The organism is Pedobacter metabolipauper (genome assembly GCF_004362715.1).
GTDB classification, from domain to species: Bacteria; Bacteroidota; Bacteroidia; order Sphingobacteriales; family Sphingobacteriaceae; genus Pedobacter; species Pedobacter metabolipauper.
Genome location: NZ_SNYC01000003.1, coordinates 595,629 through 710,971 on the forward strand (window position 1 = coordinate 595,629; position 115,343 = coordinate 710,971).

A 115,343-nucleotide genomic window follows, 5' to 3' on the forward strand; every position below is an offset into this window, starting at 1 on the left:
CTGATTGATCTTGAAAAAGAGACAGAACTTAAAAAGCGGTATGCTGTTGCAGGCAGCCTCGGACAGAACAAATTAGTTGCTATTCCGTTGGTCATTATTGCTTTATGTGCTTTTGGCGCTTATTATTTTTATAGTATGTCTGGCGTAGATGCATCGAGCAGAACTTACTTGATGGTTTGTATAGCTATAATCGTAATTAGTTTGATCGTGATGATCCGTATGTTTAAATCTTCAATTGGCGAATCTTTAGCGCGCTTGGATGATGTTCCGGTTTGTTTGGCTAAGCAGGTATATGGTAACGATCAGTCGGAAACCTATTACTGTATTTATACTACGGGTGCGCTCAGGCATAATGCTGATTTTATTGAAGCTGTTGCTGATAAGATCAGTAATTTAGAGGAGGAGCCTGATGCAGAAATCCGTAAAATAATTGACCGTTTATTTGAACCTTCTTTTACAGGGGATAAGATCCTTGCTGAATTGCTTCCTTTAGAATTTACATTTAATGAGGAAGTTTATCGCAAAGAGATTCGTTTTATGCATCTGAGTTCAGCCATGAAACAGGCCATTGCAGAGAATAATGGTAAATGTATTGTTTTTGTATTTGGCAGGGGAGGCGCTCCTGTATTGAACGAATTACCGGCTTAATTTACTCTTCAGTACACTTCTTAAGGTTTTTTAATGGTTGATTTAATCTTTATAATGTGATAAATCTGTAAAACTGGATCAACGAAGGTTAATTATTAAGTCAAAGTGCTTTATGCTGTTACCAGGCTTATTAGATTTTAAACAGAACGAGCCCGATAAAAATATCGGGCTCGTTCTGTTATTTGATATTATACTTCTTAGTCTCTGGCTTGTTTAACCTCTTCGGTTAATACAATTTCAAAGCTATGATCTACTGTTCTCAGGTCACTTTGTTCCAGGCGTTCTATGGTATGCGGCACTCCATAGTAATACGTAACTACTGTTCTGTCTACATCAAATCCATCTCCCTTTGTGTTGGTGAGTGTTGTAATCTGTTTTAAATATTTCCCGGTTTTATCCTTTACATAAAAGTTGCTGTTATTGGTGTTTACCAAATTGCCATCGATAATCAGCTTGTTACCGCTCACTTTAATGCCCGCCGGTAATTTATTGACTGCATAGCTAGTTTTCTTAATATCTGCCAGCATGACCTTAATAACCCCTCTGGCCAGTTTTGGCTTTACCGGGAACTTTGCCGGATTGTACTCAACCCGGTTTACCTGAAACTCTACCCATGGATTCTCTATATAACCTTCGCCGTTGTTATAATCAATGGAATCTTTCGGTATGTTAATGAGTTTGCTGCCGCCTTTATCCTCATAGAAGGAGACATTTGTTAAAGATTCATACCGTCTAAAATCATCCATGAACAGGGTGCTGAGCAATTTGGGATATTCAAAGCTGAATTGTGCTTTTTCTTCATATTGTCCGGCTTTATTTGGTTTGGAATACGGTTTTTGTTCAATTTTTATTTCTTTGCTAAGTTCACCCTGGGTTAGTTCTGCTTTCTGTTTTAGAAGATCGTCCAGGGAACGGTCGTAGACCGTAGTAGTTGTAGCGATGTTAGCAATGGGTCTGCCATCTGAACTGTTGCTGAATGAGTATGCCGGCAATTTTAATGCTTTTTTTAGTTTTGTTGCTTTTGAGTAATCAAAGATATAAACCACCACATCTTCTACTGAACCCCTGAAAAATGCACGGTAATGGGTTTGGTTTTTATTCTTTTCTTCGTGCTCTTTCTGCATCTTTTCCATTTCCTTTTCCAGCTTCTTAACATCTTCAGGATGGTCCATTATTTTTTCAAGAATATCCTGGAAGAAGTCCATCAGATCTTCAGGGCCGGTAGAGGATCCGCTATGATCCAAAAATTTGTTTGTCTTGTCCGTTGCCATCACCTTGATCAGATCTATTTTATCTGGATCCACTGATGGGTCGGTAGGGCCGGCAGTAGTTACATCCACTGTAACCATGTGGTCTTTTATACTTACCAGCTTTACCTTAATTCCATTTTGCTCTTTCGTATCGCCGGTCTCATTGTTTGTAAATTTAAACTGAAGCACGGCTTTAGGAATTGTAGCTTCTATTGTTCCACTTAAGAATGTCGGCTCTATTGTTCTTAGCGTTTCCTTTTCCGGATAATATACAGACACATTATTATCGTTATTGTATTCTGACTTAACGACCTGAATTTGCTGGTCTCCTTCCAGGTATTCTGATTTTACAGGCAGGTTACTGTTGTTGTTAAACTGAACTGTATTCCAGGTAATTTTTGGTTCAAATGGAAATGTAAACGGGTAATGTACCTTGAGCTCATTCTTCGTGCTCATGTCGCCATTGTTTTCAATTAATATTCCATTGAGGAAATTGTTTGTTAAACCAGACATCGTTGGATAATCCCCCAAAATAACAAATGGATTTTCTTCATATGAAGTATCTGTTGGTGGCTTTTGATTTTCAATGTCAATCTTCTTGAACCAGAAGAGCATGGATCCAAATTGTTTAGCCTGGTTTCTAATGGCTGTATCCTTAATGCCATCTATCTTCTTCTCAAAGGCAAGTTGTTCCTTTTCAAGATCTTCCAGCTTTTGCTCGACTGATTTTGAACAGGAAAATAGGGCCAGCATACAAACCGATACTGTCAATAACTTAATGACGGATGAGAACATTGAGAACATCGAGAACGTAGAGCGTGTCGAGAACGTAGAGCGTGTCGAGAACGATGAGCGTGTAATAAGGGAGCTTTCTTTCATGGGTAAGAGATTGTTTAAATACCTTACGATGATTACAAAACCCCGGCCACAATCTTATCTGTAAAGAGAAAAGTTCCAGACTACTGTCCGGAACCTTTCCTGTTATCGTTTTAAACGCCTTTATTTTTGATGAATCGTTCTCAGCTCTGATTTAAGTTCCTGAATCTCCAGTTTAGCCTGACGGCTTTCCAGGTAATAATAAATTGCAAAGCAAAGGAATACTTTTCCAAGAACAAATACTGCAGCAAATACCAGTCTCCAGGTCTTATGAATCCTCATGTGACTGGAAGGTCCTTGTACTTCTATAAATTCCTGTGGTTTAGTTTTTTCCTCTTTATCGTTCGTTCCTTTTGAATATACTTCTAAAGGGAGTGGTTCTGATCTATTGACAATCTCATTGATGCGATTTTCAATTTTATCCCATGAATTTGGGGGAGGGGTAATTGCAGAGTGTCGCGCAATACGCTCCATATCCTTTTCTAAACTCGAAAGAGCCTCTTGTATTTCTGGATATTGATCCTTTAAATTCAAAAGTTCTTCAGCTTCTTGCCTGGAGGCTGAACCCAATACATATGACTCCAGTATTCCGCTTTCAATGTAGTCGTTAATTTTCACTTTCTTTTCTAATTAGGGCGAAAGCCTCTTTCAGAGCCTTCCGGATTGATTCTTCTGTTTTATTTAAATCTTTTGAAATTGCAGCTACAGATTTTCCGTGATGGTATGCTGCACAGAATATTTCTTTTTGCTCCTCAGTCAATCGATTGAGATAATTATGCTGAGATCCACCCTTATCATTTAATTCGGGATCACAATCACTACTTGCTTCCTGGTATACTAATAGCCAATTCTTTGCGAAGTGCTGCAGTACAACCCAATGGCTGTTCATATTCCACTCTATATTGTTATATTGAATGGCAATGTCACTAAAAATTTTTACGAGTAACTCCTCTGCTAACTGTTGGTCTTTTACTGCTTCATTGATATAACCCAACAGCATATCGCCGTATTTGCTGTAAAGCGTCTTTAAATTTATTTGATCTAATGCCTGTGTTCCTGTTTTCAGCATACTATTTCATGAATTCGTTTATATTCGGTAATCGAAATTAATAAACTTATTGAAATAATAACACATTTCAGATCAAATTGTATATATATACGTTGTGTAATTGCTATTGGATTTATACTAAATAAGCGTTAGTTATAAATAATAAAAATCAGGTTATAAGTTTAAGATTACGTCTGTTTAATGGCGTATGTGACTCTATCAAACGGGGGGCTAATGCGAATAAGCTGTTGTCTTATAAAATAGTTGTACTATTTTACAGGTATACCTTAAAAATAGTAAAGATTTTTTTAAGGTATACTACACATAGATGTTGTATCCAGATTTGATAAAAAGCAAATACCAGTTACCGGTTTGCTTTTCTTCGTTGCAACACGACATTTCTGAACACTAGAAAGACAACGAATAGTGCCAGCATGATGAGCATGATCTCTGAGATTTGAACGTTAATTCCTGATATCATAAATAGAAAAGTAGCCATAGGTAGTAATGTATGCTTTATTTGATGAAATAAAGCATACATTCCCAATTTGTTTAAAATCCGGTTGCGGTTCCAACTTCTTCCCAGGTTTCTAAAGCATCCTTTACGACAGCCATTTTCTGGTAGGCCATATCATAGGCATCCTGTCCGAGGAATAAATGTAATGGCGGATTTTGTTCTGCTGCCATCTTAATGATTACAGCTACACCTTTTTCCGGATCACCTGGCTGGTTTCCATTGATCTCACTTTCATGGGCTGCCTGTACTTCCCGAACCTCTTTGTATGCATCTATCTGGTTTTTAGGTACATTTAGTGATCCTGAGTCCAGAAAGCTGGTTCTGAAATATCCCGGGTAAACTACTGTTGCGTGAATTCCGAATGATTTAACCTCTGCTGCCAGCGATTCGGTAAAACCATGAACGGCAAATTTGGTGGCGCAATATATTCCAAATCCTGGAAAAGCCCCTGTAAATCCTCCAACAGATGATATATTGAAGATGTGGCCGGATTCCTGTTTTCTTAAATGCGGCATTACCTTACGGATCACGTTCAAAGATCCGAATACATTGATCTCAAAATTCTCACGTGCTTCTTCATCTGTTATTTCTTCCAGGCTTCCTGCCAGTCCGTAACCTGCATTGTTTACTACTACATCTATTTTTCCAAACCAGTCGACCGTTTTCTCAATAGCTGATGCTACATTTTCTTCGGATTTCAGATTCATTGAAAGCGGTAAGAATCTATTTCCATACGTACTGCCAACTGCGTCAATCAAATCTTTTTTATTTCTTGATGTTGCCGCTACCTGATATCCTTGTTCTAATAATTGCTTTACTAAGGTAAGTCCTAATCCTTTTGAGGCACCAGTTACAAACCATACTTTTTGATTTTCCATAATTAGTTGTTTTATTTGACAGGTCAAAAGTAGCGCTAAGGATAGAATTGGCGTTTGCAGAATTCAAGCCAATGCTTACAGAATTCAAACATTGAAGGTTAATCCGATTATACCTATATTTAGCGTAATCTTTAAAGCTATACATGCCAACGATCCACTTAGAGACTTTTATTTTAGCAGATACCCATGAGGTTTTTGATCTCGCCCGGAGCATTGATCTTCATATTGTTTCTACAAAACAAACGAATGAGCGGGCTGTTGCTGGAAAAACATCCGGATTAATCGAATTAAATGAAACGGTTACCTGGCAGGCTAAACATTTCGGTATTGTCCAAAAGCTGACTACTCAAATTACGGAATACCAGAAACCTGATTATTTTGTTGATGAACAATTGAGCGGTGCTTTTAAATCATTTAAACATGAACATCGGTTTGAAGCTAAGGATGGCGGTACATTAATGACAGACGTATTTCAATATGTTTCTCCATTGGGCTTTCTTGGCAAGCTCGCAGACCGGATCATTCTGAAAAAGTATATGGAAAGTTTGTTGAGGCTACGAAATGAAGTGATCAGGGAGCATGCAGAACGGCATTGATGTTTTATATCAATCCATAATGTGACCGTGCTCACTATTTAATCAGCTTGTAACTGCGAAATTTATTGCGTAGAAACCAAGTTATGAAAACGATTGTAGTCACCACAGATTTTTCCGAATCCGCAGAGAATGCTGCCCGGTTCGCATTGAATATGGCCATTTCCTTAAAATCCAATTTGACCCTGTGTCATTCATTTCTTACAGCTTCTGGTGTAGGAGGGATGTCATCACAGGTGGTCTGGCCGCTTTATGAATATGCCACAATTGAAGAAGAAACCAGTCGGGAGTTAAATTTCCTGGCCAGCAAGATAGATTTTGAAGGTCGTTTAATTCCCGGCTCATCGACTCATCATCCATTGATTAGCAGTAAAGCTGCTGCCGGAGAATTAACAGATCTGGTTACAGGGCTGGACGATCATCAAAAAATTGCAATGGTTGTGATGGGAATGTCTGCCAAGGGCATATTTACCCGGTTCTTTGTTGGCAGCAATAGTAAGGATATGATTGATAAGGCTACGTTTCCTGTACTTATTGTTCCACCGCATGCCGTGTTTAAGGGTATAGATAAAATTGCTTTTGCAACTGACCTCAGTATTGAAGATATTGATACGATTCATGCTTTATCGGGACTTGCAAGCTATTTTAATGCGGAGTTATTGGTGGTGCATGTCAGCAGTGACCATGAAGATACGGTTAAGCATAAAACTGAAGTTGATGCATTTCTGACTGAGGTTACCGATAAGGTTAACTATCCTAAGGTGTATTACCGGCATATTTTAAATGATGATGTAGACAGGGGACTGGACTGGCTAGCTGAATTTGGCGCTATTGATATGCTGGCTATGGTACACCGCCGCAATAACCTGTTGAATATCGTTTTTAATATCAGTCATTCTAAGAAACAAGCCAGTCACACCCCGATCCCTTTGCTGGTGCTGCCTGAAGATCTTGATTTTGTATTTTAATCTATTGAATATCCATTATGAAAACCATTATTGCCGCTACTGACTATTCTGAAAATGCGATGAATGCAGTGAAATATGCATCCGGCCTTGCTAAACAATTTAATGCAAAGCTGGTGCTCTTTAATTCTTTTGTTTTGCCCGTACATGCTGCAAATACATTGCTGTCTGCAAACTCCATACAAGCGTTAATTGATAAAAACAAACGTGCATTGATTACCATTGCACTGGAGATTAGTTCCAACTACGCAATTGAGGTGATTTGTGAATCTGAAGCCTATGACGTTGAAGATGAGCTGGACCGTTTGATGTCAAAGTATGATGCTGATATCCTTGTTTTGGGGATGCGCGGTAATTCTATTGAGCAAAAGCTATTTGGCAATACCACCACATCGGTTATTAAGCGCGCTAAATATCCGGTATTGGCTATTCCTGGTGCTGTTGGTTTTAAAAAGATCAATAAGGTGCTATTTGCCTGTGATACTGCTTACCGGTATAAAGATAGTACGCTGACACAGTTAAGGAGTGTATTGGAACGGATCAATGCCAAAGTTGAAGTTTTCTCTGTTCGTCAGGAAGCTTTTGAAAAAAAAATCCTGAGGGATACTTCTACAGACAACCTCAAAGTTTTACTTGACGGTAACCGCTATAAGTTTAAGATTGTGAAAGGTCTTGGTATTATCAGTTCGATCCGGGCTGAGGTTAAGGCTTATCATGCTGATTTGCTGGTGATGGTTCCGCACGAACATAGCTTTTGGGATTCCATCATTCACGTGAGCAAAACTACTGCAATGGCTTCTCAGAGTGATGTTCCGCTGTTGTCTATTCCTAATAACAGGGTTAATTAAGTCTCTAATACTATTTGGTTGATTTACCAGATTATAATCAATCCAGTAATGGCGCGACCCATTCAGGATTGATTTTCATTTCAAGATGTAGCTTACCTTTCAGGAGATACAATCTTACAGTCAAAAAGTTGTTTCTTTTAAATCATCGGTTTAAAGGAAACAACTTTTTTCGTTTGTATTTGCCAGGGATGCCAATGGTATCTATATTTACAAATATGAAGACTTTATCAGAAAAAGTAATTTTAGTTACCGGTGCTTCAAGAGGTATTGGTGCGGTGATTGCGCAGCAGCTTGCTCAAGCAGGTGCTAAAGTAATTGTTAACTATGCAGGCGGAAAGGATGCTGCTGATCAGACCGTTGCTGGAATTATCGAATCCGGCGGAGATGCCATTGCTGTTCAAGGCGATGTTAGCAATTCAGAACAGGTAAAGAACCTTTTTGATGCTGCGATTGATCATTACGGCCGTATTGATGTGCTGATTAATAATGCCGGGATTATGATCTTTGGTATATTGAAAGATACGACGGACGAAGATTTTGACCGGCAGTTTAACGTCAATGTAAAGGGAACGTTCAACACCATGCGTGAAGCAGCCACACGTTTGGCAGATCACGGAACGGTGATTAACTTTTCTACTTCTGCAAACCGGATGATGCTGCCTGGCTACAGTACTTATGTAGCTACGAAAGCTGCTGTTGAACAGTTAACCCGTATATTTTCTAAAGAGGTTGGTGCAAGGGGGATCAATGTGAATTCAGTATCTCCTGGCCCTACAAATACAGAACTGTTTACCAATGGAAAGTCTCAGGAGGTGATTGACCGCCTGGCTGCTTTATCTCCGTTTAACCGGATTGGTGAATCTGATGATATTGCAAAGGTGGTGGTGTTTCTGGCCAGTGATGCGGCAAAATGGATCAATGCACAGAATATTGGCGTTAACGGTGGTACGGCATAAAAAAATGAGGCTGCCCATTGCTGATCACGAATTTGATTCCGGATTACAATGGGCAGTCTCAATTAAATGATCTGCAGCAGGTTTTAGAATCCTACTACTGCTTCGATCACATAGCCATTAAATTTACCGCCAGACCTGAAATCAGCGGTAGGGAAGTCTTTATATTTCTGAACTACATATTCTCCTTTTAGCAATACGTTTTTAGTCATGAACCATCCTGCTGCTGCTGCTACTCTGTTCAATTTCACATCACCGGTGTAAACAATTGCCCCTGCTCCGGTTCCTGCTGCATTATCAGCTAAACGTGCGGTTACTGTATTGTATTTAACACCTATGAACAGGTCTTCTGCTTTACCAAAGCGATACACACCGTCTATGGCAAACTGTTTTGCATCCCTGGTATCTGTTTCTCTTGCATTGCGTCCGGATGCAGTTTCATATGTTCCGAACAATTCAAATCCTTTTACTTTTAAAAAGCCGTTGAGCATATAGGTGTTTATCTTTTTGCTGAATCCAGGATTAAAGCGTCCTGAAAATGCAAGTGGTGTACCTGCTCCGGTGGTGCTGCTTGGATTGGCAGAGTTTTGCTCCATTATAAATTGGTAGTTAGAACCTGAACGATCGCCGCCAAAGATGGTATTGCTTCCGCTGCTTTGGTTGCCGTAATAGGAACCGCTTACACGCACCCTGATGTCCTGGGTAAGTTGTTTGTCAACTCCGCCTTTTAAGATCAATGATGGTGATTTATGATAATCTCCGTCCGGATTGGCACTGGCGTAAAGGGAATCTACATTTCCTTTGATCATACCATTGGTCATTCCGATCATTCCAAACCATCCATTTTTCTTAAGGTACACTTCTCCGCCAATCTCGGTTGCAAACTCGTCCATGATGTTGCCTTCCATAAATGGATTATAGATCGCTTGTCCGCCGTCGCTTCTTCTAAAGTGTTCATCACCATAATTTACTTCAAAGTGACCAATTTTAATGGTGGCTATTTTCATCAGCTCTTCCCATACTGCTCCTTTGAAGGGCAGTTTATCAAACTGGATATATCCGCCTTTTACCCAGGTTTCATTGTGGTGTTTGGTAGAAAGGTAGGTGGTAATGTTCAACCGAACGCCATCTGCAAGCTGCACATCCATAAATAAATTGGCTTGTGCGGTTTGAAAGCCTGGTGTAATGACCTTTAAGCGATTTCCGGGTGTAGATACACCACCACCAAATGAACCGACATCGTTTTTTAAAGCTCCCGGGTTTTTATGTTTCAGGTTTTGAAACTGCTGAGTAAACCCTGCTCCAAATTTAACCTTTAGTCCGTCGAACATATAAGTTGAATCTTTTGGGTCTTCAAATACATTGATACCGCTTTTATCGTAAGGCCTGATGTTATTTATCTTTGGCAATTGGGCGTAAGCTGCTGTTGATGCACCGATGGTAACCAATACCACTGCTGCCAGTTTGAAAAGTGTTGTTTTAGTTTTCATGACTTTATGTATAATTTAAATCGATGCGGTTATTTTTTAAAGTTGAGGTTATAACTAATTGTAAGTTCATCTCCAACTTTCATGGCACCCAGCATGAAGCTTGGTGGTTGTATGCTGTATTCAGTCAGCTTTAATTTCTCAACACCCGTACAGGTGATGGTTTGATCGGCTTTCACTTCGCCTGTTAACTGCATCACAATGGTTTTTGTTACTCCTGCAAGGGTTAATGCGCCAGTTGCTTTAATGGCGAACTTGTTTTTGGTTGTAGGTGTAATGACGGCATTACTTAGTTTAAAGCTAATTTTTGGATAAGTATCTGCTTTTATGGTTTTGTAGGTCCGGTTATCCATAGAAGAACTTTCACTTTTAAGACTTTTTGCATTTACGCTAAAGGTTAATGCGTTCAGACTTTTTGGAATTCCATCGGTAGCACTGATGGCACCGAAATCTGCTTCGCAAACCGGATCCATTGCCGTCATTTTCCAGTCGTGTACGTTGGATGTTCCTGAAACTTTTACGATGTTGTCTTTGGACGCGCTTAGTTTATAAACTTGTGCCTGCAGACCGGTAATAGATAGTACTGAGATCAGCAAGATGCAGATCAGGCTCCTTTTGGTACCCGTACTGCTGTGTAAAAAGCTATTGGTTTTCATAATCTGATTGTTTATTATCAATACTCAAAACTACCAGATATTAATAGGGTGAAGCATGATTTAAAACAGCCGGATATGTGATCTTCATCACTTTTATTTAGATTAAAAATATCTGATTATTAGGTATTTAGTGGTTTTTATAGCTTAGCGCTATTATAACAGACGATATGACTGCAGACTACGATATCGGGTTATCATCCGCATTTTTTGAGCAGGTAATTGTTGTAAATTAAAGCCGGTAATGCAAATCATTATTATTGTGTTTTTCTGAAGCCTGATTTGCTTGTGTCTATTTTTCCGGCAAAAGTCTGAATGCAAAAATTGCGGGTTGAAGCCCGCAATTTTTGTAAGGATCGATGTTATTTTGAAATGCCAGGGCCTTGTTTATTAAATATTGGAATCCTGTTTATTAAAATGCTGAATCTTGTCTGTTAAATGGATACGTGCCTAACATCCCCGCTATCGGTTCATAAGATTTTAAGGGTTGATCTTTGCAAACACGATTCCTGCAATGATGGCCTGCACCAATCCATAAAAGAACCAGCTGCAAACGATGAGCAGCGTAATATCCAGTGAGCTAAAAGTAATCCACATCACAGGCAGTAAAGCTACTGCTGCATATACCAGTCCGAATTCTATTCCTCTAAGTATAAAATGACCATGGAACAAGCTTTTAAAACGATCCCAAAACCACGATAATGCAAAGCTGATGATGAATGCATGAAGATAGAACAGGAGATCCCGGCTTCCATCAGAATTAAAGAGCGGGTTGTTGTATTCGAAAAATAGTTCCGGAAAGAACCTAACGGTTAAGAAAAGGCTTCCATAGCATATAATGAATAGGATGGCTCCTGCAATCAACCCTGAAATGATAATTTTCTTCATAATATTTTAATTTAGGATCCTTGCTTTAAGAATAAATTCTACAAGGAGCTGGTTATTGGTTTTGATCATACCACCGAGTTTGCGGGGTGGTGTGATGTTAAAGTCTGAAAAGTTTACTTGTTTGGTTCCGATGAGGGTTATGTTTTTAGCTCCGTCTGGTATACACTTGTAATCCACATCAAATCGTTTGCTAACGCCTGCGAGTTCTATGGTTACGGCTCCTTTTACTTCAGTTTCTCCCGCGGTATTCAGCGGATACCTCGTTAAACTGATAAACTTAATGCTCAGTTTTGGGTATTGTTCTGATTTTAATGTTTTACGGAGGTCTTTGGTCATGATCGCATTGTGGCAGTCAAAACTTTGGATGTCCAGGATCATTGTTCCAGAGATCCTTACTGCATCTGAAGCATTGTCACGGCTTAATATTAGTGTATCTGGTTTAACGTAGTTGGGTATTACACAGCTAAACTTATTGATGTTGGTACTCCCATTAACCTTTAAACTGCATTCTTTACTCAATATCCATTTTACCGGAGTTAGTCCGTTTGTACGGTATTTAAAACCTGATGTGAGTACAAATAGGAATAGGAGTAAGGTGAAGAACTGCTTTCCCTTCATGGCTGTTGTAATTAATTTCTAATGCAAATATTGAATTTATGCCGGCCTTGATTGTTGATGAGGCTCAAGGTTAAATGTGATATTGATCACTATTTTTTGGATTGATATACAGGAACTTAGTTGAAAAATTACTCAACCTTAATACTGTAGTTATGTTACCTAAAACAATGAAAGCTGCCGTGATCCATGATTTCGGCGCTCCCTTATCAATTGAAGAGATGCCGGTTAAAGAGCCCCGTGAACATGAAATACTGGTCAAAGTGATTTCTTGCGGCGTTTGCCATACGGACTTACATGCCTGTGCTGGCGACTGGCCTGTTAAATCTAAGATGCCCTTAATTCCTGGTCATGAAGCAATTGGTTATGTAGTTGCGTTAGGTAAGGGTGTAAAAAATGTAAAGGATGGAGATGTTGTTGGCGTTCCATGGCTGTACAGTGCTTGTGGGGGCTGTGAATATTGTATTACCGGTTGGGAAACTTTATGCGAAACACAGCATAATGGTGGATACAGTGTAGATGGAGGTTTTGCAGAATATTTGATTGCTGATTCCAGATATGTAGCTCATTTTCCATCAAATATCAATTTTACAGAGATGGCACCCATTATTTGTGCGGGTGTTACAGTATATAAAGGGCTGAAAGAAACGGAAGCTAAGCCCGGAGAATGGGTTGCCATTTCTGGTATTGGTGGTTTAGGGCACCTTGCTGTTCAGTATGCTAAGGCCATGGGACTTCATGTGGCGGCTATTGATGTTGCTGATGATAAACTGGAACTGGCTAAGCGCCTTGGTGCCGACTTAACCGTAAATGCAAGGCTGAATGATCCTGGTGAGTTTTTGAAAAAAGAAACTGGCGGAATGCATGGTGTTTTGGTTACTGCAGTGTCGCCAATTGCATTTAAGCAAGGCATTTCTGCACTAAGGCGTAAGGGAACCATTGCATTGAATGGATTGCCTCCTGGTAGTTTTGACCTTCCTATTTTTGAAACGGTGTTAAACCGGTACACGGTTAGGGGTTCTATTGTGGGTACGCGTAAAGATATGCAGGAAGCTATTGGCTTTGCACTTGAAGGAAAAGTAAAAGCCAATGTTCATGGTGCCAAACTGGAAGAGATCAATACCGTTTTTGAAAACATGAAAAAAGGCGAGATTGACGGCAGGATCGTTTTAGAGATTGCCGACCCAAACTAATCAGCCATGTATTCCCAGGCACTTTTATAGGCCTGTAATCCATCTGCATAACTGATAAAATCTGCATAAAAGGGCAAACGGGAAAGGGTAGTACTGTCACCAATCACTACCAGTTTCTGTTTTGCCCTTGTCATGGCTACATTCATCCGCCTGATATCTGCCAGAAAACCAATGCTGCGCTCTGCATTGCTCCGGGTTAAGCTCAGGTAAACAATGTCGCGTTCCTGCCCCTGGAAACTATCGATCGTATTCACGGTCAGGTAAGCTGTATATTCCTGCAGTTCAGGATCGTTCAATACCAATTCTTTTAATACCCTGATCTGCTGCTGGTATGGGGATATGATTCCAATAGTTGGGAAATTGGCTAATGTATAATGCGCTGCCAGTTCTGCAAGATATTGCCGGAGGTGTTTGAGCAGGAATACGGCTTCTTCCGGATTGGTTACACTAGTTCCTTCTGCTTTTTCATCAAATGCACAGCCTGCTGTATCTATAAAGGATAGTGGATTATCGCTGGCAAATAATGTTCTCTGTGCGACTGTTTCATGTGCTTTTAGCTGGTCATTATAAAATATCCTGGATGAATATCCCATAATTTGTTCATTCATGCGGTATTGTTCTTCCAATACCGTTACGGCTTCAGGAAATTGGAGGGCGCATTTTTCAAGCAGCGTGGTGCTTAATCCTTTTCTGGCAGCATCGGCTGATTTAATGGTTGGCGGAAGCTGACAGTGGTCGCCTGCAAGGATTACTTTGCTTGCTTTTAAGATTGGGATCCAGCAAGCGGGTTCTAATGCTTGTCCGGCTTCATCGATTACTACGGTGTTAAATGTTAGGTTTCTGATGGTGTAATAGTTTGCGCCAACCAGTGTAGCGGTTATTACCTGGGCTTTTGCCACCACCTGGTCTATGATGTACTGCTCGGTATTACCGGCTTCTTTCATAATTTTATGGGCTTCATTAAACAATGCTTTCCGCTGTTCCTGTTCTGCACGGCCAAAGTTCCTTTTGTATTTATGTGCCATGTTCTTATATTCTGCAGCCTGTTTTTTTAAGCTTTTAATGTCTTTCATGTTTTCATGGCCGGCCATCTTACGATCAAGTGTTAAGGAAAGCATTTTTTCGGATACCCTGGATGGATTGCCAATACGCAATACGTTTAAGCCTTCTTCTGCGAGTTTTTCGCTAAGTAGGTCTACCGCCGTATTGCTTGGTGCCACAACCAGGATTTGCTGGTTGTTCTGCTTAAGGAGGGCTTTAACTGCCTGAACGAGTGTTGTGGTTTTACCTGTTCCAGGCGGACCGTGAACGATAGCCAGTTCATTGGCATTCAGGATCTGATGAACGGACTCCTGTTGCTTTGCATTTAATTTTGGGATCTGGTAATGGGGTAAGCCGGATTTAAAAGTCGGTTTGTACTGTCCGGTTAGGATCTTTGGTAAGTTTGTGGTGGATGAAATTTTATTCTCCAGAATTTCTTCGCCCTGTTTCAGTGCTTGCTGCATTTCATCATAGCTGTTGCTGTCAAACAGGAGGTCGATACCTAATTTGCCGTCCCGCGTCCAGTCTGGAAGTTCATCCGTACGAAGTGTGATTTTAATCTTACTGCCATGAATGTGTGTTACTGTTCCTTCTATCCGGTCTTGTTTAGGGTCATGATTGGAAAAAAGAACGGTTGCAGATCCAAAACGAAACTGGTGTGAGAGATCCTGATGGGTAGTCCGTTCCATCTCTACCGTTAAATAATCACCACGGCTCATTTCTGTGCCGCGTATGGCTATGGGATACCAGGAAAGCCCATTTGCCCTGCGCTCTGCAACGGATGATGATTCGGTAAGGCTTCGGTAAGATCTAAGGTCTTCTTCACGCTCAATCTTCAACAGATCCAGCAACTTTTTAAAATACTCCATTGCCGCAAAGATATTGCAAATTGTGACGTAATACCTGAACTATTGAATTTCTAACTAAAGCTGCTGTTTTCAATTCATAGCTGTATTATATTTCTATTAAATTGATATTCAACAGCTCATGCAGTTCCTATAAATATATTGATATTTAACTCCCGTAATTGCTTTTTTCTTTATAAATATTTGTTATTTTTGATCAGCTAAACTAATTATTATGGAAAGATCATGCTTCTTATTAAACAATAAAGCTGTCCAGATTGCTTTGATATTTTTATCTGTTATGATGATCTATCAGTTTGGAAAGCGGGTAGGAGAATTCTTTTATTACCTAAGCAATTAATTAAGATCAAGCCGTATTATTCTGGCTGCTTTTTTATTTTCTCATTGATCAGGCAAAGCTTCTCGTACTTGTACTCATTTACCTTAGCCATATCATTCTTGTTTTGGTAGCAATCAATAATGATGTCATATGCTTTCACGCAATTTAGGCTTAGGTCGTTTCTTTTAAAGATTTCAATTCCGCGTTCTGCATAGTCAATAGCAGTTTCATATGCCTTTGTCTGGCTGCAAAGATCTGCATTAAGCATGATCAGTAAAGATTCACAATATTTAGTGAGTGTATATCTTTCATTTTCATGATGGATCCGGTTTAAAAAACTGCAGATCTTTTTTGCGGTAGCGAGATCTTTTAACCTGATTCGGTTTATACCAAGAAGCAGGAGCATGTAAGTAGAAAATGGAGACCGGCTGTAAAAAAGTCTTGGGTGTTTTTTATAGATTGCCTGAATTAATTTGAACCGGCCTTCTTCGTCTTTGTTTACCATATTTATTCCAAGCAGGAATACATAAAAAATGCAGGTTTGCGTATCTGGTATCTTTTTTTCAGGAGTTTCTGTGTGGGCTGATTGGATAAAATCTGCCAGCATTTGGTCAAGATTGTCATTTTCAAAAGCTGCACCGGTTAGCTTTTTAAGGAAATAGCTTAAGAACGATAATGGGTTATACGGATAACTACTGCAAAGTTCCTGGTGTTCATTCAATAGCTGAACCCTATTTTTAATGGCCGGCAAGTCGCCGCTCAGGGTATCCAGGATAGCCAGGATGGTTTGGTATTTTAGCCAATTGTGATCTTTTTCGCAAATCTCTGCCAGCACAATAATTCCCTGTTTGTAGCTTGAGTCTATAAAATCGAAGTTCTTAAGTTCTGCAGCAATGGTATCATGCAGTTTTTTGGTTTCTGAAGGTACGCCTCTTGACGGACTTAGATTGTATTTATACTGCAGATTTTCTGCAATAAACAATACCAGGTAGTTCCGCTCATAGTTGATCAGTTTTAATTTGAATATGCAGCTTAGGGAAGCATAATCTGAGATCTTAATTAAATATCTTACCGTCCATTGTAAAAGAATAAACCGCTTATTGTTGCCGCTGTATTCATTTTCAATATACTCCATAAATTTAAGATCTATCGCAAGTTTAAATTCTTCGAGGATCTCAATGAATAAGAAGTATTCAAAGACATGGGCATGTAAGAAACGTACATACTCTTTGGGGTGAACATCATTATTGTGCCGCTCTTCCATGAGGATCCCATCGGACAACAATTCCATATAGGCATTTTTAAATGCAGAGAGTTCTCCAATTAACTGGTCTTTGGCTACGAAGTTATCCAGTTTACCATAATCCGTCATCTGCACAAATCTTTTTATGAAGAGGATCTTTTCTGTGTAGTAATTAGATCTGTAGATCTTCTCCTGAATAAAGCGGGAAACCAGTTCGTAGAACGTAATGTTTGTACTGAAATTTATAAATGGATCTTCCTCTTTGAGCTGGAAATAAAGATGGATATGGAATGGGAACTTTAGTTGTGCCTTCAGTTTTGGATTGATTGCATTAAAATCCATCACACCGGTTTTGCAAATGATCTGCTGCAGTTCCTGCTCGGTAAGGGGCGGTACATTAGACACATCGTTTGGATTGTAATAATTTCCTTTAAACCAGGATTCTTTAAGATATGAAGAATGACGCATGCGTTCGTAATACCTGATCCAGGTGGTGGAGCGCATACTTAGGATCACTTTAATACTGCCGGTTTGATCTAATGCACAAATGAAGTTCAGAATAGAATCAAACAATTGATTCTTCATTTCCTTTTTTAGCACGAGTTCACAAAAGCCATCTATTATGAGGATGAACTTTTTACCACTCTGGTGTTGCTGGCAATATTGAAAAAGGTCTTTATCCTGCGGTATGTGCAGCACTGATTTAATATGTTCTTCAACGTTTGCGATCTTATCTGCTTTAAGTAAGTTGGCGGCAGTTAAGAACAGGACGGTTGAATCCTGATATATTGCATTCTCTTTTCGGAAATAGTCATTAACGAGGTGACTTAGTAAAATCGTTCTGCCATACCCGGGTTGAGACATAAAGCTCATGAAGGTATATTTGCTGTGGATGAACTCTTCAAAATCATGAGCGGCAAATTTCCTGCTGATTGTCATTTCGTAGGGGAGGCCGGACCGGTTCTGAATTTCCTTTAGGGTGTTGTCTGTAATTTTTGCAGCCCTGCTGCTTACCTGTTCCCAATTGGACTGAAGCGCACTTAACGGCTTTGTTTCGATGCGTGCACAATCACAGCTTTCCAGACTTTCTGCATAGGCAGATATTGCCGATAGGGTAAACTGTGAAAAATTGTGGTTTAATACGGCAAAGCCAAAGAATCTTTTAATGGTAGTTTCGCTGACCTGTTTATTAACAGATTTACTAATTTCTATCGAAATTCGTTTACAGTCGCCTGGCGTAATAAATCCAATTCCTGCTTTTAAAAGAACTTGAGACTTTAAGTCATTGATTTGTGTTGATGATTCAACCATATTCGAGATGTTAATTGAGGGAGGTTAATACCTGGTTATTTTAGCGTATATACTAAAAAAATGTATGTACAGATTTTGACGGTATGCTTTTTGTTTATACGCTGAATATGAACACGATAATCAGTTTGTCAGGTGGATACTGTTACAAATAAATAGAATAATATTTGGTTAAAGTCTATATTTCCTACTATTTTAATGCTAATTATCTTAGTATGTAAATTAGTACAGGTGTAACTTTGTCAGTCTTTCATTTTGTTCTATTTTACGTTTCTTTTAAGTTAATATTTATTTTTAATATACTTATTTTCAATGTATTGTGTTTAATATATCATGTTATTGTTTACTTTGTTTTACACGATGATCAAATGGTGCTGATTGTATTGTATTTTATAAAATCTTATTGTTACTTTTATTTTAATGAGGAGAATTTTCCAAAAAATCTTTACCAGGCCAGTTCTGTGGCTAGCTAACCGGTACACTTCCAGGCCAGATATGAAGCGGATACATGAGGCGTTATCTGCTTTGTTTAGTAAAATTAAAAAGGATCCGGGCAAGCGTGGTTTAGTTCTTAATTTCGATAATTCTTCTAAAATCATCGTCTTTTCAGATCAGCATAAGGGCATCCGGAATTTTGTGGATGACTTTGCCTTGTCTGAGAAAAACTACCTGGCTGCACTTGGATATTATAACCGTGAAAGCTATCTGTATTGTAATCTTGGTGATAGTGAAGAGCTTTGGAAAAACACACTTTATGGTGTCATCGAATCAAATCAGGCTACCTTTGAAATGGAGAAGTTATTTTTGAACAGAAATGCGTTTGTTAAGATATTTGGAAACCATGATCTGTATTGGGACAATGATCCGCTTGCCGGCTTTACACTGGAAAAGGTGTATGGTCAGAAGGTGAAAATTTATGAAGGACTTGTTTTACAGATGCATATTTTGGGAACGGAACTAAATATTCTTCTAACACATGGCCATCAGGGCGACCTGCAGAGTGATGGTAACTGGTTCAGCAAGTGGTTCGTGTCAAACGTATGGGCTCCTTTCCAGGCTTTTTTGAGAATTAACCCCAATACCCCGGCTTATGATACGCAGCTTAAGTCTGAGCACAATGCCATTATGTACGACTGGACCGCTAAGCAGTCTAACCTCGCTTTGATTACCGGCCATACGCATCAGCCGGTATTTAATTCCCTAACGCACCTGGAACGCATGTATATCCGGCTGGATGCGGCTAGAAAGGACGGTGACACTCAAAAGGTACAGGAAATTGAAGCGGAGTTTATAGCTGGAAAGATTAGCGGGGAAACTTCTCCAAGACTGGAATATTCAAAAAACACTTATTTTAATACCGGTTGCTGCTGTTTTAGCGATGGTGATATTACCGGTATAGAACTGGAGGGTGGTAAAATAAGGCTGGTAAAATGGAAAACAGATCAGGATATAGGTTCCAGGCGCATCATTCTGGAAGAAACAGAACTGGAAAATCTTTTAGACTTGTGATACGGATTTACGTTATTAAGTTTTTTAGCGATTTGGCCAGCGTATTTGTAAACACACAGCTGTGTTAATTTACTTTTAGCCAGCCTGTGATACTTAACCTGACCTTATTGGTCACTAAAACTTCGTGTTCTAATTCATTGCTTTTAAAAAACACACTTTTACCATTTGACGGAGATATATTCTGAATGCTTTCCTGCTGATAGATACACAGCTCTCCGCCATCCTGTTCCTGCCAGTCTGCATTGAGGTACATGATCATAGAATATTTTCGGCTTTCATTATTGCGAAACTGATCCAGGTGCTTCTTGTAATAGCTTCCGCTTTCATACATGGTATAATGAAATTCGTATCCTGTAATCCCCGTGTAGCAGGTTTCGTTTAAATAACTCACAAAGCTATCCATCAGGTCGAAGAAGCTGTTCTCGTGTGTATCGTTGTGTATGCGGTCCAGCCAATAGATCTTATCACCACGTACCAGCTTATTCTGCACTGCAGCAGTATCATTACCTGTGCCTGCATTAAGCAAAAGATTATCTGCATAAAGTGCAATCAGGTTTTGTTTGAGGTTTAGAGCGAGGGATTTACTTAAGAAATCTTCTGCTATTCCTACGTTGTCATTTATAAAACTGTCGATTAGTGTATTAAAGATTTTCTTCAACCCGATTGGTGTAATACTGTATTGGCCTGAGCCGGTATTCTGGTGAAGGTAGTTCTAATAAACCTTTCTTTATTATTTTTGTTTAACTATAAATAACTATGGATTTAGAAAATTTACTTGGACACCGCATTTCTGCATTTGGAGAGAACCTGATCATTGCCGCTGGTGCAATTATTCTGGGGATGCTGCTTAATTATATAGTTAGAAAGATCTTTATGGTTGTTTCTAAGATGTGGCTTACTTTTTTAATCAATTCGATCCTGAAGAACCTGCAGGGACCGATGAATGTCTTTTTACCATTGCTGTTTTTAAGTGTCTCGTTTAATTTTATGACGCTGAACGCTAAATATTATGTTTGGCTGGAGAAAATACTTTCTATTGCGCTTACGGTTCTTGTCGCGTTAATTCTGATCCGGATAATCAAAATTCTGGAAGAATATTTTTATCATAAGTACGATCTTAAGAAGGCTGATAACTTAAGAGAACGTAAAATTACGACACAGCTCCAGTTTATACGAAAGTTTACTGTTGCCCTGATCGTTCTGGTTACTGCTGCCGTTGTGCTGCTCAGTTTTGAAAGTATGCAAAAGATCGGTGCCGGTTTACTAACCGGGGTAGGTATTGGTGGTATTATCATTGGTTTTGCCGCTCAGAAGTCGCTGGGTAATTTATTGGCGGGATTTCAAATTGCGTTTACACAACCCATCCGGATTGATGATGTACTTGTTGTTGAGGGTGAATGGGGAAGGGTTGAAGAGATTACACTCACTTATGTAGTGATCAATATCTGGGACCAGCGCAGGCTTATTCTGCCAATTACCTATTTTATTGAAAAGCCTTTTCAAAACTGGACCAGGGTATCTTCACAATTACTGGGTACGGTATTTTTATACCTGGACTACACCATTCCGATTCCACCATTAAGGGAAGAGCTGACACGATTGCTGGTTACTCACCGGTTGTGGGACAAGCGGGTAAATGTGGTACAGGTTACGGATAATAAGCCGGATAGTATTGAAGTGCGTTTGCTGATGAGTGCCAATACCTCTGGCGAAGCCTTTGATCTGCGTTGCGATGTCCGCGAAATGATGATCGCTTTTATTCTTAAAAATTATCCGGAATGCCTGCCGAGAACAAGACTGGAATATCGTTCAACGCTGGAAGATAATTTAAGCAGATCCGGAAATGGCCTTGAAAAATAGTTAAATTTGCGTGATGGATGTTAGGGATGTGTTTATTATTGGTGCCGGGCCAATTGGTTTGGCCTGTGGAATTGAAGCAGTTAAGGCGGATTTATCTTACCTGATTGTTGAAAAGGGCTGCCTGGTAAATTCTTTATATAACTATCCGCAGAATATGACCTTCTTTTCTACTTCTGAAAAGCTGGAGATAGGCGGGGTACCTTTTGTTTCTAACAGTCCTAAGCCTACCCGTTCAGAGGCACTGGAATATTATCGCCGTGTTGCGCTGAAATTTGAGCTGAACACCCGCCTGTTTGAAGAAGTGCTGTCGGTAGAGAAAGAAGCTGGTATCTTTGTCATCAAAACCTCTAAAGCAGCCTACAAGGCCCGTAATATTGTAATTTCAACCGGTTTCTATGACATTCCAAACCTGATGAACATTCCGGGAGAGGAGTTGGCGAAGGTTTCTCATTACTATAAGGATCCGCATTATTACGCCATGCAGCGGGTATTGGTTGTTGGATCCAGCAATTCTTCTGTTGATGCTGCATTAGAAACCTACCGCAAAGGTGCTGAAGTTACCATGGTAGTGCGGGACCAGGCGATTAATAAGCGGGTAAAGTATTGGGTTAAGCCGGATATTGATAACCGCATTCAGGAACGCAGCATTGCCGCTTACTTTAATTCTGAACTCGTTGCCATCCGTCAAAATGAGGTAGACCTCAGAACTCCTGATGGATTGGTCACTATTCCAAATGATTTCGTACTGGCACTTACGGGTTATCAGCCTGATTTTGAACTTTTAAGGAAGTTTGGTATTGAATTCTCTGATGATCTTAAATCTTTACCGGCACACCATCCGGAAACGATGGAAACCAACCAAAAGGGGATTTACCTTGCCGGGGTGGTTTGCGGGGGTATGGATACCCATTTATGGTTTATCGAAAACTCCAGAGATCATGCTGTGAATGTGATAAGATCCATAAGTTCAGCCCTTAATCATTAGATTATTTTAAAATATTCCTGATAATACTTGTTTCGTACGAAAGTTATCCTACCTTTGTTTTATGAAGAAAGATAATGCTACAAATGCGATCCCGGAACCAACGCGTGCAGAATTAGAAATTTTGCAGGTGCTATGGGAATTTGGGCCTTCTACTGTCCGCTTTGTAAATGATAAGCTGAATGAGCAGAGGGATGTAAACTACACTTCAACTTTAAAGCAGATGCAGATCATGGCTGATAAGGGAATCCTTAAACGCGATGAAAGTCAGATGAAGCACATCTATATTCCGGTTGAAGCTGAAATCAAGACCAAGGACCAATTGCTGGACCGTTTTGTAAATACGCTTTACAAAGGATCGGCATCTAGCCTGGTGATGCAGCTTTTGGGCAATAAAAAGGCTTCGAAAGCTGATTTAGATGCCATCAGGAATATGCTGGATAAACTCGATAAATAATAAATTCAATATAATTAAGAACCACAGTTATGGAATTTCAATTGACCAACCTATTACCTCCAAACTTGCTGCATGCGGTTTGTGTAACCCTTTTCCATTCATTATGGATGGGTGTAGTGCTTGCTGTATTAACCAGTATGGTTATTATAACCACTAAAAACAGTAAAGCTTCTACACGTTATAATTTACTTAATGCCTGCTTATTTCTTTTTGTTGCTGGCACCAGCTTTGTGTTTTACAATTCATTTACAAGCGCTTCATTTAACGGTTCAGCTGCCTACGGTGCTGCTGGACAAGCTATTGATTCTGCTACCGGCAGCGGTTTAAATATTTCTATCCTATTATCTGACAATTCCGGTTTTATGGAGATGGTAGACTCTTTAATGTCTCTGTGGGCTTCTTATTCCGTTCAGATCTTTATGATTTGGTTTCTGATCATTTGTATTAAGGGAATTCAATTGATGGTAGGTCTTCAGCACGTCTATTATCTTAAGAACACAAACATCTTTGATTCTGGTACCTATTGGGAAAGTAAAGTAGCTGAACTTTCTGCTGCTGTTGGGGTTAATAAAAGCGTTAGGCTGCTGCAGTCTGGTGTAGCTATGGTTCCGATGACCATTGGGCATCTGAAACCTGTTATCTTATTGCCTTTAGGTTTGTTAAATGGTTTATCTGCAGCTGAAGTTGAGGCTATATTGTGCCACGAATTGGCGCATATTAAGCGGAATGACTTCCTTGTAAATTTTGTACAGAGTTTGATAGAGGTTGTGTTTTTCTTTAATCCTGCAGTACTTTGGGTTTCCAGGCTGATTAAAGAAGAACGTGAAAATTGCTGTGATGACCTGGCGTTAAAACATACGGGCAGTAAAAAGGAGTATATCAATGCGCTGATCTCCTGCCAGGAATTTCAGTCGGCACCAGATTTTGCCATGGCGTTTAGCGGTAGAAAAAATCAACTCTTAGCCCGCGTTAAACGGATGGCATTTAATAAAAGTACCTCATTAAATAATATGGAGAAAACGATATTGACTGCAGCCCTGATCTGCACACTTTTGTTTTCTGCTGCATTTAGAGCCAATGAAAAGGCGGTTACTGTAACGGTTACGGATATGTTAGACCATTTTAACGTGGCCAGACAGGATAGCATTAAAAAAGTAATGAATAAAAAGGTTAAGAAAGGCAGCCCGGTAAAAATTACAGTTACCGATAGATCAGTCGACAGAAAATCTGACGCACAAGTTGATGGATTAACCCCATCAGAAGCTGAAACTGTTCGTCGTGCTGCAGCAATTCTTGCCCGCGTAAATCAAGCGAAGGCTTCAAATGCCCAAACAGATGCGGAAGATAAAGCCTGGAAAGCAGAATTAAAGGCTTCGAAAGAAGAAGATAATGCGTATAGGATGGAGACAGCCATGGCTAAGACTGAAAAGGACATCATTGCATATGGAAGGCTCCCAAAAACTGCGACTATAAGCCGTTTTAATACGCGGAGCTTTGCTGATGCTAATACAGCATACGTTTCTGATTACAAAGCTTATGAAAAGCATGCTGCAACTTATAATGCTGCAATATCGAATTATACTAATGCGTTGGAAAAATATACCAGCGATCTTAAGGAATACCAAAAAAGGCTTGATGATGGCGACTTTGATGTGTTGCCAACCCTACCAACTCTGCCTACGGCTCCAACGGCTCCAACGGCTCCAACGGCCCCGACCGCACCAAGGGCTCCAGCACCTGTAATTTTACCCTTTGCTTCGATTGCTTCTGGTTTAACAAAATCCAGGTCGTTCTATTCGGCAGATATTAGTGCTTTGAAATCCTCAAAAAAATCAACTGTTAATCAGCTAAATAAGGCGGATGAAGTAGATACGGAGGCTATTAATGCTGAACTGATCAAAGACGGGATTATTAAAAATACCGGAAACCTATCGTATAAGATCGATAAGGACGAATTGGTTGTTAATGATGTTAAACAACCGGCGGCAGTTCATCAAAAATACAAAAGCAAATACCTTAAAAAGGAAAGCACCAGACTTATGTATAACTACCGGATCAACTAAGTTCTTTAAATCTGTTTGCTCTTTAACAATTTACACCTGCATTGTAATAGTACGTCTGGCAATACCAAATATTATCTGAGCTTTTATACCTGCAGGGTAATAACCCATCTGGGAATACCCAATATTATCTGAACTTGTTGATGGTGCAGTTGAACTAATTATGCTGCGCTGATTGTTGTTAATGCCCTGTGGCGGCCGTTCTTTTAAAATGATAGTTACGTTCAATAGGTTTAAAGCTTTAGTAAGCGGCAATTAAAAGGATGAAGGTTAATATGATAAGATAAACTTCTAAGGAATAGTATTTGATTTTTGGTACACAATTTGTCACTATTTAGATTCATTAAAATGACTGTGAAATGAACTAAATACCCTATAACCTACCAAAAACCCTAACTATGAACAACGCAGAATTTAATCAACGTCTAAGTATCAATCAAGTTGCGCTCGAGTCTTTTGCCTTTAAATTTACAAAGGATTATGAAGATGCGCACGACCTCGTTCAGGATACTATGCTTAAGGCGATCCGGTATTCGGACCGGTTTCGTGAAGGCACCAACTTTCGTGGATGGTTATATACCATCATGAAGAACACATTTATCAATAGCTACAGAAGAACTGTAAAAACACGCAGTATCTTATCTATCCATGAAGAAATCCCTGTTACTCAATTAAAAAGAAGTGCTGTTGGCAATGCCGGTGAGAATAAGTTTGTGATGGAAGACATTAGCAGTGCTATGAATAAGCTACAGCCTGAGTATCTAACTCCTTTCCTTAAATATTTTGAGGGATTTAAATACCATGAAATTGCAGATATGCTTCAAATTCCTATTGGTACCGTTAAGACAAGAATTCATGTGGCCCGCGGCATCCTTAAAAAGAACCTGAAAATGTATAATAAAGAATTTAGCGTTTACAATTAAACGCTAAATTCTTTAAATATTCTCTTCTGATGATTTTGAATTTTGAAGCTTCTTTATTTTATAACTCCTTTTTTAGTCATATCGGCTAAGAGCGTATTGGTAAATTCTGTTGCCAGTGATTCCGGACTTGAGGGATCCAGTGACCTGGTTTGTGCTGAATATAAAAGCTTGTCATTATCCAGGTTGTAGTAATTGGCTTCAAGTATAAACCTTTTTGTTGTTGAATAATATCCGGGCTCATACATACCCCCATAAAAGTTGTTGTAATATCCCCAGAATCTATATCCATAATAAGGATTAAAGTATGGTGCACCATAATTATAGGTCTTTTGTTTGGTCTTATCCAATACTGCAATGGTAAATGTACCATCGTATCCTTTGTCTTTAATTGCTTTTAATGCTGCTGCTTCATTTAAACCCTCAAAAACTTTAGGGCCATATTCTGCGAATGCAGAACCGGCATTTATTCCTTTTTCTGACAGGTTCTTAACCATAATACGTTCTACATTCTCTCTGAGCATTCTATCATTCTGACCCATTAAAGCGATAACCAATACTTTATTACTTTTGATCACATCATTTGGCGCAGTCCATGATGATACTAATTTGGTGCTGCTGCACGCACTTAATAAAACAGCGAATAGAAAAAACATTCCTATCGCACTTACTCTCCCTGGCTTTTTCATAAAATTCTTTTTTTAGTATAACAATTTATAACCTCTAGTGTTTTCTCAAGATAACGTAATAGTATGCCATCTACAGTAATAGCAAAAATAGCATATGATCCTGAATATAAGCTATTAAGTGTTGAGTTTATTTCGGGAAAGATCTATTATTACAAAGAGGTTCCCCCTGGTGTTTACCTAACCTTAAAGATGGCCAGATCTAAGGGCGGATTTTTGAATAAGTACATTAAGGGAAAGTATGAGTATGAAAGTACTGAAATATAAAAAGCGACCTTAAATTTTAAGCTGATCTACCGAATGGGATATGATCGGATTAATAAAATTTAAGGTCGCTTTCTGCTTTTAAAAGATCTAGCTGTTTACAGCATCTCTTAAGGCTTTGATTTGATCGTGTGATACTCTCAATTCAGCTTTTTGTTCTGTAATGGTTGCACGAAGATCTGCTGATAGTCCTTCAGTGTCTAAAGCCATTTTGTATGCACGCTGTGCGGCATCTTCTCCAAATTCACAGTTGTTAAGTACGGTTTCCCTGTCGTGACCGGTAAAAACGGCTTTAACATCCATCCATGCTCTGTAGATCTTTCCAGAAGTAGTTGTTCCGGTTTCTGCATCAGATCCAAGAACCTGTACTTCTGTAGCTAAAGCAGATTTATGTTTGTGACTTTGTCCGATCATTTCTACGAAAAGAGACTTAAGGTCAGCATCTTCTGGTTTTAACTCGTCAATTGCTTTTTCATAACCGACAACCCTGTCATTATTAATTTGAATAAGGTCGTTTAAGATTTCGGCGTTTACTGTACTATTTTCCATTTTTTTAAAGGTTTTGATGTAATTAAAGAACAGCCTTAGCAAAGAAAAGTTTCTATTTTTTTTCAATTACACCGCAACCGATCCTAGGTCCCGAGTTTCCAGTAGGTTGCGTGGTATAATCATCAACTCCACCGTGTACAATGATTCCTCTTCCTATGATATTTTTGATATCTCCATCTTTAATACTCCATCTATCTGACATTAAAACAAAAACGGCATGTCCTTTACTGTCTAGCTGGATATTTCCAATATCTCCTGAATGGTAAGCATCTGATCCCCATTTACCATGGGCTTCTTTAGTTGGATTCCAGTGGCCGTGTGTATTTTCGCCCATATTTCCGCAATCTCCGTGTTCATGAAAGTGTACTGCTACAGAACTGTCGGCCCTGGCGGTGTAGGTAATTTCTAATTCCATAGCAATATTTCCATTTTCCTGCTGGTAGAACTTAGCTGTTCCCATCTCTTTATTGTCGGCAGTTGAGGTAAGCTTCGCTTCAGCAATGACCACTTCTTCAGACTTAGTACCACATGAGGTAAGGGATGCTGTGATACACAGCAACGCAATTGCAAAGTAATTTTTCATTTTTTAGTTAAGTTTAGGTATGCGATAAATAATAGTATTTAATATGATAAACAACAAAATATGGATCAATTAGTTTTTAGGGCAGGGTATAGGTTTATTTCTATAATCTCTGCATCGGTCTGCCCTGCGTAAATTTGCATAAATTGTTTGGCTTTACAGGATGTGAATGGTATACTTGTTTAGAATTCGCCTATACTGTACGTTCTATATTTAATTAAAATGAAGTCAGGGAAGTTATTAAACAGGTTATTGATCTTAGCATTGGTTCTGCTCAACGTGGGGTGTGATCAGGTTACCAAAAGCATAGTCAGAAAACATGTAGATTATAACGACAATATTAAGGTGATTAGCGATCACATTACTTTGACCAAAGTAGAGAACTCTGGTGCATTTTTAAGTTCCGGTGATTCTTTACCAGGACCCGTGAAATTCGCGTTCTTGTCCTTATTACCACTGCTTGTACTCGGATACGGTCTTTATTTTTTAATGATTAAGTCGAACTTAAATACCCTTCTTATTGTAGGCATCAGCTTTGTAATTGGGGGAGGCATTGGGAATTTATACGACCGCATCTCTTTTGGCTCTGTAACAGATTTCCTGCATATTGATTTTGTATGGTTTCAAACGGGTGTATTCAATGCCGCAGATCTTTCCATTATGTCGGGTATGCTGATGATCCTGATCTCACAGTATATGACCAGCAGGAGATCGCAGATTGCTTAAGTTTAATTGGTTGTTTAAAGTTGCTGTATCGTTCGTCCATGACGAGATAAGGGTTAACTGAGATACGGCTTAATTGATGCGACGTCGGCTAATATCATAGCTTATTTGGCATTATCGCTATTTAATGAATACCGTTTTGATATTTACAAACTCGCGGATCCCGAACATTCCCAATTCTCTGCCATATCCGGATTGGTTGATTCCTCCAAAAGGTAATCTTGGATCTGATTTGACCAGTGTATTTACAAAGCATGACCCTGCATTTAGTTGGTTGCGTGCTATTTCTTCGCCGCCTGAACCATCCCTGGTAAATACGGCAGCACCCAGTCCGAAATTGGTATCATTTGCAATTTTTATCGCTTCATTGGTATTCTTTGCCGTAATCAATAATGCTACTGGCCCAAAGAGCTCTTCGGTGTAAGCGGGCATTCCTTTTTTAATTCCTGTTAAGATGGTAGGGGTATAGAACGCGTGACTGCCGTTAAATTTCGGGATCAGGCCGCCAAGAATGCATTGTGCACCTGCTTTAATATTTTGCTGTACTTGTTCATGGAGCTCGTCCCTCAGATCGATGCGTGACATAGGGCCAAGGTCTGTAGCAGGATCAAACGGATCTCCGGTAATCTTTTCTGCCATTTTTGCCTTAAATAGCCTGGTGAACTCTTTCTCTACCTTTTTAACTACAATAAATCTTTTCGCGGCAATACAGCTTTGTCCGTTATTGATCAGCCTGCTTTGTGCACATATTTCAGCAGCACTTTCCAGATCTGCATCTTCCAGTATGATATAGGGATCACTGCCGCCAAGTTCCAATACCGTTTTTTTAAGCAGTTGTCCGGCTTGCTGCGCCACCTGGATGCCGGCTTCCGTACTTCCTGTAAGGGTTACGGCTTTAACAAGCGGATGTGCTATAACCTGCTTAACAGATTTGCTGCCAATTAACAGTACCTGGAATACGTGTTTTGGAAATCCGGCTTCTATTAAGATCTTTTCAACAGCAAGGGCGCAGCCGCTTACACTGGATGCATGCTTAAGCAGCGCACAGTTACCAGCCATCAGGGCAGGGGCAAGGAACCTGAACAGTTGCCAGAAGGGAAAGTTCCAGGGCATAATTGCCAGAACAACACCCAGCGGCTGAAAGCTTACATAGCTCTTGCTGGCATCTGTTTCAATCTGTTCATCTTTCAGAAAGGTCTTTGCATTTTCGGCGTAATATTCACAAACAGCTGCACATTTTTCTACTTCAGTCCGTCCGTCTTTAAGTGGTTTACCCATTTCTGAGGCCATCAATACGGCTAGTTCATCTTTTCGTTTTCTGAGGATGCCTGCTGCATTGATTAACAGTATAGCTCTTTCGGTTTCTACAGAAGTTTCTTTATGCCACTTTAGCCATGCTGCATGTGTATTTTCTATTTTATTAAGGATTTGGGAGGAAGAATCTTCTGAATACTTTTTTAATAGCTTGCCGTTGGCCGGATTTATAGACTGGATGCTCATTTTAGAAATTATATGTTGTTACAACAAATAAACTATACCAATCGTTTTAAAGCCATGATATATCCCATATGCATTCCATCATGAAAAGGTAAAAAGTTTACTGCATCATGAATAGACTTCATTTCTACACCATACCGGGTTGCCCATGGCATATAATTTTCGAAATGATTGGTTTGAAGATCTTTTTCCAGCTGATCAAATGAACCTAATAACAAAGATTTAATGGTATCGATGTCGCCAGCTGTAACTTCAGCTTCTGGTTTACTTCCGGGTTTGTAGGAATTGTAAAATGCTTCAGAAATGTTGGTTGATTTGCCGGCCCTTAAATAGCAAACACCTTCCTGGGCGGCTATCATATGTGCAATGTTCCAAATGATATTATTGTTATATCCGGCAGGAACCTTATTTAACTGATCAACGGTTAAATCTTTGATAATATTGAGGCAAAAAGTCCTGGTTATTTTTAATGTATTGATCTGTGTGAACGGTGTAATACTCATTATTTTAAGGTAATTATTAAAAACTAATTAGAAAAAAGAGCGGTTATGTTAATTAAGCGCAATATAATTAAATCATATCTGCTCTTTAGGTATAAAAATTAATCTTTAATCGTACTTTTGCAAAAAATTTCACGAATGACCGCTAAAAATATTAATTCAGATAAGGCTACAGATGTTGTATTGATTGGTGCTGGTATTATGAGCGCAACTTTAGGTGTTTTACTTAAAGAACTGGAGCCTGATATTAGTGTTCAAATTTTTGAGCGGTTGGATGTGGTTGCTGCAGAAAGCTCTGATGCCTGGAATAATGCAGGAACCGGTCACTCTGCCTTTTGTGAATTGAATTATACTCCACAGCTTCCGGACGGTTCTGTAGAAACTAAAAAGGCTGTGGCAATTGCGGAGTCTTTTGAGGTTTCTAAACAGTTTTGGTCTTTTTTAGTTCAGAATAAGATCATCGATAGTCCGGAGAACTTTATTAAAAGCATTCCGCACATGAGCTTTGTTTGGGGTGCAGATAATGTGGCATTTTTAAAGAAAAGATACGATAAGCTTCAGGAATGTGATCTTTTTAAAGGGATGGACTATTCTGAAGATCCTGCCCAGCTGGAAAAATGGATGCCGCTTGTAATGGCAGACCGTGATCCTTCTGAAAAGGTTGCTGCAACGCGGATGGATTTGGGTACAGACGTTAACTTTGGATCATTAACCCGGAAGATGTTTAACCACCTTCAGGAAATGGACCATGTGAACCTCCATTTTGCACATGAAGTGCGTAAGCTTAAACAGAAAGACGGCCTCTGGGAAATTAAAGTTAAGGATGAGACCACTGGTAAAAAGCGGATCATCAAAGCCAGGTTTGTATTTATTGGTGCTGGTGGCGGCTCTTTGCCGCTTCTTGAGAAATCTGATATACCTGAAGGCAAGGGTTTTGGTGGTTTTCCGGTTAGCGGACAATGGCTTAAATGTACAAATCCGGCAGTTATTGAAAAACACAATGCCAAGGTATATGGTAAAGCCTCAGTAGGCGCACCGCCAATGTCGGTTCCTCACCTGGATACCCGGATGATTGACGGTAAAAAAGCGTTGCTGTTTGGGCCATATGCTGGTTTCTCTACCCGTTTTCTGAAACATGGTTCCCTGCTGGACCTGCCGCTTTCTATTAAAGTGAATAACATCAGACCGATGATTGCTGCCGGTTTAGACAATTTACCGCTTACCAAATATTTGATTGATCAGGTTAGACAATCTCCGGAGGACCGGATGGCTGCCTTAAGGGAATATCTGCCTACAGCACGTATGGAAGACTGGGAACTCGAAACCGCCGGTCAGCGCGTTCAGGTTATTAAAAAACATGAAGAACATGGCGGTATCCTTGAGTTTGGTACTGAGGTGGTTACTGCCGCTGATGGTTCTATTGCAGCCTTGCTTGGTGCATCACCAGGGGCATCAACCGCTGTATCTATCATGCTTACGTTGATGGAGCGTTGTTTTAGTGATTATGTTAAAACCCCAAAATGGCAGGAAAAACTAAAAGAGATGATTCCTACCTATGGTAAATCATTGAGCAATGATCCTGAATTGACTGAAAAGGTAAGAACGGAGACTACTGCTGCATTAAAGCTAAAAATGGCATAATACAAGTAAACATTTTCGATCTTTTCCATATTATTGAGGTATTAACTCAATAATAAAAAGATGAATTCAGTAAAAGCGTATGCTGCGCAAAAATCGAATAAGCCCTTCGCGCCTTGCCTGTTGCCTTTCGGGGATTGTCGTTATCGTTATATCGGCAAAACTACGATTTATAGCGGTGGTCTTATATTGAACTTATAAAGGGTGATGCGTTTTGCATCACCCTTTATAAGTTATAGTTAGCGATTCAACTATTTATATGTACATTTCGTTTATATTGATTAAATTGTCTTTAATTGGCATACGGATTGATTCATTCGATTTAACGCCATACACCTAACCCAGAAACACATGCCACGTTGGTCCAGGATCATTCTTAAAATACTCGGTGTTTTCATTGCCCTAATTTTAGTCGTTTTTATTGCTGCTGCGATCTATGTTAATGTCAATAAGAAAAGCTTACTGGCAACCATCACTGAAAAGTTAAATCAGAATTTAAATGGAACCTTAACCATTGGAAGTATGGATCCTACGTTCTTAAGCGGGTTTCCAGGTGTTTCTTTGCGGCTCAATAATGTAGTGATGCACGATAGCTTGTGGACAGTACACCGCCATCCTTTGCTGGAGGCTAAAGATCTTGAGGTTTCTGTAAATACACTGGCACTATTAACCGGTACCATTGAAATTAAAAAGATTGGCATCAATAAAGCACAGATTTACCTGTTTACCGATAGTAATGGCTACACCAATACGTCCATCTTCCGGAAAAAGAAGAAAACTGCTTCTCCCCAGGAAGAGGATGGTGATTCTGGTTTGGAAGTTGGCCGGTTTGCATTGGATGATGTTAACTTTGTGGTGGACAATAAAAAGGGCCATAAGTTATTCCAGTTTGCTATTGATCATCTTAAAGGAACAGCAGATTATTCCTGGTCGGACTGGGAGGCTGACATCCAGCTTAAAATGCTGGTAAAAAGCCTAGCATTTAATACCAGAAGGGGTAGTTTTATTAAAGACAAAGTACTGGAAGGTCCATTTAAGATTACCTATACCGATAAAACCGGAGTTATTGATGTGGCTCCAAATAAGCTGAAAATTGGTCCTGATCCTTTTACTATCGGTGCAAAGTTTGACACCTCTAAAGAGCATACCGATTTTGCTATAAATATTGAAGTGAACGAAATTGCCTGGAAGAATGCAGCGAACTTGCTTGCACCTAACATCAGCTCTAAGCTGAATATGTTCAACTTCGAAAAACCCATTAAGGTAAATTGTACCATTGCCGGCAATATGGGTCCGGGTGGTGATCCGGCCATCAATGTAAAAGCAATTGTTAAGGACAATGTATTGACTACACCTGGCGGTAAAGTTGATCAGTGTAATTTTGCAGGGGTATTTACCAATAACTTCATTGCTGGAAAGGGGCATACTGATCAGAATTCTGCAGTAAAATTGTATGGCTTTAAAGGACAATATGAGCAAATGCCATTTTCTATTGATACGGCTTCTATCCATAACCTTGAAAAGCCAATTGCTACCGGTGTTTTTAAATCTAAGTTTGACATTGCAAGTCTTAATAAAGTGATTGGTGAGGATGTATTACAGTTTGTAAAAGGTACTGCAGATGTGAAACTTGCTTATAAGGCAGACATTGTAGATTTTAAACTGACCAAGCCTTATGTTACCGGAATTGTAGACATTAAGAATGCGGATGTAAACTATGTTCCAAGGAAACTAAAGTTTACGAATACAAACATCTCCCTGAATTTTACAGATCATGATCTGTTCATTAAAAATATCCGGCTCCAAAGTGGTAAAAGCATTGTTTATATGGATGGAACCATCCGTAATTTCTTAAACTCTTATTATACTGCACCAGAGAAAGTTTTGCTGAGCTGGAAGATTAGAAGTCCGCAGTTGCACCTGGGTGAATTCTTCGGGTTTTTAGGCTCCAGGCAAACGACTAAAAAAAGGAAGTCTGCCAAGACAAACTTTTCTGATGACCTGGATGCGGTCTTTGAAAAAAGTCAGGTAGACATGCACCTGAAAGTGGATAAAGTATATTACAATAAATTTTTGGCTACTGATGCCATGGCTGATCTGTACTTAACTGAAAAGGGGATAGCGATTAAAAACGTTAGTGTTAAACATGCTGGTGGTTTGCTTAAACTAAATGGTACGATTTCTCAAAAGGGCAATGTAAACCGGTTCGATCTGAACACCACCATCAGCAATGTAGATATTAAGCATTTCTTTTACTCATTTGATAACTTCGGATTAAAGACTTTGACTTCAAAAAATATTACCGGCTTCCTGTTTTCAAAAACAAACATCTCTGGAGGCATTAATAACCAGGGTAAACTGCTTCCAAACTCTTTAAACGGCAGTATTATATTTGACCTGAAGAAAGGGGCCTTACTCAATTTTGAACCCATTCAGAGTGTCGGCAAGTTTGCCTTTCCATTCAGAGATCTAAATAACATCATGTTTACAAACTTAAATGGTAAGTTTGATGTACGCGGACAAAAGATTACCATTAATCCGATGCAAATTAATTCGAGCTTATTAAACATGGATATTGCTGGTGTTTATTCCATGTCCACCGGAACAAATATCGCATTGGATGTTCCGCTCCGCAATCCGAAGAAGGATGAAGATATTACCGATAAGAAAGAAATTAGTGACCGCAGAATGAAGGGCATTGTGCTTCATTTACTGGCAACCGATGGGGAGGATGGGAAGATTAAAATTAAATTGAACCGTAACCGGGAGAAAACTAAATAAAATAAAAAATATGAAACGTAACGCAACAGCCATTTGGAATGGCACCATTAAAGAAGGATCTGGGAATTTAACTACCGACAGCAAAGTTCTGGACCACACCCAATATTCTTTTAACAGCAGGTTTGCTGATGGAATTGGTACAAACCCTGAAGAACTAATGGCTGCCGCCCATGCCGGATGTTTTACCATGAAATTGAGCCTTGACCTTACTGAAGCCGGCTTTACACCAACCTCATTAGAAACCAAAGGAACTGTTTCTTTGGATAATGGTGTAATTACCAGTTCTCATCTCGAATTAAAAGCAGATATTCCAGGAATTGAAGAAGATCAGTTTCAGGAAATTGCTGCCGGTGCTAAAGCAAATTGTCCGGTTAGTAAAGCTTATAGTGTTGACATTAGTCTTACCGCTACATTGGTATAGTTGATTGATTTGTAAAAATCGTCTAATCAAGATTTATCATTGAATAATCTCCGAAGACCTCTGTGTTGCTACAGGATTTTTCGGAGATTTCTTTTTGATGTAATTCCTGCCCGATCCAGTTTTAATATCCACTATTTTCTTGCTTTGATCAACTTCCTCAGCAATCAGTTTCATTGACATTATACCATCATATTCCTAAAAGTTTTAACTATTCTGTTATTGCAGCAGGTGATTTGTCGCCATGCATTAAAAAAAACATAAATATTCTTTATTAAATTATTTTTTGTAAAAACATGTTCTTAATAACGGGTTAATTTATTTATTTTAGGATTTTAATACCAGCTATCATACGTTCCAAATATAAATGTCTAAATCTATACTTGTTTTAAAATTGGGCTCAGCCTCCATCACGACGCCGCAGGGCGAAATTGATGAGGCCATTATAGCTGATATTACCAGGCAGGTTTCTGCGCTGGCTGCTGATCATCACCTCATACTTGTTTCTTCCGGTGCCGTTGCTGCAGGAAAAAAATTCATTACCAATTATAAAGGCAAGATGGCCGAACGTAAGGCCGCTGCAGCTATTGGAAATCCATTGCTTTTAAATACCTATTCCAAACATTTTAAACCTTACCATATTTCTATTGCCCAAAGTTTGTGCGAACGTCAGCATTTCTCTAACCGGATGCAGTTTCTACAGCTCAAAGAGACCTATGAAGAACTATGGAAAAATGGCATTATACCTATTGCCAATGAAAATGATGTGGTTAGTAATGTAGAGCTGAAGTTTTCTGACAATGATGAGCTGGCTACCTTACTGGGTGTGGGCTTTGGGGCTTCACTGATTTTGTTAGGCACTTCGGTTCCAGGAGTTTTGGATAAAGAAGGGAATGTGATCCCGAACATCGCATCGATCAACAATGATATCTTTTCATTAGCCAATAAGAACACGTCGGAAGTGGGGTTGGGAGGGATGACCTCAAAGTTGACTTTCGCGCACCTGGCATCCTCCATGGGTATTAAAGTTGTTATATTTGGTATTCGTACTCCTGATGGAATACTAAAAGCAGTTTTGGAAGAAACCGGAACGGTGTGCGAACCCAGAAAGTGTTCTATATCTTCAAGAAACAAATGGCTGGCCAGCGGGAGTTTGGTTACCGGGCGGCTGATGGTTGATGAGGGTGCATGCGAAGCCATCAGAAATAGAAAAAGTCTGCTTGCTGTGGGTGTTCTTTCCATTGAAGCAGATTTTTCAAGCGGAGAGATCTTTGAGATCATCAACGGACAAAATAACATAGTGGCCGTAGCAAGGGCTAAAGCATCGTCTGCTTTAATTCATTCTAAAGCCCATAACCTCGAAATAGCGAATGCCAATGATATTGTTGTTTTATAACCCATCATGAGTAGTATAGAGAATCAATTTATAGCTGCACAGCATGCCCGTAGTTCAATTGCCATGCTTAGTCCTGAGGCTAAGCAAAAGGTGATTTTAGATCTTGCGGCCATTTTAGTTCAGCATACGGATGATATTATTGCAGAGAATTTAAAGGACCTGCAAAAGATGGGTGATGCCGATCCTAAAAAAGACAGACTTTTACTGAACAGCAAACGGATTGAGGATATAGCCGGCAGCCTGGAAGAGATTGCAGCACTTCCCGATCCTACAAACCGTATTCTTTCAGAAAATACTTTAAGTAACGGATTGTATATCCAAAAGAAAACAGTTCCATTGGGTGTGGTAGCCGTGATCTATGAATCGAGGCCCAATGTAACGCTGGACGTAACGGCACTTTGCCTGAGGTCTGGAAATGTATGCTTACTGAGAGGTGGACAGGATGCCGGGCACACCAATTTATTCCTGGTTTCTCTGATTCAAAAAGTACTGCTTGCTAACGGACTGGATATTCATGCCGTGCAGCAGCTCCCTGCAGATAGAAAGTATATGACAGAGATTCTGACCGCAGAAAAATATATCGATGTTATTATACCAAGGGGTTCTAATGAACTGATTCGCTTTGTGCGTGAGCATGCTTTAGTTCCGGTAATAGAAACGGGCGCAGGGGTATGCCATACGTATGTGGAGCAATCTGCCGATCTGGATCTGGCCGCTGCAGTTGTGCAGAATGCCAAGGTATCACGCCCATCGGTATGCAACGCCTTAGACACCATTTTGGTTGATCGTAGCGTAAGTGCTGCTTTTTTAGTAAAACTCGCTCCATTGTTATTGGAATACAACGTAGAGATCTTTGCCGATGCTGAAGCGCATCAGACACTTAAGGATGTTGATTATCCGCTTCTAAATCTTGCTGCTGCTGAAGATTATGGACGTGAGTTTTTAGATCTTAAATGCTCTGTAAAGGTTGTTGACGGAATTGATATGGCTTTGGCACACATTGCTTTGTTCTCTTCCAGACATTCTGAAGCGATCATCAGCACCGATCCTGAAAAGCAGGAAGCCTTTTTAAACCAGGTGGATGCTGCAGTAGTTTATTTAAATGCATCAACGCGCTTTACAGACGGACAAGTGTTCGGTCTTGGGGCCGAAATAGGAATATCAACTCAGAAACTTCATGCAAGGGGCCCCTTTGCATTGGAAAAACTAGTTACAGAAAAATGGATAGTAAAAGGTAACGGACAAACCAGATGAAACCACCATCAATAAAAGACATTGCAAATAAGGCCAATGTATCTATCACTACGGTCTCTTTCATATTAAACGGCAAGGCAGAAAATATGCGGATCAGCAAAGCCGTCATAGAAAAAGTAAATGCCATTATTAAAGAAATAGGATTTAAGCCCAACCAGGTTGCACGCAGTTTAAGGACAGGAAACACCAAAACCATCGGTCTGCTGGTAGAGGATATCTCCAATCCTTTTTTTGCGAGTATTGCGAGGAAGATCGAAGATAAAGCGTATAAAAAAGGATATAAAATTAGCTATTCCAGTACGGAAAATGATGTTTCTAAAGCCAAAGACCTGATCGAGATGTTTAAATCGAGGAAAGTTGATGCGTACATTATTGCACCCGTTCCGGGCATCGAAGATGATATCAGACAATTACAGGCTGATGGGATCCCAGTAGTTATCTTTGACCGCCATATTCCTGATCTTGAAGTAAATTGTGTTGTGGTAGACAATTACAAGGGTACTTTTGAAGCTACTGATTACCTGATTGAACGCGGTAAGAAAAATATTGGCTTTGTTACGGTTAATGTTCAGGTTGCTGAGATGAAAGACCGTTTACTGGGCTACCAAAAGGCTCTGGAACAACACAATATTGAATTTGATGCAAGCTTATATACTGAAGTCCCTTTTGACAGCAGTGATCTGAATACGAATGCTCAGCTGGCTTTGTTATTTAAGGAAAACCCACAGATGGATGCCGTTCTGTTTTCTACCAACTACCTGGCCATTAAAGGACTGGGAACTTTAAAGGAAATAGGGAAGTTGATGAATGATGATTTCTGTGTAGTTGCCTATGATGATCATGATGTTTTTAAACTGCACACTCCGCCAATTAGTGTGGTAGACCAGCCCATTGAAGAGATTGCAGAACGGGTTATTGATATTCTTTTACAGGAACTCTCTAAAGTAAACTATGGACCAGCATTGAATGTTAAAACCAATGAAGTACAAAAGGTGATTTTACTGCCCAAGTTTATTGTCAGATAATTCTAACGTTTAAGCCGAGATCGATCTATCGTCAAAGCCCGGTCCATTTTACTGTAATTATAATTCGTTAGGATTTGTACAAGAAAGTCCGGATATAGATCAGGACATTTGGATAATGATTGGGCTCAATAAAAAAATTCCGGTCAACTTAGATGAATATCTGGAAGCAGACCGGAACTTTTAATATATTGTTAAGGTTGTTTAGCGGTATTAAACTTCTAAATCGCCAATTATTCCTTTAATTTTTGCGCCTAATGCCGCATCTGTTTCTTTAAAAGAGGCTCTGTCTTTTAATGGCGCATTTACACTGCAGTAAAATTTGATCTTCGGCTCAGTTCCAGATGGTCTGGCTGAAATGATGCTGCCATCTTCCGTAATAAACTGCAATACGTCAGACTTCGGCAATTCTAGTGCTGACTTTTCGCCTGAAGCCATATCGGTTTCAAAGCCCAGTTCATAGTCTTTTAGGGTTGCTATCTTAGATCCGCCAAGTGTAGCCGGAGGGTTTACCCTGAATTTTTCCATCATGGCTTTGATCTCTTCCGCACCTGTCTTTCCTTTTTTAGTGATCGAAACCAGTTCTTCTTTATATAGGCCATACTCTACATACATGTCTAATAAGGCATCGTACAAGCTGCTTCCTTTATCTTTATAGAATGCAGTCATTTCTGCAATGAATGCACAAGAAACAATCGCATCTTTATCTCTAACCAATTCGCCAATCAGGTAACCGTAGCTTTCTTCACCACCGCCGATGAAGGTTTTCTTGCCTTGTAGTTCGGTCATCAATTTTCCGATCCATTTAAAGCCGGTAAGGGTATTATAAAAAGTAACGTTTTTGGCTGTCGCAATGGCTTCAATCAAGTTTGACGTTACAATGGTTTTCACGATATACTGATCGCCGGTTAACTTGCCTTTTTCTTCCCAGGCACTTAGCAGGTAATTGATTAGTAAGCTGCCGGTTTGGTTTCCGTTTAGCAATACAAATTCGCCATCGTTATTTTTAACAGCGATACCTACACGATCGGCATCCGGATCTGTAGCCAGTACCAGGTCGGCATCAATTTCCTGAGCTTTTTTTAATGCAAGCGTCAATGCTTCTTTTTCTTCCGGATTTGGATAGACTACCGTTGGGAAATTACCATCTGGTGTACTTTGTTCTTCAACCAGGGTAAGGTTGGTAAAGCCAAATTGCGCCAGTGCTTTTGGAACCAGTGTAATTCCGGTACCATGAATGGGAGAGTATACGATCTTAAGATCTTTCTGACGGGCAATCGCTTCAGGAGAAACAGACAGCTCAGTGATCTTGTCCAAATATAATTGATCAATTTTCTCGGCAATCAGTTCAATATTATCCTTAACGCCATTAAAGTTTACCGCGTCTATGCTTTTAATTGCGGCCACTTCATCCATTACCATCACGTCATCAGGCGCTGTAAATTGACCGCCATCAGCACCATATGCTTTATAACCATTATATTCTTTCGGATTGTGAGATGCGGTAAGCATAACCCCACTGCGGCATCCCAGTTCACGAATGGCGAAAGACAATTCTGGTGTTGGTCTGAGTGCGCTAAAGAAATACACATATATTCCATTGGCAGAGAACACATCGGCTGTAATGCCAGCAAAATAATCTGAATTGTTCCTGCTGTCATGTGCAATGGCTACTTTGATCTCTTCGCCCGGATATTTCTTGATCAGGTAATTTGCAAGTCCCTGTGTGGCGGTACCAATGGTATATTTATTGATCCTGTTAGATCCTGCGCCCATAATGCCTCGTAAACCACCTGTACCAAACTCCAGGTTTCTGTAAAAAGAGTCTGTAAGTTCTGTAAAAGCTTCTTTATCTAATAAAGACTGGATCTCTTCTTTGGTTTGCTGGTCATAATTTCCGTTAAGCCATTCATTGATAGTGGCTAACGTGGACGTTTCTAATTGCATATGATGTATGTGTATTTTTTAAATCAGTTAATGGAACAAATAAATTGCCGTGAAGTTTTGAATACGGTTGCTATTTCTTTAATTTCACGGCCTAATATAAGTATATTAACAATTTGAATAAAATTATTAATCCTTAATAATTGGATCATTTTATAACCACAAGACCTTTAATGGTTTTACAACAATTAAATAATTAAACGAATGAAGATATTAAAGTTTGGAGGAACTTCTGTAGGAAGCCCTGAGCGGATGAAAAAATTGCTGGATATCATTAATCCGGCAGAAGAACAAATTGTAGTGTTATCGGCTGTTTCCGGTACCACCAATAGTTTAGTAGAAATTTCAGCCAAACTTTTAAAGGAAGATAAGCAGGCCGCACAGGAACTTATTGAAGCACTTCATTTAAAATACAATGACTTTGTTGCTGAGCTTTTGCCAGAGGCCGAATTTAGGGAACAAGGACAGGAAGTGGTAGATTATCATTTTAAATTTCTTGCCGGATTAACCAACGACCTGTTTACACCGATTGAAGAGAAGGTTGTATTGGCACAGGGTGAATTGTTATCTACCACTTTATATCACATCTACCTTAAATCTATAGGTGTTCCGTCGGTTTTACTTCCTGCGCTTGATTTTATGAAGATCGATGAAGACAATGAGCCTGATGTTCCTTATGCAACAACACATCTGCAGCCTTTACTGGATCAGCATAAAGACAATAAACTGTTCATTACACAGGGTTTCATTTGTCGCAACAGCTTTGGTGAGGTTGATAACTTAAGACGTGGTGGAAGCGATTATACCGCTTCATTGGTTGGTGCTGCAATATTAGCTGAAGAAGTTCAGATCTGGACGGACATTGACGGCATGCACAACAACGACCCGCGCATTGTAAAAGGTACAAAGCCCATTGCGCAATTGTCTTTTGATGAGGCTGCTGAGCTTGCTTATTTTGGGGCCAAGATCCTGCATCCGCAATCCGTTTTTCCGGCACAGAAATACAAGATCCCGGTACGTTTATTAAATACGATGGAGCCCCAGGCTGCCGGCACGGTAATCTCCACTGAAAGTGAAAAAGGTAAGATTAAGTCTATCGCTGCTAAAGACGGTATCACTGCAATTAAGATCCAGTCCAGCAGAATGCTGCTTGCCTACGGGTTTTTAAGAAAGGTGTTCGAGATCTTTGAACGTTATAAAACGCCAATTGATATGATCACTACCTCTGAGGTAGCGGTTTCTGTAACGATTGATTACCTGGATAACCTGGATAAGATTGTGGAAGAACTGCATGCTTTTGGTTCTGTAGATATTGACACCAACCAATCTATTGTTTGTGTGGTTGGTGACTTCAGTGCAGAGAAACATGGTTATGCGGCACGGGTACTGGATTCGATCAAACATATTCCAATCCGGATGATCTCTTACGGTGGCAGCAGTTACAACATTTCTCTTTTGATCAATACGGAAGATAAAACGGAAGCTTTAAAGAGTTTGCACAACCGCCTGTTTGAATAGCATACTTTGTTTGAACAGATGCTGGATCACTTTTTTCTGATCCACACAAAAATACCAATGCAGATAAAGATGAGTAGGATGAAGAACCTGATTCTCCGGTCGTACTCTTTCTTACTGATCCTGTTCCTTTTGTAATCGTAATAGTTGCCAAAGTAGATCAGGCTTAAAAAAATTAAAAAGAATATAACAAGATATTTAGACATTATGTTTTCTGATAAAGATACCGCGCACTTTGCAAATTTAGAGACTCCTTTTTATTACTATGATCTAAACTTGCTGCAAAAAACTTTAAGCACTTGTGCCGATGCTGCTAAGGTATATAATTTTCATGTGCACTATGCCATGAAAGCAAATTTCAATAACCGGGTGCTGGAGAAAATCCGTGCTACTGGCTTTGGGGCAGATTGTGTAAGCGGGGGCGAAGTGAACAAAGCCGTAGAGATTGGCTTTGAAAAGGGGCAGATTGTTTTTGCTGGCGTTGGTAAATCAGACAAAGAAATTAATGATGCCCTGGATCAGGATATCTTCTGCTTTAATGTAGAGTCTATCCAGGAGCTGGAAATTATTGATGAGCTGGCTGCTAAAAAAGGTAAGAAAACACGTGTTGCTATCCGGATCAATCCAAATGTAGATGCCCATACCCACCATAACATTACTACCGGACTGGATGAGAATAAATTTGGGATTAACTCCTGGGATTTACCTTTATGTGCAGAGACCTTAAAGAAATGTGCAAACCTGGAGTTTATAGGGATCCATTTCCATATCGGATCTCAAATTACCAATCTGGATGTTTACAAGAATCTGTGTGTTCGCGTTAATGAGTTCGCCATTTGGTTTGAAGAGCGTGGGTTTGTAGTTAAGGTGCTAAATGTTGGTGGTGGCTTAGGCATTGATTATCACAACCCTGATGGACAGATCCCTGATTTTCCGGCGTACTTTAAGATCTTCAATGATTTTCTGGAGGTTCGTCCTAACCAGGAGGTTCATTTCGAACTTGGCCGGGCACTGGTTGGACAATGTTCTTCATTGATCAGCAAAGTATTGTATGTTAAGAATGGCAAGAAAAAGAACTTCATCATTCTTGATGCAGGAATGACGGAGCTGATGCGCCCGGCTTTATACCAGGCTTACCATAAAATTGAGAACATTTCTAAGTCTGCAGAAGTTGTTGTAAAGTATGATGTGGTTGGTCCCATCTGCGAAAGTACGGATTGCTTTGGTAAGGAAGTAGAGTTACCTGAAACCCTTCGCGGTGATCTGATTGCCTTGCGCAGTACCGGAGCTTATGGTGAAGTGATGGCTTCACACTATAATTTAAGAGAAAATGTAAATGTGGCTTTCAGTGACTAATTTGAAGAGCGAGAGCGTTAGAGAACGTTAGAGAACGTTACTCTTCAAAAAAGTCCAGCAGGCCTCCTAAATAATGTTCATTTAAACCGGAAGTGAAGTCGTCATAGTCTGCTTCCGGTATATTGGTCTGAACGAATTCCAGCGAAGTTCCTTTTTTATCTTCATGCAGTTTAATGGTTACAATTGACGGTTCATTTTCTTCGCCGAAGTACCATTGCTGAACAATCTTTTTACCATATTCAAATTCCAGGTTTTTTCCGCTGATGTCGCCATCCCAAAATGAGAATTCAGAGCCTGCTTCTTCGGTAAATTCAACATCGGCACCAGTCCACAATTGAATGCTTTGTGCTTTTGTAAGGGCAAGGTATACTTCTTCAGGAGGAGCGGGGATGTAATAATATTTTTTAAACGTTTTCATTGTTGTTTTCTTCTTTTTTGTAATAAGGAACGCGGTTTGCAGGTGGTACATTCGCATTTGCTGCAAAGTTAGCATTATAATGTTTCATTAATGCAATGTGGTATTCGCGTTCCGGGTAGGTAAATACAAAGGTCCCTTTAACACGCACAGATTTTTTCAGGTACTGAATCCATATCATTGTAAATGCAATAGAAAACAGTATAGTCAGTATTAACGTCCAGTAATTTACGGGTTTATCATTAATCTTATTTAAAAACACTTCATCTATGCCGACTGTTAAAATAGAGAAGAACAGATAGAAAATTAAAAAAACACTGTAATGTTTAGGGAAACTTTCCCGACGGTTATAAAACTGTATTAAACATACAATAGCGTAGTTAAACAAAAAAGCGAAGGTTATCAAATATATAACGTAAAGTGTTTTTGCCATGTAGCCCAATGCATTTCCTTTAGCTGATAACTTATTCCACACATTTATGCTGTAAAGACCAATAGATCCAGGTTCAATAAAAATGATTAAAGGAAAGATCGTTACAAAAATCCCCAAAACGATAAGCCATCCGCCAATAGGTCTTGCAGCAGCAATTTTCTCTATATCCATCGATTCTGATTTTTGATAAACCTTTAGAAAGAAAAAGACGAAAATTATAATAAGAAAGAGGGCAGCTGTCAACGTATATGGGTTACTGTTTGTACTTACCTGGTCAAAATCATCAGATATGCCTGCACTTCTGCTTAGCGTGTAGCTCAGATATTCCTTAATTTTCTTATTGTTTTTTACATAAGCTTTAGTTTGAGATCCCTCGATAAAAGGTTTAAGATTTCTGAAGGTATAATTGAAGGTAACGGTTCTGCCCCGGTGAAACTGGTATAGCTCAAAATAATAGTCATCGGTTTCCACTTTTACAGATTCCTTTCCAAAATTGGCATCGTAAGGCATATTTACCGTAATGATCTGTTCTACACTCACAGGATATTTTAAAGACATGGGTGCCAGTCTGTTCTTGGCTGTGATGTTACGCAATTCTGAACTCACCATGTCCCCATAGATGTAAAACTGCTTATCGTCGCCGGCATCATTGTCTACCCAGATGTTGGTAATCTCATAGCTTTCCGTAATTTCTACGGTATTCTTTTCTTCGTCATCAACTATCTTAATTGGATTCTTAACTTCAATGTCCGGGTAATATTTGCCGTAGTATTCCAGGTAATCTTTCTCTATACCGTCAGATCCGGATTCCGCAATTTCACTTCTAATATTATCTGCATAGTTACGTGTATATACAGTGTGTATGGTTAAAGCAGATTTTTTATCGGCAAGCGTATCTGCAATGTTAAAGGTTAAGTTGGATACGACTTTACCTTCGGGCACAACTGCCACTTCTTCAAGTGCATTTACCCCATCTTTCAACACCAGCGCATATCCATAATTTGGAATATAGAGATCGTCAACTGAACCTCTCTGGTAGGACGTAGTCGGGTCTATCCAGGTTTTATAGTTTCCACGGTCTATCGCGACAATAACGTGGTTAAAGATAAATGGACTGGGTAAATAATCTTTGGTTTTAATGGTGGTATAGGTATCGGCATAAGCCATGTAAGCCGGTATGTTCTGTGCTTTAAGCAGCATAACCAATAAGAGCGACTTGTCTTTACAATCACCATAGCGTTGTTTCAATATCTGTTCGGGCGAGTTTGGACGGTGAGAATACGCACCCATTTCAATGCCCATGTAGCGGATCTCGTCTTGTACAAAACGGATGGCCAGCTCCATGTATTTCTTCTCATTGTTGGCCGCCTGTGCTTTCAGTTCGGTTACCTTTTTATCCAATAATGGTGTTTTAAGGTTTGGGTAATCGTTTACTGCAAGACCCCACTTTACGACTTCGTTCCAGCTTTGATATTCTGTAATCTGTGTTTTGCGGATCGGATTATACCAGGAAGGTTCAAAATCTACGATGCGGTGTGTCTTCGTTAACTTTTCTTCCCATTCATAGATCTTTTGATCACCATGTTCTGTTTCTTTGGGCTTCCTGTCAAAATTGAAATTCAAAAAGCGAAGGGATCTTTTCTTCGAAGTGATGAGGTTCATGTACAAATGACCGATGCTGCTGCTGCCTTCAAAATGAAACAGCGAAGCATACTTTTTACCATAGATCGGATTTGTACCTATTACAGTATAGGAATACTCAATTTTATCACCCTTACGTACATCCTCCAGTAACAGAAATGCATCATAGGTGCCACTGTAAATGAACTTTGAAAGGTCCTTTTCATTTTGAAGGATCTTAAATTTACCTTGCTGTAGCTGATCGGAGGGAATATTGTTTCTCCAAAGTGTTATCTTATGAAAAACCAGTTTCTGAAAGCTGGGATCATAGGTTACAGAGATCTGTGATCCATTTTGAACACCGGCATCTGAAACTATTTCACGGATGATATGGGTATAATCCTGGGCAAGCTCTACGTGGTTTTGGTTTTCAAATACAGACAAAAAATAACCATCAGAAATATTTTTGTCTGCCGGCCGGGCACCTTTAATCGATTTATTTACAATCCAGGAGGGCGCGTTTCTGTTGATGGAGAAGTTTTTTCCCTGTCCATAACCTGAAATTATGGACAGGGAAATGAATATAATTGTTAAACGTAATTCTTTAGAACGGTCGATTAATTTAAAGAGCGATTGTAGCAGCATATAGCGGGTTAAGATAATGCCACTAATTTATAAAATTATTTGAAAGCATTTAGTCCGGTAACGTCCATTCCTGTAATTAATAAGTGAATATCATGTGTTCCTTCATAGGTAACTACAGATTCGAGGTTCATCATGTGTCTCATGATCGAATATTCGCCAGTTATTCCCATACCGCCAAGCATTTGGCGGGCGTTCCGCGCAATATCTAAGGCAATTTCTACGCTGTTTCGTTTGGCCATAGAAATTTGTTCTGCGGTAGCGCGGCTTTCACTTTTCAATGCCCCTAATCGCCATACCAATAGTTGTCCTTTGGTAATTTCGGTGATCATTTCTGCCAGTTTTTTCTGCTGCAGCTGAAAGCCACCAATTGGCTTTCCAAATTGGATGCGTTCTTTGGCATAACGGAGTGCCGTATCATAGCAGTCCATGGCTGCGCCTAATGCACCCCAGGCAATTCCGTAACGGGCCTGGTTTAAGCAACCCAGGGGACCTTTTAATCCACTCACTCCAGGAAATATATTTTCTTTAGGAATCTTAACATTATCAAACACAAGTTCGCCGGTTGCAGAAGCCCTGAGGCTCCATTTGTTATGTGTTTCTGGAGTAGTGAATCCTTCCATGCCACGTTCAACCACCATTCCGCGGATCTTTCCTGATTCGTCTTTTGCCCAAACGACAGCGATGTCAGCAAAAGGAGCATTAGAGATCCACATTTTAGCCCCATTGAGTATATAATGACTGCCGTTATCTTTAATATTGGTAACCATGCCGCCTGGATTTGATCCATGATCTGGCTCTGTTAAACCGAAGCAGCCCATCATTTCACCTGTTGCCAGCTTAGGAAGATATTTTTTACGTTGTTCTTCAGAACCGTACGCATAGATGGGGTACATCACCAATGAACCCTGAACAGATGCGGTAGAACGGATCCCGGAATCACCGCGTTCTAATTCCTGCATGATGATGCCATATGCAGTGTAGTCTAATCCGGCACCGCCGTATTCTACCGGAATGGTAGGGCCAAAGGCTCCAATTTCACCAAGACCTTTAATGAGTTGCTTTGGAAATTCTGCACGTTGTGCAAAATCTTCTATGATCGGACTTACTTCTTTTTTTACCCAGTCTCTGGCTGATGACCGGATCAGCTTATGCTCTTCAGATAGTAATTCATCTAATAAATAATAATCAGGAGCTTCGTATACGTCTTTCTTCGCAGATTTGTTCATTGTTTACGCTATATTTGGTGTAGCAATCAGCTGTTCCTTCCAAAGGTAATAATTTAGTGGAATGACTGGTAAAAACCAATCAAAAATATAAATTTGCTTCATGAAAAGCAGTCAGCGCTACGTTCAAACCGTTGCATTAAGAGATGTTAAGTGTTATGCCCTGCATGGCTATTATCCCGAAGAGCAATTAACAGGGATCTATTTTATGGTTGATGTTGTGGTTACCTTTAATCCCGACTGGGATACCGAGAACCTGCAGCGTACCGTAAACTATGAGGTGATCAATACAATTATCCTCGAAGAAATGAAACTTACCCGCAAGATGCTCGAGACGGTTGTTAAAAGCATTCTGGACCGGGTTATTGAAAACTATCCGTTTATTTTAACCGGAGCGGTGGGGATTCGGAAACTCAATCCGCCAATGCCCGGAGAGATTGGCCATTCCTTTGTTCAATTGAGCTATTCGGCAGAGGAGCATAATTAACCATTCATTGATAACAGGAAACTGTTTTGATTACATTGTAAATTCAATTATTTTTCCTTTACAAATCAATTTTACGCTTATAATACCCTTAAATAAACTTTACCTATCACCCTCAAAGTATCCAGACTAACCATGATGCAGTTCACTAAAATTATCACGGCACATATTGATGAAATAAAGACGGCCATAGGCGCAGAAAACGTATTTATAGATGAGGAATCATTAAATTCCTATAGTCATGATGAAACCGAGGATCTGAAATATTATCCAGAGATAGTGGTTAAACCTGCTGATGCGGCATCTGTATCTGCGTTACTAAAGATCTGCAATACACATCATATTCCGGTTACTCCCCGTGGTGGCGGTACCGGGTTAAGCGGCGCGGCATTGCCAATATATGGCGGCGTTCTGTTATCGATGGAGAGATTTAAAGCGATACTGGATATTGATGTAGAAAATCTGCAGGCTACGGTAGAGCCCGGAGTGATTACGGAAGAATTTATGAATGCAGTTGCTGAAAAAGGATTACTGTATCCGGTTGACCCATCCAGCAAAGGTTCATGTTTTATTGGTGGTAATGTTGCCCATTGTTCTGGCGGTCCGCGGGTGGTAAAATATGGCACAATCCGGGAGTATATTTTAAACCTGGAAGTGGTATTGCCAACAGGCGAGATTATCTGGACAGGTGCCAACACGCTTAAATATGCATCTGGTTATAACCTTACGCAGCTTATGATCGGTTCTGAAGGTACATTGGGTGTAGTAACTAAGATTGTAACCAAGCTGATTCCTAAATCCAGTCACAGTGTATTGATGCTGGCATCGTTCAAAGAAAATGAGCAGGCTTGTGCTGCTGTTTCTGCTATATTCAGAGCTGGGATCACACCTTCAGCTTTGGAATTTATGGAGCGGAAAGGAGTGGAGTGGGTCATTCAATTTGATGACATTAAGTTTGATCTGAAAGATGATGTAAATGCATTTTTAATGATTGAATTTGATGGTGATGATCTGGATGACATCTTTAAGAATTGTGAAAAGGCGAATATTGTACTGGAGCAATTTGAATGTACCGAGGTTCTTTTTGCAGATAGTGCTCAGCAAAAAGAAGATTTATGGAGAATGCGCCGCACGATGGCCGAATCTGTTAAATCTAATTCTGTATATAAGGAAGAAGATACTGTTGTACCCAGGGCTGCGTTGCCGCAACTTATTAATGGGATCAAAGAAATTGGTTCCCGCTATGGCTTTGAAAGTGTATGTTATGGCCATGCCGGCGATGGAAACCTGCATGTAAATATCATCAAGGCAGGGATGAGTGATGAAGACTGGAAGAACAAACTGAAGGATGGTATTGTAGAGATCTTTACCCTTACTGCTGCGCTTGGCGGAACGATTTCTGGTGAACACGGGATTGGCCTGGTTCAAAAAGAATTTATGCCGATCAAATATAGCGAGTTGAATCTAAACCTGATGCGCGGCATAAAATCAGTTTTTGACCCCAGCGGGATCTTAAATCCTGGAAAGATCTTTTAAGCCAATCTTGTTACTAACGCCTATTTGCATATTCATTATTGATTCGGGTATTAGCTTAATCAGATAATACTATCATTTTACATATGATTTACTTAGCGACATTCGATAATAACTTACTATGACAGCTTTTAGAATCTTTTAGTTCTTGCTTTCAGTAGCATAACTAAGATACGATTACTCGGATAGCTGTTCGAATACCATCATCTTATTCCGCTCGTCTGGGGGTATTGGTGATGAATTTTTGCTTTGATAATCAAAAGCAACGCAAACGGTTTTGCCTTTGCTGCAGATCACTTCTTCATTATTTTTCATCTTTACCAGCAAGTATTCCAGATCGAAGCTTGATTTGCCAATTCTTGAGGTACGAACATACATACTGATCTTATCTTCCATAAAAATAGGAGTAATGTAGTCTAACGTAGCGGAAGCGATAATAACCCCTGTCTTTTTCCAATCCCAATGGATGGCGTGCCCCCAGTATTTTGTTCTTGCAATTTCCATGTATGTAAAATAGATGGCATTGTTCACATGACCTAAGGAATCAAAGTCTGCAAATCGGGTCTCAATGTTTGTTTTATACTTAAAACTGTCTAATTGGTTAACTATGTCTGACTTTCTGTCTGTCTCTTTCGGTTTACTGCGCCATAATGTCTTAAATATCATAGAAAATCGGGTTGGTACAAGAGTTGAATAAGTGGTTAGTATACAATTTAAAATTAAAAATAGGAGAACATAACAATGACACTAGTAAAATTTAACAACAGAACCAGGAACACTGCACCTTACTTTAACAACGTATTTGATTCTTTGTTTAGTGAAGCCATAAATAAAAACTTGACGATAAACAAAGTACCGGGTGTTAACATTTTAGAAAGCGAAGCAGATTACAAGATTGAGTTAGCTGCTCCGGGTTTAACCAAAGAAGATTTCCAAATCAACTTAAAAAAAGACACGCTATCTGTATGGGCTGAGAAAAAAACTACAGAGACTGAAGAGAAAAAAGATTATACACGCAAAGAGTTTGATTATTTCTCTTTTGCAAGATCATTCGTATTACCTGAAAGTGTTGATGCTGATAAAATTTCAGCCGAGTATGTTAATGGTATTTTGAACATTAGCATTGGCAAAAAAGAGGCTCCAGCATCACAAAACAAAGAAATTAAAGTTTCATAAGTTTGAGTTTGGTTTATTTTAAGGTGATAAGGGCAATGCCGAAAGGCTTGCCCTTATTTTGTTTTAAGAATATTGGATGGTGATGGTTTAAGAACCATTTTATTTCTGAAAATGAAGGAAGTTGATTTTTAAAAATCTACTTACCTTGATACAAATCAAGGAGATATAATTATCCCTTTATAGTCCTGGATAAATCAGAATCATTGCAGTGATTACAGCAGCTAAATAACTATAACAAGTAATGTTTCTGATGATTACTTAAATGGCTTTGAATTACTTAGGTAGCTTTAGCTATAACAGCTACATTCACAATTACAACCCGGTATTTTTGATTATTACTGGTATAACTGTAGCAATAATTTGACCTAGGTATAACCCAGGATCTTCAATACCTGCTTACTATTTTGCTCTTCTCCAAATACCTCAAAGTTGAATGTCTCATCGCGGTTTCTGCGAATGATCACGTGCTTAGGGCTAGGCAGCAAGCAATGGTGAATACCACCATAACCGCTTAACACTTCCTGATAAGCACCTGTATTAAAGAAACCTAAATACTGTACTTTACGTGTTTTCGGCATAAACACACTGTTCATGTGTGCTTCCTGGTTGTAATAATCCTGGCCATCACAGGTAATACCGCCTAAGTTTACACGTTCATATTCTGCATCCCAGTTGTTGATTGGAAGCAGGATGTATTTTTGGTTCAATGCCCAAACATCAGGCAGGTTGGTAATGAAAGAACCATCCAGCATTAACCATTTCTCCCTGTCGTTCTGTTGTTTACGGCCCAATACTTTATATAGGATACCGGATGCTTCGGCAACGGTATATTTACCAAATTCGGTAATGATATCCGGCTCAACCACGTCGTGCTCTGCACAGATCTCTTTAATCCGTTTTACGATCTCATTAACCATGTATTCGTAATCGAAATCAAATACCAATGAATCCTTAAATGGCATACCACCACCAATATCAAGGGTGTCCAGCTCAGGGTTTATCTTTTTAAACTTGCAATATAAGGTTACATATTTTTCAAGCTCATTCCAGTAATACGGAGAATCGGTAATACCAGAGTTGATGAAGAAGTGCAATAATTTAACCCTGAAATTAGGGTTAGCAGAGATCTTGTTGTTGTAAAAATCAATTACGTCTTCCATACGCACACCCAATCTGGAGGTATAGAATTGTGAATCCGGTTGCTCCTCTGCTGCGATGCGGATACCCAGGTTACAGGGTGTATCCAGTTCTACCTCATCGTCAAACAGGTTAAATTCCTCTTTGTTGTCCAATACAGGGATAATGTTCTTATACCCATCATGAAGCATATCGATGATATATTGTTTGTATTGGTACGTTTTAAAGCCGTTGCAGATTACGGTAATGTCTTTGGTTAAAGATCCTTTTTTCTCCAGGGCTTCAATCATCGGCATATCAAAGGCTGATGACGTTTCTAAGTGGATACCGTTTTTAAGGGCTTCTTCAACAATGTGCTTAAAGTGTGAACTTTTAGTACAATAGCAGTACTTATAATCTCCACGATAATTGTTTTTAATGATTGCCGTTTGAAACAATAGTTTGGCCTGCTGAATCTTTTTGCTGATCATGGGAAGGTAGGTGAAACGCAATGGGGTGCCATAGGTTTCAATCATTTCCATCAGATTTAAGTCTTGAAAATACAACTCATCGTCTATAACGCTGTAACCTTCCTGAGGAAAACCAACACTTAGATCAAGAAATTCGGAGTAACTCTGCATTTATAGTTAAAATAATTTTTGCAAAAATGTAATTTTAAATTGAGAATAGGCGGTATTAAAAGATTTTTTTACTGTCATAAACAGGGATCCTTTAGGCTTTGGGCAAATGTATTTCTGCAAGCATACACCTGGCACTGCCACCGCCATTGGTTTCAATGGTATTTAAGCTTGAATAAACCAGCTTGCAATATTTTCCAAGTGTTTCAATCTGATCTGCTGTTAATACATTAAATGCCTGCTCAGACATCACCAACAGGGCTTCTCCTTTATCATTTTTTACCTGCAGCATATTACCTGCAAAATGGTTCATCTGATCATAACTGATATCAATAATCTCTTTACCGGTATTGCGCAGGCTTTGCAGCGCCTGTTCCCGTTCTATTGGGTTATTGATGCAGTCCGGACAAATTACTGCGAATTTTTCACCAACACACATCATCACGTTGGTGTGGTATATAGGAAAACCTTTTTCATCAACAGCGTGAAACATTACTGCTGTGTAACCGGTACGGATACAAAATTCAGTCAGCAGCTTTTCATCTGTACGAAGTGATAAACAGGCATAAGCTATTTTATGATCACGGTCTAACACCAAACTTCCGGTACCTTCCAGGTAAATATTATCCTGCTCATAGGTACTCATATCGGTAATTTCTGTGATACTAAAATCCCTGCGCAGGGTTTCCAGGATATCTGTTCTGCGCTCTGCACGACGGTTCTCTGAAAACATAGGGTAGAGGATCACCTCTCCATTGTCATGAAAAGAAACCCAGTTGTTTGGAAAGATAGAATCCGGGGTTTCTGGCTGCAGGGTATCATCAACAACGGTAACATCAACGCCGTTACTTTTTAACAGGCTCACAAAATCATCAAATTCTTTTAATGCTAGATTTTGGACACCCGTTTGTGCCGATGCCTGTTGAAATTTATTGTTGCCAGCCGTTTGCTCGTTGAACTTAAAATCAACCGGGCGGATCATTAATATATGATTGGTGGTTTGCATTTCTTTAATGGATTAATCTATAGATCGTCTCTAAGCAACGGTAAGCTCATGCAATGGAAACCGCCTCTGGCCCTGGATAGTTCTGCTGAGGGCATTAAAACTAAGGTGTCTGTAATCGTAACTGTATTTATTGATCCGTCTTCCAGTCCGTTAATTAGATCCTTTACTTTGATGACGTTAAAGCCGTTGGTTTTGAATGCTTCAACAGTTTTGTCATTTCTGTCGTAGCCTAAAACCACACCTTCCTTTATGGCGAGCAGGTTGCAGGAGTCTGTCCACTGTTCGCGTGAATCGTAGGGGAAGTTTCCATTGCCGCTGTAAATGAATTGGGTAGGTTCTGTGCTTTTCAGATCATTCTGACTGATATCGTCCAGCAGGGCTTCAATGCTTTCAAAGATCTTCGGTTCCTGTACCTTATGTTTGGTAAACTGGTGGATTTCTGTAACCTCTTTATGGTCTTGTTTAACCAGGAAGTTGATCGGTTCATCCGGGTTTGCGGTCTGTGTTTTTGAGATAGAACTCAGCAGCACCCACATGTTGCGTTTTACCTGGGTAAACACGGTATCAATGTGCATAAAATCCCGTTTATTGGGAATGCGCACTACGGTAACTTTGTTTACTACATTGTTTTCAAACAGCAGCTTTATGGCTTCGCTGGCACCGTAGGCGGAAGTACGTTCGCTACAGCCAATCAGCACATGGTCCGGACTTACCATCATCACATCACCACCTTCCAGGGTAGTTCTTTGTTCTTCTTCTTCACCGGGGCGGAGGAAATGCTGGGCAGGATCAGGGATCTCTAATATGTTTTCTGCATATTCCTTAAATATGGGATGGTTAAAAAAGATATAGCGCATCAACAACGTTTCGCGGCTTCTGGCTTTTTTAGCCGGTTTATTTAATAAGATATGGTTGTTGATGGTAATGCCGACATCCCGTGTAAAGATCAGGTTGGGGATGGGAGCGAAGATCATCACGTCATCTTCAAGTGTGCCTGAAATGAATATTTTAGCCAATTCTTTAGGTTCTGTTTCTACCATCTGAAGCTGACGTTTGTAGGTGCATCCTTCAATGGCGCAAACGGCAGCAGACAACTTTTTACGGATCGAAGCATCTTCGAGTATATCTGCAAGCAGGTTTTGTATTTCTATAACTGCCAGTGAATTATGGAAATCTTTGTGGTCTGGTTTAAAGAAATTACGGTCTGCAGTTTCTGAATCTATTTCTGCCAGTTTACCCTTGATCTTATCCGGATCCAGGAAGTACATCAGTAATTTTATGTAGTAGTCGTATTCATCTTTACGGATGGTATCGAGGTGTACGATATCTTCAAAAAGCCAGTCTTGCGCCTTTGAAGGGACTACCTTACCCAATCCGCTATCCGGACTGTGGATCAATAGTTTACGCAACCTTCCAATCTCCGTATTTACATTTACTTTAAAACTTTGGTTCTTTATGCTCATAAATGGTTTGTAGCTACACAAATGTATCCAATTTTTTAGAATATAAAATTCGCTCCTTATATCATATTTGGTTATTTTTGGCCATGAATTTTATTATTACCGCAACACACAAGGCCATCAAAGAACTTTATAATGAAGAGGTGGCTGAAGGTGTAATCAATATACAGGATACGCGTAAAGAGTTTGAGGGGCAGGCAACTATCGTGGTTTTTCCAATCGTACGCTTATCAAAAAAATCACCAGAACAAACGGCCAATGACCTTGGTAACTATCTTTTAGAAAATTTAAAAGAGGTTACTGCTTTTAATGTGGTTAAAGGCTTTTTAAACTTAAGCATCGCCAATGAATACTGGTTAAGCCTGTTTAATAATGAACTGCTGGTTCCTGAATTTGGTGCCATAAAGCCGAACGGAAAAAAGGTAATGGTTGAGTATTCATCTCCAAATACCAATAAGCCTTTACACCTTGGCCACGTTAGAAACAACCTGTTGGGTTATGCTGTAGCTGAGCTGCTTAAAGCTGATGGTTACGAGGTATTTAAAGTAAACCTGGTAAACGACAGGGGAATTCATATCTGTAAGTCGATGCTAGCCTGGCAAAAATGGGGTAACGAAGAAACTCCTCAAAGTTCTGGCTTAAAAGGCGATCATTTGGTGGGTAAATACTACGTAATCTTCGATAAGGAATACAAGAAAGAAATTGAGGCCTTAATGCGTGATGGCCTGACAGAAGATGAAGCTAAAAAGAATGCGCCTTTAATTCTGGAAGCACAGCAAATGCTTTTGGCATGGGAAGCTGGCGATGATGCTGTAATCTCTTTATGGCAAAAAATGAATGGATGGGTTTACGAAGGGTTTGAAGTTACGTACAAAAACCTCGGTGTAGACTTTGATAAATATTATTACGAAAGCAATACTTACCTGCTTGGTAAAGGTACGGTTGATGAAGGATTGGCCAGTGGCGTGTTCTTTAAAAAGCCGGATGGTTCGGTTTGGATCGACCTAACTGCCGACGGACTGGATCAGAAACTCGTATTGCGTGCGGATGGCACTTCAGTTTATATTACCCAGGATTTGGGCACTGCTCAAATGAAATATGACGACTTCAAAATGGATGAGTCTATTTATGTGGTAGGGAATGAGCAGGATTACCATTTTAAGGTGTTGTTCCTGATCCTTGAGAAATTAGGTAAGACCTGGGCTAAAGGCTTATACCATTTATCTTATGGGATGGTCGATCTGCCTAGCGGAAAGATGAAATCACGTGAAGGTACTGTTGTTGATGCGGATGATCTGATTGCTGAAATGGTTTCTACTGCGAAGCAGAAGACAGAGGCATTGGGCAAGGTGGACCATTTTAGTGATGAAGAAAAGAATACGCTGTATTACAACATCGGCTTAGGTGCGTTGAAGTACTTCCTGTTAAAGGTAGAGCCTAAAAAACGGTTGCTGTTTGATCCGTCAGAATCGATAGATTTTCAGGGTAACACTGGTCCGTTTATTCAATATACACATGCCAGGGTTAAGTCGTTGCTGAACAAGGCGGGTTATGTTTCTGAGCCGGTAACTGCTCCTGTTGAATTGAGTGAGACTGAACTGGAAATGATCTTGTTGCTGTCTAAATATCCGTCGGAGATCTCGCTGGCAGCCAAAGCGTATAGTCCGGCAAGTTTGGCTAATTACTTGTATGAGGTGGCGAAGATGTTTAACAAGTTTTACCATGAGGTTCCGCCGATTGTGAAAGAGGAGGATGCAGCAGTTAAGCAGCACCGTTTAAACTTAAGCGCGGTTACGGCTACGATATTGAAAGCTGGAATGAGTATTTTAGGAATTACGGTTCCGGAAAGAATGTAAGAAACAGTATTCGGATTGAAGTTCTGAAGGGTTTATAACCCTGAACGGTATATTTGGTTGGGTTTGATACCAGCAAATTGAAGTGAAGAATGATTAGTTAGTCTTAATAGCAGATCATCTAGAAGTTTGTTATTTATACTAACCTATAGATCAGCACTGACTAACGCAAAAATTATTGAGTTATCTTTAGAAGTTTCCCGAGCCTAAATCCGTTCAGGATTATGTTAGATAACCATAAATGGAATGGTAATTCTTTAAGAATATTATAGTAAAAAGAGAAGGATTAATCCTTCTCTTTTGTATGTTCAACGCCTGATTTCGTCGATACAGGAACTTTTTTTCTAAATACGGGGAAACTCATCGGACTTCTTGCCGGTCTTTCATCACCCAATAAAACACCCCATTGTTTAAAGATATCGGTTCTGTCGAAGATTACCTTCAATACCGCAATGATTGGCATAGATAAGAACATCCCGGATACCCCGGCTATACTACCTCCGATGACTACTCCCAGGATGGCAAAGAATGCATTAATTTTCACTTTAGAACCTACTATTCTAGGCATCAATATGTTATTATCCAGAAACTGAACACCTGCTATAACCAATAAAACGGTAACTACCGGCCAGATTTCTGTTGATGAGGTAAGCGTAAGTAATACACCTATTACGTTTCCTACTAAGGCACCTACATACGGGATCAGGTTTAATATTGCAAAGATCACACCGATCAATAAGGCATGTTTAATACCGATAAAGAATAAAATACCACCCAGTAGAATGGTCATATAGGTTACCTGGATTAATAAGCCGATCAGGTAATTTTTGATAATGGCTTCAGTTTCATAGATCGCTTCTTTCACTTTAGGGTGGTGATCTTGTTTAAACCACATAAATATGAAGCGTAAAAGGATATCCTTATAGAAAAGCATCAGGTAGATATAGATCGGTAAAAGGCCAACAAATACGAATACAGAGCTTAACGTTACAGCAGCACCACTTGCGGCTTTACCAGCCATACCCAATAGGTCGTTGCTTTTATCGCTGATGAATTTTGCCTGTTCATTGGTAGAAAACTTACTGATCCTGCCAATCCAATCCTGCAGCGATTTAATGTGGATGCCTACATTCCTTTTGATTTGCGGAAAATCGTCTACCAGCAATCCAATCTGTGCGGAGAAGAACCAGACAATTAATCCGATAAAAATGGCGAGCAGAAGGATGGGAATGATGATTGCTGCAACTTCAGGGAATTTGATCCTGATGAAGAACCGGAACACCGGCAAGAGCAAGATACTGATAAAGAATGCCATGATCACCGGCATAATGATACTATTTCCTATTACCATTATGTAACCAATAAGGACGAGTCCTAATAGTTCAATGGATCGTCTTACTGTAAGTGGCATGTCTTTCATTCGTAATTTGTTAGTTTTTCAACAGGTAAACAGTACAAGGTATGAAATGTTTGGGTAGTTTTGCGTTTAATTCAATTTAGGAGATTTCACATGATTACTACAGATACTATAGTTGCATTATCTACGCCACCGGGAGCGGGGGCTATTGGTGTAATCCGGCTCTCGGGCGACGATGCAATCCGTATTGCCAATTCTGTTTTTAGTGGAAAAAACCTGCTGGAACAAGATTCTCATACCCTGCATTTTGGCTTGATCAAGGATGGTCCTGTAGTTATCGATGAGGTAGTAGTGAGTTTATTTGTAGCTCCAAAATCGTATACCAAGGAGAACGTGGTAGAGATTTCCTGCCATGGTTCTAATTATATCATTCAGCAGATCATTTCTTTATTGATTAGAAAAGGCGCCACGGCGGCCAAGCCTGGCGAATTCACGTTACGTGCATTTCTAAATGGATCGCTGGATCTTTCTCAGGCCGAAGCTGTTGCCGACCTGATCTCGTCCGATTCTGCTGCTGCACACAGCGTGGCAATGAACCAGTTAAGAGGCGGCTTTAGTACAGAACTTAACGTGCTGCGCGATCAATTGATCCATTTTGCTTCGATGATTGAGCTGGAGTTAGACTTTGCCGAAGAGGATGTTGAATTTGCGAACCGGGAACAATTGCATGAGCTGATCAACAAAATTTCCTTGGTATTGAACAAGCTGATCCGCTCTTTTGAACTGGGTAATGTGATCAAGTCGGGCATTAACACGGTTATCGCCGGCAGACCAAATGCTGGTAAGTCTACTTTATTGAACGCATTATTGAATGAAGACCGTGCGATTGTGAGTGAAATTGCCGGTACGACCAGAGATACGATTGAAGAAGTATTGAATATTAATGGAATCAATTTCAGGTTGATCGATACTGCCGGGATTCGCGAAGCTACCGATACGATTGAAGCGATAGGCGTGGAGAAGACGATGCAGAAGATTAGCCAGTCGGCCGTGTTGGTTTATTTGTTCGATATCGCTAACCTTTCTGCTACTGAGATTCGGGAAGATATTTTAAGCCTGCATAAGCCTGGCATTGCGTTTGTTGCTGTGGCGAACAAGATTGACTTAGCTGGCGATGTATTGCCAGAACTTAACTTACCAGATGGTGTTCAGGTTATTTCGATCTCTGCGAAAGAGAATCAGCAGATTGAAGAATTGAAGCAATTGTTGTACGATACTGCGGTGGGAGACCAGTTATCTGATAGCCATACCATGGTGACTAACATTAGACACGTGGAGGCTTTGCAAAGGACACAGGATGCGTTAAGCAGTGTGCAGAATGGATTGGATAACCCGGTAACTTCTGATTTCCTGGCGATGGATATAAAGTTGGCACTTTACCAACTGGGTACAGTCACAGGTCAGGTTACAACGGATGATTTGCTGGAGAATATATTTAGCAAGTTTTGTATCGGGAAGTAAACCCACAAAAACAGAAACTAATTCAAACCTCCCATAATCAATTGTTTTTATAGGGACACCTCGCTTGCTGAACCAATGGAGTAACTGGCCCTGATCCGACCGGCAATCGTTATAGAATGATCTTGAAACAAATTAACAACTTAAAGGCTGAGCCTCATGGCTTATTGTCAAATTCGTAGGTCACCAATATTTTCCTTTTGGGGGATCTGTAAGGTAACATTAGCTATCTCGAGATCGATTATCCTTTTATCACAAATAATAATATTTAAATTAAGCCTTGCAAAGCATTGTATATTAATTTGAAAATTTTGATCGGTAAAAATTTTTATATCAAATTCACACTCTCTAGGTAGGCAGACCTTGTATATATTTTTAGAAAGCTCATATATTAGCCTATCTCCATGTGAGTCATGAAGATGGTGACATGAAATCACTTGATAATCCACAATGGTTTGTTCTGTAATTTCTTTGAACCAATTGAGAGTTTTCATTCTGCTTACACGGTTTAAGTAACGCCAAGCAATATGCTCGAAATAATCATCATCGAGATTGTCCGGAATCCATTCTTCGTTTATAAACTTAATTTTTGGCCAGCTATCTTCGAGAAATTCTTCTATCGTTTGGTATATATTAACTTTCAGATCAGATGACAGAAAAGTCTTGGTAAGACTATTATTTCGATATCTGTAGATCTCGGGATTAAATAAATTCTCAGCAATTAGTGTTATGTATGGAGTCCTTTTATGCTTTTTTTTATTAGGAAAATGAACTAATCTATTTATGTCAAACGCCTGAATTGAAGGCAACAAATGTATAGATGATCCTGTATATTCAGCGAAAATATCAATATCTTCCCTTATTTTAATATTATTAGCTAAAGATTTGTTGTATGTGAAAATATCTGCAATAATATCCATAGTAAATATTAGTTAGTTGTTTGCGTTCTACAAAATAATTCTAAATTAGTTATTTGACATGAGAGTTTATCTATAAATTACCCTTATATCTGCCGAAATAATCTTAAATACGTTAGCAGACGAGAAAAGTTCGATATTGCCCCAATATGGATATTTTCAGGTAAGTCTATGCCCTGGTTGTGATAGCCGAATTCGATTACTGGGATTAATTCTATTTTCAAGTTTTGTCTTTTACTTTTAGTTACAACCTCAGATTATGTGCTTGCTTTATTTGCAAGCTTTACTGAATACATTAAGTAAAGCACTCCTGTATTCTGGATCTTTTTCGAAGAGTTCGATGATTCCTTCTGCTGTGTTTACGTTAGAATATAACTCAGGAATATCGGTTTCGCTTTCAAAAAATAATTTGAACTTGTAATGGCTAGGGACATTGAGATCAGCGACTTTTTGGTTTAGGGAAAATCCGGAGCTGGCCGTTACCTGCTTTGCAAATAGATTTGTTGTTGGGGCCTTGTATAATTCGCTTAATGCTTTTAGCAGCTGATTGCTCTCTTCCCCGATAGATAGAAATTTGACTGGATTTTGTATGAAACCATTTTTGCCCATGCCTCAGTCTTGTGTTAGGCCAGCAGGCATATTGGATTTTACTTCAAATTGTATGCCTACTGTTTTCCCATTGAATAATCCTTTGGCAAGGTAGATATGAACACTGTCTTTGGATTGGTCGCTTAGTATTTTTAAGCAAATGTCACTGAACCCTTCAGTGATATGGGTTCTGGATGTGATTTCTTCCAGTTGATCGGTTTTTGGTGCTTTAATAGGGTCGCATGCGAATAAGGATACAATGAATCCTATGGCGATTGTCCTTTTGATGTAAGCTATTGTGAACTTAGTATGGTTTTGGGAATGTTTTTAATCATGTTATGACTTTTAATGTGAAAGTAAGCAAAAATGAGTTTTGTAAGTTATGCGGTCGTAAATTATTATGGATTTCGGAGATAAGGGCTTTTGAACATGCGGTTCTCCATGGTATGATCTACAATAAAAAATACACGAGATCGGTAATGGCGCTCCAGAAGATTATTTTGGAGACTAAAGCAAAGATTCTTTTAACGACTTCCTATAAATCCAGATTTCCAGTTGATCAATGTCGTGATATTTTAAAACTAAGGGATGTTTGTTTACAGAATTGATTGCTTACCGGACAAGATTGCTAGGTCAAATTGAAGGAAAGGATTTTAGCGTGGTATAAAACTGCAATGGGTTTTGATAAAGATTTTGTAATCATTGATGATGAGAAGTCTTTAAATACTTTACCTAAGGATAATAAGGATCGCTTTGTTTTAACAAGCGGTTCTGTTGGTTTAACTGTTGAACTTGCTGATGTGGCTATTTCGATACTCAAAACTGGTCCGCTGAGGTCTGAATAGCATTTTGCAGGATGGCATGGCTTTTGAATTGCCGTTGAAAGGATTAATCGGTGGCAGCAAAAAAATAAATTTCTTTTGTAATTTAGTGAAACAGGAATCATCAACTATAATCGGTTCTTGTTTTAACTTCAGTCCTAAGACTTGATTTATGATAGAAAATAACGCTCAACACAAGAAAAATATCAAGGTTACCTATTTGCTACTTTTTTTAGTGGCCATAGGTGTAATTCTAGGCATAGTCAAATGGGTAGTGTTTAGACATAATGGCTGGAATGCATATAATACTAAGGAGCTTTATGATGGTTTTTATCAGGGGGCTGGAAATATCTCTGGTGATGTTCAGCAGCGGAAGGACATGGCCAAATGTTTTGTCGATAAAATCATAATTTTATATCCAGAGGGTGTGGAAACGATATCGGCTGACACCCTTAAAAAGGTCATTGAACAGGTTGGTATGGAATGTGCCGAAACCATTACGAAGTTATCCTGGACACCTATTACCGAAAAGGCTTGCCTAAAAAAATTTAGGGATTTTAAGGAATTAAAAGGATATTCAGAAGAAAAGAAAACCAGTTATGCCGGTTGCTTACTGGCAAAGCTGAAGGAAAAATATCCTAAGGGATTGATGACAGAAATTTCACAAGGGGAAATGGATAGCTTGTATGCAGATTGTTTGTATGTTTTAAAATGATTGTAAAATGGCTTATTATATTAGGGTTTTAGGGACAGCTGACTTAGATATATGTAAAGAATTGGTCAGCGGGTTGACTAATGAAGGGTTGATTGAAAAATTTGAACCTGCCCAAAATGAAACCTAAGACAAGTGGAGGATAATTGGTGTGTTCAATGTTGACCGGATCTATCTGATGCAAATTGAACATAATCCGGTCATAGAGGGGGCTTGGAAAAGCGGAAACTGAAGAAATAACGAACGATGTTTTTTTAGAATGTTTTTCGTTATTTATTTTTTACAACTTGTTGATTTTATAGTTCCTGTATTGGCAAATAGTTTATAAAATTCAGGAACTGGACCGGGAAAGGCAACCAAGCGCTTCAATAGTTCTTTGATTAAATGGAAGTGAGTATTTATTGCTGATTCCTCTGCATCTAATATCCACCGACACGAATTCGAAAACCCGTGCCAGTGAATAAGAAATTACTTAGCTAAGTAGGTCATGCCACCGTCAACAAGAAGTTCAGCACCAAGCAAGAAAGAAGAATCTTCAGAAGCAAGGAAAACCGCTGTTTTACCAATATCTAACGGCTGTCCGATCCTGCCTGTCGGCATTACATTTGCAAACTGTGCTTTCACAGCTTCGATGTGTTCTGCAGGAACGAACTTATCAAATGCAGGTGTGTCTGTAGTGCCCGGTGTTATTACATTTACCCTGATCTTTCTTTCCAGCAAGTCGTTTGAAAAGCTTTTCGCAAAAAAGATCACAGCAGCTTTTGCAGCACCGTAAAGTCCAAATGATGGGTATGCCCGATGTGCGGCATTTGATCCGATAAGAATGATAGACCCACCATCATTCATATAAGGTAGTGCTTTTTGTACAGTGAAATAAACGCTTTTCAGGTTAAGATCCATAGTCTTGTCGTAATCAGCTTCGCTCACATCTGCTACAGTTCCGGTTGTTCCTGCACCGGCATTGGCTACCAGTATATCTATTTTACCAAATTTTTCGGCTGTATCTTTAAATACTCTTTCTAAATCGGTAAGGTTAGTTACATCTGCATTGATGGCTATAAAATCATTGCCTAGCTGAGCGGCTGAATTTTCTAAAGTTTGATGATTTCTGCCAACAATAGTACCGGCAGCACCTTCATTTTTAAATGCTTCGGCAATACCAAATCCAATACCGCTATTGCCGCCTGTAATTACGGCTACTTTGTTTTTTAATTTACTCATGATCTTTACTATTTAATGTCATACAAAGATGCAGCTGCGCGAGGAACTGCATCTTAATATATGTCATTAAATACGCTTGATAAAAGTCAATCTATTTTAAGGCGTTTTTCCTGATCCGGCTCAAGGTTTCCGGTGTTAAACCCAGGTAGGAAGCAATTAAATTTTGCGGGAACCGCTGTATAAAGTGTGGATAATCATTAACGAGTTCTTGAAACCGTTCTTCACCAGTTTGACTGATGGAAGATTGCATTCTTTTCTGGGCAGCTATGGTATTATTTTGACTAAGCACATTTTGCATCGCTGAAAAGGCAGGAATGGGCCTTATGAATTCCTCTACCAGGCTATGGGTTATTTGTAAGATCTCCAGATCCTCCAGCGCTTCTATGTTAAAGCGACTTGGTGTCAGTTTGTAAAAACTTTCAAAATCGGCTAACCACCAGTTTTCAATACTTAATTTTAATATATGCTCATGTCCTTTTTCATCTACTGTAAACGTCTTGGCAGCCCCTTTCACAATGAATCCGGTATATTTACATACATCCCCTTCCTGCAAAAAGTATTGTCGCTTCCGGATTTTCTTTGGTTTGAAATGGGTGATAAATACTTGCCTATCATCCGCTGAAAGCGTTTCGCCGGAAAGTTTTTGAACGTAATCGAACAGCGCTTGAAAATTATGCATTTTTAGGGTTATTAAGGAGAATCCTCAAAAATAAAACTTTCAACTTATTTTTTGCTGGTTTTTTAGTTATTCAAACTTGTTCTTATCCAGGTACAGGTAAACGACTCAACCCTATCTTCGAATAATCCCACCTACAATAAAATCGCGAGATCTGTAAACCTGGTTTGTTTTTTTAGTTTTTATCAGGCAGCTTGAGTAAATTGCAAATTATTATATCCTTGAACAATGTCCAACTTTGAAGTGTTTTTCGATTACATCCAGGAAATATCAGGCAAACTGCTTTCAGAAGATGATAAGCAGTTGTTGATGGCACACTTCAAATCCAAAAAACTTAGAAAACGGCAATACTTTTTACAGGAAGGAGACGTGTGCAAGTATATTGGGTTTATTGTAAAAGGATCCGCCAGAACCTTTACAGTAGATGAGAAGGGGCACGAAAATGTATTGAAATTGTCTGTAGAAAATTGGTGGTTGGCTGATTTTGAAAGCTTCTACCTGTTAACGCCAAGCCGCTTTAATATTGAGGCGCTGGAAGATCTTGAGGTTCTTCAATCAACAAATGCTCAAATTGAGGAGTTTCTTAAGCATATCCCTGCTTTTTCAGCGATGCAGAACATAATCAGCCAAAATTATACCATTGCAAACCAGAAAAGAGTGCAGGCTGCTTTTAGCTACACGGCTGAAGAGCGTTATGAAGACCTGGTTAGCAATTATCCGCATTTTCTAAAACGGTTCCCGCAAAACATGATCGCTTCCTATCTGGGTTTATCCCCGGAGACTTTGAGCAGAATAAGGAAAAACTCTTTTAAATAAATCTTTATAAAAGGGCTAAAAGGTAGCTTGTTCTACAACGCGGCCATTTCAATTCCTATTTTAAAAACCCCATTGATATTAATTCTGAATCCAAAAAAAATGCCCAACAACGCAAAATATGCCGTTGTGATATTTCTGATTTTTTCTTTCTGCGTTTTCCCTCACTATCTTAAGTTATTTTTTCACAGTTAGTTATTCGATTAACTTGATCCAGGTCAGGACAATGAGTTGACCTACATCAAACATACTTCATGATTCATGTCAATAAACGGTCCGTTATAGGTCTGCATCTTTGGATAGACTTCAGAACGGAAATACATCTGAAGAATATGACAAATTAATAGATAAAAATCATGAGTAACTTAGAAAACAAAGTAGCGGTAGTTACCGGTGCAGCAAAAGGAATAGGCGCATCTATCGCAAAGCACTTCGCGGCAGCAGGCGCAAAAGTAGTTGTGAATTATGCCTCAAGTAAAGAAGACGCAGATAGAGTAGTCAAGGAAATAACCGACAACGGAGGCCTGGCTATTGCCGTCCAAGCCGATGTGTCGAACGAGGCCGATGTGATCAGGCTGTTTGAAGAAGCCAATACAGCTTTCGGTGCGTTGGATATTTTGGTAAACAACGCGGTTTATCAAGGATACTTACCGGTTGAACAGATATCAGTAGAAGCTTTTCATCAGCATTTCAACGTCAACGTTTTGGGGCCTATATTGACTATTCAGGCATCTTTAAAAGCATTTAGTGATAAGGGCGGCAATATCATCAACATCAGCTCGGGCGCGAGTAAATACCCGCTTCCGGGAGCCTCGTTGTACTCTGCCACTAAAGCGGCATTAGACGCCATGACGATTGCTTTATCGAAAGAACTGGGTGTAAAGAATGTTCGTATCAATTCTATTTTACCGGGTGCTACGGATACAGAAGGTGCAGCAAGTGCAGGTGTAACCCCTGGCAGTGAATATGAAAAAATGTTTGTTGCCAAAACACCGCTTGGACGTAGGGGCCAGCCCGAAGATATTGCGAAGGCTGTTTTATTTCTTGCTTCTGATGATGCAGCTTGGATAACGGGAGAACAAATTGGCGTTTCGGGTGGAATGTATGGTTTTTAGAAGGAATTGTGGTCATTAAAGGATTAAGTTAAGTGTTTTCCTTTGTTAGCATAGGAAAACACTCAATAATCATCAATTATTATTCGGAATCTGCATCGTCTGAATGTGCGGCAGTGTTACTATATACCGCTTTCGGATAATCGGTGTATCCATGCGCTCCCCCGGCATAATACGTATCCATGTCACCCTCTGACAATGGCAGATGATATTGGAAGTGTTCAACCAAATCAGGGTTGGCAATGAAAGCTGCACCAAAAGATACCAGGTCGGCTGTGCCTTCTTTCAGGATGGCATTGCCGCTTTCCTGTGTAAAGCCTAAGTTTGCCATTAATCTTCCGCTGTAGTTATTACGGAAATGGCTGAAGTAATTGTCCTGCATGACCTCAACATCTGTACCGTTTAAATTTTCCGCTGGTCCAACAATATGCAGATAAGCCAAATTATAATCACTTAGCCTCTTTAAAATGTATTTGAATATTGGAATAGTTTCTTCATCGGGTTTCATGATACCTACGTTGCTTAGCGCTACCGGCGTAAACTTGATCGCCACGCGCGTGCTGCTCCAAACGGCTATGATGGCATCGAGGATCTCAAACACAATACGTGCGCGGTTTTCAATGCTGCCGCCATACTCATCTGTACGCTGGTTAGTGGCCAAACTTAGAAATTGCGGGATCAGCATTCCAACCATTGCATGGATCTCTACACCGTCAAATCCTGCTTCTTTAGCATTTTTAGCTGCCTGCTTGTAATCCTGTATAGTTTGTTTGATCTCGGCTATGGTCAGCTCGCGGGGCGTTAATGAGTCTTTAAAGCCTTCAGGAGTAAAAGAACGGGTTTGGGGATTGATGGCTGATGGCCCGGCTGGTAGTTCGCCATTAAAGAAATCCGGATGGGATGCGGAACCAATATGTCCCAATTGGGAGAAGATTAAACCGCCATTATCGTGCACGGCTTTGGTCACCAGTTTCCATCCTTCAACCTGTTCCCGGCTGTACATGCCCGGAACATTAATAAAACCGATAGACTTTGAATTCACCCAGGTGCCTTCAGTTAGAATTAAACCTGCTGAGGCACGTTGTGCATAATATTTAGCCATTAATGGGGTAGGTACCAGACCCGGGTTGTCGGCACGTCCGCGGGTTAGTGATGCCATCACGACCCTGTTTTTCAATTTTAATTCACCCAATTGATATTCCTCTAAGAGAGGTTGCGCTGTGTTTTTCATTGTTTTTTTTAAGCAAAGCTCGGGCATAGACAACAGCGGCACAATAGGAGGGAAACTAATGGCATAGGGATAAATTTATCTCCTATGCTGATTGAGATACAATGCCTATTTTTGTAATAAGAAAACAGCGTATGTACGAAAGAAAGATTCCTCTAACCATAGATTGCGGGCTTCACCTAACCAGGGAAGTACTGAATGGCAAATGGAAACCAGCGTTACTGAATGCTTTGTCTATGGAAGTAAGGCGCCCAAGCGAAATCTTAAGGCTATTGCCAGAAGCCACCCGCCGGGTGCTGAATGTCCAGCTCAAAGAACTGGAGAACCATGGCATCATAGAAAAGAAAATCTATGCACAGTTGCCGCCTAAAGTAGAATATTTTTTAACGGAGATTGGCTGGTCATTAATGCCTATGATTGATGCTATGAATCAATGGGGCGATGCTCACCGAACATTTTTAGAAACTGTGATTAAACAGGATCCAAAGGTTGTCAAAACTGCAAAGTCGGCCTGCCTGGCTTACCGGCAAATGGCAGTGGCAAAATAGGGTGAATTTTTGGTGTAGTTTATAAAACTGGTTACCTGCATAAGCGCATGATAATATCCCTGTGCTGAGGATACTGCTGATTCAGTTTTTCCTTGTCCGCCATCTCGAAGTCCCTGAAGTCAAAACCTGGTGCAACAGCGCAGCTCACCAAACTGAAGCCGCGTTTGCCGGTCAGCTCTGCAGCAAACCAGTAACCTGCTGGAATAGCAAGGGAAAGCATACCATTTACCCCAGAAGATAATTCTATCATTTGATAGGTGCCATCCTCACTTAACAAATGTAAGCCTACCGCTGCCCCGAGATGAAAATACCAGATTTCATCGGCCCATAGCCGGTGAAATCCTGAAAAATCATCGTTTTCCAGTAAATAATGGATGGAAGTGCAGGCGCTTCGGTCTTCTTTGACCGCAGGGCTTACTATTTGTTGAGCTGAGCGGTAAGTTTCCCGGTAGTAGCCTCCCTCAGGGTGCGGTTCCATTTTGTATCGTTCTATCCAGTAGAGTGAGGTATAAGTTTCCATTTATAAGTAATATTTAAGCAACTCTTCATCGCATTTTTTAAAAAATGGTCTGATGGGAGAAGATAGGATTTATCCGCAACTATCACAAGTTTTGATCTCCTGTTTTCGGGGAATCAAAAATCTGACTAAATGTGTTACAGCTATGAGTGCAGTATCACCTTGCTGTTTTTCTGAAACGAACGTAAGGGGAACTATTATCGAAAAAATCGTATATTCGTATAATAAATCCTTAATGAAGCATATTAAAGATGAACTACAAAATATCATTATCGGAAATGGACAGGATGGCCAAAGTAGCAAACTCAAAAAAATCCAAGATTTCCTTAGAGGAAATGCGAACGCAGGCTCAAAACCTGAAGAACAAAAGCATCTCAAAAGTGAAGAAGAATCACTCCTGATTGATTATGCGCTAAAGGAGAATCTTATTTTTTCCGGTGATATATCTGAAGATTTATTCATCAGTGAAGGCGCTGAGCAAAAGGTTTATCGCTTTGACGATCATAGTGTAATTAAGCTTAACGGTAGCGTCTTTTACGAATATTGGCTAGATTATTTTAATAGCCTGCTAGTTCATAATTATTTTTTCAAATCAACCACATATGAATTTCTAGGGTTCAAGGTAATTGATAATTCCCTTTTTGCCGTAGTTAAACAGGACTTTATTCTTGCTACAGAAACAACTGATCTGACTGCTCTCAGATCATTATTGGAATATAATAAGTTCAATCATATAAGAAACAATGATTATCAAAGCAGTGATTTGGGAATCATTTTTGAAGATTTACATGATGAAAATGTTCTTAGTTGCGATGGCCTTCTTTATTTTATAGATACAGTGTTTTATATTACCCCAAACTTCTACGACAAATAGATAGCTATTGACGCTGTCAAATTATCTAACTGCCCCACTTACGGTTTCCTGGATTTAAACATCATCGGTTGTATTTAATTTAGCCAAACTAAAATAACAACCTACTTTCCCCTCAGATTTAACAACGGCTTAATACTATGGAAATCTCCTTCAGCTAGTTTTGTAGCGCGATTATTATTCCTACTTTTATGTACCAAATATAATCGCACCAACCACCAGGTCAGTGCCACTAAATTTATGTCGTCAGAATTAGCTATAGATGCAGTCTTGTTAAACCAGCTTCGAAATGGAGATAAGGTTGCCTTTAGAAGGCTTTACGACCAGCATTACCGCAAGATCTACCAGTTTGCCAAATCATTTTTGAAGAACAAGGAGCAAAGCGAAGACATATTACAAGAAACTTTCCTAACCCTTTGGGCTAAAAGGGAAAGTTTAAATATCGATCTGCCTATAGAGCCTTTGTTATTTACCATTTGCCGGAGATTGGTCATAGACGCATTTAGGAAGGCTACCAGTTCTGAAAAATATCGTTCAAACCTTTTAATGACGATGAACGATGCAGACACCAACTCAGAAGACCGTATCATTTATGCTGATTTATTACGGGTTACAGAAGGTGCAATATCACATCTGCCGGTACAACAGCAAAAAGTATTCAGACTGAATAGGTTCGAGGGACTATCATACGACGAAATCGGAGAACACCTCAACATCTCCAAAAACACCGTAAAAAATCATTTAGTAGTCGCTTTAAAAACATTAAAGTCGGAACTAAACCGCGAAGGCATATTATACATGCTCTTCATCACCCTTTTTATTTAATCAGAAATTAATCATTGATTTTCAATTGATTATAATTATTCTGAAATAAATAAAAAACCAACTAGTCCATTATAATTTCACACCCGTATTCTATTGTAGTAACGGACACCAACAAGATCAAATGTCATCATCAAACGAGAGAATTGAATATCTGCTAAGTGCTTATACAACCAACTGCATCACTGAAGTTGAACTGACTGAGCTTGCTGCGATTATTCAGAAGCCAATATCAGAAGCAAGCATAAATGATTTTATGATGCAGTATTGGGATTCACTTCCAGTGGATGAAAACGAAGGGATTGCGCAGGACAGGATCTTTAATCAGATTACAACTCATAAAAGCTTCAGGACAAATCAGAAACAGGCGAAAATTAGTCCTCTGAATATCAAACGAATTATTGGCTATGCAGCATCCCTTTTAATTATAGTGGCAGGAGCATTAACCTGGTATATCTCTAATTTAAAACCAGACGCATCACAAACTGCAAAAATCAATAATAATAGCATCTCTGTTGGCAGCAAAAAAGCAATACTTACCCTGGCAGATGGCTCAACCATTCAATTACATGATACGGACACCGGAAAAATAGCATTGCAGGGTAATTTAAGCGTCATGCAGAATAAAGGCCAGCTTGCCTACAATGTAATCAACAATGCAGCAAATGAATATTCAGAAAATACCATGACAACACCTAAGGGGGGTGAGTATCAATTGGTGCTGCAGGATGGTAGTAAAGTTTGGCTAAATGCGGCATCGAGCATAACCTACCCGGTCGAGTTTAACGGAAAAGAACGCCGTGTTAAAATACAGGGTGAAGCCTATTTCGAAATCGCTAAAAATGCAGCTAAGCCTTTTATTGTAGAAGCCAATGGTACTGAAGTTAAAGTTTTGGGTACACATTTCAATGTAAGTGCTTATGCAGATGATTCATTTATTAAAACCACACTTGTTGAAGGTTCAGTAAATGTTAGCAAAGGGGAGAAACATGCACTGCTAAAACCCAATCAGCAAGCTTTGATCACAAAAACTTCAGATCATATAGCAGTTACCAATGTGGATGTAGAAGAGGCCCTGGCCTGGAAAAATGGCTACTTCATCTTTAATGGTGAGGACATCAGAAGCGTAATGAAATCGGTTTCCCGCTGGTATGATGTAGAGGTAGAATTTAAGGGAGCACTAAACGGAAAAACTTTTGGAGGCACAATTTCAAGGTTCGGAAATATTAAAGACCTATTAAAAACAATTGAATTAACAGAAGCCATTCACTTCGAGATCAAAGAAAGGAGAGTCATTGTAATGCCGTAAAAAATTATGGCCTCTGTGAGTAAAATCAGAAGCGCGGGAACGCTCCTGATTTGAAATAGCAAATGCCATTTGATTAAAATTAATCGAGTCAACAATTAAATAAAACCATATCAAATGTATAAAAATTTTACTACAAAAGTTATTTGTGGCAAAGAAAACGATCTGTATCATAAAATCTCCCGGGCAATGAAGTTAACCATAATGCTTATCGTTACTTTTTTACAAGTAAATGCAGCAACATATGCCCAGAAGATCAATCTTAAAAAAGACAATACCGCGCTTCTGGAAATCTTAAAAGATCTAAGAAAGCAAAGCGGATATAATATCTTCTACAGCGAAGAAAATGTCAAAGCTGCCGGCCCGGTTTCTGTAAACCTGTCAAACCTGTCTATCGAAGCCGCTTTGCGCAAATGCTTAAAGGGTACAGGACTCGATTTTAAGGTGGTAGATAAAAATATAATCATATCTCCAGAAAAAGTTCCGGTATCAAAACAGGCAGTCAAAGAACTGATCATAACGGGCAGGGTAATCACCGAGCAAAATGACCCATTGCCAGGTGTAACGGTAACCCTAAAAAAAACGAAGCAATATGTAGTGACCGATAATACGGGAAGTTACAAAATAATTGCTCCCGATGAAGACGCAGTCATTGTCTTTACCTATATGGGCTACGCAACGGAAGAAAGAAAGGCTGGTAAAAATCAGACGCTTAATATCGTTCTGAAAGAAGAAAACCGCGACCTGAATGAAGTGGTTGTAACTGCACTGGGTATTAAAAGAGAAGAGAAAGCATTAGGATACTCATTAACAACGCTAAAAGGAGAAGAAATAACCAATGCAACTTCAAACAACTGGACAGATGCGTTATCCGGGAAGGTTGCGGGCTTAAACCTGTTACGTTCCAATGGCGGCCCGGCAGGCTCAAACCGGATCATCCTTAGAGGTGAGACCTCACTTTCAGGAACATCAGAAGCCCTTATTGTAATAGATGGTATTGTGGTGAGCAGCTCAAGCGGCCGAACCACAGGTAATGGGATCTCCTATAATGACGAAAGCAATGCGCCAACAGATTATGGAACCAGTATCAATGACATCAACCCAAACGATATTGAAAGTATTTCAGTGTTGAAAGGGCCTGGGGCAACAGCACTTTATGGTGCAAGGGGAGCAGGCGGTGCAATTGTGATTACAACCAAACTGGCCAACCCGAAAAATAAAGGAGTAGGCGTAACCTTTAGCAGTAATGTAGCAATTGAGACGGCCTCAAGATTTCCGGAATATCAGTATGAATATGGACAGGGAGATACAGGAAACGAGTTTTATTCGTATGGCAATTCGGTTGATGGCAATAGCCTATCAGGTACACCCAATGCATGGGGACCGAAATTCGATGGACAGTCTTTTTTTCAATATGATCCGAATACGCAATCTGCAGCGCTCTTCAGAACGCCATGGATCGCACATCCTACAAACAGGAAAGACTTTTTCATGTCCGGGCAAACCTTTACCAACAATCTTTCTGTTGAAGGCGGTACAAAAGAAACATCGGTACGATTGAGTTATAACAATTTGCTCAATACATGGATCATTCCAAATACGGGCTATGAACGAAATGTAATCAGCTTATCGCTGAACCAAAAGGTGACCAGCAAAATGCAGTTCTCCGGAAAAGTGAATTATACCAACCGATTTAGCGACAACCTGCCTTCTGTAGGTTACAGCAACCAGACCATCATGTACAGCCTGATCAGAATGGCACCGAATGCGCGTATAGATGAATACAAGGATTACTGGATTAGAGGGCAGGATGATGTTCTGCAAAACAGGCCATATAACGCAGCTGGAGATAATCCTTATCTCATTGCAAATGAAATGCTCAATAAGTCCAACAGAAATACGGTAACCGGTTACTTACAAACCAATTATCAATTCAATACGGCACTCAGCCTGATGCTAAAAGCTTCAGTAGACCTTTCTTACGATTCAAGATCACAGCAACGTCCGAAAAGTTCAAGACGCTATCTGGATGGCATGTACCGCACACAGAATATTTTTAACCAGGAAATAAACGCAGATTTTTTACTGAAGTATAAAAAAGATCTGACCAGGTTGATTACTGCCGACATCTCATTTGGTGGTAGTATATTAAAAAACAGGTATCAGCGCGATGAGACCCGCGCAGAACGATTGTTTACACCAGGTATCTATAGCTTCGCCAATAGCATGGATGTGCCGCTTTCTTACCCATACATGAGCAGGTTTGGAGTAACCAGTTTATATTCACTAGCTACGTTTGGGTACAGCAACTTCCTATATCTTGATGTTACAGGTCGCCAGGATTGGTCAAGCACACTTTTTTCCGAATCAGGAAAAGCACAGGGATTCTTTTATCCATCAGCCAATTTAAGCTTTATCGTTTCAGATAAGTTCAAGCTGCCTGCCTACGTATCACTGCTTAAACTGCGTGGATCTGTTGCCAAAGTAGGAAGTGGTGGTACAACACCCTATTTAACCTCTTACATTTATGAGTCAGAAACAAACTTCCCATCCGGATTAACCAATCCAAGAAGCATAGCCAATCCGAATCTAAAACCGGAAAGCAGTGTAAGCATAGAGTTTGGTACAGACATCCGCTTTTTTAATGGAAGATTAGGCGCCGATATCTCTGTTTATCAAAATAACACCAAAGATCAGATCTTACGAGTTCCGGTAGACCGCGCTTCTGGATTTAGTACCGCTGTATTAAACTCTGGAGAAGTTAGAAATAGGGGACTAGAAGTTGCCATGAATGGCGCTCCTGTTAAAGGCCGCAAATTTAGCTGGAACATTAACGGAACATTTACAGCAAACCGCAATATTGTATTGTCTCTTGCGGATAGCGTACAAGCGCTGCAATTACAAAAAGGGCCGGGGTCCCGCGGATTCGTAGAAGCACATGTTGGCGGAAGCATGGGCGACCTATATGGATTGGGTTATGAACGATCTCCTGATGGACAGATTGTATATCAAAACGGATATCCTGTAAAATCCCTGCTTTCAAGGCTGTTAACCAATGTATATCCTAAATGGAAAGCAAGTATTGGCAATGAGTTCAGATCCGGACAATTCAGGTTAAACATTCTGGTTGATGCACAGTTTGGTGCAGAAGCTTACTCACATACCTATGCCAATAATGCAGCAGGTGGTTTTCTGAAAAGCACACTACCAGGCAGATATAATGGACTGATCGGTAATGGGGTAATTAAAAATACCGATGGAACTTATCGCCCCAACGATGTGGCCGCAGCAGATATCTGGACCTATTACAGTGAGCATTTTACACCAGACAATGTAGAAGCGAATATTTTCAGTACAGACTTCATCAAGCTTCGCGAGGCAAGATTAGATTATACCTTCAAACCAGCATTGATGAAAAAATTAAGCCTGCAAAAGGCATCGATTGGTGTTTACGGAAGAGACTTATTCATTATCAGCAAATGGCCATCATTCGATCCTGAATTTGGAACCATTAATAATGGATTGATCCAGTCGGGTTTTGAAACAGGTCAGTTTCCAGCCACAAGAACCATTGGCATTAACCTTAACGTACAATTTTAAGATGAGCAAATTATATAAAAGCATTTTATTTTTTGGACTGGTAATCTTTACCACACTTATTTCCTGTTCAAAAAACTATCAGGAACTAAATGAAAATCCAAACGGAGTGGCCATTGCTGCTCCAGAAAGGTTATTAAACCCTTCTTTATATGCGATGGTAAGTGCAAATATATTGCGCAACTATTCCATAAATAATGATCTGATGCAGGTTACCGTTCCACTATCTGACAATGTTGAGATCCACAGGTATATTTTAAGACCGAGTATCTCTGATTTTGTCTGGAACGACTGGTATCTGGAAAAAACCAATTTCCTGGATATGTATACCATTGCCGCACAAAATTCTACCTCAAAGACTACCGCTGCCAGACCATATATGGCCATTGCAAATATCATGGATGTTTGGGTAAGTTCATTGATCACAGATACCTTTGGCGACGTGCCTTATTCTCAGGCCAATAAAGGGAAAACAGAATCCATCTTTACACCTGCATTTGATAAGCAGGAAGATATCTATAAGGATATGTTCCGGAAATTGGAAGAGGCAAATACATTGCTCACAGGTTTGGCAACCGCCCAGTTATTTACCGAAACACAAAGAAGCTTAGACGCCCTATACGGGACGGCTACAACATCTGATGTTGAACTTCAGCGCTGGCGAAAGTTTGGTAATTCATTATATCTAAGATTGTTACTGAGAGCTTCTGCAAAAGCTGATCTGATGATAGACGGAAAAACCGCTGCTCAGAAAATGGCAGAAATTGTGGCCAATCCAACGGCTTATCCAATCTTTTTAAACAATAGTGAATCTGCTATTTTGCGGCTTACCGGAGCAACATACCCGCTAAGATCGCCATTTGTAGGTTACCGCGATAATGACTTTACCGGGATAGGTGGCCTGGGTGAATTTTTCATAAATACGCTAAGTGAAAATGCAGATCCCCGCCTGCCAATCTGGGCTGGTAAGGTTGACAATGCTTATGTAGGCATGCAAAGCGGATATTCTGATGGTAATGTGCCACCAAGAGGATCGCAATTATTGGCGACTTTAAGATTAGAACCTTTGCTGGGCAATATTATGAATTATGCTGAACTGCAATTCGTATTGGCAGAAGCGGCTTTGAAGGGCTATATCCCCGGACTACCAAAAACATACTATAACCTGGGCGTACAGGCTGCAATAGAGCATTGGAGCTTAACAATGCCCGCCAATTACTTAACCTCTCCAAACATTGTATGGGAGGGTGCAGCTACGCAGCCACAGCAAATGGAGCTGATCATGACCCAGAAATACTTTGCAACCTTCTTCACCGATTTTGAGCAATGGTATGATTACCGGCGAACCGGATATCCTACACTTACCATTGGGCCAGGGGTTTCGAATGACAGGATCTTACCAACGCGGCTTTACTATCCAACAGCCGTTCAATCCTTAAATCGGGCCAATTATTTAGAAGCAGTAAGCAGAATGGGCGCAGATGACCTTAAAACCAAAGTTTGGTGGGCAAAACCTTAATCATAAATATTCATCACAAAAATAAGTAATGAAACCATCATGATCTTATAACTACAAAAGTAAAGATCATGATGGCCTCATCACACATGAAAACGAATTATAAACAGATGAAAAATAAAATATACAGCACAATGTCAAAACTTCAGTACCCGATGGTATTATTCATTGGATTTTTGCTGCTATTATCATCCTGCCTGAAAGAAAACATATCACCGGCCGCAGGACAAGCAAATCCTTATATTTCTTTAATAGATGTAAGAAAGGTTTACAAGGGTACAGAAGTCATTTTAAACGCTGAGAATCTGACCGGATCAGGTAAAGTGACCGGTGTGGTCGTATCTGATGCAGCAGCAGGTAACATGCCGGCCGGAACATTTGCCATTCAGCAAACCCGAAGAGGCTATAAAAGAGGAATCGAGATTGTTGTTGCAGGAGCATCAGCCAGTTCTTTTAAATATGGTGATTCCGTTAGTGTTGACGTAATTGGCGGAAAAATTAATCGAAAAAATGGAGCCTTGCAAATTGAAGTTCCATCGCTTACCAGCATCACAAAAGAAGCATCAGGTATCCTGGTAGAACCCAGGGTAGTAAATCTGGCAGCTTTTAATGCAAAATTTGAGGAGTATGAGAGTACTTTATTAAAAGTAGCCAACGTTGACGCGGTCGCGGATGGAAATGTACTGAGCGGTGATGTAACCGTTTCACAATCCGTTAACACCGGAGTGATACATACTGAAGCTACAGCCGGTTTCGCTTCAAAAAAAGTAGCATTAAATGCCTCTTATACTGGAGTAGCCAGATATTACAACGCAAACGGAAATGATACTGAAGGTGCTGTTAAGCAACTTTGGCTGCTAAACGGGGAGACTGTAGAGGATGAAAGCGGAAGTCTGTATGAAAAATTCCCTGAAGACTTTGAAACCGCAGATGCGGTGATTGGCGAAGCAGGGTATTCGACAAAAACAGGCAATTTACTAACGGGCAATTACACGTTGACCAACACCGGTTTAAATAAAGATGGGAACGACCGGGCAACAAGCGGGGTATATGCGCTGCGAATGAACGGCAATGGAACATCCAGCTCATGGATCACCATGAATTATGATCTGCCAAACGGAGCCAGTAAATTAACAATCTGGGCAGGTTCATATGGTGCATCTGCAGATTTGGGTTCAACATGGCGTATAGAATATTCACAGAACCGGGGAACAAGCTGGAGCCAGGTAGGAGCTGATATTTTAACGGTAAGTAAGGACAAGCAATTATTTACATTTCTGATGGACCTGCGCGGCCCCGTTCGTTTCAGAATAGGGAAGCTGGGTATCGGCGCATCTACAAGCAACAATCAAAATGGAAGGTTCAGTTTTGATGATCTGGCAATCTACAAAAATACAGAAGCGGGTGGACCAATAACCAATCCCATTCCGGCATATGAAAATGTACTGGCCTGGCAATTTGCAGCACCGTTAACCACTGGAAGTGAGTTAACAATAAATTCGACCGCAACCAATAGTGGATTAACCACAGCTGCATTAACACGTGGAACGGGATTAAATACATCCGGTGCAGCACGTGCCTTTGGAAGTAACGCAGCAGGTCCGCTCATTCCAGTTACAAAAGCGATAGCTATCAGTCAAAATACGTATTTCCAGGTAAAGTTTACTGTAAAACCCGGTTCAACCTTATCTATATCAGCAATTGATGTCAAAATAAGAAGGAGCGGTGCAGGTGCAAAATACCATAAATGGTTCTATAGTCTTAATAATGTTGACTTCACGGAAACCAACGGAACAGGAGACATCAATTATGAAGGAACCACTACTGACGGTGAAGGTGAACAGATGCCAACCTATTACCTTTATCAGACACCACAGCTGCAAAGTATTCCAGCAGGTACAACGGTAACTTTACGGATGTACAATTGGGGATATGGCAACATTGGCTCAGGTTCTTTTGCAATAGGAAGAACACCGGTTTCAACCACAACACCAGCCTTAACCATTGGCGGAAAAGTTAATCCTTAAATTGAAATTTATTAAACTTTTTATCTAAAATCCTGATGAAGATCAAAATAATTCCTGTATACAACGGAAATGCACAGCAATTGATCCTTCTGCCAGCGCAGCTTCAAATGATTTGGTACTTGCAATTGGCAGTACAATAGATAAAAATAAGCAAACCAACATGAAAAAGATTTTTCAAATCATATTAATCATTTGTTTGTCTGCAGGCTATTCCAAAGGACAGCAGCTCACGGTAGCGACATATAACCTGCGGGGGGATGACCTCCGCGATGTTGGCAATGAGTGGACCAGTAGAAAATTTATGGTGACCGATCAAATCCAGAAACATCAATTTGATATTATCGGGATGCAGGAAACAAATGCAAACATGGCTGGTTATCTAACCAGCGTATTGCCAAAATTTGATAGCATTGGTGTTTTTATGAACATCGGAACTGGAATCTTATACAATAAAGAAAGACTACAGTTAAAAGATCACGGCTTCTTTTGGCTATCGCCAACCCCGGATGTTGAAAGCAAAGGATGGGATGCAAAATATAAAAGAATCTGCGTTTGGGGCAAATTCAAAGATTTGATAACCGGTGGCGAGTATTATTTTTTTAACTCGCATTTTGACCATATCGGCATTGCTGCGCGTACCAACAGTACAAAACTCATCCTCCAGAGAATAAAGGAAATGGCCGGCAATACGCCAGTCGTACTGCTGGGAGATTTAAACACCACCCAATATGATCCAAATTACATGCTATTCAATAATTCCGGACTCAAAGACAGCTATAACCTGGCTGTTAACATTCGTGAAAAAGAACGCGGAACCGGAAATGGTTTCAACATCAACCGGAGGCAAAGGATTAGGGTAGACTATATTTTTCTTAGTCAGACGTTAAAGGCTTATGAATATAATGTGCTTACCGATCTGTATAATAACCACACGGCTTCTGATCATTATTGTGTAATGGCAACAATAGGCATAAAGGCAAATGAAGCAGGAGATTTGTATCGCCAATTTCCTGAAGATTTTGAAAATATAACCAAAACAGGTTATGCAAGGGAAAAAGTAGCTGCACGTACAGGTTCATGGATCTTTGAGGGTGCTACATTGGGTGGAAGTTCCGGCAATGATAAACCTACAAGCGGAACTTATGCGGTACGGATGGTTAACGGAAATACAACACCCGCTTATCTGCAAATGGATTTCGATATTACTGAAGGCGCATCAAAGGTAATTTTACAACATGGCCTTTACGCAACAGATAGTGTTTCGAGATGGCAGCTGGAATACTCTACCAATCAGGGTTCCAGCTGGACACCCACAGGACCTGTGGTAGTTACCCACCAGGGAAACAAACAACAAGCCGTGTTTATTATGGATCTCCGTGGAAAAATCCGGTTCCGCATTCATAAATTGGAATTGGGTGTTGATAATAACGGACGTTTAAGTATAGATGACATTGCAATCTATAAACGCCAAAATACCGGGGCAGAACAGAAGAACGTCAATTTACTGGCCTGGCAGTTTGATCTTTCTACAGCAAATAAAGAACAGGGTGCAAATTCAAGTTTCAACAACAAGGCAATAAACAAATCCACCTTAACCAGGGGAGACGGTTTGATTGCAAAAAATGCCGGAAGCTACCCCATACGTTTGTCAAATGGCTTTATTGCAGCAGCCAATACCCCGAGTTCAGTAAGTGCTTCAGATACCAGTACTGCAATATCCAATAAGCTGTATTTAGAGTTTAAGGTAAATCCGGTAAAAATGAATCAGGTTTCATTGAGCACATTGGATGTGCGTTTAATGACGACAGGAAAGAACAAGAAGCTTTTCTACTGGAAATATAGTCTGGATGGCAGCAACTACAAGTCCCTGGCAAAACCATACGAATTTACAGGTGTGTTTCCGGCTTCGCAGCATACCATCAACCTCTCCGTATATCCCGAACTCCAGAAATTAACAGCCGAACAAACAGTATATTTCAGGTTATATGTAAACGGTTTGAATGGGGTAGAAGATATGGTCGGAATAGGTTGTTTTGAAAGGATTAACAAAAACACTTTTTGGGCAAACCCAGATATCACAAAAGATTATGTTTTACAACTTCAGGGATTTACTGAAGCGATCAAAAAGTCAAAATAAATAATCCTTAACATGGATAAATCAATAAGAGCGACCGGCTTAACAATCGGTTGTTAAACATTAGAATATGCAAAATATCACCAAGATAAACGGATAAAACCGTTTATCTTGTTTAAAATCAAAACCTATATCAATTCAGTATAGCGCAATTGATGTTTGCAAATATATCTTAAGATTGAAAACCTCTATAAATTTACAGATCGAAACATCAACCTCATTAGTATGTTATGCATAGTACAAGGTTTAATTAGTATCCATGTGTAACATGTTACTAGAACATGTCGTCTAACCACAAAACATTACAGACATGGAACGGAAACTTCTACTCACTTTCATAACATTTCTAAGCTGCACATATGCTGCTATTGCACAAACTGCTGCTTCAACCTATAGCATAAAAGGCTCGCTAATCGACTCTGTGTCTAAAAATCCGGCAGCCTTTGTAACCATAGCAGTGAAAACCCCGGACAAGCAAGTTATTAAAACCCAGCTTAGCCAGAAAGATGGAACCTTTAAGGTCGACCAGCTTCCTGCAGGAAAATTTATCCTATCGCTGCTATCAGTAGAATACAATACAAAGACTTTAGAAATAACACTGGGAGAGAAGGAAACACTTGACTTGGGAATGATCACAATTAGTCCTGCCAATACCCAGCTTAAAGGGGTATCCGTAACTGCAGCAAGACCTTTAATCAAACAGGAAGCAGACCGCATTGCCTATGATCTGCAGGCCGATCCGGATAGCAAATCCAGCAGCGTATTAGAAATGATGCGTAAAGTTCCCCTGATATCCGTAGATGCGGATGATAACATCCAACTTAGCGGAAATACTGCCTACAAGATATTTATCAATGGAAAACCTTCGAGCCTGATGGAGCGGAGTCCGAAAGACGTGCTGAAAAGCATGCCGGCTTCCAGCATTCAAAAAATTGAGGTAATCACTACACCATCATCTAAATACGATGCAGAGGGTTTGGCTGGGATTATCAATATTATAACCAATAAGGCAATTGAGAATGGTTATAGTGGAAATGTAACACTTAGCGAACGTTACCCACTTGGCGGACCATCACTAGGCGGTTCTTTTACAATCAAGTCTGGCAAATTTGGAGTATCTGCATTTGGCGGTGCCAGTTTCGCCAATACGCCCACTACAGGAATTACCATATCCAGGATCAGTACCGACGCAGTACCCTCTAATCTTTTTCAGAGTGCAGACCGGGAAAGCGATACCAGGAACGCCTATCTGGGTACTGAACTGAGCTATGAAATAGATTCACTGAACCTGCTCTCCGCCCAGATAAACCTGAATGGAAGTAACGGAGCAGGAGAATTTTTCCAGCATTCCCTGTTGCAAAGCAACGCCGTGATCCTGCAGCAGTATGACCTGTTGACTAATAATGACAACTCCGGTAAAGGTGCAGATGCAGCCCTGAACTATCAGCGGGGATTTCGCCGAAACAAGAGCCAGCTTTTCACAGCTTCTTATCGCTATTATGGTTTTAATAACGAGGATATTACCGGACAGCTTTTCACGAACCGCAACAATTATAGTCTGCCCGATTTTCGTCAGGTTAATGAAAGTGTGATGAGCGAGCATACCGTTCAACTGGATTATGTGTACCCGGTTAAAAAGCTGAGCATAGAAGCAGGTATAAAAGGGATCTTCCGTACCAATGAAAGCGATTTTAAGTACTTCTCCAGAGATACAGAAGACAATTATGCCATTGATCCGGCAAAAACAAATACCTTTAACAATACCCAAACCATTCTTGCAGCCTACAACACCTATCAGTATAATTGGAAGAGCTGGTCGGTTAAGGGAGGGATTCGTCTGGAGAATACGGCGGTTGATGCTGATTTTATTACCACCGCTTCATCAGTTAATCAGCATTATTTGAGTGTAGTGCCTGCTGTTACTTTGTCCAGACAGTTTAAAACCAGTTCCATCAACATTGGCTGGAATCAGCGCATCCAGCGTCCAGGTATCAACCAACTGAATCCTTTTGTAGATCGTACCAACCCAATCTTTGAAAACACAGGTAATCCTGACTTGCGCCCTACCAAAGGCAATCAGATTCGGATGGGCTACAACCTCACCAATAAAGGTAATTTGAATGTAAGCCTGATGTACAACTGGATCCGGGGACTGATATTTCAGGTTTCTGATTTTGATCCTGCAACAAATATTACCCGTACCCGATATGAAAACACTGGTGGCGCAAAAGCACTAGGTGGAAATGTAAACTTCAACTATCCGCTAACCCAAAAATGGAACCTGAGTATAAACGGGAACCTGATGCATGGTTGGGCAGATGGGATTAGTGGTGGCCAGCCGATTAGTAATAAAGGCTTCATGTTTAACTGTAACCTGAGCACTGGCTTGCGCCTGCCTAAAGACTGGAGGATAAGTGGTAGTGCTTACCTTAACGGAGGAGACCTTACGGTACAGCAAAAAACAAATGCGTTTGTTAGTACTGCCTTCAACGTAAATAAAGATATCATTAAGGACAAACTCAGTTTTTCGGCTTTCACCAATAACCCGTTCAGCCGTTATCGTGTAAATGTAACCGACAGATTTGGACCCAATTTTAACCAGGTTAACCACAGTCAGCAGAACTTTAGAACAATGGGAGGAAGTTTAAGCTACAAATTTGGTAAACTGAAAGACGCGATTAAAAAGAACAAGCGTGGAATCAATAATGATGACGTGAGTAATTAGCAATCGCTGTTAAGGATTGCATAAAGCACTGGCAAAGTCTTTAGTGGTATATGCTTTTAATATTTCATTGGCAATTCTTATAATCACTGTAGCCCCTGGTTCAGGCTTCATTATTTTCTTATCCTCTATATATTGAATGATGCGATCATTTTTAACATAATAACGGCGCTCAGTCCTCGTAACGTTACCTATAGCCGGTCCGCCAACAATCACTTCGTAACAGAAAATAACCTTTCCGGATTGGTAATAGTATTCATTAATCCAGCTGCCATCGCCAATGCTGCCGGATTCAATGATCTTTACAATTGATTTCCCATTGGTGAAGTAGGTTACTATACCATCTTCCACACAACCTTCCGCTTCATAATTGAACTTTTCCATTTTCAAAGGAACGGAGTTGGTTTTCTGAAATTGCGCCCGGATCGCAGATATATCAGCAGCTATTGCCGATGTAGGCTTTCCGGTCTTTTCCTGCGCAGAAATATCTGAAAGATGAAAGGTTAATAGAAGCACTAAAAACGACAAACGCAAAATATTATTCATATCAAATCCCCATAATTTGGTAAACCTCCTGGATAAACCGCTCAATATCCGTGCTTTTTTTGAACGATGACACCGTAAGTATTTCCTGCTTTCCATTTTTTTCTGGAATATTAAAGTACATGTTAATATCAGTACCTGCATACACAAAATTGATTGATCTGCGTACCGTCTGAAGGCCGGCATAATTACTCAATTGATATTCCCGGTGCCAAAATTTTACCAAACCCGTTCTTTGGATGGTATGAGCTGCAGTATCAAAAGTTATTTTAGTATATGCCGCATTAATGAATATAAGGCCAATGAACACGACAAAAGCAACCAGGAAGATCTTTACAAAGATGCCATCGGTTTCTGTAGTCGTCAGCCACAACCCCAGCGCAATAAACATTAAACCAAATAGAATTGCTCCGGTCTTTTTGTTCTTAACGGTATAAACGCTGCCCTCCTGATTAAAAAAGCGGTAGAAGTTAATAGGTTCCGAAACAAAGTCAGCAGGTGTATCGTGCTGCTCCAGATATCCGTGTATAAGCGGTACAGCTTCTCCAACAAAAGCAATGGCATTAGGGTCATCATTTTTAGCATAGCCGGAAGAAACAACAATGCCTTTGCCATAGCGTGCATCCTTGCGGAACATACGGTAATTATAACCGCCCGCAACATTAACTACCGGGCTGATACCATGAAGACTCGAAAATGGAATGGAGTTAACAGGCAAAAAGCCCATAAACAATTTACGCATCCTTCCTTTTTCGGAATCAAACTCTATCCGGGTAGTCGCAAAACCCCAAAATAAAACTACGGGGAGCAATGCAAAAAGTATGACAAATAAAGAGTCTGCAATAGGTACGTTTAGAAAGCTGATATAAATAACGATAAGGCTTGAGAATAGTACCGTAATTATGGCAGCAAAGATATATAACAGTCCATAAGGATAGATAGTAACACGGCCGGGTTCGATTTTCCAGCTTGTTTTAGAGAGTTTTTTAATAGACATAATGATAAAGCTAAGTGCATTTTATAAACAGCTCACAGCCTGGATAGTTTGGGCTAATTAAATATCAGTTAATTGATCAATTTGATTTGTTTTAAAATATCCAGAGTCATTGTTTTGATTGTACTGTCAAAAGAATCCTTTGTTTTATTCACCGGCCTAACCAGACGTGTGGCAAAATAGAACGCATTGTCTTTTGTTTTCACAGCCCCGATATACCAGACATAGTTTTTTCCTTCAGCAGTAACTGCCGCTAATTGCTGAAGCAGCATATAGGCGGAGGCTTTGGGATCAACCATTAATTCTTTTACAATGCGGAATGTCCTTGGTGAAAATGGGAGTTGTTCCCTTAAAAAGAATCTTAAGAAATTGATCTGTCCTACAGGAGATATTTTCAAAGGCCCCTTACTCCAAAAATCATTTCCCGTTCCTGGTACCTGATGATTGCCATAATTTACTGCCTTTAGAAATTCAGTATAATCTTTCCGGTCCGTCTTTTTGGCAAGTGATTCAAAATAGGGAGGTAGATCAGATTGAAAAGCCATTTGTAAATCAGACTTACCGCCAGTCCAGGTAATCATTTCTTTTTCAGTTTTGATTACACCTGTTTCCAAACCAATACTGGAATTTAGAATATTAAACGTCGAACCAGGAACCATTTCGCGAACGGCGTCAAGACTGTCGCTATATAACCACGTTCGTTTATTTTGATTATAGATCGTAATACTGCCTTGTAAAGCATGTTTTTTAAATGCCTGTTTAATATTTGTTTGTCCGTAAGAAAAGGCAGAAATGAAGAGGAATAGATATAAAATGGAGCTTTTTATCATAGTACTTATTGCTATCTATAATTGTGCCCATTTTTAATCTATAAAAATGAAACAAATAAGGAAGGTTTTAACTTGTCATAAACATAGACTAACATTTGGAAGAAATACGGCATGAATATATTAAAACAGATTAAGAACTTGTTTACTGGTGCTTCGCCCGCTAAAGCAGTATCCTGCAATTTTATCTTTCCTTACGCTACTGATCCCGAAGTAAAAAGAAAGCAGATTTGGGAAAATTTGCAGAAGGGCCTTTTATTTGAAGATACGGGTGTGCTCATTCCATGGACTGCCACCTATATGGAAATACACCGTATTGCGGTTAAAAGGAGAGATAGTGGTGATCGTACAAATTACTTTCTTGGCGAACATAACATCCTCGATGGTTTTCACAGTTTTGTAGGGGTAATGAAGTGGGCCGATAAAAAGAGCAATGAGCCATTCATGTATACGGATGAGTATTTGGGGACTGATGATGTAGGCAACGAGAAGTTCCTGATGCTGAAAGATAAATTAACCGCGCTATTGGGAACACCGAACCGAATCGATCTGGAAAAATTTGGGCACAACGATATTGGAAGCATAGAATGGCAGCAAGGGGAAATCATAATTTCATTAACTGGCATAGAACAGTTCGCTTGCAAATACAGAATGTATATTGGACTGGATGCCGACTAAAATTTGCACTTCACACCAAAAACTAATGTTTTTAAAATATAAAATATAAGCCAAATCCCCCCTGATGAAGTATTCAATAATCGTGGCGCTAAGCGATAGCATTGCCCCCACAGACTATAAAGCCTGGACTGATATAGGAAAGAAAATACAGCAGCCACCAACTGTACTGAATGCCGTTCTAAAAGATGCGGCTCAGGAAATTGCCAGGAGTTTTCCTGATCTGCCATCCAGCATTGTTTGGGGTAATTATTTAGTCTTTGATGAACACGGAGATTTTTTCGTGATTGATATCGATTTCGAAAATGTAGAGCTTATCCGGGATACGGTATTTCATGTTGCTGAAAAAAGAGGATTAACAGTATTGATAGGCAAGGAGAATAAAATCTACCGCCCCGGCATTCCTTTATAAACTTATAATCATCAACTTGCTGGGTCTAATATTTTATTTTCACAGGCTTACCTGTCTCTGCAGATTTATAAATAGCTTCCATAATAATATGATCCTGCAAACCTTCCTCTCCAGGAGTATCAGATTCTTTGTCATTCAAAATGCATTGAGAAAAATGATCCATCTCTACAGCAAATTGCTTGGTCTCTGCCAAACCAATATTCTCCTGTATAGACATTTCGCCCTCTGCTCTGGCCGTAGTCAACTGCTGACCGGCATACGCGAATGCTTTATCCATAAACATCCAGCCATGTTCTGCATGAACCCTTAACGTCTTAACCTCATGAACTTTGTAATGAGCCATGCAGGATGCAATAATTCCGTCTTTAAACTTCATCTGCCAGGAGATCAGCTCTTCTGTATCCTTAAACAGCGGGTCGCCGGGAGTGGAGTATTTATATGCAAACACTTCCGTAGGTTCGGCGTCAAGTAAAAAACGCGTTGTGTTCAGGCAATAGATCCCGATATCCGGCAATGCTCCACCTCCAGCCTGGGCACCAACATGCCGCCAGTGTTCCGGATTGGCACTGCTCTGTCCATTAGCAGCTTCAACATATTTAACCTTTCCAAACTGCTCGTTCTTAATTAATTCCTTTAGTTTAAGATTGTGCGGCTGGTATTGGATCCGATAAGCAATCATCAGTTTAACGCCAGCCTTTTTACAGGCTTTGATCATTTGCCGGCACTCGGCAGCAGAATTTGCCATCGGCTTCTCACACAAAATATGCTTACCCGCTTTTGCACCGCGAATGGTAAATTCCTTATGCATATCGTTCGGTAAAATGATATAAATTACCTTAACATCATCATTATCCTTTAAATCGTCGTAATTATCATAGGTGTAGCAGGCTTCTGGTTTAACACCATACTGAAGCGCGACTTTCTCCATCTTCTCTTCATCGCTGCTTACCAAAGCTGCCAGACGACTAAATTTACAGGCCATCAGTTCCGGAATTACTTCTTCCAGAGCAAGGTGGCCCAAACCTACAATTGCATATCCGATACGTTCATCAGGAGGTAGTGGTGCAGGAGGGGGAGCAACCTGTTTGTCTGATGTTGATTTCCATTTTTCTAGTTTAACGGGCTTCGTAGATTTTTTCTTTTTAGTCATATTATTAACAGGTAGTGCTATATAATAAACTGACTACCTGTAATAATGTTTGAAAACATTTTAAAAAGTATAGTAACTCCGAAATGCTTATAGACATTAAGAATCAGACAAATTAGTATAGCCTATTTAAAGTTCCTGCCTGAATAATAAATTTGGCTTGGGCCAGATTTATTATCCGATTTAGATAAGGTAAGCAATGGAAGCTGGTCATCATCATGGTTTGTCATCCCTTTCAGTAAGCCCGTGTAATCAAAACATTTCTGTACAATAATATGCACCACTGCGCCCTCTCGCTGCAGCTTACCCTCAACCATTAAAAGGCGCGACTGCAATATCTCCTTACGGTATTTCTCGAACAGGTTCTGAAATACAACCAGGTTGCTAAACCCAGTTTCATCCTCAATGGTAATAAAGCAAACCCCTGCCGCTGTTCCCGGACGCTGCCTAACCAATACCAGTCCGGCCACTTTGATCGTTCTGCCATCTTCTACATCAACAATCTCTTTCGTTGATTTAACATGCAGCAGTTTTAGTTTTTCCCTCACAAAACTTACCGGATGTGCTTTCAGCGAAAGTGAGGTAGATGCATAATCCTGCACCACGTGTTCGCCTTTGCTCATCAAAGGAAGTTCAATCTGAGCCTCCTGGTCACTTTCTGATGGCTGCCCGTTAAAGAGCGCAATAGGGCGATCTTTCAAAGCCGAAACTTCCCATAGTGCCTGCCTGCGGTCTAGCCCGATAGACCGGAAAGCATCAGCATCAGCCAATCGTTCCAGTGCCATCAATGGAACCCCGGCATCCAGAAGGCTGTGGATATTCGGATAACCAGTTCCACGCCCGTCAGCCAATGCTTTCATATCCGTTTCATTAACTCCGTTTACCTGACGGAAGCCCAATCTCAAAGCACAATATTTCCCTGCTTTTTCTTCCAGGATATTGTCCCAGAAAGAAATGTTCACATCAACTTCCCGTACTTCTACACCATGATTTCGTGCATCAATAACCAACTGTGCAGGCTGATAAAAACCCATGGGCATAGAATTAAGGATGGCAGCGGCAAAAACATCAGGATAATAACATTTAAGCCAGCAGGAAACATATACAAGCAATGCAAAACTGACGGCATGGCTCTCCGGAAATCCGTAACTGCCAAAACCTTCCAGCTGTTTAAATACCCGTCTCGCAAAATCCTCTTCATAGCCATTGGCCATCATGCCACCAACAAGTTTCTGTTCAAAATTGGCAACCATGCCTTTCGCCTTAAAAGTGGCCATGCTTCTGCGTAGTTCATCGGCCTCAGCAGGAGTAAAACCTGCGGCAACAATGGCAATCTTCATCGCCTGTTCCTGAAAAAGCGGAACACCATATGTTTTGCGAAGAATAGTTCTGAGTTCTTCTTTAGGGTAATCTACTTTTTCCTCACCATTTCTTCTCCTTAAATAAGGATGTACCATATCGCCTTGTATCGGTCCTGGCCGCACAATAGCCACTTCAATAACCAGGTCGTAGAACTCTTTCGGTTTAAGCCTGGGCAACATAGACATCTGGGCACGACTTTCAATCTGAAACACACCAACGGTATCTGCAAGGCTGATCATTTCATAAACCTTTGGATCTTCGTTTTTATTGATACCAGCCAAAGTAAGATCCAGATCATAATGTTTTTTGGCCAGGTCAAATCCCTTACGGATACAGGTAAGCATCCCCAAAGCCAGTACGTCGATTTTCAGGAAGCCAAGCGCATCAATATCATCTTTGTTCCATTCAATGTTCGTGCGGTCTTCCATGCGGGCATTAAAAATGGGGCATAGGTCGGTTAGCTTCCCCCTGGTAATTACAAAACCACCGGTATGCTGCCCAAGCTGGCGCGGAAACCCGATCATCTGCCCGGTAAGTTCGAGTACCTTTAATAGCAGCGGATCTTTAGGATTTAATCCTTGCTCAATAATTCGTTCAGGTTCAAACCACTCATCAGTAAACTCCCAGATGGATGCAGAAAGCCGGCTAATGGTATCAGCAGAAATCCCCATCGCCTTGCCTACGTCACGGATGGCACCTTTCTGATGCTGCTGGGTAACTGTGGCCACGATGGCAGCCCGGTCACGGCCATATTTGTTGTAAACATACTGGATCACCTCTTCCCGGCGTTCATGCTCAAAATCAACATCAATATCCGGTGGTTCGTTACGTGCAGAAGAAATAAACCGTTCAAACAACAGGTCGAACTTAGTCGGATCTACAGAAGTAATGCCCAGACAATAGCAGATAGTAGAGTTGGCGGCAGAACCACGTCCCTGACAAAGAATCTTCTGCTCCCGTGCAAACCGTACAATATCATAAACAGTCAGAAAATATGAGGCATAGTTCATCTCTTTAACGAATGCCATTTCGTAATTGATATTATCGATGATCTTTTGCGGTAAATCGTTATCAAATAGTTCTTTGGCACCTTTCCAGGTCAGGAATTCCAGCTCCTCCTGGGGCGTTCTTCCATCAGAAGTAATCTCCTCCGGATAGATATACTCCAGACTGTCCAGCGTAAATTGGCAAAGCTCAGCAATCTCCATAGTCCTTTTAATGGCATCCGGATAATTGCGAAAGAGCCGCTGCATTTCCTCAATAGGCTTCAGGTGTCTTTCAGCATTCTGGTGCAGACGAAAACCCGCAGTTTGAATGGTACATTTTTCACGAACACAGGTCAGCACATCCTGCAATTCCCTTCGTTTAGGATGGTGATAGTAAACGTCATTTGTGGCCACCAGAGGCACATCCAATTGCCGGGACAGTTCATCCAGCCGGAACAGCCTTTTCTGGTCCTGTCCCTGGTAACTTTTGCTGGCTGCCAGATAAAGCGAAGAACCAAAAGCGTCTTTATAGATTTTAAGATCCTGGAGAAAATTTAGTTCAAAATCAAATCCCTTGCTCAATGAATCTGGCGGAATGGCAATAAACAGCAAGCCTTCTTTATGCGAAAAAACATCAGCCCGGTACAGGTGGCATTTCCCCTTTTCTGTACGCAGGTTGCCAAGACTCAGTAAGGCAGACAATCTTCCATAAGCTTCTCTGTTAGTTGGATAGGCAAGCATGCTCGGTCCGTCTAAAAGATCTAACCTGGCAGCAGGGATAATCTGGATACCATGTTTCTTTGCAGCTGAGTGGGCACGTACAATTCCAGCAAGTGTATTTACATCGGTAATGGCTATTTTAGGATAGCCGAATGCAGCGGCCTGTTCAGCCATTTCTTCCGGATGTGAAGCACCGCGCAGAAAGCTGAAGTTGCTGGTAACCTGTAGTTCACAATAACTCATATGTTCTTTTAGTTAAGCAAAAAATCCATGGATAAACCACTGCGACTTTTCATCGTTATAATGACCAGAGCGAAACACCCAGTAGCGCCGTCCTTTTTCATCCTCTAGTATATAATAATCCCGATGTTCACCCTTGTCCATCCACCATTCTCTTTCAATACGCTCCGGTCCGTCGGCCTTTTTTACCGTATGGAGTTCATCCTTATACCTAAAGTTCATGGGCGGATAATCTGGAATGGGAGCAGTAACTTTAATGGGCTCCGGACGTGCCAGCAGTTCCATCGGACGCGGATTGGCAATCTGCCAGGTGGTTTCTGTCTGTTCTTCGAGCGACGCTGCACGGCGCAGGGAACGTTCAGGCCAGTAATGTGCCGCTGGAATATAGCGCTTTATGGCCTCTAGCCCAATCTTTCCGCCAAGCCTGTCAAGCAGTTGGGCAAGTCCTTTATCCGCAAGACCAGGTTTTCCGTTCCACAGCTTTTCCTGATAAATGCTTACCGGCTCAACCTTAGTGGCAGTAAGGATGAAAAGCTCAATTCCAAGGGCAGGTTCAATTGCAGCAATCTTCAGTTCAAAAAGCTTGCATAAATGCGAAACGTGATGGGTAGACTGGTTGGTGCCGATATGCACCTGTGTCAGTTTGCCGTCCAGCCGGTATCCTTTAAGTTCCGCATAGCGGATACCCAATCCTTCACTGCTTAAACGCGAGCAAAGGGATTCCAGGAGCTTTTGAATCGCGATCTCTATGGCTGGTTTAGTGCGGATGGGTTCCAGGCAGGGCAGGCGCTCTTCATATGGTGGCACAACGATTAGCGGTTTAATGGTCTCTTCTTCAGTTCCCAGTGCCTGTCCGAGTTTCAGTAAAAATTCTTCTCCAAATCTCCTGCGCAGTACAGAACGTGGCATCTGGATAAATTTACCGATCTTATCCAGCCCCAGTTTATGCAGGCGTTGTGTCGTTGCTTCATCAATACGCAGGGCGATCGGTGGCAGGTTTAATATCGCATTATATTGCTGGTTTTCATTGATGATGGGAGAAACACTCCCGAAACGCGCAATTGCCCAGGAGGTGCCAATGGTATCAGATATGGCAGCGTGGCAGCTGTATCCGGATTCACGGAGTCTTTCCAGAATCATCTTCAAGTATCCTTTTTCGCCGCCCCATAGGTGACTGCAGCCGCTGGAATCCAGGATAATTCCATTTGGAAGATCAATGGCTACAATTGGAGTAAAACGGATGGCCCATTTGCCGATACGGGTAAGCACTTTTCTGGCCAGTTCGGGCTGGTCATCAAACACCTGGATGCCTGGCACAATGGCCTTGGCATCTGCAAGCGGAGTACCCGCAAAGATTCCGTTAGTTTCTGCATCTCTGGACGCAGCGGTAATCATCACCTTTCCATGAATGGGTTCAGTAAAGACAAATACACGCCCTTTTAGTTCTGGTTTGCGGATGACAAGCCAGTCCGTCAATAAATGCGGAAACCATATAGAAACAAAGCGCTTCATATTATACCGCCTGTTTGGTGTGTTCAACAATAGGCTCGGTAGCAGCAAACGGAGCAAAATGATCTTCAGCCCATTCCAGCAAAAAACTACCCGTATGCCCATTACGAACCTTTAAGAGGTTTACTTCCCAGCGGGGATGGCCAACGCCAGGCATACCTTCCATCATCTCGCTTGGCTGGGGCTTAACATGCCACCTCACAGTGCAAGCAGTTGCCGATAGACGTTTAGGTTCTTTTCTAAGCAGCATTCCGGTAACATGGCTCTTCTCAACGGCAAGCTGTAGCCTGCGTGACTGCGCAAAGTCAATGTCCGGCAGTTCTGCAATAACAGCTGCAAGCCCCTCACATTTAAGTGCTTCTTCCATCACCCAAAGAATCTCCTTTTCACGGTAGAGGTCAATGAAGATGATCTGTTCCGGCATCACACCAAAACTTTGCATAGCAGGGGGGAAGAGCTTCCGGTTTCGGCTGATCCATAAACAAGCATTGCCGGTTTCCATCAGCTTAGCCAGCAATCCAGCAATAAAACCATCGCTGGCAGCAGCCTCTTCCGGGTTATCAGTCAGGAATTCGTGAATAGTGCCAACGGGGAAGACCGCATTTGGAAAACAATGTTCCAGCGGGCCAAGGCCAAAGCCTTCGGCATTACCCGGCAGTGCAGGTTTAAAGCCCTGCATCTCCAGAATCTGCTTTTGCAGCTGCTGTAGTGTCTCTTTTTGATCTGATGTCATTACTCCCAATCTTGCAGCCTTGGTTGCTCAAGATAATTATGATGTAAAGATAGAAGTTAAAACACTATAATTACTAATATTTTTAGTAATTAAACAAAATGAACAGATGGAATCTATCAAATTTAGACACATCAACACGTCATTAAAGAATATTGGTTTCCGGTACCAACGATATGATTTTGAATCGCGGGCTTAGTTAAATCACCATATTCAATAATAATCAAAAAACACCTCGCCAAATGAATACAACCTCTTTCAACCAAATCTTATAAAATAGTTTAGCATTAACAGTAAGTTAACATAGCAGGTCTAACTTAGCGATCTCAAAGAGATCAATAGTGGGGATTAGAAATCAATGATAAATTATGGCAACAACCTTGTAGAACAAGACTCCTTAGATGCATCGATGGGTTCTCAAAAACGTTCTCACAAACGTTCTCATGAAGGTTCTCATACACGTTCTCATAAAAGCCTGTTTGAACAATATTACGTGCGTTTATGTGACTTTGCAAGAAGGATCCTGAATGATGAAGATCTGGCTGAAGATGTAGTTCAGGATGTTTTCGTTGCATTTATAGAAAGGAGTGAAACTGTATATATTGAAAATGAAGTCATCCGCAGTTACCTCTATCAATCCGTTAAAAATGCTTGCCTCAACAAATTAAGAAAAGGCAAAGTAGTTGAACAGTTTGAATCCAACCATAACCTTCCTGTAATAGACGAAGAGCATGCACTCTCTGCAATGATCCATTCTGAAATAGTAGGAGAGATCCATTATGCCTTAAAAAAATTACCGGAGGGCTGCAGGTTAATTATTCGATTGGGCTATTTCGAGGGACTAAACAATCCGCAAATCGCGAACGAGTTAAAGATCAGTGTAAATACCGTGAAAAGCCAAAAGCAAAGAGCCCTCTTTCTGCTGAGAAAAGAACTTGTTCCGGGAACCTGATCTCCTGGAAATAAAAAAAAGTATTTTTCATTCCACCCACTTTTAAACTTTCCGTGTCTTAGTATTTGAACACCCTCAAATAAATATGGAATGAAAGACAACGAAGCATACGATTTTTCCGAATTGGTATTGCGGTATCTGAAAAAGGAGCTTACCCAGGAAGAAGAACGTGCTTTCTTAGCAGCCGTATCAAACGATATGGAAAAAAAGAAAATATTCGAACGCTACGAAGATCGCAGGCCCTTAGATCGTGACCTGCAGTATTACAAACGCATAGATACCGACGAAGCCTGGAATAAAATAATGTCCAGGAAAAAAGCCAAAGATCAACAGGCAGATGTGATCATAGCTTCCCCATATATCTCCTTAAAGAAGTGGCTGCCCTATGCCGCCATACTTCTATGTATTCTTGGCTTTGGCTTTTGGAGCATCTTTTTAAATAAGGACAATAAACTGATTAAGGACAATCAGTTTGGATTTAAAAATGATGTATTGGCCGGACCAAATACAGCGGTACTTAAACTATCCAATGGAGAGGAAATTAAATTGGGACAAACCGGGGAAGAAATTAAGGACGGGGCAGCCAGTTTATCATTTTCTCAAAATGGAGAACTGATGTATCACCATTCTATAAAAACAGAAAATGGACAGTTTAATGAGATTGCAGTATCCAGTGCAGGAAAGTTTAAAGTTAGTCTTTCCGATGGCAGTATAGTCTGGGTAAGCTCTTCCTCAAAACTCAGGTATCCTGTAGCATTTAACGGCAATGAACGTCGGGTTTCATTAGAAGGTGAAGCGTACTTCCAGGTAGCTAAAAATGCTAAGAAACCCTTTTATGTTGAAGTTGGCGGAAAAACCATCCGTGTGCTGGGTACCCAGTTCAATGTTTCTGCTTATACCAGGCGTGTACGTACCACCCTGGTTGAAGGTTCTGTCCGCATTGAGGATGGAAAGCGTGTAAGTATGCTCAAGCCAGGTCAGCAGGCAGTTTTCAAGCCCCGGGGAGTCGTTATACAAGCAGCCAATGTAGAAAAAGATATCGCATGGAAAGAAGGCTATTTCACGTTTGACCATGACCGTATAAAAGACATCATGGAAGAGATTGCCCGATGGTACGAGGTGACGGTATCTTACGAAGGGAATATTAAAGATGAGGTATATACCGGCAGTGTGCCCAGGTCTTCAAGCTTGGGAGGCGTTTTGCAAGCTTTAACAGACGTTAGCGGACTGCATTTTGAAATCGATGGCAGAAATGTAATGGTAAAAATCAATAAATAAAGGAAAGGAACTATGGGCTAAAAACAGACAAAGACAAAAAAATAAGCCCAAATAAAAACCGAAAGTGGTGCAACACTTCCGGTCATAAAATGGGATCTAAAAATTTAATCGAACCAAAAGCATAAATGGTTTAATTGTTAACCCTTTTTTTACGAAAGTATGAAATATTTGATACAAGTCCAAGCCCTGGAAAGGGGATTTTATGGACTTGCCTCAACCAACACCACAAAATGGCCTTTAATAGTAAGGATAATGAAATTGGTTGTTTTTTTAACATTAATATTGGTCATGGGCGCCAATGCAGGTACCAAAGCCCAACTTGTAACCATCTCGGTTAAGGGAGCGAACATTAAAGAAGTTTTCAAAGAACTTGAAGAGCAGACAGACTATCGGTTTCTCTATAATGAACGCATCTTCGACCGGATGGCACCCATTTCTTTACAGGTAAAAAATGAAAGCCTGGACAATGTATTGGGTTCTCTTTTTAAAGGACAGGGAATTATATTCCGCAAACGTCCCGGAACCATTACACTCAGGGCAGATGAGAACTTGAGGTCTGTAGAAAGACTTACAAAGCAGGATCTGACCATCATTGGTACCGTAACAGATTCTATAGGGCCCATTCCAGGGGTTTCCGTAGTGGTAAAAGGTAAATCTTCCATAGGTACCACCACAGATTTAAACGGAAAGTATGTTTTAGAAGTACCCGTTAAAGATGCCATATTGGTATTTAGTATGGTAGGCTTTAAAACGGTTGAAGTGCCGCTTACCGGAAAGAAAGTAGTAGATGTAACCTTAAAGATCGATCAGAGCGGTCTTGAAGAGGTCGTTGTTGTTGGTTATGGAACGCAGAAAAAGGAATCTGTAATTGGTTCCATAACAACCATAAATCCAAAAGAACTTAAAGTTCCATCCAGCAATTTAACCACTGCCCTGGCAGGAAGAATTGCCGGGGTAATTGCCTATCAGCGAAGTGGTGAACCCGGCGCTGATGATGCCCAGTTCTTTATTCGCGGAGCCACAACCTTTGGCTACCGCCAGTCGCCGCTAATCCTTATTGATGGTATGGAATATACCACCACCGATCTGGCGCGTTTACAGCCAGACGATATTAAGGAGTTTTCCATCTTAAAAGATGCCACGGCAAGTGCAGTTTATGGGGCCAGGGGTGCCAACGGGGTAATCCTCGTAACAACAAAAGGCGGTGTAGAAGGTAAACCACGAATTAGTTTCCGTGCTGAAAATTCATTATCTGCACCTACCAAACAAATAGAACTAGCAGATCCCATCACCTATATGCGCTTAAGTAATGAGGCCGTATTAACCAGGGATCCGCTTGGAGAAACCATCTACTCACAAAGTCAGATTGACAATACCATTGCAGGAACCAATGCCGTTGCTTTTCCAACCGTGGATTGGCAAGAGTCATTGTTTAAAGATTATACGTTAAATCAGCGCTATAACTTCAACTTAAGTGGCGGCGGACAAGCGATGACCTATTATATTTCAGGAACATATAACAAAGACAATGGTGTATTGAAGGTAGACAATAGAAACAACTTCAATTCCAATGTTGATCTTGGTTCCTATAATTTGCGTTCCAATGTAAACATCAATGTTTCTAAAACCACAAAGGTAGGTATACGCCTGAATGGCAACTTTGATGATTATACAGGGCCGTTATCCAGTGGAGAAGACATTTATAAAATGGTGATGCGCGCGCCGCAAACGCGTTTCCTTCCATACTATCCTGATCTGCCTGGAGATAAAGCGTTAAATCACATTAAATTTGGTAATACCTTACAAGGCAATGCGGTAAACCCTTACGCAGAAATGGTAAAGGGATACAGGGAATACAGCAGATCACTGATGGTTGCCCAGGTAGAGCTTAATCAGGATTTGAATGTTTTAACAGAAGGACTTTCCTTTAACGCCATGATGAACACCAACAGAAGGGCATATTCATCAGTTGGACGTCAGTATACGCCATTTTGGTACGGGCTAAATTATTACGATAAACTGGCAGATACCTATCAGCTTACCGCATTGAACGATGGTTCGGCCTCTTCAGGAGGCGGTACCGACTGGTTAGATTTTGTGCGCGGCAGCGAAACTGTAAACGCTGTTTTTCATTTGCAGAGTGCGCTAAACTATAGCCGTTCATTTGCAAAGCACAATGTGTCTGGTATGGGGATACTCGTAATGCGCTCAGAAACACAAAGCAATGCGGCAACACTTCAGCAATCACTTCCAATAAGAAACCTGGGCGTTTCCGGAAGGGCCACCTACAATTATGACAGCAGGTATTTCTTTGAGTTCAACTTTGGTTACAATGGCTCAGAGCGGTTCTCAGCCCAAAACAGATTTGGGTTCTTTCCGTCAGCGGGCGTAGCCTGGGCAGTTTCTAACGAAGCATTTTTTGAAAAGTTAAGGCCAATAGTAAGCAAATTAAGACTGCGGGCAAATCTCGGCCTGGTTGGAAACGACCAGATCGGAAGCGCGACAGACCGCTTTTTCTATTTATCAGAAGTTAATATGAACGAAGCCGGTTATGGTTATCTGTTTGGAACAACTGGAGGATATGGAGGATCAGGGTATAGCATCAGTCGCTACGCCAACCCGGCAATTACCTGGGAAACTTCAAAAAACACCACCCTTGGTGTAGAACTGGGATTATGGAATAAATTCAATCTAACCGCTGAATACTTCATGGATCACCGCTATAATATTTTGATGAACCGGGCTTCAATTCCGGCAACAATGGGATTACAGGCTACACAAAGGGCTAACGTGGGCGAGGTCAGGTCACGCTCAACAGATCTGCAGCTGGATTACTCAGATAACATCGGAAAAGATTTCTATTTATCCCTGAGGGGCAATTTTACCTTTTCACAAAACAGGTATGAAGCTTTCGAAGAACCAGCCTATGCTGAACCCTGGTTATATCGTAAAGGACATTCCACCTCACAGCGCTGGGGATATGTTGCAGAACGCCTTTTTGTAGATGACAATGAGGTACAGAGTTCACCAGTTCAGAATTTTGGTGGTTTTGTAACCAGGGGAGGTGATATTAAATATCGCGACATCAATCAGGACGGGGTAATCAATAGTCTGGATCAGGTAGCTATCGGATTTCCAACTGTTCCGGAAATTGTATATGGATTTGGCTTTTCGAGCCGATATAAGGCCATAGATTTTTCAGCCTTTTTCCAGGGATCAGCACGGTCGTCATTCTGGATCGATGTAAACGCAACTTCTCCGTTTATCAATTACAGGTCTCAAGACGAAATAAGTGCAGGCTTCCTGAATGGAAAACAGCTGCAAAACCAATTACTGGACGTATATGCCAATAGTCACTGGTCAGAAGAAAACCGGGATCTGTACGCCATCTGGCCCAGACTCTCATCCACTTACAATGGCAATAGCAATCAAAGCAGTACCTGGTTTATGCGCAGCGGTGCATTTCTAAGGCTAAAAAGTGTAGAGCTTGGTTATACGTTTCCCAAAAGATTATCGAAACGCATCAATATAGACAACCTGCGTCTGTATGGCTCTGCAACAAACCTGTTCACCATCAGCGGCTTTAAGTACTGGGATGTGGAAATGGCAGGTAATGGCTTAGGCTACCCGCTGCAGCGCGTAATGAACATCGGTTTACAACTAGACTTTTAATCAAACAATTATATGAAAGCGATTAAATTAGGTGTAATTGTCCTCTTTACAATTATGCTTCAATCCTGTCAGAAATATTTAGACATCATTCCTGACAATGTGCCAACAATAGACTATGCATTCCATTTGCGGTCATCAGCAGAACGTTACCTCTTTACCTGTTATTCTTATTTACCAAATAATGGCAACCTGGGCGTAAATCCCGGGTTCAATGCAGCCGACGAAGTTTGGTATTTCTATCCAATGGATGCCTCAGGCATCAGTGAGTCGGTATCAAATATTGCCAAAGGACTCCAGAACGTACAAAGTCCGCTGGCAAATTATTGGAACGGAGGCAACCAGGGAAAACCCTATTTTCAAGCCATCCGGGATTGTAATACCTTCCTGGAAAATATCGATAAGGTGGTAGACCTGGAAGAATATGAAAGAGAGCGCTGGAAAGCAGAAGTCCTTTTTCTAAAGGCCTATTATCACTTTTTCCTGGTAAGAATGTACGGACCGATTCCACTGATCAAAGAAAATCTGCCATTAGAATCTACGCCAGAGCAGGTAAAGATCTACAGACAACCCGTAAATGAGTGTTTTGACTACATCGTGGAGTTGTTAGACCAGGCCATTGCCAATGAAAGCTTGCCAGATAACATCAGCGGGGTTGAAAACACCGAACTCGGCCGGATCACAAGGGCAACTGCACTGGCAGTAAAAGCTAAGGTAATGGTAACGGCAGCCAGTCCGCTTTTTAACGGAGGAAGTGCCAGCTTTTTTAAATTAACAGATAACCGCGGCAAAGAATTATTTAATACCACCGTCGATCCTCAAAAATGGGTAAATGCAGCAGAAGCATGTAAACGTGCCGTAGAATTTGCCGAAGGCCAGGGCTTCGGGCTGCATACCTTTGGTGGCAGTTTCTCGTACACCATTAATGATACCATAAAAACACAATTGGATATCCGTACCGCCGTTACAGAGCGGGAAAATAACAACGAAACCCTCTGGGCATTTACCAATAGCCGCGTGTCTGATCTGCAGCGGTATCTCATGCCGCAAATATTGGCCGGAGACCGGGGAGTAGATGCCGTAACACCAAGGGGAACAATTGCACCTACATTGAAAATGGTCAGACAATATTATACCGATAAGGGCCTGCCCATATCGTATGATAAAGACTGGGTAGGATCATCAGATGAAGAACTGATCACTGCAGCAACAGAAGACCGTTACTATGTTAAAAAAGGACAGGTAACCGTGAAGCTGCACTATGACAGGGAACCCCGCTTTTATGCATCAATCGGATTTGACAGGGGGATCTGGTTTGGAAATGCAACGAACAACTATAATGTAACCCAGGAAAATGCCACTACCAGCGGAATGCTCTACATTCAGGGACGTTCCGGAGAACTTTCAGCAAGATTTGGTGTATCCGGCTATTCAATAACCAGTTACCAGATCAAAAAACTGGTTGATATTCGCAGCCTTCAAAATCCACAAATGCCTGCAGCCAATATCTATGGGTATAGCTGGCCGGAATTCCGTATGGCAGATCTGTACCTGCTCTATGCAGAAGCATTAAATGAGGTGGGAGGCTACAGCCCGGAAGTTTCTAAATGGGTGAATAAAATTCGTGTAAGAGCCGGCATCCCTACCGTTGAAAGATCATGGGATACCTATTCCACCCAGCCTGGATACTACACCAATAAAGAGAACATGAGACAGATCATCCACCAGGAACGTACCAACGAACTGGCCTTTGAAGGACATCGTTACTGGGACTTAAAAAGATGGTTAACCGCCCACACCCGTGATAACCTCAATGGCCCGGTACACGGATGGGATATCGAGCAGAAAGATCCGCAATCTTTCTATCGTCCGGTATTACTCTTCAATCAACGATTTGCGATGCGTGATTATTTTACACCCATTCAGCTATCTGAATTACAAATCAACACCAACCTCGTTCAAAATCCAGGATGGTAAATATTAACTTATTAAATCAGCAAAAAGTATGCAATTCAAACATTTAGGCAAACTATGCTTAGTATTCATGGTTTGTGTAACCGGATTTTTTTCATGTAATGATGAAAGGTTTATACCGATCGAAGATGATGGTGCAGCACCTGGTCCGGTTTACGACGTTCGGGTAGAGAACCTGGCCGGCGGGGCGAAGATCAGCTATGCATTACCAGACGACAAAAATTTGTTATATATCAAGGCGGTATATACCCTAAAATCGGGGCAGGTAGAGTCAAAGGCATCTTACTTAACCAATAATATCGTATTGGAAGGTTTTGGTGATGAAGCAGAACGGGAAGTTACCCTGTATGCCGTAAGCCGTTCTGAAAAGTTATCAGCTCCCATAAAAGTCAATATCAAGCCCTTGCAGGCACCGGTATTTACTGTTTTTGAATCTTTAGGAATCAACGAAACATTTGGCGGCATCGTGGTAGACTTCGAAAATCCAACGGCAGTAAGCGGAAGCGTGAACAGCAATATGGTGATCGGAACGTTACGCTGGGACGAACAGCTTAAGGAATGGGTACAGATAGATACGTATTACAGCGGCTTAACGAAAGACCAGTTTGCAGTTAGGGGTTTAGATTCTAAACCCTATAAGTTTGGGATCTTTATTAAAGATCGCTGGGACAACCATTCTGATACTTTAGAAACCGAATTAACGCCTATTTACGAAGAAGAGATCGATAAAAAGAAGTTTAAGGATATACGGACCAAATATGCAGTACCCCAGGTTGGAGCATTGCCAATTTCCGGAAACCGGATGGTAGAAGGTGTTGATTATTCAACGGCTTATCCAATACCCAATTTATGGGATGGAAACGTAGCAAACTTTTTCCATACCAAGTCGGGCTTTGAACTGCCCATCTGGATCCCGTTTGATTTGGGGGTTTCAGTAAAACTAAGCCGGTATAAAATCTGGCAGCGGGCAGTTGCCGGCGGATATTTTTCTCACGGTAACCCGCATGAGTGGGAGATCTGGGGAACAAACACACCAGAAAATCCAAACAGCTGGGTAATCATAGCGCATCAGGAAATGATTAAGCCTTCAGGCTTACCCGTTGGACAAAACTCGGCAGATGACCGCACGATAGGTGCAGCCGGCCAGGAATATAATTTCAACATCGATGCACCGGCCGTTCGTTATCTGGCCTGGAAGCATATCGACAACTGGGCATCAATCCGCGGAGAATTTGGCTTCCTTCACGTCAACGAATTATCGCTATGGGGGCAGCCAGCTAAATAAATATAAGATATGGTTATGAATATAAAAACATTAAAACTGTCCCTGCTGTTCCTTGCCTCTGCGTTTTTGATGCTGACAGCATCTTGTGAAAAGATGGGAGACACCTATTCCGATTATTTGAAAGGTGGAGAAATTACTTATCCCGGTAAAGCAGATTCACTGGCAGCTTTTCCCGGTAATCAGCGCATCGCACTGCAATGGCTCATCATGTCAGATCCTAAAGTTGTCAAAGGAGTAGTATACTGGAACAACCACGCGGATTCTGTAGTTGTTCCCATTCAAAAAACTTCAAAAGTGGATACAATAAAGGTAATCTTACCCAATATGGAAGAAAGCTTATATACTTTTGAAGTGTATACTTACGACAAATCCGGAAACCGTTCTATCGGCAGCCAGGTTATCGGAGAAGTTTTTGGTGAATCCTATCAAAAAACCATCAGTAACCGGTTAATCAAATCGGTATCCTGGCTTAATTTACCACTGCAAGGCACTACACCAGCATTTAAAGGCGCAGAGATCACCTGGTACGGTGTAAATGCCCAGGCTATATTTTTAGAAATCGAGTATATCAAAGAAGATGGAACAATAGTAAAACTGCGTGAAGAGCCGGTAAGGGCAGTTGGGCGGCCGCCACTTTTTAGAGAAACTACGCGTCTTCCAAATTGCAAGGTAAATTCTACCATTAAATACAGGACTGCATTTGTACCAGATCCCTTAGCAATAGACACCTTCTACACCGAAATAAAACAGTATAACTAATAGAATGAACAAGTTATTTAAATACCATACGCTATGCGTAATGTGTCTGTTGCTCAGTGTTGCAAGCAACGTTTTTGCCCAGTCCAGGCCACCAGCGCCAATTCAGGTATTGGTGTCCCCGGACAAAGCAGACTGGAATTATAAAATAGGAGAGGAAGCAACATTTCGGGTAACCGTACTTCAACACCAGGTTCCGGTAAGCAACATAAAGGTCAGTTATTCAATAGGTCCTGAAAAGATGGCAGCATACACTAAAGGCGAGTCGGTTATTAAAGACGGAAATGGCATCCTTGTTAAAAGCAAGATGACAAAGCCAGGCTTTTTGAGGTGTGATGCGCGTGTTACAGTCAATGGCACCATGTACCGCGGGATAGCCACAGCAGCCTATCAGCCCCTGGATATCAAGCCTACCCAAACCCTGCCCGCAGATTTTTGGGAGTTCTGGCAAAAATCAATGGCTGAAGCAAGAAAGCTGCCTTTAGATCCTTTGCTCACCCTGATACCAGATCGCTGCACAGAAAAAACGAATGTGTATGAACTGAGTTTTCAAAACCAGGTCAGCGGCTCCCGGATCTATGGGATACTCTGTGTGCCAAAAGCACCCGGTAAATATCCTGCATTGCTCCAAGTACCAGGTGCGGGCATCAGGCCATATCCAGGCCTGATAGCACTGGCAGATAGTGGTATGATCACACTCCAGATCGGCATTCATGGTATCTCTGTTACTTCGCCTGCTGCTTTATATTCCAATTTAACATTAGGGGCATTGAGAGATTACTATTATATGAATCTCGATGACCGCGACCGGTACTACTACAAAAGAGTGTACCTGGGTTGTGTACGTGCGGTAGATTACCTTGCTACTTTATCCCAGTATGACGGGAGCAATTTAGGCGTGTGGGGTGGCAGCCAGGGCGGTGCATTGTCTATCGTTACTGCCGCGCTAGACAAGCGTATTAAATATCTCGCTGTACAGTATCCCGCTTTGTGCGACTTAACAGGTTACCTCAACGGACGTGCAGGCGGATGGCCGCATCCCTTTGCAGCACAGAACAGTTCCTTCCTGGCAAAAGAAGAAAAGATAAAAGTATCCGCTTACTATGATGTGGTCAACTTTGCCCGTGGTGTTGATGCTCCAGGCTTATATGCCTGGGGATACAATGACGATACGGTTCCTCCAACATCCTTTTATGCCGCCTACAATGTGATCAAAGCAACCAAAGAACTTCGTTTGGTACAGGAAACGGGACACTGGACCTACCCGGAACAGATGCTGGAGATCAATGACTGGCTGCTCAATAAATTACTAAAAAACAAAAAATAGATTAAACTCATCGATAAGATCATGATAAAAAAACTGCTATGGGTTGTACTGCTTTTGCTGGTGCAATCTAAACTATATGCACAAGAAAAAGCAATTGGTATTGTGTATGAAGATAAAAATGTAAACAATATAAAAGATAAGGCAGAAGGTGGAATCAAGGGAGTTGCAGTCAGCAATGGATCAGAGGTTGTCTTAACCGACGAGCGCGGACGTTATGAACTGCCGATCGGCAAAGATGACATCATCTTTGTCATTAAACCATCAGGATACCAGGTTGGCTTAAATGCAGACAACTTACCGCAGTCGTACTATATCCACAAACCCTTAGGCTCACCAAAATCCAAATTTAAGGGAGTAGCACCGACAGGAAAGCTTCCCAAATCAATAAATTTTGCATTGCATAAACAAGTGGAGAATGATGATTTTAAGATCCTGGTTATGGGAGATCCGCAGGTTTTAGATAAACGGGAGCTGGAATATTATAATAAATCAATCCTATCCGAAGCAGCACAGGTCAAAGATATTGCGTTTGGCATTAGCTTAGGGGATATGGTGCAGGAAGACCTCGGACTAAACGGCGACTATAAAAAATTGACATCAAACCTGCATGTGCCATGGTATAATGTACTCGGAAATCACGACATGAATACCGACTCAGGAATTGACTCTCTTCATGATGAAACATTTGAAGCTGATTTCGGACCAGCCAGCTATTCATTTAATTATGGCAAGGCCCATTTTATTATTTTAGACAATAACGTTTTTCCGGATCCCCGTGGAGGAAAAGGGTTATGGGCAGGATATACCAAGAAACAGTTTCGTTTTATAGAAAATGATTTAAAGCAGGTAAAAAAAGATCAGCTGGTCATCATTGCCAACCACATCCAAATGAATATTGTAAATGAAAACTCATTCAGGAAAGAAGACAGACAGCAGTTGTTCAATCTTTTTAAAGGATACACCAATGTATTGGTATTATCGGCACATACTCATAACAATCAGCAGTTTTTTTACACCAAAGAAGATGGATGGCCAAACGAAACACGGTTACATGAATACAACGTTGGTGCTGCCTGCGGAAACTGGTACTCCGGAAAGATCAATGAGCGTGGTGTTGCAGAGTCTACCATGAGTGATGGAACCCCTGTCGGCTTTGTAACCATGCAAATATCTGGCAACAAATATAAGGCAGATTATAAAGTATCCGGAAAGCCGGAAGATTATCAAATTGGCTTATTCCACAGAAAAGTGATGGCAACCATCTGGTGGGAAGGCCGTGGACGCCTCTATGCAAATTTCTTTATGGGACACAAGGGAAGTAAGGTAGAATACCGGATAGACAATGAAAATTGGAAACCAATGCGGTATATCGTCGAACCCGATCCTGCATATATCGCAGAACTTTATCGCTGGGATACCGCAGATATTTTGTTCCCGGGTCGCCGGCCAACCGAACCTGCAAATTGCACACACCTGTGGTGGGCTCAATTAACGAATGACCGTCCGTTGGGTACACATAGCATTGAAGTACGTGCCAAGGATGATTATGGACAGACCTTTGTCCAAAAAAGCAGCTTCCGTATAGAAGAGTCGAAATATAAATAATAGTACAACCAATTAAACGAAAGCCCGGTTGTAAATTTAGAGCCGGGCTTCTGTTTAATAATAGAATCACTTTGTACAATTGATCCCCGTCAATAATGGTTTGTTTATAGTCAGACACCAGGTATGCTCACAAGCTTTTAATCCCGCATAAATTTTAATTGATATCTTTACGCAGATCCAGAATTGAAATATGAGAAATACCATTATAATAGAGGCTAACAATGTCTTATTAACTGATTTTGACAGCAAACTTTTAGCTCCTGCATTTATTGAAAGCACAGAAGGAGGGGTTAGAATTTTATTTGATGATATAGATGACCTGAAAAATTACCAGCAAAGCCTTTTGGCAGGGTCAGATCAAACAGATGAAACTGATCAGAAAAATGAGATAAGATCCAAATTAAATGCACTTCTCAATAAAGCTTTACTTGATCATCAAATGGTGTTAGACGCCATTAAATCTTTTGCACATGCATTATTCTCTTTTATATTTAAGGCCGACGCACACAGGCAGGATAAGATCGTAATCTTTAATACGATGATTGAAGGTATTAGAGAAACTACAAATAGTTGGGAGCTGGAAAAATCCTTACAAGAATCCACTTATGAACTTGGTGTTCCGGTATTCAATCATAAGTTAACGTTTTATAACTATGCTCATAATCAAATAGATTTCAATTATGAGAAAATTAAAAACCGCTTAATCAAAGACCTGCTGGTTTTGTCCATGGAGATTCAACATCCTTAGGCAAATTAACAGCTATATAATCTTTAACTTAATCAATTTGTCCTGATTACCTTTTCAGTTTTAATAAAACCGGGTAATGGTCCGACATCTGTTCTGTATGTTGATCATAGATCACAGCAGCTTCAGAAACTTTCTTCTTTAAAATAGAATTCAACCAGATATAATCAATTCTGATTTTTGTCTTAAAGGCGGCATCATATTTTTTCGTGGGCATGGTATAATTGAACTGGTCACTAACCAGGTCAACTGCATCCTTAAAACCAGATCTCTCTATTTCATCCAGCACCGAATAATCAAAATGACCATTATTCAAATTACGGATCTCTGCATTGCCCTGCTCGCGCTTGCGCTGGGCAGCCAGATCCTTTGCGGTATAATTCAGGCTGTCTTTAGAATGATAGGAGTTAAAATCACCAGCAATGATCACTGGAGATCCTTTTGGAAGAGTGGCCGCATGGGCAAGTACTTCTTTAACTTCATACAGCCGTTTCTGATAAACAAAAGGGGATAAATGTACAGCGAACACATGAATACCATGAATGTTGGCATAAATATATCCGTGCCACATATTATCAAGCACCTTTTGAACATTTACAATCGGAAAACGGGAAGTAATAGCAACAGAATAACCTGATTCTTTTGCCAGTACCGCATATGGATGTCCATAATGCAGGGCGAAAGTTTCCAGGCTTTTTTGTGTAAAACCATTCATTTCCTGGTAAAATATGATGTCGGGAGCCTTACCCTTAACCCAGGTAACATACCTGCTCATGTTAGCTGTATCTCCCTGCAAACCTTTTAACACATTATAACTTAAGATCTTTAGGGGCACATCCTGTGCTTTTACGCCTAATGGAATTTGGAAAACCAGAACCGATAAGATAATAAGTCTGAACATAGAAAATTTAAACATCATAATTTTGGAAATGAATGGGTTTTAAAAATTACCAGCCGGTATTCTGTATGGCTGCCCGGTTTACCGAAATTTCACCGCTGGGAATAGGAAATATCAAATGCCGCTCATCCGTATTATTTCCGGCAATAGCCGCATAGGCATAGGTACCGTTATAAGCAGTAAATTGCGCAGCAACCTCCTTCATCCGGGTCACATAGATTCCCCAGCGAATCAGATCAGAACGTCTCAGCGCTTCAAAACACAGTTCACGTGAACGTTCATCCTGGATCATCGCACGAAACCGTTCATAACCCAGATCAGCCGGAACATCTGCTACCGCACTCGCTGCGCCCAATGGTAATTTATAAGCACGGCGTCTAACCATATTTACAGCCGCGTAGGCTTCAGCTGACGGACTTCCATTGGCCTCATTATCGGCTTCGGCAAGCATCAGCAATACATCAGAATATCTCAAGATCGGGAAATTAATGGGTGTATAATTTTTATCCTTTGGATATAGCGTTTCATAAGAACGTCTCCATTTTGCAGCATTGCGATCATAGATCTTGTTCGCAGCAAAATAAGTTCTCTTGGCATTGGCATCATAAGTAAACTTACCACAGTTCCAGTCCCTTCTGGTATCACCGTTCGCATACAATTTGTAAAGGCGTTCGGTTACACGAAGATTCCCATAACAGTATCCGGTATCGGCAAAAACGGTTCCTGTAAACCGTACACCGATGTTATTACCAACACGTCCGTTAGAGATATAGCCGTCAGTACGGTTACCCTTCTGCTCAGATTCCCACATCGCTTCGCGAATATCATACTTGTCCTGCGCTTCATTTACAAACAACTGGCTATAACCACTGGTATTGTCTCCGTCAGCTTTACCAGCAATATCAGTGATCAGCGTATGTTCTCCGGAATCACGCACTTTTTTAGCCCATTTTAAAGCTTCCGCATTCATGCTTTTATCAAGCAGGGGATAGCCAGCCATGGTCAGGCAAACCCTTGCCAAAATTCCTTCAACCGTTGTTTTGGTTACCCTGCTGGCATAGGAAATCTGTTTGGTGGTATAAACTTTCTGTTCTGCGGCAGTCATATCTGTAAGGATCTGTGCATAAACTTCCCGGTCAGTTGCCCTTGGAATAGAAATGACATTTACATTCGTTGTAGGGGTAGTTTTAAGCGGTACACCCCCATAATAGCTCACCAGGATAAAATAATAATAACCCCTCAGAAACAGTGCTTCTCCAAGTATGGCCTGCCTTTTTACTTCATCAATATTGGCAATATTAATGTTGGCGATAAGACCGTTGGCACGCTCAATTCCAATATAGCATTGCTGCCAAAGGTTGTTTACATCCACACTGGTGTAATCAAAATTATTAACCCAAACCCCGGTTGTGCTGGAAGCTACCGAACGGAAGTGTTCGTCTGTACCCGCACCGATCTGGTTCCATAACGCATCGCCATACATAGAAGCGGTAGAAAGCGGACTGTATGCACCAGCCAGTACTTTAAGTAAATTTTCTTCCGAATCGTAGTAATCTTCGGTGGTCTGAAAATCTGTAGGCTTGGTATCTAAGAATTTGCTGCAGCTGTTGAGTCCCAACAACATCACGATCAGCACAAAATAAATGGATAATTTCATGATCTGTTATATTAGTAGTTAGAAAGTTAAGTTTATACCCAGTACCATAGTTCTTGCTCTTGGGTAAGATGAAAAATCGAAACCTGGTGTCAGAACAGAATTGTAGGTGTTTACTTCAGGGTCTGAGCCTGAGTAATTTGTCCACGTAACTACATTCTGTGCGGATGCGTAAACCCTAAGGTTAGAGATCTTCAGGCTTTTTAAAACAGATTTAGGAAGACTATATCCAAGAGCGAGCGTTTTCAGGCGCAGAAAAGAGCCGTCTTCAACAGTCCTGGAAGAATATCCGCCACCGTAAAAACCATTTGCACGGTACATGGTACTTTCCGTATTTTCAGGTGCCCAGCGGTTTTCATAAGAGGCCAGCTGGTTAAGATAAGGCTTGTTAAACGCATTACCCTCAAATACTAGACGGTTGATGTTTTGGATGTCATTACCGTAAGACCATTGGAAAAATACATTAAGATCAAAGTTCTTATAAGTAAAAGTATTGTTAAAACCACCTGTATGAACAGGCAAACCTTTTCCAATAATGGTATAATCTGATGCATCAACCACTTTATCACCATTCTGATCCTGGTATTTAATGTCTCCGGGCTGAATGCGGCTCCTGGTATTTCCATTGGTCGTTATTTCATCCTTTAAAACATAATTACCACTGGCATCCTGGTTAAAGTCAGCATATTGATACACACCGTCCCATACCAGGCCATACATATTGCCAACCGGCTTGCCAATCTGAGAAATATAGGCAGGTAAGCTTTGCCAGTTGTTGTCCCACATGATCGCAGTCGTCAGAGATTGCTGTCCCTCCGTAAGCTCAAGCACCTTATTGCGGTTAAAGGAAATATTGAAACTGGCATTCCAGTTAAAATCCCTTGTACGTACCGGGTTAGCCCCCAGGGTAAATTCAAGGCCTTCATTATTCATACTTCCAATGTTTTTGAAGGCACTGGTATAGCCTGTAGAAAATGGTAAACTTGCATTTAACAGCAGGTCGTAGGTTCTTTTACTATACACATCAGCAGTCAGCGTAATCCGGTCCTTGAAAAATCCAAGATCAATACCAAAGTCCAGCTGACGGGTAGTTTCCCATTTCAAATCGTTATTACCCGGGGTAAGCGGAATGATGCTGCTTTGGTAGTTGTTATTAAAAACATACGTGTTTGCAATAGGAAGACCGTAAGACGGCAGGTAACTGTAATCACTTACCCGGTTATTACCCGTAAGACCAAAACTTGCCCTCAGCTTGGCATCAGAGAGTGCAGGAAGGTTCCTGGCAAAGTCTTCATTGATGATCCGCCAGGATAGCGCTGCAGATGGAAAATATGCCCAGCGGTTGCCAACAGGAAACTTAGATGAACCATCTGCCCGGTAAGAAGCAGTAAAATAATATTTAGAGTCATAGTTATAGTTAAAACGACCCAGAAATGACATCATGCGCCAGTTTGATGTGGTAGCTATCGTACGTACAGGTAACAGGTTACCCTCATCCAATCCGCTTAGCCCCAAAGATTCATTCGGTAAGTTTGACGCACCGAATTGATACACGGAAGTTTTTCCGCCCTGTTCGGTAACACCGCCTACCACATTGAAATTGTGTTTTTGGTTGAACGATTTAGCCCAGGTTAGCGTGTTCTCATTAACCCATGAATTGTTTTCACGATTCTGGATATAACCATTTACACCGTAAGATGACCCCCAGGTGGTGCGTACACTGCCGTATAAGGTTTTCGAATTGTTAAAGGCATCAAACCTGCCCTGTGTACTGTAAATCCCACCGGTTACGCGCAAGGTCAGTTCGGGTAAAACACTATATTCAGCATAAGCATTGGCCATCAGGTTCCGCGTAGTCGTGTTCCTGACCAGGTTCTCCTGGTTGATGATCGGGTTGATCCGGTAATCTGAAGAAAGGTCTATTGACGGATCAAACAATTCGTCTTCAATACCCGTCTCATCCCGTTGAGCATTAACAGGTCTGGAACCATAAACACTGTACAATAGGGTAGTGGCCAGGTTACCACCGGATTCTGATGGACTTACCCCACTTTTCTGCAGGTAGGAGTAGTTGGCATTCAAGCCGGCCTTTAGTTTAGCATTAACCGTTTGGTCAACTACAGCACGTCCCTGGTAGCGTTTGTAAAAAGAATTGATAATTACCCCGTCCTGATCATTTATAGATCCGGATAATGCATAACGGGTCTGCTGGTTACCACCGCTAAGAGATAAGGAATAGTTCTGAAAAGGGGCATCCCGTAACATCATATCCTGCCAGTCAATACCTTCCACATTCCGGTAATAATCCAGTGTACGGCCATTGGCCAGGTAAAGTGCAGAAGGCGCTGTGGTATCGGTAACGCTTGGTGTTCTTTCGATCTGGTATTTCACAAATTCATAGGGATCCATCAGATCAAGGCGGTTAATCGTACTTTGGTTCCCGTAATACGCATTGAAATTTAAAACCGGGGCACCGCTTTTACCCTTTTTTGTAGTCACCATTAAAACACCGTTTGCACCCCTGGCACCATAAATGGCTGTAGCAGATGCATCCTTAAGTATTTCAATAGATTCAATATCGTCCGGATTGATCATGTTCAGGTCCGGGTTCTCCGTAGGAAAACCGTCAATTACGATCAGCGGGGAATTATCCTGGGTGATAGAGTTGTTTCCCCTGATCACAATGTTAACAGCCGAACCAGGCTGTCCATCTACCGAACTTACCTGCAAACCGGCCACACGGCCAGCCAGGAATTCATCGAACGACCTTACCGGGGCTTTTTGGGCATCACTAAGGTTAACTTTACCTACAGATCCGGTAACATCACCTTTCTTTATAGTACCGTAACCAACAACCACCACGTCCTGCAGAGACAAAACACTGCTTTGCATGCGGATGTTAATGCTGTTTCGCCCCTGTACAGGTACATCCTGCCTGATAAAACCGATATAATTAAATATAAGGGTTGAATTGGCATCTGCCCGTAAACGGTAATTTCCATTCAGGTCTGTAACAGCACCTGTACTTCTGTCCTTTACGCTAACGGATACACCCGGAAGTACCGCACCGGTGGTATCACGAACGGTTCCGCTAATCTCTATTTCAGCGGCCACCTCACGAAGTTCAGAAGCTACAGGGATTTGGTTACTTTGCCTGGCAATTACAACCACATTGTCTACCAGGTAATACGTTAGTTTATAAGGTTTCAAAATTTTAGCAAGGACATCTTTTAATGCCTCGCCATTAGCCTGCTGGGTAACCAGCAAGGATTTGTCAACCAGGCTTTGCCGGTATGCAATCTTTACGCCCATCTTTAATGACAGTTCGTCAAGTGCATTTTCCAGCGTAACCTGGTTAAGTCGAATATTTACTGGTTTATTGATCAGCGCCTGGCTATAAGAAGTCTTGGCTATGGCCATCGTACTGAGGCAGAAGATCAAACTGTTTACTACTATACCGTATTTCATAAAAAGCAGGCAATAATATACTACTCTATTGGAGCATAGAGATTTTTTCATAATTTTATCAAAGTTTAAAGTGTTAACAGCATTGTATACCCATAGATTCTCAGGTCAGCAGGGCAATACATTCAGGCATTTTAAAATTCCGTTCTGTGTAAGCAGAGCGGATTTGTTTTTTTTCGTTAGTGTCCTTCCATTTCTTTTATTTTAGGTGAATATTATATTATTGACAAATTACATCTGTTAGGTGATAACGACCGTCTTTGTAAAGGATACGACCATTTACAAGTTGCGCCAGCACCCGCAAAACACGCGATAAAGGTTCATGATCAAAATTTACAGTGACAGGGCAGTCCAATGCAGGATCCATTTGGATCTGGATCGCATAATGGCGTTCCAGCCGCTGCACAACTTCATCGATTTCGGTATCTTTAAAGATTAGATTCCCTTCTTTCCAGGCGGCTGCATCTGCAGGTTTAACGGCGTCTTTATGGGGATAGAATTGTTTTTTACTTTTTGAATAGACGATCTCCTGATTGGCGGTAACAAAAAGAACACCATTGGGTTTTGGTTTGCCCGTCTCACTATTTTCATAAACCGCAACCTTGCCGCTTAAAACGGTAACCTTAATGCTGTTGTTCTGACGATAGGAGCTTACATTAAAGCTGGTGCCTAGAACCTGGGTAACCATATTCTGGGTATGGATCAGAAAAGGCTTTTTTGCATCATGCCTTACATCAAAATAAGCTTCACCTTCCAGGGTAACTTCCCTTTTATCAGCATCAAATTGCGCTGGAAATAAAAGCCGGCTGCCAGCATTCAGCCAAACCTGCGTACCATCTGGTAGCTGCATCTTTATGATATTTCC

The 115,343-nt window shown here is 40.6% G+C and carries 93 protein-coding genes (2 of these 93 cut by a window edge); 51 read left to right on the forward strand and 42 right to left on the reverse strand.

Annotated features, from left to right (window positions below):
* Positions 1–648: the 3' portion of a hypothetical protein gene (locus ATK78_RS02645; protein ID WP_133574500.1), read on the forward strand. 21 nt of this gene lie to the left of the window's left edge; the window shows 648 of its 669 coding nt (coding positions 22–669); the start codon falls outside the window, past its left edge; it ends in the stop codon at positions 646–648.
* 197 nt (positions 649–845) lie between these two features.
* Here ATK78_RS02645 and ATK78_RS02650 read toward each other — a convergent pair whose 3' ends face one another.
* The 4 genes from ATK78_RS02650 to ATK78_RS02665 form a co-directional block, all read right to left on the reverse strand.
* Positions 846–2,777, reverse strand: coding sequence for a hypothetical protein (locus ATK78_RS02650; RefSeq protein WP_133574501.1), 1,932 nt, complete (start codon positions 2,775–2,777; stop codon positions 846–848).
* Between the two features lie 120 nt (positions 2,778–2,897).
* Positions 2,898–3,392, reverse strand: coding sequence for a hypothetical protein (locus ATK78_RS02655; protein WP_133574502.1), 495 nt, complete (start codon positions 3,390–3,392; stop codon positions 2,898–2,900).
* A complete protein-coding gene (locus tag ATK78_RS02660) occupies positions 3,382–3,843 on the reverse strand; it encodes a sigma factor-like helix-turn-helix DNA-binding protein (protein WP_133574503.1) in 462 nt (153 codons plus the stop codon). Before ATK78_RS02660 ends, ATK78_RS02655 begins: the two co-directional genes overlap by 11 nt.
* Before the next feature lie 531 nt (positions 3,844–4,374).
* Positions 4,375–5,217: an SDR family oxidoreductase gene (locus ATK78_RS02665; protein ID WP_133574504.1), complete on the reverse strand. Its 843-nt coding sequence runs from the start codon at positions 5,215–5,217 to the stop codon at positions 4,375–4,377.
* Between the two features lie 143 nt (positions 5,218–5,360).
* Here ATK78_RS02665 and ATK78_RS02670 point away from each other — a divergent pair, with 143 nt between their 5' ends.
* The 4 genes from ATK78_RS02670 (at position 5,361) to ATK78_RS02685 (ending at position 8,579) form a co-directional block, all read left to right on the forward strand.
* Positions 5,361–5,813, forward strand: coding sequence for an SRPBCC family protein (locus ATK78_RS02670; protein ID WP_133574505.1), 453 nt, complete (start codon positions 5,361–5,363; stop codon positions 5,811–5,813).
* Between the two features lie 83 nt (positions 5,814–5,896).
* Entirely contained in the window at positions 5,897–6,778 is an 882-nt protein-coding gene (locus ATK78_RS02675) for a universal stress protein (RefSeq protein ID WP_133574506.1), read from the forward strand.
* Between the two features lie 17 nt (positions 6,779–6,795).
* A complete protein-coding gene (locus tag ATK78_RS02680) occupies positions 6,796–7,623 on the forward strand; it encodes a universal stress protein (RefSeq protein ID WP_133574507.1) in 828 nt (275 codons plus the stop codon).
* Between the two features lie 215 nt (positions 7,624–7,838).
* Entirely contained in the window at positions 7,839–8,579 is a 741-nt protein-coding gene (locus tag ATK78_RS02685; RefSeq protein ID WP_133574508.1) for an SDR family oxidoreductase, read from the forward strand.
* 83 nt (positions 8,580–8,662) lie between these two features.
* Here the strand turns inward: ATK78_RS02685 and ATK78_RS02690 are convergent, their stop codons facing one another.
* From ATK78_RS02690 to ATK78_RS02705, 4 genes are all read right to left on the reverse strand, one after another.
* Positions 8,663–10,066: a hypothetical protein gene (locus ATK78_RS02690; RefSeq protein ID WP_133574509.1), complete on the reverse strand. Its 1,404-nt coding sequence runs from the start codon at positions 10,064–10,066 to the stop codon at positions 8,663–8,665.
* Between the two features lie 29 nt (positions 10,067–10,095).
* On the reverse strand, positions 10,096–10,719 hold the full coding sequence (locus tag ATK78_RS02695) for a YceI family protein (RefSeq protein ID WP_133574510.1): 624 nt from the start codon (positions 10,717–10,719) through the stop codon (positions 10,096–10,098).
* 477 nt (positions 10,720–11,196) lie between these two features.
* Positions 11,197–11,604 carry a hypothetical protein gene (locus tag ATK78_RS02700; protein WP_133574511.1) on the reverse strand — a complete coding sequence of 136 codons (408 nt, stop codon included), beginning with the start codon at positions 11,602–11,604 and terminating at the stop codon, positions 11,197–11,199.
* A 6-nt stretch (positions 11,605–11,610) separates the two neighbouring features.
* On the reverse strand, positions 11,611–12,222 hold the full coding sequence (locus tag ATK78_RS02705) for a YceI family protein (protein ID WP_133574512.1): 612 nt from the start codon (positions 12,220–12,222) through the stop codon (positions 11,611–11,613).
* Between the two features lie 152 nt (positions 12,223–12,374).
* Here ATK78_RS02705 and adhP point away from each other — a divergent pair, with 152 nt between their 5' ends.
* A complete protein-coding gene (gene adhP, locus ATK78_RS02710; protein WP_133574513.1) occupies positions 12,375–13,412 on the forward strand; it encodes an alcohol dehydrogenase AdhP in 1,038 nt (345 codons plus the stop codon).
* Here adhP and ATK78_RS02715 read toward each other — a convergent pair.
* The gene (locus ATK78_RS02715) at positions 13,409–15,322 is read right to left on the reverse strand and encodes an AAA domain-containing protein (protein ID WP_133574514.1); all 1,914 of its coding nucleotides are present in this window, start codon (positions 15,320–15,322) and stop codon (positions 13,409–13,411) included. The two genes, adhP and ATK78_RS02715, sit on opposite strands and share 4 nt — an antisense overlap.
* A gap of 353 nt (positions 15,323–15,675) precedes the next feature.
* On the reverse strand, positions 15,676–18,192 hold the full coding sequence (locus ATK78_RS02720) for an NACHT domain-containing protein (protein WP_133574515.1): 2,517 nt from the start codon (positions 18,190–18,192) through the stop codon (positions 15,676–15,678).
* A gap of 492 nt (positions 18,193–18,684) precedes the next feature.
* Between ATK78_RS02720 and ATK78_RS02725 the strand changes: the two genes are divergently transcribed.
* Positions 18,685–19,698 (forward strand): metallophosphoesterase, encoded by a 1,014-nt coding sequence (locus tag ATK78_RS02725; protein WP_243732418.1) that lies wholly within the window; start codon positions 18,685–18,687, stop codon positions 19,696–19,698.
* Positions 19,699–19,762: 64 nt separating this feature from the next.
* Here the strand turns inward: ATK78_RS02725 and ATK78_RS02730 are convergent, their stop codons facing one another.
* Entirely contained in the window at positions 19,763–20,356 is a 594-nt protein-coding gene (locus ATK78_RS02730; RefSeq protein ID WP_133574517.1) for a 2OG-Fe(II) oxygenase, read from the reverse strand.
* Positions 20,357–20,454: 98 nt separating this feature from the next.
* Here ATK78_RS02730 and ATK78_RS02735 point away from each other — a divergent pair, with 98 nt between their 5' ends.
* The 5 genes from ATK78_RS02735 (at position 20,455) to ATK78_RS02755 (ending at position 25,980) form a co-directional block, all read left to right on the forward strand.
* The gene (locus ATK78_RS02735; protein WP_133574518.1) at positions 20,455–21,558 is read left to right on the forward strand and encodes a mechanosensitive ion channel family protein; all 1,104 of its coding nucleotides are present in this window, start codon (positions 20,455–20,457) and stop codon (positions 21,556–21,558) included.
* 13 nt (positions 21,559–21,571) lie between these two features.
* A complete protein-coding gene (locus ATK78_RS02740; RefSeq protein ID WP_133574519.1) occupies positions 21,572–22,543 on the forward strand; it encodes a YpdA family putative bacillithiol disulfide reductase in 972 nt (323 codons plus the stop codon).
* Between the two features lie 61 nt (positions 22,544–22,604).
* Complete coding sequence (locus ATK78_RS02745; RefSeq protein WP_133574520.1) at positions 22,605–22,997, forward strand: BlaI/MecI/CopY family transcriptional regulator; 393 nt, start codon at positions 22,605–22,607, stop codon at positions 22,995–22,997.
* Between the two features lie 29 nt (positions 22,998–23,026).
* Positions 23,027–25,060, forward strand: coding sequence for a M56 family metallopeptidase (locus ATK78_RS02750; protein ID WP_133574521.1), 2,034 nt, complete (start codon positions 23,027–23,029; stop codon positions 25,058–25,060).
* Between the two features lie 395 nt (positions 25,061–25,455).
* Positions 25,456–25,980 (forward strand): RNA polymerase sigma factor, encoded by a 525-nt coding sequence (locus ATK78_RS02755; protein ID WP_133574522.1) that lies wholly within the window; start codon positions 25,456–25,458, stop codon positions 25,978–25,980.
* 53 nt (positions 25,981–26,033) lie between these two features.
* Here ATK78_RS02755 and ATK78_RS02760 read toward each other — a convergent pair whose 3' ends face one another.
* The gene (locus ATK78_RS02760; RefSeq protein WP_133574523.1) at positions 26,034–26,666 is read right to left on the reverse strand and encodes a hypothetical protein; all 633 of its coding nucleotides are present in this window, start codon (positions 26,664–26,666) and stop codon (positions 26,034–26,036) included.
* 63 nt (positions 26,667–26,729) lie between these two features.
* Here ATK78_RS02760 and ATK78_RS02765 point away from each other — a divergent pair, with 63 nt between their 5' ends.
* A complete protein-coding gene (locus ATK78_RS02765; protein WP_133574524.1) occupies positions 26,730–26,930 on the forward strand; it encodes a KTSC domain-containing protein in 201 nt (66 codons plus the stop codon).
* A gap of 87 nt (positions 26,931–27,017) precedes the next feature.
* Here ATK78_RS02765 and ATK78_RS02770 read toward each other — a convergent pair whose 3' ends face one another.
* Positions 27,018–27,476 (reverse strand): ferritin-like domain-containing protein, encoded by a 459-nt coding sequence (locus tag ATK78_RS02770; RefSeq protein ID WP_133574525.1) that lies wholly within the window; start codon positions 27,474–27,476, stop codon positions 27,018–27,020.
* 52 nt (positions 27,477–27,528) lie between these two features.
* Positions 27,529–28,059, reverse strand: coding sequence for a superoxide dismutase family protein (locus ATK78_RS02775; RefSeq protein WP_133574526.1), 531 nt, complete (start codon positions 28,057–28,059; stop codon positions 27,529–27,531).
* 219 nt (positions 28,060–28,278) lie between these two features.
* Here ATK78_RS02775 and lspA point away from each other — a divergent pair, with 219 nt between their 5' ends.
* On the forward strand, positions 28,279–28,782 hold the full coding sequence (gene lspA / locus ATK78_RS02780) for a signal peptidase II (RefSeq protein WP_133574527.1): 504 nt from the start codon (positions 28,279–28,281) through the stop codon (positions 28,780–28,782).
* 117 nt (positions 28,783–28,899) lie between these two features.
* Here the strand turns inward: lspA and ATK78_RS02785 are convergent, their stop codons facing one another.
* Together ATK78_RS02785 and ATK78_RS02790 are read right to left on the reverse strand one after the other, a co-directional pair.
* On the reverse strand, positions 28,900–30,279 hold the full coding sequence (locus ATK78_RS02785) for an NAD-dependent succinate-semialdehyde dehydrogenase (RefSeq protein WP_133574528.1): 1,380 nt from the start codon (positions 30,277–30,279) through the stop codon (positions 28,900–28,902).
* Between the two features lie 32 nt (positions 30,280–30,311).
* On the reverse strand, positions 30,312–30,779 hold the full coding sequence (locus tag ATK78_RS02790) for a DinB family protein (RefSeq protein WP_133574529.1): 468 nt from the start codon (positions 30,777–30,779) through the stop codon (positions 30,312–30,314).
* A gap of 117 nt (positions 30,780–30,896) precedes the next feature.
* Between ATK78_RS02790 and ATK78_RS02795 the strand changes: the two genes are divergently transcribed.
* From ATK78_RS02795 to ATK78_RS02820, 6 genes are all read left to right on the forward strand, one after another.
* Positions 30,897–32,417 carry a malate:quinone oxidoreductase gene (locus ATK78_RS02795; RefSeq protein ID WP_262712157.1) on the forward strand — a complete coding sequence of 507 codons (1,521 nt, stop codon included), beginning with the start codon at positions 30,897–30,899 and terminating at the stop codon, positions 32,415–32,417.
* A 348-nt stretch (positions 32,418–32,765) separates the two neighbouring features.
* Entirely contained in the window at positions 32,766–35,195 is a 2,430-nt protein-coding gene (locus tag ATK78_RS02800) for an AsmA family protein (protein WP_133574531.1), read from the forward strand.
* A gap of 10 nt (positions 35,196–35,205) precedes the next feature.
* Entirely contained in the window at positions 35,206–35,616 is a 411-nt protein-coding gene (locus ATK78_RS02805) for an OsmC family protein (protein WP_133574532.1), read from the forward strand.
* 364 nt (positions 35,617–35,980) lie between these two features.
* A complete protein-coding gene (proB, locus tag ATK78_RS02810; protein ID WP_133574533.1) occupies positions 35,981–37,009 on the forward strand; it encodes a glutamate 5-kinase in 1,029 nt (342 codons plus the stop codon).
* A gap of 6 nt (positions 37,010–37,015) precedes the next feature.
* Positions 37,016–38,263 (forward strand): glutamate-5-semialdehyde dehydrogenase, encoded by a 1,248-nt coding sequence (locus ATK78_RS02815; RefSeq protein ID WP_133574534.1) that lies wholly within the window; start codon positions 37,016–37,018, stop codon positions 38,261–38,263.
* A complete protein-coding gene (locus tag ATK78_RS02820; protein ID WP_133574535.1) occupies positions 38,260–39,288 on the forward strand; it encodes a LacI family DNA-binding transcriptional regulator in 1,029 nt (342 codons plus the stop codon). Before ATK78_RS02815 ends, ATK78_RS02820 begins: the two co-directional genes overlap by 4 nt.
* 210 nt (positions 39,289–39,498) lie before the next feature.
* Here the strand turns inward: ATK78_RS02820 and ATK78_RS02825 are convergent, their stop codons facing one another.
* Entirely contained in the window at positions 39,499–41,232 is a 1,734-nt protein-coding gene (locus ATK78_RS02825) for a phospho-sugar mutase (RefSeq protein ID WP_133574536.1), read from the reverse strand.
* Between the two features lie 201 nt (positions 41,233–41,433).
* Between ATK78_RS02825 and ATK78_RS02830 the strand changes: the two genes are divergently transcribed.
* Both ATK78_RS02830 and lysA read left to right on the forward strand, forming a co-directional pair.
* Entirely contained in the window at positions 41,434–42,747 is a 1,314-nt protein-coding gene (locus tag ATK78_RS02830) for an aspartate kinase (RefSeq protein ID WP_133574537.1), read from the forward strand.
* 204 nt (positions 42,748–42,951) lie between these two features.
* On the forward strand, positions 42,952–44,100 hold the full coding sequence (gene lysA / locus ATK78_RS02835) for a diaminopimelate decarboxylase (RefSeq protein WP_133574538.1): 1,149 nt from the start codon (positions 42,952–42,954) through the stop codon (positions 44,098–44,100).
* A 37-nt stretch (positions 44,101–44,137) separates the two neighbouring features.
* Here the strand turns inward: lysA and ATK78_RS02840 are convergent, their stop codons facing one another.
* Genes ATK78_RS02840 through ATK78_RS02850 form a run of 3 tightly spaced genes read right to left on the reverse strand, consistent with a single transcriptional unit; the run spans position 44,138 to position 48,439 of the window.
* Positions 44,138–44,518: an SRPBCC domain-containing protein gene (locus ATK78_RS02840; protein WP_133574539.1), complete on the reverse strand. Its 381-nt coding sequence runs from the start codon at positions 44,516–44,518 to the stop codon at positions 44,138–44,140.
* Positions 44,505–47,213, reverse strand: coding sequence for a DUF3857 domain-containing protein (locus ATK78_RS02845; protein ID WP_133574540.1), 2,709 nt, complete (start codon positions 47,211–47,213; stop codon positions 44,505–44,507). The genes ATK78_RS02840 and ATK78_RS02845 overlap by 14 nt, the downstream gene beginning before the upstream one ends.
* Before the next feature lie 35 nt (positions 47,214–47,248).
* Entirely contained in the window at positions 47,249–48,439 is a 1,191-nt protein-coding gene (locus tag ATK78_RS02850; protein ID WP_133574541.1) for an acyl-CoA dehydrogenase family protein, read from the reverse strand.
* A 100-nt stretch (positions 48,440–48,539) separates the two neighbouring features.
* On the opposite strand from ATK78_RS02850, the gene ATK78_RS02855 reads away from it, so the two are divergent.
* Both ATK78_RS02855 and ATK78_RS02860 read left to right on the forward strand, forming a co-directional pair.
* Positions 48,540–48,923: a dihydroneopterin aldolase gene (locus ATK78_RS02855; protein ID WP_133574542.1), complete on the forward strand. Its 384-nt coding sequence runs from the start codon at positions 48,540–48,542 to the stop codon at positions 48,921–48,923.
* A 132-nt stretch (positions 48,924–49,055) separates the two neighbouring features.
* Entirely contained in the window at positions 49,056–50,456 is a 1,401-nt protein-coding gene (locus tag ATK78_RS02860) for an FAD-binding oxidoreductase (RefSeq protein WP_133574543.1), read from the forward strand.
* Between the two features lie 174 nt (positions 50,457–50,630).
* Here the strand turns inward: ATK78_RS02860 and ATK78_RS02865 are convergent, their stop codons facing one another.
* The gene (locus ATK78_RS02865) at positions 50,631–51,119 is read right to left on the reverse strand and encodes an acyl-CoA thioesterase (RefSeq protein WP_133574544.1); all 489 of its coding nucleotides are present in this window, start codon (positions 51,117–51,119) and stop codon (positions 50,631–50,633) included.
* Positions 51,120–51,263: 144 nt separating this feature from the next.
* Here ATK78_RS02865 and ATK78_RS02870 point away from each other — a divergent pair, with 144 nt between their 5' ends.
* Positions 51,264–51,629 carry an Hsp20/alpha crystallin family protein gene (locus ATK78_RS02870; protein WP_394346932.1) on the forward strand — a complete coding sequence of 122 codons (366 nt, stop codon included), beginning with the start codon at positions 51,264–51,266 and terminating at the stop codon, positions 51,627–51,629.
* 365 nt (positions 51,630–51,994) lie between these two features.
* Here the strand turns inward: ATK78_RS02870 and ATK78_RS02875 are convergent, their stop codons facing one another.
* The 3 genes from ATK78_RS02875 to ATK78_RS02885 form a co-directional block, all read right to left on the reverse strand.
* A complete protein-coding gene (locus ATK78_RS02875) occupies positions 51,995–53,386 on the reverse strand; it encodes an arginine decarboxylase (RefSeq protein WP_133574546.1) in 1,392 nt (463 codons plus the stop codon).
* Positions 53,387–53,477: 91 nt separating this feature from the next.
* Positions 53,478–54,389, reverse strand: a complete 912-nt coding sequence (gene ctlX, locus ATK78_RS02880) for a citrulline utilization hydrolase CtlX (protein ID WP_133574547.1) — start codon at positions 54,387–54,389, stop codon at positions 53,478–53,480.
* Positions 54,390–54,406: 17 nt separating this feature from the next.
* Positions 54,407–55,852: an arginine deiminase family protein gene (locus ATK78_RS02885; RefSeq protein WP_133574548.1), complete on the reverse strand. Its 1,446-nt coding sequence runs from the start codon at positions 55,850–55,852 to the stop codon at positions 54,407–54,409.
* An 83-nt stretch (positions 55,853–55,935) separates the two neighbouring features.
* On the opposite strand from ATK78_RS02885, the gene argS reads away from it, so the two are divergent.
* Entirely contained in the window at positions 55,936–57,705 is a 1,770-nt protein-coding gene (gene argS, locus ATK78_RS02890; RefSeq protein WP_133574549.1) for an arginine--tRNA ligase, read from the forward strand.
* Positions 57,706–57,988: 283 nt separating this feature from the next.
* Here argS and ATK78_RS02895 read toward each other — a convergent pair whose 3' ends face one another.
* The gene (locus ATK78_RS02895; RefSeq protein ID WP_133574550.1) at positions 57,989–59,122 is read right to left on the reverse strand and encodes an AI-2E family transporter; all 1,134 of its coding nucleotides are present in this window, start codon (positions 59,120–59,122) and stop codon (positions 57,989–57,991) included.
* Positions 59,123–59,212: 90 nt separating this feature from the next.
* On the opposite strand from ATK78_RS02895, the gene mnmE reads away from it, so the two are divergent.
* A complete protein-coding gene (gene mnmE, locus ATK78_RS02900) occupies positions 59,213–60,580 on the forward strand; it encodes a tRNA uridine-5-carboxymethylaminomethyl(34) synthesis GTPase MnmE (RefSeq protein WP_133574551.1) in 1,368 nt (455 codons plus the stop codon).
* Positions 60,581–60,747: 167 nt separating this feature from the next.
* On the opposite strand, the gene ATK78_RS02905 is transcribed toward mnmE, so the two are convergent.
* Together ATK78_RS02905 and ATK78_RS02910 are read right to left on the reverse strand one after the other, a co-directional pair.
* Complete coding sequence (locus tag ATK78_RS02905) at positions 60,748–61,497, reverse strand: hypothetical protein (RefSeq protein ID WP_133574552.1); 750 nt, start codon at positions 61,495–61,497, stop codon at positions 60,748–60,750.
* Between the two features lie 267 nt (positions 61,498–61,764).
* The gene (locus ATK78_RS02910; RefSeq protein ID WP_133574553.1) at positions 61,765–62,103 is read right to left on the reverse strand and encodes a hypothetical protein; all 339 of its coding nucleotides are present in this window, start codon (positions 62,101–62,103) and stop codon (positions 61,765–61,767) included.
* Between the two features lie 653 nt (positions 62,104–62,756).
* On the opposite strand from ATK78_RS02910, the gene ATK78_RS22665 reads away from it, so the two are divergent.
* A complete protein-coding gene (locus tag ATK78_RS22665) occupies positions 62,757–62,927 on the forward strand; it encodes an HAD domain-containing protein (RefSeq protein ID WP_166664805.1) in 171 nt (56 codons plus the stop codon).
* A 148-nt stretch (positions 62,928–63,075) separates the two neighbouring features.
* Positions 63,076–63,618 (forward strand): hypothetical protein, encoded by a 543-nt coding sequence (locus ATK78_RS02915; protein WP_133574554.1) that lies wholly within the window; start codon positions 63,076–63,078, stop codon positions 63,616–63,618.
* A gap of 465 nt (positions 63,619–64,083) precedes the next feature.
* Here the strand turns inward: ATK78_RS02915 and ATK78_RS02920 are convergent, their stop codons facing one another.
* Both ATK78_RS02920 and ATK78_RS02925 read right to left on the reverse strand, forming a co-directional pair.
* Entirely contained in the window at positions 64,084–64,836 is a 753-nt protein-coding gene (locus tag ATK78_RS02920) for an SDR family NAD(P)-dependent oxidoreductase (protein ID WP_133574555.1), read from the reverse strand.
* 91 nt (positions 64,837–64,927) lie between these two features.
* A complete protein-coding gene (locus ATK78_RS02925; RefSeq protein WP_133574556.1) occupies positions 64,928–65,515 on the reverse strand; it encodes a Crp/Fnr family transcriptional regulator in 588 nt (195 codons plus the stop codon).
* A 225-nt stretch (positions 65,516–65,740) separates the two neighbouring features.
* Between ATK78_RS02925 and ATK78_RS02930 the strand changes: the two genes are divergently transcribed.
* Complete coding sequence (locus ATK78_RS02930; protein WP_133574557.1) at positions 65,741–66,328, forward strand: Crp/Fnr family transcriptional regulator; 588 nt, start codon at positions 65,741–65,743, stop codon at positions 66,326–66,328.
* A gap of 353 nt (positions 66,329–66,681) precedes the next feature.
* Positions 66,682–67,440 (forward strand): SDR family NAD(P)-dependent oxidoreductase, encoded by a 759-nt coding sequence (locus tag ATK78_RS02935; protein ID WP_133574558.1) that lies wholly within the window; start codon positions 66,682–66,684, stop codon positions 67,438–67,440.
* Between the two features lie 79 nt (positions 67,441–67,519).
* Here ATK78_RS02935 and ATK78_RS02940 read toward each other — a convergent pair whose 3' ends face one another.
* Entirely contained in the window at positions 67,520–68,668 is a 1,149-nt protein-coding gene (locus tag ATK78_RS02940) for an alkene reductase (protein WP_133574559.1), read from the reverse strand.
* Between the two features lie 131 nt (positions 68,669–68,799).
* Between ATK78_RS02940 and ATK78_RS02945 the strand changes: the two genes are divergently transcribed.
* Complete coding sequence (locus ATK78_RS02945) at positions 68,800–69,213, forward strand: winged helix-turn-helix transcriptional regulator (protein ID WP_133574560.1); 414 nt, start codon at positions 68,800–68,802, stop codon at positions 69,211–69,213.
* Positions 69,214–69,244: 31 nt separating this feature from the next.
* Here ATK78_RS02945 and ATK78_RS02950 read toward each other — a convergent pair whose 3' ends face one another.
* Positions 69,245–69,733, reverse strand: a complete 489-nt coding sequence (locus ATK78_RS02950; RefSeq protein ID WP_133574561.1) for a cupin domain-containing protein — start codon at positions 69,731–69,733, stop codon at positions 69,245–69,247.
* Between the two features lie 52 nt (positions 69,734–69,785).
* Between ATK78_RS02950 and ATK78_RS02955 the strand changes: the two genes are divergently transcribed.
* The 8 genes from ATK78_RS02955 to ATK78_RS02990 all read left to right on the forward strand — a co-directional run bounded on the left by ATK78_RS02955 (position 69,786) and on the right by ATK78_RS02990 (position 84,728).
* Positions 69,786–70,604 (forward strand): putative polyvalent protein kinase domain-containing protein, encoded by an 819-nt coding sequence (locus ATK78_RS02955; protein ID WP_133574562.1) that lies wholly within the window; start codon positions 69,786–69,788, stop codon positions 70,602–70,604.
* Between the two features lie 237 nt (positions 70,605–70,841).
* A complete protein-coding gene (locus ATK78_RS02960) occupies positions 70,842–71,426 on the forward strand; it encodes an RNA polymerase sigma factor (protein WP_133574563.1) in 585 nt (194 codons plus the stop codon).
* A gap of 121 nt (positions 71,427–71,547) precedes the next feature.
* Entirely contained in the window at positions 71,548–72,732 is a 1,185-nt protein-coding gene (locus tag ATK78_RS02965; RefSeq protein ID WP_133574564.1) for a FecR family protein, read from the forward strand.
* Between the two features lie 186 nt (positions 72,733–72,918).
* Entirely contained in the window at positions 72,919–76,329 is a 3,411-nt protein-coding gene (locus ATK78_RS02970) for a SusC/RagA family TonB-linked outer membrane protein (RefSeq protein ID WP_133574565.1), read from the forward strand.
* Between the two features lies 1 nt (position 76,330).
* A complete protein-coding gene (locus ATK78_RS02975) occupies positions 76,331–77,845 on the forward strand; it encodes a SusD/RagB family nutrient-binding outer membrane lipoprotein (RefSeq protein ID WP_133574566.1) in 1,515 nt (504 codons plus the stop codon).
* A gap of 107 nt (positions 77,846–77,952) precedes the next feature.
* Positions 77,953–79,869 (forward strand): DUF5689 domain-containing protein, encoded by a 1,917-nt coding sequence (locus ATK78_RS02980; RefSeq protein WP_133574567.1) that lies wholly within the window; start codon positions 77,953–77,955, stop codon positions 79,867–79,869.
* A gap of 160 nt (positions 79,870–80,029) precedes the next feature.
* On the forward strand, positions 80,030–82,006 hold the full coding sequence (locus ATK78_RS02985; protein ID WP_133574568.1) for an endonuclease/exonuclease/phosphatase family protein: 1,977 nt from the start codon (positions 80,030–80,032) through the stop codon (positions 82,004–82,006).
* Between the two features lie 307 nt (positions 82,007–82,313).
* Positions 82,314–84,728: an outer membrane beta-barrel family protein gene (locus ATK78_RS02990; RefSeq protein WP_133574569.1), complete on the forward strand. Its 2,415-nt coding sequence runs from the start codon at positions 82,314–82,316 to the stop codon at positions 84,726–84,728.
* Between the two features lie 9 nt (positions 84,729–84,737).
* On the opposite strand, the gene ATK78_RS02995 is transcribed toward ATK78_RS02990, so the two are convergent.
* The 3 genes from ATK78_RS02995 to ATK78_RS03005 form a co-directional block, all read right to left on the reverse strand.
* Entirely contained in the window at positions 84,738–85,271 is a 534-nt protein-coding gene (locus ATK78_RS02995) for a hypothetical protein (RefSeq protein WP_133574570.1), read from the reverse strand.
* 1 nt (position 85,272) lies between these two features.
* Positions 85,273–86,265 carry a hypothetical protein gene (locus ATK78_RS03000; RefSeq protein WP_133574571.1) on the reverse strand — a complete coding sequence of 331 codons (993 nt, stop codon included), beginning with the start codon at positions 86,263–86,265 and terminating at the stop codon, positions 85,273–85,275.
* Between the two features lie 68 nt (positions 86,266–86,333).
* A complete protein-coding gene (locus ATK78_RS03005; RefSeq protein WP_133574572.1) occupies positions 86,334–87,092 on the reverse strand; it encodes a class D beta-lactamase in 759 nt (252 codons plus the stop codon).
* Between the two features lie 111 nt (positions 87,093–87,203).
* On the opposite strand from ATK78_RS03005, the gene ATK78_RS03010 reads away from it, so the two are divergent.
* Positions 87,204–87,767 (forward strand): hypothetical protein, encoded by a 564-nt coding sequence (locus tag ATK78_RS03010; protein ID WP_133574573.1) that lies wholly within the window; start codon positions 87,204–87,206, stop codon positions 87,765–87,767.
* 64 nt (positions 87,768–87,831) lie between these two features.
* Positions 87,832–88,176 carry a hypothetical protein gene (locus ATK78_RS03015; protein WP_133574574.1) on the forward strand — a complete coding sequence of 115 codons (345 nt, stop codon included), beginning with the start codon at positions 87,832–87,834 and terminating at the stop codon, positions 88,174–88,176.
* Between the two features lie 25 nt (positions 88,177–88,201).
* Here the strand turns inward: ATK78_RS03015 and ATK78_RS03020 are convergent, their stop codons facing one another.
* The 4 genes from ATK78_RS03020 to ATK78_RS03035 form a co-directional block, all read right to left on the reverse strand.
* Positions 88,202–89,326, reverse strand: a complete 1,125-nt coding sequence (locus tag ATK78_RS03020; protein ID WP_133574575.1) for a Gfo/Idh/MocA family protein — start codon at positions 89,324–89,326, stop codon at positions 88,202–88,204.
* Between the two features lie 122 nt (positions 89,327–89,448).
* Positions 89,449–92,634, reverse strand: a complete 3,186-nt coding sequence (locus tag ATK78_RS03025; RefSeq protein ID WP_133574576.1) for an error-prone DNA polymerase — start codon at positions 92,632–92,634, stop codon at positions 89,449–89,451.
* A 12-nt stretch (positions 92,635–92,646) separates the two neighbouring features.
* Entirely contained in the window at positions 92,647–94,143 is a 1,497-nt protein-coding gene (locus tag ATK78_RS03030; RefSeq protein WP_133574577.1) for a Y-family DNA polymerase, read from the reverse strand.
* A 1-nt stretch (position 94,144) separates the two neighbouring features.
* Positions 94,145–94,873 carry an ImuA family protein gene (locus ATK78_RS03035; protein ID WP_133574578.1) on the reverse strand — a complete coding sequence of 243 codons (729 nt, stop codon included), beginning with the start codon at positions 94,871–94,873 and terminating at the stop codon, positions 94,145–94,147.
* A 355-nt stretch (positions 94,874–95,228) separates the two neighbouring features.
* Here ATK78_RS03035 and ATK78_RS03040 point away from each other — a divergent pair, with 355 nt between their 5' ends.
* The 9 genes from ATK78_RS03040 (at position 95,229) to ATK78_RS03080 (ending at position 108,464) form a co-directional block, all read left to right on the forward strand.
* Positions 95,229–95,822, forward strand: a complete 594-nt coding sequence (locus ATK78_RS03040) for an RNA polymerase sigma-70 factor (RefSeq protein ID WP_133574579.1) — start codon at positions 95,229–95,231, stop codon at positions 95,820–95,822.
* A 90-nt stretch (positions 95,823–95,912) separates the two neighbouring features.
* A complete protein-coding gene (locus ATK78_RS03045; protein ID WP_133574580.1) occupies positions 95,913–97,100 on the forward strand; it encodes a FecR family protein in 1,188 nt (395 codons plus the stop codon).
* A 252-nt stretch (positions 97,101–97,352) separates the two neighbouring features.
* Complete coding sequence (locus ATK78_RS03050; protein ID WP_243732419.1) at positions 97,353–100,772, forward strand: TonB-dependent receptor; 3,420 nt, start codon at positions 97,353–97,355, stop codon at positions 100,770–100,772.
* Between the two features lie 12 nt (positions 100,773–100,784).
* The gene (locus tag ATK78_RS03055) at positions 100,785–102,746 is read left to right on the forward strand and encodes a RagB/SusD family nutrient uptake outer membrane protein (RefSeq protein WP_133574582.1); all 1,962 of its coding nucleotides are present in this window, start codon (positions 100,785–100,787) and stop codon (positions 102,744–102,746) included.
* Between the two features lie 28 nt (positions 102,747–102,774).
* Positions 102,775–104,028: a DUF5000 domain-containing lipoprotein gene (locus ATK78_RS03060; protein WP_133574583.1), complete on the forward strand. Its 1,254-nt coding sequence runs from the start codon at positions 102,775–102,777 to the stop codon at positions 104,026–104,028.
* Between the two features lie 15 nt (positions 104,029–104,043).
* Positions 104,044–104,787: a DUF4998 domain-containing protein gene (locus ATK78_RS03065; RefSeq protein WP_166664806.1), complete on the forward strand. Its 744-nt coding sequence runs from the start codon at positions 104,044–104,046 to the stop codon at positions 104,785–104,787.
* Between the two features lie 4 nt (positions 104,788–104,791).
* Positions 104,792–106,111: an acetylxylan esterase gene (locus ATK78_RS03070; protein ID WP_166664807.1), complete on the forward strand. Its 1,320-nt coding sequence runs from the start codon at positions 104,792–104,794 to the stop codon at positions 106,109–106,111.
* 21 nt (positions 106,112–106,132) lie between these two features.
* Entirely contained in the window at positions 106,133–107,716 is a 1,584-nt protein-coding gene (locus ATK78_RS03075) for a calcineurin-like phosphoesterase C-terminal domain-containing protein (protein WP_133574585.1), read from the forward strand.
* A 190-nt stretch (positions 107,717–107,906) separates the two neighbouring features.
* A complete protein-coding gene (locus tag ATK78_RS03080; protein WP_133574586.1) occupies positions 107,907–108,464 on the forward strand; it encodes a hypothetical protein in 558 nt (185 codons plus the stop codon).
* Between the two features lie 46 nt (positions 108,465–108,510).
* Here the strand turns inward: ATK78_RS03080 and ATK78_RS03085 are convergent, their stop codons facing one another.
* The 4 genes from ATK78_RS03085 to ATK78_RS03100 form a co-directional block, all read right to left on the reverse strand.
* A complete protein-coding gene (locus ATK78_RS03085) occupies positions 108,511–109,362 on the reverse strand; it encodes an endonuclease/exonuclease/phosphatase family protein (protein ID WP_166664808.1) in 852 nt (283 codons plus the stop codon).
* A 46-nt stretch (positions 109,363–109,408) separates the two neighbouring features.
* Complete coding sequence (locus ATK78_RS03090) at positions 109,409–111,016, reverse strand: RagB/SusD family nutrient uptake outer membrane protein (RefSeq protein ID WP_133574588.1); 1,608 nt, start codon at positions 111,014–111,016, stop codon at positions 109,409–109,411.
* Between the two features lie 18 nt (positions 111,017–111,034).
* Positions 111,035–114,532 carry a SusC/RagA family TonB-linked outer membrane protein gene (locus ATK78_RS03095; protein WP_243732420.1) on the reverse strand — a complete coding sequence of 1,166 codons (3,498 nt, stop codon included), beginning with the start codon at positions 114,530–114,532 and terminating at the stop codon, positions 111,035–111,037.
* Positions 114,533–114,698: 166 nt separating this feature from the next.
* Positions 114,699–115,343, reverse strand: the 3' portion of a protein-coding gene (locus ATK78_RS03100) for a FecR family protein (protein ID WP_133574589.1). It continues 300 nt past the right edge of the window; only the last 645 of its 945 coding nucleotides appear in the window; its start codon lies beyond the right edge, outside the window; its stop codon occupies positions 114,699–114,701.

What these genes read in the sequence shown, in the direction of transcription:
- ATK78_RS02980 (WP_133574567.1), top strand. Translation starts at nt 77,953, where the DNA reads ATGAAAAATAAAATATACAGCACAATGTCAAAACTTCAGTACCCGATG.
- ATK78_RS03030 (WP_133574577.1), bottom strand. Translation starts at nt 94,143, where the DNA reads ATGAAGCGCTTTGTTTCTATATGGTTTCCGCATTTATTGACGGACTGG.
- ATK78_RS02895 (WP_133574550.1), bottom strand. Translation starts at nt 59,122, where the DNA reads ATGAAAGACATGCCACTTACAGTAAGACGATCCATTGAACTATTAGGA.
- ATK78_RS03075 (WP_133574585.1), top strand. Translation starts at nt 106,133, where the DNA reads ATGATAAAAAAACTGCTATGGGTTGTACTGCTTTTGCTGGTGCAATCT.
- argS (WP_133574549.1), top strand. Translation starts at nt 55,936, where the DNA reads ATGAATTTTATTATTACCGCAACACACAAGGCCATCAAAGAACTTTAT.
- ATK78_RS03025 (WP_133574576.1), bottom strand. Translation starts at nt 92,634, where the DNA reads ATGAGTTATTGTGAACTACAGGTTACCAGCAACTTCAGCTTTCTGCGC.
- ATK78_RS03045 (WP_133574580.1), top strand. Translation starts at nt 95,913, where the DNA reads ATGAAAGACAACGAAGCATACGATTTTTCCGAATTGGTATTGCGGTAT.
- ATK78_RS02715 (WP_133574514.1), bottom strand. Translation starts at nt 15,322, where the DNA reads ATGGAGTATTTTAAAAAGTTGCTGGATCTGTTGAAGATTGAGCGTGAA.
- ATK78_RS02960 (WP_133574563.1), top strand. Translation starts at nt 70,842, where the DNA reads ATGTCGTCAGAATTAGCTATAGATGCAGTCTTGTTAAACCAGCTTCGA.
- ATK78_RS02965 (WP_133574564.1), top strand. Translation starts at nt 71,548, where the DNA reads ATGTCATCATCAAACGAGAGAATTGAATATCTGCTAAGTGCTTATACA.
- ATK78_RS02855 (WP_133574542.1), top strand. Translation starts at nt 48,540, where the DNA reads ATGAAAAGCAGTCAGCGCTACGTTCAAACCGTTGCATTAAGAGATGTT.
- ATK78_RS02905 (WP_133574552.1), bottom strand. Translation starts at nt 61,497, where the DNA reads ATGGATATTATTGCAGATATTTTCACATACAACAAATCTTTAGCTAAT.
- ATK78_RS02660 (WP_133574503.1), bottom strand. Translation starts at nt 3,843, where the DNA reads ATGCTGAAAACAGGAACACAGGCATTAGATCAAATAAATTTAAAGACG.
- ATK78_RS02735 (WP_133574518.1), top strand. Translation starts at nt 20,455, where the DNA reads ATGGATTTAGAAAATTTACTTGGACACCGCATTTCTGCATTTGGAGAG.
- ATK78_RS02910 (WP_133574553.1), bottom strand. Translation starts at nt 62,103, where the DNA reads ATGGGCAAAAATGGTTTCATACAAAATCCAGTCAAATTTCTATCTATC.
- ATK78_RS02860 (WP_133574543.1), top strand. Translation starts at nt 49,056, where the DNA reads ATGATGCAGTTCACTAAAATTATCACGGCACATATTGATGAAATAAAG.
- ATK78_RS02755 (WP_133574522.1), top strand. Translation starts at nt 25,456, where the DNA reads ATGAACAACGCAGAATTTAATCAACGTCTAAGTATCAATCAAGTTGCG.
- ATK78_RS02865 (WP_133574544.1), bottom strand. Translation starts at nt 51,119, where the DNA reads ATGATATTTAAGACATTATGGCGCAGTAAACCGAAAGAGACAGACAGA.
- ATK78_RS02915 (WP_133574554.1), top strand. Translation starts at nt 63,076, where the DNA reads ATGATAGAAAATAACGCTCAACACAAGAAAAATATCAAGGTTACCTAT.
- ATK78_RS02675 (WP_133574506.1), top strand. Translation starts at nt 5,897, where the DNA reads ATGAAAACGATTGTAGTCACCACAGATTTTTCCGAATCCGCAGAGAAT.
- ATK78_RS02720 (WP_133574515.1), bottom strand. Translation starts at nt 18,192, where the DNA reads ATGGTTGAATCATCAACACAAATCAATGACTTAAAGTCTCAAGTTCTT.
- ATK78_RS02955 (WP_133574562.1), top strand. Translation starts at nt 69,786, where the DNA reads ATGGGAGAAGATAGGATTTATCCGCAACTATCACAAGTTTTGATCTCC.
- ATK78_RS03035 (WP_133574578.1), bottom strand. Translation starts at nt 94,873, where the DNA reads ATGACATCAGATCAAAAAGAGACACTACAGCAGCTGCAAAAGCAGATT.
- ATK78_RS02785 (WP_133574528.1), bottom strand. Translation starts at nt 30,279, where the DNA reads ATGAGCATCCAGTCTATAAATCCGGCCAACGGCAAGCTATTAAAAAAG.
- ATK78_RS02940 (WP_133574559.1), bottom strand. Translation starts at nt 68,668, where the DNA reads ATGAAAAACACAGCGCAACCTCTCTTAGAGGAATATCAATTGGGTGAA.
- ATK78_RS02875 (WP_133574546.1), bottom strand. Translation starts at nt 53,386, where the DNA reads ATGCAGAGTTACTCCGAATTTCTTGATCTAAGTGTTGGTTTTCCTCAG.
- ATK78_RS02790 (WP_133574529.1), bottom strand. Translation starts at nt 30,779, where the DNA reads ATGAGTATTACACCGTTCACACAGATCAATACATTAAAAATAACCAGG.
- ATK78_RS02775 (WP_133574526.1), bottom strand. Translation starts at nt 28,059, where the DNA reads ATGAAAAATTACTTTGCAATTGCGTTGCTGTGTATCACAGCATCCCTT.
- ATK78_RS03070 (WP_166664807.1), top strand. Translation starts at nt 104,792, where the DNA reads ATGAACAAGTTATTTAAATACCATACGCTATGCGTAATGTGTCTGTTG.
- ATK78_RS02740 (WP_133574519.1), top strand. Translation starts at nt 21,572, where the DNA reads ATGGATGTTAGGGATGTGTTTATTATTGGTGCCGGGCCAATTGGTTTG.
- ATK78_RS02850 (WP_133574541.1), bottom strand. Translation starts at nt 48,439, where the DNA reads ATGAACAAATCTGCGAAGAAAGACGTATACGAAGCTCCTGATTATTAT.
- ATK78_RS02845 (WP_133574540.1), bottom strand. Translation starts at nt 47,213, where the DNA reads ATGCTGCTACAATCGCTCTTTAAATTAATCGACCGTTCTAAAGAATTA.
- ATK78_RS02650 (WP_133574501.1), bottom strand. Translation starts at nt 2,777, where the DNA reads ATGAAAGAAAGCTCCCTTATTACACGCTCATCGTTCTCGACACGCTCT.
- ATK78_RS02995 (WP_133574570.1), bottom strand. Translation starts at nt 85,271, where the DNA reads ATGAATAATATTTTGCGTTTGTCGTTTTTAGTGCTTCTATTAACCTTT.
- ATK78_RS02930 (WP_133574557.1), top strand. Translation starts at nt 65,741, where the DNA reads ATGTCCAACTTTGAAGTGTTTTTCGATTACATCCAGGAAATATCAGGC.
- ATK78_RS02745 (WP_133574520.1), top strand. Translation starts at nt 22,605, where the DNA reads ATGAAGAAAGATAATGCTACAAATGCGATCCCGGAACCAACGCGTGCA.
- ATK78_RS03055 (WP_133574582.1), top strand. Translation starts at nt 100,785, where the DNA reads ATGAAAGCGATTAAATTAGGTGTAATTGTCCTCTTTACAATTATGCTT.
- ATK78_RS03050 (WP_243732419.1), top strand. Translation starts at nt 97,353, where the DNA reads ATGAAATTGGTTGTTTTTTTAACATTAATATTGGTCATGGGCGCCAAT.
- ATK78_RS02800 (WP_133574531.1), top strand. Translation starts at nt 32,766, where the DNA reads ATGCCACGTTGGTCCAGGATCATTCTTAAAATACTCGGTGTTTTCATT.
- ATK78_RS02975 (WP_133574566.1), top strand. Translation starts at nt 76,331, where the DNA reads ATGAGCAAATTATATAAAAGCATTTTATTTTTTGGACTGGTAATCTTT.
- ATK78_RS02670 (WP_133574505.1), top strand. Translation starts at nt 5,361, where the DNA reads ATGCCAACGATCCACTTAGAGACTTTTATTTTAGCAGATACCCATGAG.
- ATK78_RS02695 (WP_133574510.1), bottom strand. Translation starts at nt 10,719, where the DNA reads ATGAAAACCAATAGCTTTTTACACAGCAGTACGGGTACCAAAAGGAGC.
- ATK78_RS02705 (WP_133574512.1), bottom strand. Translation starts at nt 12,222, where the DNA reads ATGAAGGGAAAGCAGTTCTTCACCTTACTCCTATTCCTATTTGTACTC.
- ATK78_RS02920 (WP_133574555.1), bottom strand. Translation starts at nt 64,836, where the DNA reads ATGAGTAAATTAAAAAACAAAGTAGCCGTAATTACAGGCGGCAATAGC.
- ATK78_RS03040 (WP_133574579.1), top strand. Translation starts at nt 95,229, where the DNA reads ATGATAAATTATGGCAACAACCTTGTAGAACAAGACTCCTTAGATGCA.
- ATK78_RS02805 (WP_133574532.1), top strand. Translation starts at nt 35,206, where the DNA reads ATGAAACGTAACGCAACAGCCATTTGGAATGGCACCATTAAAGAAGGA.
- ATK78_RS03015 (WP_133574574.1), top strand. Translation starts at nt 87,832, where the DNA reads ATGAAGTATTCAATAATCGTGGCGCTAAGCGATAGCATTGCCCCCACA.
- ATK78_RS02770 (WP_133574525.1), bottom strand. Translation starts at nt 27,476, where the DNA reads ATGGAAAATAGTACAGTAAACGCCGAAATCTTAAACGACCTTATTCAA.
- ATK78_RS03020 (WP_133574575.1), bottom strand. Translation starts at nt 89,326, where the DNA reads ATGACTAAAAAGAAAAAATCTACGAAGCCCGTTAAACTAGAAAAATGG.
- ATK78_RS02760 (WP_133574523.1), bottom strand. Translation starts at nt 26,666, where the DNA reads ATGAAAAAGCCAGGGAGAGTAAGTGCGATAGGAATGTTTTTTCTATTC.
- ATK78_RS02885 (WP_133574548.1), bottom strand. Translation starts at nt 55,852, where the DNA reads ATGAGCATAAAGAACCAAAGTTTTAAAGTAAATGTAAATACGGAGATT.
- ATK78_RS02950 (WP_133574561.1), bottom strand. Translation starts at nt 69,733, where the DNA reads ATGGAAACTTATACCTCACTCTACTGGATAGAACGATACAAAATGGAA.
- ATK78_RS02690 (WP_133574509.1), bottom strand. Translation starts at nt 10,066, where the DNA reads ATGAAAACTAAAACAACACTTTTCAAACTGGCAGCAGTGGTATTGGTT.
- proB (WP_133574533.1), top strand. Translation starts at nt 35,981, where the DNA reads ATGTCTAAATCTATACTTGTTTTAAAATTGGGCTCAGCCTCCATCACG.
- ATK78_RS02990 (WP_133574569.1), top strand. Translation starts at nt 82,314, where the DNA reads ATGGAACGGAAACTTCTACTCACTTTCATAACATTTCTAAGCTGCACA.
- ATK78_RS02765 (WP_133574524.1), top strand. Translation starts at nt 26,730, where the DNA reads ATGCCATCTACAGTAATAGCAAAAATAGCATATGATCCTGAATATAAG.
- ATK78_RS02985 (WP_133574568.1), top strand. Translation starts at nt 80,030, where the DNA reads ATGAAAAAGATTTTTCAAATCATATTAATCATTTGTTTGTCTGCAGGC.
- ATK78_RS02925 (WP_133574556.1), bottom strand. Translation starts at nt 65,515, where the DNA reads ATGCATAATTTTCAAGCGCTGTTCGATTACGTTCAAAAACTTTCCGGC.
- ATK78_RS02750 (WP_133574521.1), top strand. Translation starts at nt 23,027, where the DNA reads ATGGAATTTCAATTGACCAACCTATTACCTCCAAACTTGCTGCATGCG.
- ATK78_RS02970 (WP_133574565.1), top strand. Translation starts at nt 72,919, where the DNA reads ATGAAGTTAACCATAATGCTTATCGTTACTTTTTTACAAGTAAATGCA.
- mnmE (WP_133574551.1), top strand. Translation starts at nt 59,213, where the DNA reads ATGATTACTACAGATACTATAGTTGCATTATCTACGCCACCGGGAGCG.
- ATK78_RS02945 (WP_133574560.1), top strand. Translation starts at nt 68,800, where the DNA reads ATGTACGAAAGAAAGATTCCTCTAACCATAGATTGCGGGCTTCACCTA.
- ATK78_RS03005 (WP_133574572.1), bottom strand. Translation starts at nt 87,092, where the DNA reads ATGATAAAAAGCTCCATTTTATATCTATTCCTCTTCATTTCTGCCTTT.
- ATK78_RS03060 (WP_133574583.1), top strand. Translation starts at nt 102,775, where the DNA reads ATGCAATTCAAACATTTAGGCAAACTATGCTTAGTATTCATGGTTTGT.
- ATK78_RS02830 (WP_133574537.1), top strand. Translation starts at nt 41,434, where the DNA reads ATGAAGATATTAAAGTTTGGAGGAACTTCTGTAGGAAGCCCTGAGCGG.
- ATK78_RS22665 (WP_166664805.1), top strand. Translation starts at nt 62,757, where the DNA reads ATGGGTTTTGATAAAGATTTTGTAATCATTGATGATGAGAAGTCTTTA.
- ATK78_RS03090 (WP_133574588.1), bottom strand. Translation starts at nt 111,016, where the DNA reads ATGAAATTATCCATTTATTTTGTGCTGATCGTGATGTTGTTGGGACTC.
- lspA (WP_133574527.1), top strand. Translation starts at nt 28,279, where the DNA reads ATGAAGTCAGGGAAGTTATTAAACAGGTTATTGATCTTAGCATTGGTT.
- ATK78_RS02665 (WP_133574504.1), bottom strand. Translation starts at nt 5,217, where the DNA reads ATGGAAAATCAAAAAGTATGGTTTGTAACTGGTGCCTCAAAAGGATTA.
- ATK78_RS03095 (WP_243732420.1), bottom strand. Translation starts at nt 114,532, where the DNA reads ATGAAAAAATCTCTATGCTCCAATAGAGTAGTATATTATTGCCTGCTT.
- ATK78_RS02820 (WP_133574535.1), top strand. Translation starts at nt 38,260, where the DNA reads ATGAAACCACCATCAATAAAAGACATTGCAAATAAGGCCAATGTATCT.
- ATK78_RS02825 (WP_133574536.1), bottom strand. Translation starts at nt 41,232, where the DNA reads ATGCAATTAGAAACGTCCACGTTAGCCACTATCAATGAATGGCTTAAC.
- ATK78_RS02840 (WP_133574539.1), bottom strand. Translation starts at nt 44,518, where the DNA reads ATGAAAACGTTTAAAAAATATTATTACATCCCCGCTCCTCCTGAAGAA.
- ctlX (WP_133574547.1), bottom strand. Translation starts at nt 54,389, where the DNA reads ATGCAAACCACCAATCATATATTAATGATCCGCCCGGTTGATTTTAAG.
- ATK78_RS02680 (WP_133574507.1), top strand. Translation starts at nt 6,796, where the DNA reads ATGAAAACCATTATTGCCGCTACTGACTATTCTGAAAATGCGATGAAT.
- ATK78_RS03080 (WP_133574586.1), top strand. Translation starts at nt 107,907, where the DNA reads ATGAGAAATACCATTATAATAGAGGCTAACAATGTCTTATTAACTGAT.
- ATK78_RS02700 (WP_133574511.1), bottom strand. Translation starts at nt 11,604, where the DNA reads ATGAAGAAAATTATCATTTCAGGGTTGATTGCAGGAGCCATCCTATTC.
- ATK78_RS03000 (WP_133574571.1), bottom strand. Translation starts at nt 86,265, where the DNA reads ATGTCTATTAAAAAACTCTCTAAAACAAGCTGGAAAATCGAACCCGGC.
- ATK78_RS03065 (WP_166664806.1), top strand. Translation starts at nt 104,044, where the DNA reads ATGAATATAAAAACATTAAAACTGTCCCTGCTGTTCCTTGCCTCTGCG.
- ATK78_RS02815 (WP_133574534.1), top strand. Translation starts at nt 37,016, where the DNA reads ATGAGTAGTATAGAGAATCAATTTATAGCTGCACAGCATGCCCGTAGT.
- ATK78_RS03085 (WP_166664808.1), bottom strand. Translation starts at nt 109,362, where the DNA reads ATGTTCAGACTTATTATCTTATCGGTTCTGGTTTTCCAAATTCCATTA.
- ATK78_RS02725 (WP_243732418.1), top strand. Translation starts at nt 18,685, where the DNA reads ATGAAGCGGATACATGAGGCGTTATCTGCTTTGTTTAGTAAAATTAAA.
- adhP (WP_133574513.1), top strand. Translation starts at nt 12,375, where the DNA reads ATGTTACCTAAAACAATGAAAGCTGCCGTGATCCATGATTTCGGCGCT.
- lysA (WP_133574538.1), top strand. Translation starts at nt 42,952, where the DNA reads ATGTTTTCTGATAAAGATACCGCGCACTTTGCAAATTTAGAGACTCCT.
- ATK78_RS03010 (WP_133574573.1), top strand. Translation starts at nt 87,204, where the DNA reads ATGAATATATTAAAACAGATTAAGAACTTGTTTACTGGTGCTTCGCCC.
- ATK78_RS02935 (WP_133574558.1), top strand. Translation starts at nt 66,682, where the DNA reads ATGAGTAACTTAGAAAACAAAGTAGCGGTAGTTACCGGTGCAGCAAAA.
- ATK78_RS02685 (WP_133574508.1), top strand. Translation starts at nt 7,839, where the DNA reads ATGAAGACTTTATCAGAAAAAGTAATTTTAGTTACCGGTGCTTCAAGA.